Below are 112,970 nucleotides of genomic sequence, written 5' to 3'. Positions count from 1 at the left end.
CATGGAAGCCACCCGTTACCGTCGCAGCCTGGAAGGCGAGCTGGCGCGTACCGTGTCCAGCCTGAACAACGTCAAGGGCGCGCGCGTGCACCTGGCCATCCCGAAAAGCTCGGTGTTCGTGCGTGACGAACGCAAGCCCAGCGCCTCGGTACTGGTCGAACTGTACCCGGGCCGTGCCCTGGAAGCCGGGCAGGTGATGGCCATCGTCAACCTGGTCGCCACCAGCGTGCCGGAACTGGACAAGTCCCAGGTCACCGTGGTCGACCAGAAGGGCAACCTGCTGTCCGAGCAGATCCAGGACACCGCCCTGACCCAGGCAGGCAAACAGTTCGACTACAGCCGCCGGGTGGAAAGCATGCTCACCCAGCGGGTGCACAACATCCTGCAGCCGGTGCTGGGCAATGACCGCTACAAGGCCGAAGTGTCCGCCGACCTGGACTTCAGTGCGGTCGAGTCCACCTCCGAGCAGTTCAACCCAGACCAGCCGGCGCTGCGCAGCGAGCAGTCGGTCGACGAACAACGTGCCAGCAGCCAGGGCCCGCAAGGTGTACCCGGTGCGCTGAGCAACCAGCCGCCAGGCCCGGCCTCGGCACCGCAGACCACCGGTGGTGCCGCTACCCCGGCCGCGGCCATCCAGCCTGGCCAGCCGCTGGTGGATGCCAACGGCCAGCAGATCATGGACCCGGCCACCGGCCAGCCGATGCTCGCGCCGTACCCGTCGGACAAGCGCCAGCAAAGCACCAAGAACTTCGAGCTGGACCGTTCCATCAGCCACACCCGCCAGCAGCAGGGGCGCATGACCCGCCTGTCGGTGGCGGTGGTGGTGGACGACCAGGTCAAGATCGACCCGGCCACCGGCGACGCCACCCGTGCGCCATGGGGCGCCGAGGACCTGGCACGCTTCACTCGCCTGGTGCAGGACGCGGTCGGCTTCGATGCCAGCCGTGGCGACAGCGTGACGGTGATCAACGTGCCGTTCGCCGCCGACCGCGGCGAAGAGATCACCGACATCGCCTTCTACCAGCAGCCGTGGTTCTGGGACATCGTCAAGCAAGTGCTGGGCGTGGTGTTCATCCTGGTGCTGGTGTTCGGTGTGCTGCGCCCGGTGCTGAACAACATTACAGGGGGCGGCAAGCAGGCTGCCCCGGATAGCGACATGGAGCTGGGCGGCATGATGGGTCTGGATGGCGAACTGGCCAACGACCGCGTCAGTCTGGGTGGCCCGACAAGCATTCTGCTGCCTAGCCCGAACGAGGGTTACGAGGCACAGCTCAACGCAATCAAAGGCCTGGTGGCCGAAGACCCGGGCCGCGTTGCCCAGGTCGTGAAAGAGTGGATCAACGCCGATGAGTGATAACCGAGCCGTTACCGCCAAGCTGAGCCGCGTCGACAAGGCGGCGATCCTCCTGCTTTCGCTGGGCGAGACCGATGCTGCCCAGGTGCTGCGGCACATGGGGCCCAAGGAAGTGCAGCGGGTGGGTGTGGCCATGGCGCAGATGGGCAATGTGCACCGTGAACAGGTCGAGCAGGTGATGAGCGAGTTCGTCGAAATCGTCGGCGACCAGACCAGCCTGGGCGTGGGCTCCGATGCCTATATCCGCAAGATGCTCAACCAGGCCCTGGGCGAGGACAAGGCCAACGGCCTGGTCGACCGCATCCTGCTCGGTGGCAACACCAGCGGCCTGGACAGCCTGAAGTGGATGGAGCCGCGCGCCGTTGCCGACGTGATCCGCTACGAGCACCCGCAGATCCAGGCCATCGTGGTCGCCTACCTCGACCCCGACCAGGCCGGCGAAGTACTGAGCAACTTCGACCACAAGGTGCGCCTGGACATCGTCCTGCGCGTGTCGTCGCTGAACACCGTGCAGCCGGCGGCGCTGAAGGAGCTGAACCAGATCCTCGAGAAGCAGTTCTCGGGCAACTCCAACGCGGCGCGTACCACCTTGGGCGGCATCAAGCGCGCCGCCGACATCATGAACTTCCTCGACAGCTCGGTGGAAGGTGCACTGATGGACGCTATCCGCGAGATCGACAGCGACCTGTCGGAGCAGATCGAAGACCTGATGTTCGTCTTCAACAACCTGGCCGACGTCGACGACCGTGGCATCCAGGCGCTGCTGCGCGAAGTCTCGTCCGACGTGCTGGTGGTGTCGCTCAAGGGCGCCGACGAGCGAGTCAAGGACAAGATCTTCAAGAACATGTCCAAGCGTGCCTCGGAGCTGTTGCGCGACGACCTGGAGGCCAAGGGGCCGGTGCGGGTCAGCGACGTGGAAACGGCGCAGAAGGAAATCCTCACCATCGCCCGCCGCATGGCCGAGGCCGGCGAGATCGTGCTCGGCGGCAAGGGTGCCGAGGAAATGATCTGATCCACCAGGGCAGGCAAATGAATTTTGCGGCCTGGTGCGGTACTTGTGGGAGCTGGCTTGCCGGCGATGAGGCCGGCCCAGGCACCGCTGCTGTATGGCAAGGGCTTCGCCCTTGATCGCCGGCAAGCCAGCTCCCACAGGCCCCGCATTTGTCGAACAGGCTTGTTGAGTACCTGAAAACATGTCTACCAAAGAACATCACCCCAGCGACCTGATCCGCGCCCGCGACCTCGAGGGCGTGGACGTATGGGCGCTGCCCAGCTTCGACCCGGAACCGGAGCCTGAGCCCGAACCGGAGCCGGAACCCGAGGTAATCGAGGAAGAAGTCGAGGAAGTGCCGCTGGAAGAAGTCCAGCCACTGACCCTGGAAGAACTCGAGGCCATCCGCCAGGAGGCCTACAACGAAGGCTTCGCCACCGGTGAGCGCGAGGGCTTCCATAGCACCCAGCTCAAGGTCCGCCAGGAAGCCGAAGAGGCACTGAAGACCAAGCTGGAGAGCCTCGACCGGCTGATGACCAACCTGATGGAGCCGATCGCCGAGCAGGACACGCAGATCGAGAAAACCCTGGTCCACCTGGTGGCTCACATGACCCGCCAGGTAATCGGTCGCGAACTGCGGGGCGATTCCAGCCAGATCACCCAGGTACTGCGCGAAGCGCTCAAGCTGCTGCCCATGGGCGCGGACAATATCCGCATTCATCTCAACCCTCAGGATTTCGAGCTGGCCAAGGCCCTGCGCGAGCGCCATGAGGAAAGCTGGCGGCTGCTCGAGGACAGCGCACTGCTACCAGGCGGCTGCCGTATCGAGACCGCGCACAGCCGCATCGACGCGACCATGGAAACCCGCATCGAGAAAGCCGTGGCACAACTGTTCGACCAGTTGCACGATCATTCGCTGCACCCGGCAGCGCCAGACATGTCGGTAGACCTGGACAGCCTGCCAGAGCGCGCCGTGGGTAGCCCGGATGCAACTTGAGCGCACCAGTTTCGGCAAGCGCCTGGGCAGTTACGCCGAGGCCATCGAGCTGCCGGCCCAGCCCATCGTCGAAGGCCGCCTGCTGCGCATGGTCGGCCTCACCCTGGAAGCCGAAGGCCTGCGCGCTGCAGTCGGCAGCCGCTGCCTGGTAATCAACGACGACAGCTACCACCCGGTGCAGGTGGAGGCCGAAGTCATGGGCTTTGCCGGGTCCAAGGTATTCCTCATGCCGGTCGGCAGCATTGTCGGCATCGCCCCCGGCGCCCGGGTGGTGCCGCTGGATGACAGCGGCCGCCTGCCCATGGGCATGAGCATGCTCGGCCGGGTGCTGGACGGCGCCGGTCGCGCGCTGGATGGCAAGGGCGGGATGAAGGCCGAGGACTGGGTGCCGATGGACGGCCCGGTGATCAACCCGTTGAACCGCGACCCCATCAGCAAGCCGCTGGACGTGGGCATTCGCAGCATCAATGGCCTGCTCACCGTCGGTCGCGGCCAGCGCCTGGGCCTGTTCGCCGGTACCGGTGTGGGCAAGTCGGTGTTGCTGGGCATGATGACCCGCTTCACCGAAGCCGAGATCATCGTCGTCGGCCTGATCGGCGAGCGGGGCCGCGAGGTCAAGGAATTCATCGAGCATATCCTTGGTGAGGAAGGCCTCAAGCGCTCGGTGGTGGTCGCTTCGCCCGCCGACGATGCGCCGCTGATGCGCCTGCGCGCCGCCATGTACTGCACACGTATTGCCGAGTACTTCCGCGACAAGGGCAAGAACGTGCTGTTGCTGATGGACTCGCTGACCCGTTTTGCCCAGGCCCAGCGTGAAATCGCCTTGGCCATCGGCGAGCCTCCGGCCACCCGGGGTTACCCGCCATCGGTGTTCGCCAAGCTGCCCAAGCTGGTGGAGCGGGCCGGCAACGGCGAGCCAGGTGGTGGTTCGATCACCGCGTTCTATACCGTGTTGTCCGAGGGCGACGACCAGCAGGACCCGATTGCCGACGCGGCGCGCGGTGTGCTCGATGGCCACTTCGTGCTGTCGCGGCGGCTGGCCGAGGAAGGCCATTACCCGGCCATCGACATCGAAGCCTCGATCAGCCGGGTCATGCCCCAGGTGGTCGATGCCGACCATTTGCGCCAGGCACAAAAGTTCAAGCAGTTGTGGTCGCGCCTGTCGCAAAGCCGCGACCTGATCAGTGTGGGTGCCTATGTGGCGGGTGGCGACCCGGAAACCGACCTGGCCATTGCGCTGCAATCGAAGCTGGTGGAGTTTTTGCGCCAGGGCCTGCGCGAGAGCGTGGGCATGGCGCAAAGCCGCGAACAGTTGGGGGCGATCTTTGCGCCCCCGGCGGGCGGTTGATAGGCCATGGCGCTGCCCGGACGTGCCGCGCGCCTGGCGCCGGTGGTGGACATGGCCGAAGAGGCCGAGCGCCAGGCGGCCCAGCGCCTTGGGCAGTTCCAGCAGCAGGTGGCTACGGCACAGGCCAAGCTGGCCGAGCTCGAACGGTTTCGCGAAGACTACCAACTGCAGTGGATCAACCGTGGCGGGCAGGGTGTAAACGGTAGCTGGCTGGTCAATTACCAGCGCTTCCTCGGGCAACTGGAAACGGCCATGACCCAGCAGCGCCAGAGCCTGGTCTGGCACCAGAACAACCTCAACAATGCCCGCGGCACCTGGCAGCAGGCCTATGCCCGGGTGGAAGGCTTGCGCAAGCTGGTGCAGCGCTACCTGGACGAAGCCCGGCGGGCCGAAGACAAGCGCGAGCAGCGCTTGCTCGACGAGCTGTCGCAACGCCTGCCGCGGCAGAATCACCTATAGCCTGTACTGGCCTCTTCGCGGGTGAACCCGCTCCCACAGGTACGGCGCAGGATTCGAATTCGTGGAGATCCTGTGGGAGCGGGTTTACCCGCGAAGAGGCCGGGACAGGCAGCCCACATGCTTGCCACCCCCGGCATCGCCTGCTAAACCTTTAAGGAGTTGCATCCGCCATCATCGAAGGAATCGCTAGCATGGCAGTCGAGACTGATTTTTCGCAGGACGGGAAAAAGCTGACGATTAAGATCAAGGGGCGCTTCGATTTCGGCAAGCATCAGGAATTTCGTGACGCCTACGAACGCCAGCCCAGCCGGCCAGATTCGGTGGTCGTCGACCTGAAGGACACCACCTACCTCGACAGTTCCGCGCTCGGCATGCTGCTGTTGCTGCGTGACCATGCGGGCGGCGATGAGTCGGATGTGCGTGTGGTGCATGCCAGCTCCGACGTGCGCAAGATCCTCGCCATCTCCAATTTCGAAAAACTCTTCGATATCAGTTGAGCGCCGACATGCCGGCCGAACAGGCGTTGACCGTGCTGGTCGCCGAAGACGGTGCCGCCGACCGACTGCTGCTGGCGCAGATCGTGCGCCGTCAGGGCCATCAGGTATTCACCGCGGAAAACGGCGAGCAGGCGGTGGCGCTGTTCGTCGAGCGGCGCCCGCAACTGGTGCTGCTGGATGCGCTGATGCCGGTGATGGATGGCTTCGAGGCGGCGCGGCAGATCAAGGCGCTGGCCGGCGAAGCGCTGGTGCCAATCATTTTCCTGACGTCATTGAACGAGGAGGAAGGCCTGGTGCGCTGCCTGGAGGCCGGGGGCGACGACTTCATGGCCAAGCCCTACAGTGCGGTGATCCTCGGCGCCAAGATACGCGCCATGGACCGCCTGCGCCGGCTGCAGGCCACCGTGCTGGAGCAGCGCGACCAGATTGCCCGGCACCACCACCACCTGCTCAACGAGCAGCGGGTGGCCAAGGCGGTGTTCGACAAGGTGGCCCACTCCGGCTGCCTGGCCGCGCCCAACATCCGCTACCTGCAATCGCCCTATGCGCTGTTCAATGGCGACCTGATGCTGGCCGCGTTCACCCCGTCCGGCGACATGCGCGTGCTGCTCGGCGATTTCACCGGCCACGGCCTGCCGGCGGCGGTAGGCGCCATGCCGCTGGCCGAAGTGTTCTACGGCATGACTGCCAAGGGCTACGGCATGGCGCAGATCCTGCGCGAGATGAATGCCAAGCTCAAACGTATCCTGCCGGTGGACATGTTCTGTTGTGCGCTGCTGCTCAACCTCAGCATGCAGCGCGGTTCGGTGGAGGTGTGGAACGGCGGCATGCCTGATGGCTATCGCCTGGCAGTGGATGGCCAGGTGCTGTCGGCGCTGACTTCGCGACACCTGCCGCTGGGCATCCTGGACGCCGAGCGTTTCGATGACAGTACCGAGGTGTTGCCGCTGGCACCGGGCGAGCGCCTGCTGCTGCTGTCGGACGGCGTGCTGGACACCGCCGACGACCAGGAACGCCTGTTTGGTGTGCAGCGCTTGCGCAGGGTGCTGGCCGACAACCGGGACCCGGTGCGGTTGTTCGACGAAGTGATGCAGGCCCTGGAGCGCTTTGGCGGGCGCCCGCGCGATGACATCAGCCTGTGCGACATTCGTATGTTCAGCGCCGAGGAGCGGGTGCCGGCGCCGATGATCTACTCTGATAGCGGCCGCTCCAGCCCGCTGGACTGGTCGCTGGGGTTCGAGGTGCGTGGCCAGAGCCTGAAGCGCTTCAACCCGGTGCCGTACCTGGTGCAGTTGTTGCAGGAGATTCACGGCCTGCGCGCGCGTACCGGCAACCTGCACAGCGTGCTCAGCGAGCTGTATTCCAATGCCCTGGAGCATGGCGTGCTGGGCCTGGACTCGCAGCTCAAGCGCGATGTACAGGGCTTTGCCGACTATTATCAGGAACGCGCCCGGCGTCTTTGGGTTCTGACCGACGGTTACGTGCGCATCGATTTCAAGGTTGAACCGCAAGCCGACGGCGGGCGTCTGATGATCGAGGTCCGTGACAGTGGTGCCGGGTTCGATGTGCAACGGGTGCTGTCCCGGCCCTCGCTGGAGCAGGGGCTGAGCGGGCGAGGCTTGAACCTGGTGAGGCGGCTGGCCAGCAGCGCGCACTGGACTGAGGGCGGGCGCTGCGCGCATGTGGAGTTCGTCTGGTGAGCCACGGGTTGGCTCGGGCATAATCTGGCTTGATCAAGGAGTGAACAAGTGACTGACATGCATATTGACCACAAGGTACTCAGCGACCTGCGTGAGGTCATGGAAGATGGCTACCTGCAGTTGGTGCAAACCTTTCTCGAAGACTCCGAACGGCGCCTGGGCCAGCTGCACGCGGCCCAAAATGCCGAAGAGCTCGGCTCCGCGGCCCACAGTTTCAAGGGCAGCAGCAGCAACATGGGCGCGGTTGCATTGGCCAACCTGTGCCAGCAGCTGGAGGAGCGCGCACGGCGGCCCCCGCTGTATGGCATCGAAGACCTGATCAACCGCATCGACCAAGAGTTCCTCGAGGTGCAGGGCTTCTACCGAGGTGAGCAGCAGCGCATTTCGGCGGGTTGAAACACGACTTGGCGCGAGTCTTGCCTGTCTCTGGCTGGATGATTTTTTTGTTTCTGGCGCGGAGACCGCTCGATGCCTGTCGCACCCAACCCATTGTTGCAAGGCAACGCCATTGCCAACACCTCGCGTTCGGCCACCGCACAGGCCGACAAGCCGCTGCAGGCGCCGGGCGACAAGGGCGACGGCTTCGGCCAGGTGATGGCCCGGCAGGGCCGCGACAAGGCCGCCGGGCAGGACGACAAGGTCGCTCAGGCCAAGCCCAAGGACAAGCCCGAGGCGGCGCAGGGCGGCAAGAAAGCCGCTGCCGACAAACCCGCGGTTGCCGATGACGGCAAACAATTGCCAGCCGACGACCAGGCCCAGGCCGACACCGGCTTGCGCGATGCCAGCCTGGTGGCCGGCCAAGTCACCGACGCCCAGCCTGGCGCACAACTGATCCAGGCCCAGGCCGAGGCGGTGGCGCCGGTGTTGCAGGCCGCCGCGGCGCAGGCGCAGGTCACCGCCGAGCTGCCCGAGGAGTCGGCCGCCGAGGAAGCCTTCGACCCTGACTCCGACCCTTTGGCCAACCTGCCTACCCTGCGCCTGGCGCTGGAACAAAGCGCCCAGGCCAAGGGAGCGACCTCGGCGCATGCCCTGGACCCTTCGCAGGCTCAGGGCGAAGAGGGGCAGATGGCCGTCAATACCTTGGCGAATCTGGTCGAGAATGCCGAGGGTGAAACGGGCGAGCCTGGCGACAAGGCCTTTGCCGGCTTGCTCGAAGATGGCCTGAAAGACACCAAGAGCGCTGGCAGCGATACACGTGTAGATGATTTCGCCAACCGCCTGGCCAACCTGACCCAGGCCGCCACGGCCAAGACCGCCAATGCCGTGCCGGCCAATGCCAGCCCATTGCACCAACCGCTGCCGATGAACCAGAACGCCTGGGCCGAAGGGCTGGTCAACCGGGTCATGTACCTGTCCAGCCAGAACCTAAAGTCGGCGGATATCCAGCTGGAGCCGGCAGAACTGGGCCGCCTGGACATTCGCGTCAATGTTGCGACGGACCAGTCGACCCAGATCACCTTCATCAGCGGCCATGCCGGCGTGCGTGACGCCCTCGACAGCCAGGTGCACCGCCTGCGCGAGCTGTTCGCCCAGCAGGGGCTGGCACAGCCGGATGTCAACGTGGCCGACCAGTCGCGCGGGCAGCAGCAACAGCAGCAGGGGCAGGCACAGGGCAGCAACCTGTCCGGGGTGGCGGCGCGCCGGGCCGAGCAGGGCGGGGTAGAGGCAGTCGATAGCGCCCGGCCTGTGGAGCAGCAGGTGGTTGTTGGCGACAGTGCGGTCGATTATTACGCCTGATAACCGTTAGCCTGAGCCGGCTTCTTCGCGGGCGCGCCCGCTCCCACAGGAATTTCATCGGTTTCGAATCCTGTGCTTTGCCTGTGGGAGCGGGCGTGCCCGCGAAGAAGGCAGCACCGCAAAACCTGCTGGAACCCATCCTCTGCAAAATCTGGCATAACACTTGCTCAAGCCAAGCCATCCTCCCTTGAACCCCCGATGGACGACGGATTATTGGCATGGCGAAGAGCGAAGCAGTCAAAGACCCCGCCACTAAAGGCAAACTCAAGCTGATCCTGCTGGCGGTAGTGGGCCTGTTGCTGGCGATCGGCCTTTCGGTGGGCGCTACCTGGTTCATCATGCACAAGAGCGAGCCGGCCCCGGCCGCCGATCCTGCAGCCAGCAACGTCAAGCCAGCGGCTATCTACGAAGCGCTGGCCCCGGCCTTCGTGGTCAACTTCAACCAGAACGGCCGCCAGCGCTACATGCAGGTGAGCATCACCCTGCAAGCGCGCAGCCAGGCTGACCTGGACGCCCTCAAGGTGCACATGCCGGTGATCCGCAACAACCTGGTGATGATGTTCTCCGGGCAAGGCTTCGACACCCTGGCCGGCAGCCCGGTGGGGCAGGAAATGCTGCGCCAGAAGGCCACCGCAGTGGTTCAGGAAGTGGCACAGAAGGAAGTCGGCAAGCCGGTCGTCGACCAGTTGCTGTTCACCAATTTCGTATTGCAGTAGGAGTCCGCAATGGCCGTACAGGACCTGCTGTCCCAGGATGAAATCGATGCCCTGTTGCATGGTGTCGACGACGGGCTGGTGCAGACCGAGAGTGCATCCGAGCCTGGCAGCATCAAAAGCTACGACCTGACCAGTCAGGACCGTATCGTGCGGGGTCGCATGCCGACCCTGGAAATGATCAACGAGCGTTTCGCCCGTTACACCCGTATCAGCATGTTCAACCTGCTGCGCCGCTCCGCCGACGTGGCAGTGGGCGGCGTGCAGGTGATGAAGTTCGGCGAATACGTGCACTCGCTGTATGTGCCGACCAGCCTCAACCTGGTCAAGATCAAGCCGCTGCGCGGTACCTCGCTGTTCATCCTCGACGCCAAGCTGGTGTTCAAGCTGGTGGACAACTTCTTCGGCGGCGACGGCCGCCACGCCAAGATCGAAGGCCGCGAGTTCACCCCCACCGAGTTGCGCGTGGTGCGCATGGTGCTGGACCAGTGCTTCGTCGACCTCAAGGAAGCCTGGCAGGCAATCATGCCGGTCACCTTCGAGTACATGAACTCCGAGGTCAACCCGGCCATGGCCAACATTGTCGGCCCCAGCGAGGCGGTGGTGGTGTCCACCTTCCACATCGAGCTGGACGGCGGTGGCGGCGACCTGCACGTGACCATGCCGTACTCGATGATCGAGCCGGTGCGGGAAATGCTCGACGCCGGTTTCCAGTCCGACCTGGACGACCAGGACGAGCGCTGGGTCAAGGCCCTGCGCGAGGACGTGCTGGACGTGGCTGTGCCGCTGACCGCCACCGTAGCCCGGCGCCAGCTGAAGCTGCGCGACATCCTGCACATGCAGCCTGGTGACGTGATCCCGGTGGAGCTGCCCGAGCACCTGGTACTGCGCGCCAACGGCGTGCCGTCGTTCAAGGCGCGCCTGGGTTCGCACAAGGGCAACCTGGCGCTGCAGATAATCGACCCGATCGAACGCCGCTGACGCGTGCCGGTCGCTCATAACGAATTGAATGCCTGTCGAGGAAACCATGGCTAACGAAAACGAGATCACCTCCGCAGAGGACCAGGCACTGGCCGATGAATGGGCTGCGGCACTGGAAGAAACCGGTGCAGCCGGCCAGGCCGATATCGATGCACTGCTGGGTGGTGACACCGGTAGCAGCACCGGCGGCGCGGGCCGCCTGCCGATGGAGGAGTTCGCCAGCTCGCCGAAGCCGAACGAAAACGTCAGCCTCGAAGGCCCTAACCTGGACGTGATCCTGGATATCCCGGTGAACATTTCCATGGAAGTGGGCAGCACCGAGATCAACATCCGCAACCTGCTGCAGCTCAACCAGGGCTCGGTGATCGAGCTCGACCGCCTGGCCGGCGAGCCGCTCGACGTGCTGGTCAACGGCACGCTGATTGCCCATGGCGAGGTGGTGGTGGTCAACGAGAAGTTCGGCATCCGCCTGACCGACGTGATCAGCCCCAGCGAACGTATCAAGAAGCTGCGCTGAGTGAAGGGCACGATGCGCGCCATCGCGGCGGCCGCCGCGCTGCTCGCCAGCCAGGCTTGCCTGGCCGCGGCCACACCGGCGGCAACCCCGGCAACCGCGCCTGGCAGCCTCGGTGGGCAGTTGGCGCAGATGGTCTTCGGCCTGCTGCTGGTGGTCGGCCTGATCTTCTTCCTGGCCTGGTTGCTGCGGCGCATGCAAAGCACGGCGGTGAAGGGTGGGCAGGTGATCGAGATCGTCGGCAGCCGGGCCATCGGCCCGCGTGACCGCCTGCTGCTGGTGCAAGTGGGCAAGGAGCAGATCCTGATCGGCCATACCCCTGGCAGCATCGAGGCCCTGCATGTGCTGGCCGAACCCGTGGAAGTGCCGGAGAACGCCCGCCAGGCGACGCCGGAGTTTGCCCAGCGGCTGATGGAGCTGATGGGCAAGGACCCTAAGGACAAGAAGTGATGAGTGGCGCGCTGCGTGTGTTGTTGACTCTGGCGCTGCTGTTGGCTGCGCCGCTGGCCCTGGGGGCCGACCCGCTGTCGATCCCGGCCATTACCCTGTCCAATACCGCGGACGGGCAGCAGGAGTATTCGGTCAGCCTGCAGATCCTGCTGATCATGACGGCGCTCAGCTTCATCCCGGCGTTCGTCATCCTGATGACCAGCTTCACCCGCATCATCATCGTGTTCTCGATCCTGCGTCAGGCCCTGGGCTTGCAGCAGACGCCGTCGAACCAGCTGCTGACGGGCATGGCACTGTTCCTGACCATGTTCATCATGGCGCCGGTGTTCGACCGGGTGAACCAGGATGCACTGCAGCCGTACCTGAAGGAGCAGATGACTGCCCAGCAGGCCATCGACAAGGCCCAGGGGCCGCTCAAGGACTTCATGCTGGCGCAAACCCGGCAAAGCGACCTCGACCTGTTCATGCGTCTGTCCAAGCGTACCGACATCGCCGGCCCGGACCAGGTGCCGCTGACGATCCTGGTGCCGGCGTTCGTTACCTCCGAGCTGAAGACTGCGTTCCAGATCGGTTTCATGATCTTCATCCCGTTCCTGATCATCGACATGGTGGTAGCCAGCGTGCTGATGGCCATGGGTATGATGATGCTGTCGCCGCTGATCATCTCGCTGCCGTTCAAGATCATGCTGTTCGTGCTGGTCGATGGCTGGGCGCTGATCATGGGCACCTTGGCCAGCAGTTTCGGCGGCGTCTGACGCCGTCAAGGAGAGCCGCCGATGACACCTGAAGTCGCTGTCGACCTGTTCCGTGATGCCTTGTGGCTGACCACCCTGATGGTCGCCATACTGGTGGTGCCCAGCCTGCTGGTGGGCCTGGTGGTGGCCATGTTCCAGGCCGCCACGCAGATCAACGAACAGACCCTGAGCTTCCTGCCACGCCTGCTGGTGATGCTGGTCACGCTGATCGTCGCCGGGCCGTGGCTGGTGCAGAAGTTCATGGAGTACATCACCAGTCTGTACACCAACATCCCGCAGCTGATCGGTTGACGCGCCGATGCTGGAACTGACCGACACACAGATCGGCACCTGGGTCGCCACCTTCATCCTGCCGTTGTTCCGGGTGACGGCGGTGCTGATGACCATGCCGATCTTTGGCACCCGCATGCTGCCGGCGCGGGTGCGTCTGTACGTGGCGGTGGCTATCACCGTGGTGATCGTCCCGGCCCTGCCGCCCTTGCCCGAGTTCGACCCGTTGAGCCTGCGTGGCCTGCTGCTGTGTGCCGAGCAGGTCATCGTCGGGGCGTTGTTCGGGTTGTCGCTGCAGTTGTTGTTCCAGGCTTTCGTCATCGCTGGCCAGATCGTCGCGGTGCAGATGGGCATGGCCTTCGCATCGATGGTCGACCCGGCCAACGGCGTCAACGTTGCGGTGATCAGCCAGTTCATGACCATGCTGGTGAGCGTGCTGTTCCTGCTGATGAACGGCCATCTGGTGGCGTTCGAGGTGCTGACCGAAAGCTTCACCACCTTGCCGGTGGGCAATGCGCTGGTGGTCAATCAGTTCTGGGAGATGGCGGGGCGCCTGGGCTGGGTGTTCGGTGCCGGCCTGCTGCTGATCCTGCCGGCTATCGCCGCGTTGCTGGTGGTGAACATCGCCTTTGGCGTAATGACGCGTGCCGCGCCGCAGCTGAACATTTTCTCCATCGGTTTTCCGCTGACCCTGGTCATGGGCATGTTCATTTTCTGGGTCGGCCTGGCCGACATACTTTCCCATTACCAGGCGTTGGCCAGCGAAGCGCTGCAATGGCTGCGTGATCTGGCAAGGGCGCGCTGAGCATGGCGGAAAGCGAAAGCGGTCAGGACAAGACAGAAGAACCCACCGACAAGCGCAAGCGCGATGCCCGCGAGAAAGGCGAGATCGCGCGTTCCAAGGAGCTGAACACGGTGGCGGTGACCTTGGCCGGCGCCGGTGGCCTGCTGGCGTTCGGCGGCCACCTGGCCGAGACACTGCTGGCGATCATGCGCATGAACTTCAGCCTGACCCGCGACTTCATCGTCGATGAGCGGGCCATGGGTGCCTTCCTGCTGGCCTCGGGCAAGATGGCCATCTGGGCGGTGCAGCCGATCTTGGTCCTGTTGTTCGTGATTTCCTTTGTCGCGCCGATTGTCCTGGGCGGTTTCCTGTTTTCCGGCAGCCTGTTGCAGCCGAAATTCAGCCGCATGAATCCCTTGTCGGGGATCAAGCGCATGTTCTCGATGAACGCCCTGACCGAGCTATTGAAAGCACTCGCCAAGTTTTTCGTGATTCTGGTCGTGGCGGTAGTGGTGTTGGTCAATGACCGCCAGGCGCTGCTCGCCATCGCCAATGAGCCGTTGGAGCAGGCGATCATCCATAGCCTGCAGGTGGTGGGCTGGAGTGCGTTGTGGATGTCGGCCGGGCTGCTGTTGATTGCGGCGGCGGACGTGCCGTTCCAGCTGTGGCAGACGCACAACAAGCTGAAGATGACCAAGCAGGAAATCAAGGACGAGTACAAGGACAGCGAAGGCAAGCCCGAGGTCAAGCAGCGTATTCGCCAGCTGCAGCGTGAGGCTTCGCAGCGGCGCATGATGGCGGCTGTGCCCGAAGCCGACGTGATCATCACCAACCCGACGCATTATGCGGTGGCCTTGCAATACGACCCGGAGAAAGGCGGGGCGGCGCCGTTGCTGCTGGCCAAGGGGACGGATTTCATTGCCCTGAAGATTCGCGAGATCGGCGTGGAGCACAAGGTCCAGATCCTCGAGTCGCCGGCGTTGGCGCGGGCGATCTACTACTCCACCGAACTTGAGCAGGAAATCCCTGCCGGGCTTTACCTGGCGGTGGCGCAGGTGCTGGCCTATGTGTTCCAGATCCGCCAGTACCGGGCAGGCAAGGGCAAGCGGCCAGAGCCGCTGAAGGACGACCTGCCGATTCCGCCGGACCTGCGCCGCGACAGTTGACCTTGTGTCAGGGCGTCCGGCCCTTTCGCGGGTGAACCCGCTCCCACAGGTCCTCTGCGGGCCTTGAAGGCTGTGCGGTCCCTGTGGGAGCGGGAGTGCCCGCGAAGAGGCCGGAACAGGCAACATCAATCCCCCGTCGAGCAAAGTTGGAAGGCTTCTTGTCAAGCTAGCGCCAGGCGCCTGCGCCGCGACAGTTGACCTTGTGTCAGGGCGTCTGGCCCTTTCGCGGGCACGCCCGCACCCACAGGGACCTCATGCTCCTCGAGGGCGACGCCGCACCTGTGGGAGCGGGTTCACCCGCGAAGAGGCCGGAACAGGCAACATAAATCCCCCGTCGAGCAAAGTTGGAAAGCTTCTTGCCAAGCCAGCGCCAGGCGCCTGCGCCGCGACAGTTGACCTTGTGTCAGGGCTACTGGCCCTTTCGCGGGTGAACCCGCTCCCACAGGTCCTGTGCGGGCCTTGAAGGCTGTGCGGTCCCTGTGGGAGCGGGCGTGCCCGCGAAGAGGCCGGAACAGGCAACATCAATCCCCCGTCGAGCAAAGTTGGAAGGCTTCTTGTCAAGCTAGCGCCAGTCGCCTGCGCCGCGACAGTTGACCTTGTGTCAGGGCGTCTGGCCCTTTCGCGGGCACGCCCGCTCCCACAGGGACCTCATGCTCCTCGAGGGCGACGCCGCACCTGTGGGAGCGGGTTCACCCGCGAAGAGGCCGGAACAGGCAACATAAATCCCCCGTCGAGCAAAGTTGGAAAGCTTCTTGCAGAGCCAGCGCCAGGCGCCCCCTGTGCGTCAAAGTTTTGCATCAAGAGGACTCGCGGTGGATCGCACTCAGTTAATCAGCAACGCCCGTAACAACCTGGCCGGGCTCGGCCGGGGCAACCTGGGTGTGCCGCTGTTGCTGCTGGTGATGTTGGCAATGATGATGTTGCCGATACCGCCGTTCCTGCTCGACGTGTTCTTCACTTTCAACATCGCCCTGTCGATCGTGGTCCTGCTGGTCTGCGTCTACGCCCTGCGCCCGCTCGACTTTGCCGCGTTCCCCACCATCCTGCTGGTGGCCACGTTGTTGCGCCTGGCCCTGAACGTGGCTTCCACCCGGGTGGTGATGCTGCATGGCCAGGAGGGCCACGGCGCCGCCGGCAAGGTGATCCAGGCCTTCGGCGAGGTGGTGATCGGCGGTAACTACGTGGTCGGTGCCGTGGTGTTCGCCATCCTCATGATCATCAACTTCGTGGTGGTGACCAAGGGCGCCGGGCGTATCTCGGAAGTGAGCGCGCGTTTCACCCTCGACGCCATGCCCGGCAAGCAGATGGCCATCGACGCCGACCTCAACGCCGGCCTGATCGACCAGGCCCAGGCCAAGCACCGTCGTGCCGAAGTGGCGCAGGAAGCCGAATTCTATGGTTCGATGGACGGTGCCAGCAAGTTCGTCCGCGGTGACGCCATCGCCGGCCTGCTGATCCTGTTCATCAACCTGATCGGCGGCATGCTGATCGGCATGCTGCAGCATGGCATGAGCTTTGGCGATGCCGGCAAGGTGTACGCCTTGCTGACCATCGGTGACGGTTTGGTGGCGCAATTGCCATCACTGTTGCTGTCCACCGCTGCCGCGATCATGGTGACCCGTGCCTCGGGCTCCGAGGACATGGGCAAGCTGATCAACCGGCAGATGTTCGATTCGCCCAAGGCCCTGGCGGTGTCCGGCGCGCTGATGATCGTCATGGGCCTGGTGCCGGGCATGCCGCACGTGGCCTTCCTCAGCCTCGGCCTGCTGGCCGGTGGTGGCGCCTACCTGGTGTGGAAGAAGCAGCAGAAGGCCAAGGCGCAGGCGCTGCAGGAGGCGCAGCGCCAGCAGGACCTGCTGCCCTCGCCACAGCGTGCGCTGGAAACCAAGGAGCTGGGCTGGGACGACGTCACGCCGATCGACATGATTGGCCTGGAGGTCGGCTACCGGCTGATCCCGCTGGTCGATCGCAACCAGGGTGGCCAGTTGCTGGCGCGGATCAAGGGCGTGCGCAAGAAGCTGTCGCAAGACCTGGGCTTCCTCATGCCCACCGTGCACATCCGCGACAACCTCGACCTGCAGCCCAGCGCGTATCGCCTGACCCTGATGGGGGTGATCCTGGCCGAGGCCGAGATCTACCCGGACCGCGAACTGGCAATCAACCCGGGGCAGGTGTTCGGCACCCTCAACGGCATCGCCGCGCGCGACCCGGCGTTTGGCCTTGAAGCCGTGTGGATCGATGTCGGCCAGCGCTCCCAGGCGCAGTCGCTGGGCTACACCGTGGTCGACGCCAGTACCGTGGTGGCCACCCACCTGAACCAGATCCTGCAGAAGCACTGCCACGAGCTGATCGGCCATGAAGAGGTCCAGCAACTGCTGCAGGTGTTGGCCAAGGCATCGCCTAAACTTGCAGAAGAGCTGGTGCCGGGTGTCATTTCCTTGTCGGGCCTGCTCAAGGTGCTGCAAGCGCTGTTGTCTGAACAAGTGCCAGTGCGCGATATTCGCAGTATCGCCGAGGCGATCGCGAACAACGCCGGCAAGAGTCAAGATACCGCCGCGCTGGTGGCGGCAGTGCGCGTCGGATTGTGTCGCGCCATCGTGCAAAGCATTGTCGGCGTTGAGTCGGAGCTGCCAGTGATTACCCTGGAGCCAAGGTTGGAACAGATTTTGCTCAATAGTCTGCAAAGGGCCGGGCAAGGTCAGGAAGACGGTGTTCTTCTGGAACCGAGCATGGCCGAGAAGCTGCAGCGTTCGCTGATCGAGGCGGCCCAGCGCCAGGAAATGCAGGGCCAGCCGGCCATCCTCCTGGTCGCCGGCCCGATCCGCGCCATGCTGTCGCGTTTCGGTCGCCTGGCTGTACCGAATTTGCATGTTCTGGCGTATCAGGAAATACCGGACAACAAGCAAGTCACCATCGTTGCCACCGTGGGCCCTAACGGCTGAGGTAGGGGATAATGCAAGTTAAGCGATTTTTCGCCGCCGATATGCGTCAGGCCATGAAGCTGGTCCGTGATGAGCTGGGCGCCGATGCCGCCATCATCGGCAACCGTCGCATCGCCGGCGGTGTCGAGCTGACGGCCGCGCTGGACTACAAGCTGTCCGCCCTGGCCCCGCGTGTGCCCAACGCCGAACTGGAAGAAGAGCTGCGCAAGACCCATACGCGCATCGCCACTGCCCAGGCCGAGCTGGGCCACCGCCAGGACAGCAGCGACAACAACCGCCAATTGTTCGCCGGGCAGTCGCTGACCGCCGCCGAGCCGTTGATCGAACCGCACGTCGATGTTCCCGAGGCTGCTGCAGCGCCTGCGTCGGCGCCGGTCGACCCGCGCCTGTTCGATGCCATGCGCTCCGAGCTGTCGGGCCTGCGCGAGCTGCTGGAAGTGCAGCTCGGCTCGTTGGCCTGGAACCAGCTGCAGGGCAGCAAGCCGCAGCAGGCCACCGTCTGGCGCCGGTTGCAGCGCATCGGCCTGTCCGGGCCGATCGCCCGTGAGCTGCTGGACCTGACTGCCGAGATCGACGAGCCACGCCAGGCCTGGCGCATGTTGCTGGCGCACTTGGCGCGGATGATCGAAATCCCCGAGGTCGAGCCGATCGAAGAGGGCGGGGTGATCGCCATGGTCGGCCCGGCCGGCATGGGCAAGACCACCACCCTGGCCAAGCTGGCCGCCCGCTACGTGCTCAAGTACGGCGCGCAGAACCTGGCGCTGGTGAGCATGGACAGCTTCCGCATCGGCGCCCAGGAGCAGCTCAAGACCCTGGGCCGCATCCTCAACGTGCCGGTTACCTACGTCGACCCGGGCCAGTCGCTTGCCGCGGCGCTGGAGCCGCTGTTGCGCAAGCGCGTGGTGCTGATCGATACCGCCGGCCTGCAGGCCAGCGACCCGGCCCTGCGCATGCAACTGGACACCCTGGCCGGGCGTGGCATTGCCGCGAAGAACTACCTGGTGCTGGCCACCACCAGCCAGAAGCAGGTGCTGACCGCCGCCTACCACAGCTACAAGCGCTGCGGCCTGGCCGGTTGCATCCTGACCAAACTCGATGAAACGGCGAGCCTTGGCGACGTGCTGAGCCTTGCCATCAGTCATGATTTGCCAGTGGCCTACCTGACCGACGGGCCGCGCATTCCTGACGACCTGCACCTGCCACGGGGGCACCAGTTGGTCTCCCGCGCGGTCAATGTGCAGCAGCAGGACGAGCCCAGCGAAGAGGCCATGGCCGACATGTTCGCTGATCTCTATCACAACCCACGGCGAGCGGGTTGATGATGAAATGTGTGCAAGGTAGCTATGCCAAGGGGTACGCAGAATTGCCCTACGTGTGGCCTGAGTCCCAGCGAGACAAGGTAAAGAACAGACATGGGTAGCATGCATCCCGTACAGGTGATCGCCGTGACCGGTGGCAAAGGTGGCGTCGGCAAGACTAACGTTTCAGTGAACCTGTCCCTGGCGCTGGCCGAGCTTGGCCGCAGGGTCATGCTGCTCGACGCCGACCTGGGCCTTGCCAATGTCGATGTGCTGCTGGGCCTTACCCCCAAGCGGACCCTGGCCGATGTCATCGAAGGGCGCTGCGAGCTGCGCGACGTGATGTTGCAGGGCCCCGGTGGTGTGCGCATCGTGCCGGCTGCCTCGGGCACGCAGAGCATGGTGCACCTGGCCCCGGCCCAGCATGCCGGGCTGATCCAGGCGTTCAGCGAAATCGGCGACAACCTCGACGTGCTGGTGATCGACACTGCGGCCGGTATCGGTGATTCGGTGGTCAGCTTCGTACGTGCCGCCCAGGAAGTGCTGCTGGTGGTATGCGACGAACCCACCTCGATCACCGATGCCTACGCCCTGATCAAGCTGCTCAACCGCGACTACGGCATGAACCGTTTCCGGGTGCTGGCCAACATGGCGCAGAGCCCGCAGGAAGGCCGCAACCTGTTCGCCAAGCTGACCAAGGTCACCGACCGCTTCCTCGACGTTGCCCTGCAGTACGTGGGCGCCGTGCCGTATGACGAGTGCGTGCGCAAGGCGGTGCAGAAGCAGCGTGCCGTGTACGAAGCCTTCCCACGCTCCAAATGCGCGCTGGCCTTCAAGGCGATTGCCCAGAAGGTCGATAGCTGGCCGCTGCCGGCCAACCCGCGCGGCCATCTGGAGTTCTTTGTCGAGCGTCTGGTGCAGCCCACCAGCGCGGGACCTGTGCTATGAACGCCAGCGGCTTCAAGATGTACAGCCGGGCGTCGAAAGACGCGCAGTACGAGCTGATCGAGCGCTACGCCCCGCTGGTCAAGCGCATCGCCTACCACCTGCTGGCGCGGCTGCCGGCCAACGTGCAGGTCGAGGACCTGATTCAGGCCGGCATGATCGGCCTGCTGGAAGTGGCCAACAAGTACGACGCCAGCAAGGGCGCCAGCTTCGAAACCTACGCCGGCATCCGCATTCGCGGGGCCATGCTGGACGAAGTGCGCAAGGGCGACTGGGCACCGCGTTCGGTGCACCGCAACACCCGCATGGTCAGCGACGCGATGCGTGCGGTTGAAGCCAGAACCGGCCGTGACGCTAAAGATCATGAAGTTGCTGCCGAACTCCAATTGAGTCTCGATGATTACTACGGGATCTTGAACGATACCCTGGGCAGCCGCCTGTTCAGCTTCGACGACCTGTTGCAGGACGGCGAGCACGAAGGGCTGCATGAGGATGGCGCCAGTGGCCAGGTGGAACCTGCGCGTGGCCTGGAGGACGAGCGCTTCCAGGCCGCCCTGACCGAGGCCATCGCCAACCTGCCGGAGCGTGAGCGCCTGGTGCTGGCGCTGTACTACGACGAAGAGCTGAACCTCAAGGAAATCGGTGAGGTGCTGGGGGTCAGCGAGTCGCGGGTCAGCCAGTTGCACAGCCAGTGTGCCGCGCGTCTGCGCAGCCGCCTGGGGGAATGGCGGGCGCGTTGAGCCCGCTGTCGTTGCAGTCGTTTTCTACGTTGTACCGAATTGTGAATGCGCGCTCGGGGCCGAGCGCGTTTGAGACTGCTTGGAGGTCTACTTGAACAAAGACATGAAAATCCTCATCGTTGACGACTTTTCGACGATGCGGCGGATCATCAAGAACCTGTTGCGTGACCTGGGCTTCACCAACACCGAAGAAGCCGACGACGGCACCACGGCGCTGCCGATGCTGGAGAACGGCCACTACGACTTCCTGGTGACCGACTGGAACATGCCTGGCATGTCCGGCATCGACCTGCTGCGCAAGGTGCGTGCCCACGATCGCCTGAAATCCATGCCGGTGCTGATGGTGACCGCCGAAGCCAAGCGCGACCAGATCATCGAAGCGGCCCAGGCCGGCGTCAATGGCTACGTGGTCAAGCCGTTCACCGCCCAGGTGCTCAAAGAAAAGATCGAGAAGATCTTCGAACGCGTCAACGGCTGAGTCACGTCAGGGGGCGCGCCATGGATTCATCACAAACGTCTTTGGGCGAGTTCGAATCGACCCTGAAGAAGCATGCCCAGGAGCTGGTCGAGAGCCTGGAGCGGGGCCGTTTCGGCGATGCGGTGCAGCTGATTCACGAGCTGAACCAGACCCGCGACCGCGGCCTGTACCAGGAAGTCGGCAAGCTGACCCGCGAGCTGCACAGTGCCATCGTCAGTTTCCAGATCGACCCGACCATGCCGCAGGCCGAGGAGGTGTCGCAGATAACCGACGCCACCGAGCGCCTGTCGTACGTGGTCAGGCTCACCGAGGGCGCGGCCAACCGCACCATGGACCTGGTCGAGGAAAGCACCCCGGTGCTCAACGACCTGGCCAGCGAGGCCCAGGCCCTGAGCACCGACTGGCAGCGCTTCATGCGCCGCGAAGTGGCTGCGCCGGAGTTCCGTGACCTGGTCAAGCGCGTCGACAGTTTCCTGACGCACAGCGCCGAAGGTAACCGCAAGGTCGCCGGCCACCTCAACGACATTCTGCTGGCCCAGGACTATCAGGACCTGACCGGCCAGGTGATCAAGCGCGTCACCACGTTGGTCACCGAGGTGGAAAGCAACCTGCTCAAACTGGTGTTGATGGCCAGCCAGGTCGACCGCTTTGCGGGCATCCAGCATGACCACGATCAACTGCGCGCAGAAAAAGATCGAGAAAAACATCCGACTCGGGGTGAAGGTCCGCAGATTCATGCCGATAAGCGTGAAGACGTCGTGTCCGGTCAGGACGATGTCGATGATTTGCTGTCCAGCCTGGGTTTTTAAGGAGCACGTTTGATGAGCTTCGGCGCCGATGAAGAAATCCTCCAGGATTTCCTGGTAGAAGCCGGCGAAATTCTTGAGCAACTGTCCGAGCAACTGGTCGAGCTGGAAAGCCGGCCCGACGATGCCGACCTGCTCAATGCGATCTTTCGCGGTTTCCACACTGTAAAAGGGGGCGCCGGCTTCCTTCAGCTGAACGAGCTGGTGGAGTGCTGCCATATCGCCGAGAACGTGTTCGACGTCCTGCGCAAAGGTGAGCGCCGGGTCGACGCGGAACTGATGGATGTGGTGCTCGAGGCACTGGACACGGTCAACAGCATGTTTGGCCAGGTGCGCGAGCGCACCGAAGTGACCGCGGCCACCCCCGAGCTGCTGGCGGCGCTGTCGCGCCTGGCCGAGCCGGGTGGCGCAGAAGCCGTTGAAGTGCCTGCCGCTGCGGCACCGGTTGCCGAAGCGCCTGCCGAGGAGCAGGACATCACCGACAGCGAGTTCGAGCAGCTGCTCGATTCGCTCGATGCGGTCAAGGCACAAGCTGCGGCCGACGAGCAGATGCAGGGCGAGACCGTCAGCGGTGAGGGTGACGAAATCAGCGACGCCGAGTTCGAGTCGCTGCTCGACCAGTTGCACGGCAAAGGCCAGTTCAGCGCCGAGGTTGCCGCGCAGCCGGTTGCCTGCGCGCCGGAAGCGGCCAGCGACGAAATTACCGACGCCGAGTTCGAATCGCTGCTGGACCAGTTGCATGGCAAGGGCACCTTCCAGGCCGATGCCTTGCCCGCTGCCAAGGCGCCGACGCCTGCCGTAACCGACACCAGCGCAGCCAGCGACGAAATCAGCGAGCACGAGTTCGAGGCGCTGCTGGACCAGTTGCACGGCAAGGGCAAGTTCGGTGGTGACGTTGCCGCCGTCGAAGCCCCGCCTGCGGCCAAGGTGCAAGCGCCGGTCGCGGCCAAGACCGACAGCCAGCCCGTGGCCAAGCCAGCCGCAGTTGCTGCGCCGGCACCGGCACCTGCCAGCAAACCTGCCGCAGCACCCCGCGCCCCGGCGCCGGCTGCCGAGAAGCATGGCGCCAGCGAAGCGGAAACCACCGTGCGGGTCGATACCGCGCGCCTGGACGAGATCATGAACATGGTCGGCGAACTGGTGCTGGTGCGTAACCGCCTGGTGCGCCTGGGCCTGAACAGCGGCGACGAGGCCATGTCCAAGGCCGTGTCCAACCTCGACGTGGTCACCGCCGACCTGCAGACCGCGGTGATGAAAACCCGCATGCAGCCGATCAAGAAAGTCTTCGGCCGCTTCCCGCGCCTGGTGCGCGACCTGGCCCGCCAGCTCAAGAAAGAGATCAACCTGGAGCTGGTCGGCGAAGAGACCGACCTCGACAAGAACCTGGTCGAGGCCCTGGCCGACCCGTTGGTGCACCTGGTGCGCAACGCCGTCGACCATGGCGTGGAAATGCCCGAAGAGCGTGAAGCCTCCGGCAAGGCGCGCACCGGCCGCGTGGTGCTGTCGGCCGAGCAGGAAGGTGACCACATCCTGCTGTCGATCTCTGACGACGGCAAGGGCATGGACCCCAACATCCTGCGCGCCAAGGCCGTGGAAAAGGGCCTGATGGACAAGGATGCCGCCGATCGCCTGAGCGAGTCGGACTGCTACAACCTGATCTTCGCCCCGGGCTTCTCGACCAAGACCGAGATTTCCGACGTGTCCGGCCGCGGTGTGGGCATGGACGTGGTGAAGACCAAGATCTCCCAGCTCAACGGCTCGATCAACATCTTCTCGGCCAAGGGCCAGGGCTCGAAGATCGTCATCAAGGTGCCGCTGACCCTGGCGATCATGCCCACCCTGATGGTGATGCTGGGCAACCAGGCGTTCGCTTTCCCGCTGGTCAACGTCAACGAGATCTTCCACCTCGACCTGTCGCGCACCAACGTGGTCGACGGCCAGGAAGTGGTGATCGTGCGCGACAAGGCGCTGCCGCTGTTCTACCTCAAGCGCTGGCTGGTCCAGGGCCAGGTGCACGAAGAGCAGCACGAGGGCCACGTGGTGATCCTGTCGGTCGGTACCCAGCGCATCGGCTTTGTCGTCGATCAACTGGTTGGCCAGGAAGAAGTGGTAATCAAGCCGCTGGGCAAGATGCTGCAGGGCACCCCGGGCATGTCCGGGGCCACCATCACCGGCGACGGTCGCATCGCGTTGATTCTCGACGTTCCGAGCATGCTCAAGCGTTACGCCGCGCGGCGTATTTGATTTCGGTGGCGCACCCTGGCGGGTTGCGCCGCCTAATGGAGTGTTTATGGCAGTCAAGGTCCTGGTGGTGGATGATTCCGGTTTCTTCCGCCGCCGCGTCTCGGAAATCCTCTCGGCGGATCCGACGATCCAGGTAGTGGGTACCGCGACCAACGGCAAGGAAGCAATCGACCAGGCGCTGGCGCTGAAGCCCGATGTCATCACCATGGACTACGAAATGCCCATGATGGACGGCATCACCGCGGTGCGGCACATCATGCAGCGCTGCCCGACGCCGGTGTTGATGTTCTCGTCGCTGACCCATGAAGGCGCCCGTGTCACCCTCGATGCGCTGGATGCCGGTGCGGTGGATTACCTGCCGAAGAACTTCGAGGACATCTCGCGCAACCCCGACAAGGTCAAGCAACTGCTGTGCGAGAAGGTGCATACCATTTCCCGCAGCAACCGCCGTTTTGGCAGCTACGCCAGCCATGCGCCGGTTGCCGCACCTGCGCCGGCAGGCAGCAGCCATGCACCCACCAGCAGTTTCGCCAGCCCGGCAGCGGCGCGCACGCCTGCGCCTGCCCGTGCGGCGGCCCCGGCTGCGGCGCCAGCACACTCGCCGGCACCCAAGCGCAAGCCTTACAAGCTGGTGGCCATCGGCACCTCCACGGGTGGCCCGGTCGCCCTGCAGCGGGTGCTGACCCAGCTGCCGGCCAACTTCCCGGCGCCGATCGTGCTGATCCAGCACATGCCGGCGGCGTTCACCAAGGCCTTTGCCGAGCGCCTGGACAAGCTGTGCCGCATCAGCGTCAAGGAAGCCGAGGACGGCGACATGCTGCGCCCGGGCCTGGCCCTGCTGGCCCCGGGTGGCAAGCAGATGATGATCGACGGCCGTGGCACGGTGAAGATCCTGCCCGGTGACGAGCGCCTGAACTACAAGCCGTGCGTGGACATCACCTTCGGCTCGGCGGCCAAGTCGTATGGCGACAAGGTGCTGTCGGTGGTGCTTACCGGCATGGGCGCCGATGGCCGTGAAGGTGCGCGCCTGCTCAAGCAGGGCGGCAGTACGGTGTGGGCCCAGGATGAAGCCAGCTGCGTGATCTATGGCATGCCCATGGCCATCGTCAAGGCCAACCTGGCCGACGCGGTGTACAGCCTGGACGAAATCGGCAAGCACCTGGTGGAGGCGTGCGTCTGATGGACGTGCTCAGCCTGATCGGCCTGATCCTTGCCTTTGTCGCCATCGTCGGTGGCAACTTCCTCGAAGGCGGTCATGTCGGCGCCCTGATCAATGGCCCGGCGGCACTGATCGTGCTGGGCGGCACGCTGGCGGCTGCCTTGCTGCAGTCGCCGCTGTCGTCGTTCAAGCGTGCCTTGCAGATTCTGCGCTGGATCCTGTTTCCGCCACGGGTCGACCTGGCGGGCGGGATCGACCGCGTCGTCAACTGGAGCCTGACTGCGCGCAAGGAAGGCCTGCTGGGCCTGGAAGGGGTGGCCGACGGCGAGCCTGACCCGTATGCGCGCAAGGGCCTGCAACTGCTGGTGGATGGCGCCGAGCCAGAGGCCATCCGCAGCATCCTCGAAGTCGATTTCCTGACCCAGGAAAGCCGTGATATCCAGGCCGCCAAGGTGTTCGAAAGCATGGGTGGCTACGCGCCGACCATCGGCATCATCGGTGCGGTGATGGGCCTGATCCACGTGATGGGCAACCTGGCCGACCCGTCGCAGCTGGGCAACGGCATTGCCGTGGCCTTCGTCGCGACCATCTACGGCGTGGCCAGCGCCAACCTGGTGCTGCTGCCGATCGCCAACAAGCTCAAGGCCATCGTCATGCGCCAGTCGCGCTACCGCGAGATGCTGCTCGAGGGCCTGCTGTCGATTGCCGAGGGTGAGAACCCGCGCTCGATCGAGTTGAAGCTGCAAGGCTTCATGGAGTAACCCATGCGTCGCCGTCGTCATACCGAGGAACACGAAAACCACGAACGCTGGCTGGTGTCGTACGCCGACTTCATCACCTTGCTGTTCGCCTTTTTCGTGGTGATGTACTCGATTTCCTCGATCAACGAGGGCAAGTACAAGGTCATTTCCCAGGCCCTGCTCGGGGTGTTCAACGACCCCGAGCGCAGCATGAAGCCGATTCCCATCGGTGAAGAGCGGCCGCTGAGCGTGCGCCCGGCCGAGCCGTTGGTGAAGGACAGCGAGCAGACCGATGCAGGCCTTGGGGCGACCAGTGTCGACCCGCTGAAAACCATCAGCGATGACGTGCGCGATGCCTTTGGCGACCTGATCAATAGCGACCAGATGACGGTGCGCGGCAATGAGCTGTGGATCGAGATCGAGCTCAATTCCTCGTTGCTGTTCGGCAGTGGCGATGCCATGCCCAGCGACAAGGCATTTGCCATCATCGAGAAGGTGGCCGGCATTCTCAAGCCGTTCGCCAACCCGGTGCACGTCGAAGGCTTTACCGACAATCTGCCGATCCGCACCGCGCAGTACCCGACCAACTGGGAGCTGTCATCGGCGCGGGCGGCAAGCATCGTGCGCCTGCTGGCCATGGAAGGGGTCAACCCGGCACGCATGGCCTCGGTCGGCTATGGCGAGTACCAGCCGGTGGCCAGCAACGACACTGCCGAAGGCCGTGCGCGCAACCGCCGCGTGGTGCTGGTGATTTCGCGCAACCTCGAAGTGCGCCGCAGCCTGACGGGCTCGGGCAGTGCCAATGCCACGCCGGATGCCGCATTGCGCCGTGCTGGCACACAAAGTGCACCGGCTACGCCAGCAACGGTGGCGGGGCAGTGATCCGTCAATTCCCCGACGTTGCCACGAACACAAATTTGAATGCAGTACTGTCCCCTGTGGGAGCGGGCGAGCCCGCGAATCAGGCGATGCGGTGAATGGCACCGGCTGCGCCGGTGTTCGCGGGCGCGCCCGCTCCCACAGGGATCGCGCCAGCTTTCCGATGTTGAGCAAGACAGTTGCCCCAGCAGTGTCCCTGCCAAATCAATAGATAGAGTTTGCTTGATGAGAGTCTGGGCAGTAGCCAATCAAAAAGGTGGCGTCGGCAAGACCACCACTACCATCGCCCTGGCCGGCCTGCTGGCCGAGGCCGGCAAGCGCGTGGTCGTTGTCGACCTCGACCCGCACGGCTCGATGACCAGCTATTTCGGGCACAACCCCGATGCCCTGGAGCACAGCTGCTACGACCTGTTCCTGCACAAGGGCGCGGTGCCCGAGGGCCTGCCCGGGCAACTGCTGCTCCCCACCAGTGACGAACGCATCTCGCTGTTGCCGTCGAGTACCGCGCTGGCGGTGCTGGAGCGCCAGTCACCGGGGCAGAACGGCCTGGGCCTGGTGATCGCCAAGAGTCTGGCGCAGCTGTGGCAGGATTTCGACTTTGCCCTGATCGACAGCCCACCCTTGCTCGGCGTGCTGATGGTCAATGCCCTGGCAGCCAGCCAGCAGCTGGTGATCCCGGTGCAAACCGAATTCCTCGCGGTCAAGGGCTTGGAGCGCATGGTCGGTACCCTGGCCATGGTCAACCGCTCGCGCAAGCAAGCGCTGCCGTACCAGATCGTGCCGACCTTGTTCGACCGCCGCACCCAGGCCTCGCTGGCCACGCTCAAGCTGCTGCGTGACACCTACGACCAGCATGTATGGCAGGGCTACATCCCGGTGGATACGCGCCTGCGAGATGCCAGCCGCAAGGGCGTCACGCCCTCGCAATTCGACAGCAAGAGCCGCGGGCTGATTGCCTATCGGGCGCTGCTCAAGCACCTGCTGACCTACAAGACTGCAGCGCAGGTGGCCTGATGACCCAGACCCGGCAAACCAATACCCGGCCACAGATGGCCCTGCAGTCATACCTCGACGGCCTGTTGCAGGAGGCCACCGAAGCCGAAGACCTGTTCGAGGTGCCAGCGGCGGCGGACGAGTTCGCCGAAGCGGTACGCGAAGAGCAGGCGCGTGATGCCTTGCAGCAAGCCAGGCCGGCGTCAGCCGAAGCGACCGTCAGCCCCGCACCACGGCCGTTCGCCGAGCCCAGGCTGGCGGTGCTGCCTCGCGTGATGCCGGTGGAAGCACCGGTGGTGACGGTGGTCGAGCGCGAAGTGGTGGCCGAGGCCAGCATCCCGGTGCTGGTCGAAGAGCAAACCGTGGAACCGGCAGTGCCGCTGGTGGATGTGCACCTGCCGGCGCCGCAGGTGCCTGTGCCCCCGGCCACGGTCGATGGCCGCCCGGCCTGGGCCGCCGAGCCGTTCGAATGCCTGCTGTTCGACGTGGCGGGCCTGACCCTGGCGGTGCCGCTGGTGTGCCTGGGTTCGATCTACACCCTGGCCGGCCAGGAACTGACACCGCTGTTCGGCCAGCCCGACTGGTTCCTCGGCATCCTGACCTGCCAGGCCGGCAACCTGAAGGTGCTGGATACCGCGCGTTGGGTGATGCCCGACCGCTACCGCGATGATTTTCGCCAGGGCCTGCAATACGTGATTTCCGTGCAGGGCTACGAATGGGGGCTGGCCGTGCACCAGGTCAGCCGCTCGCTGCGCCTGGACCCGTCCGAGATCAAGTGGCGCAGCCAGCGTGGCCAGCGCCCGTGGCTGGCCGGCACGGTGATTGAACACATGTGTGCACTGCTCGACGTCGCCGCACTGGCCGAGCTGATCGCCAGCGGTGCGGTCAAGCAGATGCACGCCAAACAGAAATGACACCGAATACACCGCCGATGGCGGATTTTGAGGGTAGGGGAATGAAAAAGTCGTCTGCACAAGGTTCCGAAGATCCGATCCTGCAGTGGGTTACCTTCCGTCTGGACAATGAGTCCTACGGCATCAACGTGATGCAGGTGCAGGAAGTGTTGCGCTACACCGAGATCGCCCCGGTGCCGGGTGCGCCAAGCTACGTGCTGGGCATCATCAACCTGCGCGGCAACGTGGTCACCGTGATCGACACCCGCCAGCGCTTTGGCCTGATGCCGACCGAAGTCACCGACAACACCCGTATCGTCATCATCGAGGCCGACAAGCAAGTGGTCGGTATCCTGGTCGACAGCGTGGCCGAGGTGGTTTACCTGCGCCAGTCCGAGATCGAGACCGCGCCGAACGTGGGTAACGAAGAATCGGCCAAGTTCATCCAGGGCGTGTGCAACAAGAATGGCGAACTGCTGATCCTGGTCGAGCTGGACAAGATGATGACCGAGGAAGAGTGGTCCGAGCTGGAGAACATCTGAGTTGATCCTACAGGTTGCTGTCATCTTCCTGGCGCTGGTCTGGGCGCTGAGCCTGTGGTTCTTCCTCAACTACAGCAAGCGCCAGCGCGAGCTGGCCGCGCAGCAGGCCGAGGGTGATGCCCTGCGTGACCAGCGCATCAAGGACCTCGCCAAGCGCCTGGACGACTACCAGAACGGTACCGTGCGCATGGGCGAGGCGCTGCACGACCTGCGCGTGGCGGTTGCCCCGCTGCCAGACAAGATCCAGCAGCTGGAGCAGCGCGACCCGCACAACGTCACCTTCACCCAGGCGGCCAAGCTGGTGGGCATGGGCGCCAGCGTGGCCGAGCTGACCGAAAGCTGCGGCCTGACCCAGGCCGAGGCGGAGCTGATGAGCAAGCTGCATCGCAGCAACTGATTGCCATGAGCATTGCGCGGCCCCTGATACAGTGGCCGCGCAAGCTCGCCCGGCAGTCAGTAGCCCTGTGCGTTCCCTGCCATTGCGACCTCTTCCAGTGGTAGCAGTCGCAGCTCTGCACGCCGTTGTGCTGCTTCATCCAGCAGCGCGTCGTAGTTCAGGGTGTGCATGTTGGCCAGGTCTGCCACCTGCCTGAAGGTGTAGAGCTCAGGTAGACGTTGGTCGATTACATGGTTGAGCACCGCGGGCCCGGTCAGCGTGTTGAGCCTTTCGGTATAGGCCTGGAATGCCGCCGCATGCTGCCGCGGCGGTTTGGGAGCCTCGTAGAACGCCTGGCCCTCCGGGGTGAGGTAACGGCCCAGGATCTCGTCGGAAATGGCGTTCAGCACCGGATTGCCAGCGCGGCTACCAATCATGCTGGTGTTGTAGCTGGTATACATGCCCAATTGCGCATTGCACACCGGGCTCCTCAACAGCAGCCCGTCGAGGGGCGTGGTGAGCGGTACGCTGTCGATCTTTGCCCGCAGCTGCCCGGTTGCGTCCGGCTCGACCAGCAGATGGTCGTCGATATCCAGATAGATGCCCCCTTCGCTGTGCAGGACGCGGTAGCGCAAGATGTCCGAGGCCGAGGAGAAGTTGCTCGCCACACCGCCATTCCCTTCCAGCGCAGCCTGGTACTGGCCGAAGTATTCACTTGCCTCGAACTGGCGATAGAAGTTCTGGTGCTCCAGCACAGCCACCTTCAGCCCCTCGGCGATGCGGGGCTGCAGCAGGGTCATGTTGCGTTCGAATGCCTGAGGGTTTGCATTGGAGAGGTAGAGCTTGAGCGTGAAATCGCTGTTGCGCAGTGCCTGCACGTTGTTGTCGAGCGCAGCCAGGTAATCACCGGCGATCGTCCTGTCACCCAGCCAGATGTGCAATACCTGTCTGGGGACGGGTATGCCTGGTGCAGTCCCCAGTGCATCGACGTCGACGGGCAGCTGCAGATCGATACCCAGTGCCCGCAGCGTACGCGAGCGCGATGCCGGGCTGATTTCCCGCAACGGGTCCGTATCGGGCAGCAGCCGGCTGATCGAGGGCTGCAGCGGATCGGCGCTGGCCACATAGTGCTGGGTGCCGCGTGTGCCGTTGGGGCACTTGAGCACGAAGCTGTCCTGTCGGGCGTCGTAGTAGAGCGGGTGCTGGCCATTGCCCACATCGCCGATCAGTTCGTCACCCGTGCCGAATGCCCTGCGCCGCGTTACGCAGCGGGCAATGTGTGAATCGGCGCCGGACCAGCTGGCGGCTAACTGGTCGCCCGCTACTGCCAGGTCCTGGAAATAGGGTGTCATCGCAGGCCCGGGCCAGCGTGGCGGCGAGACCGGGCTCAGCGGGTAGCCTATGCGGCCATTGAGCCTCACCGGTTTGATGAAGCCAATGGGGCGTTGGCCGAACAGCGCCTTGCTCGCCTTGACTCCACGCGCCAGCCCCGGGGCTGCGTTCAGCAGGCCGAACACGGCCTGCTCCGCGCCTTCGAGCTGTTGGTTCACATCCTTACCGTGCAGCGCCTGGTCCAGGCCCACTGTAAATTGGGCCACCCCGGCCACGGCAGCCAGGGGTAGCAGTCCGGGAACCACCAGCAGAAACGGTGTGGCCAGGTTCATGGTCAGGTAGAAATAGCTGCGCCATGCGGCCTTGGTCACTTCACTGTCGCGCGTGATCAGGAAGTCGGCGTCGGATTGGCTGCGTTGACGTTGTGCCACCGTCAATGCCTCGAACAGGTTGTATTCGATGCGTGGGCTGGAGGTGTCTGCCTTGTAGTTGATCAGGGTATGCGGGTTCCAAACCCTGGCCAGGCGATACACGCTGGTTGCAGGCAGGATGATCTGGCGGGGCGGGAAATCGCCCATGCCCTTAAGTACCCGACGCAACCCCGAGCGGCCAATCCTGTCCGGAATATCGCAGGCCCTGAAGTGGGCAAGCAGGGGCGCCCGTTTGTCGGCGTCGCGGCACTGCCTGGCAAGCCACGTACGCATGGCGCCCGGGTTGGCGAACTCATGCAACGGCGCCGTATTGCCCGGTATGTACAGCAAGGTCAGGCGGCTGCGCGTATCGCTCAGGCAGAGGATGTCGCTTGATGGGTAGCCATTGATGTTCAGCAGCCTGGCGTCTACCCCGTTGGCACTGAGGCTTCCGCCGTGGTGCCAGCGTTCCACGCCTGCCGCCCGCCACGCCAGGCTGCGTCCCTGTTCACTGAGGTTGCCCCGCAATGCCTGCCGGTTGCAGGCAGCGAGGAATGCGATGCACGCGCTGACGCTGTACTGGCTGGCGGCATGGGCCCAGAAGTCATCGAGCTGGCGTTTGAATACGCCCTGGAAGTCGAGTTGCCAGATGAAGGACTGGAAGGTCGTGGCGTCGAACTGCACATAAGTGCTGGCGTCGTAGCGCATGGGTGCGGTCTGGCGGAAAAGGCCATGGAATTCGGTGTGCACATCGATGTCGTGGTCCAGGCCGCTTCCTGGCAATTCATCGACGATCGTCACCTGACCATGGCTGAAGGCCTGGGCCCAGGGCGCTCGACCATGTGGCAGTGACAGCTCCGGCAGTACACCTAGCAGGTCGACGGCGGCCGTCCCGCCTCTTAGCAGCAACTGCGCGGTTTGCTCGGCAACCTTGGAGTAGCCGCTTTGCTGCCAGTTGCCAAGCAGCGCGTCGGTCAGGTTCATTTGTTGGACGACCTTGGCCAGCCAGCCCCGCTTGGGAACGAATTTGCAATGCAAGGTCACCGCAAGCGTGTTGTCGGGTTCCACGTCCAGCCGCTGCTGGCTGGCCCATTCGCGGATGGCTGCACTGGCACTGCGGTCAGGGCGAGGCACGGAACCCAGCATTGCCTTGACGTAGTCTTGGCCGGCTGCGCCGACCACAGGTTGGCGCGGGTTCATGTTCGGCTCCAGGAATGGTTGCCACCGACAGTGGCGAAGCGGTTCAGGGGCAGGAGCGTACGCACCGAATCGCGCATGCGTGGCAGATCGACGAACCGGTAGGCATTGATGCGCGGCATCCCATATAGATTGGTGAGCTGGCGCAGGATGCGCAGGCTCGGCAGCTGCCTGTCGACCACGTCGCTGAGCAGGGCAGGGCCGGTGAGGTAGCTCAGGCGGCTGGCATACTCATAGAAGCTCCCCGGGTCTTCAGCCAGGCTGGGCTTGCTGTCGTAGAAGTCGCGATTGAGCTGGTAGCGTGCGAGCATCTCTTCGGAAATGGCCTCCAGTGTGGGGTTGCCGGGGTGGCTGCCGATAAGGCTGGAATTGTAGAGGCTGTTCATGCTCATCTTTTCATTGGACATGGGCGGTACCAGCAGCAGCCCTGTGGCGTCTGTGCTCAGTTCGACCTGATCGATAGGTTCACCGGCGGGACCTACCGGTTGCCCGTCGATGATCAATGAGTACTCGCCTGGCGCGAGCAAGGTGTCATCGACATCCATGTACAAGCCACCCTCGTGGTGCAGCATCGGGTAGCGCAGCACATCGCATGCCGATGCATAGTTGCTGGCAACGCCGCCGTTGCCATCCAGGGCAGCGTCGTACTGCGCGTAGTATCTGCTTTGTCGAAAAGCCCTGAAGAAGGCCTGCTCCTCCAGCGGCAGAACTTGCAAGCCCGGAGCATGACTGGCCAGCAGATCCAGGTTTTCGGCATAGGCGTGCCGGGCAGTGCTGGAAAGGAACAACCGTATGCTGTATTCGCTGTCTTGCAACTGCGCTGCGTTCTGGCCCAGATTGGCCAGCAGCTCCGGGCCGATGACCCGGTCACCGACCCAGAGGCAGGAGATGCGTTTGGGTATTGGCCAACTGCCCGGCGCTCTGGCAGGTACCTGTAGCGGCAATGGCAGGTCCACGCCCAGCGCCCGCAGGGTGCGGTTGCGCATTGCATGGGTAACCACGCGCCCTTGCGGCGCGGGGCTCAGGTTCCGGCTGTCGGGTACCGCCACGAAGCCTACAGGGTCGACCTGGTTCAGGTCTTCGGCCCGAATGAAAACATCCCGCTCCATGTCGTAGATCATTCTGGCGTTGTAGCCCTTGATGTTCGCTGCCAGGGTGTCTGGCTCACCATCGTACTGGGGCGTACGAATGACTGCGTCGGCAACCGCCTGGTCACAGTCAGGCAGTGGCTCTATCGGGTCGGTGATATGGAAGTAGCTTGCGCCCTCGGGCTCGGGAAAGCGCGGTGGCGAGAGTGGGCTCAGAGGGTAGCCGATCTGTTCATTCAGCCGCGTCGGCGGCGCGAAACCCTCGACCTTGAATTCGAACAGTGCCTTGCCCCTTGCGGCAGCGCCTGCCGCCAGGGGCAAGGCGTTGAACAGGCCCCAGGTGATGTTGCCGATACCTTCTTGCTGTTGCTGCAGTGACTTGCCGTTGATTGCCTGGTCGAGTCCCAGGCCAAGCTGGGCGATGCCACCGATGGCCAGCAGCGGCCCCAGGCCGGGTACCACCAGGCACAGTGGCGCCAGCAGGTTGAGCGTAGTGGCCAGGTAGCCACGCCACCTGGCCTTGATGACTTCGCTGTCAGCCGTGATCAGAAACGCGGCATCGTCGTAGCTGCGCTGACGCTGGCGCTCGGCCAATGCCTGGAAAAGGTCGCCCTTGATCCTTGGGTTGTACCTGGTAGGTCGATAGTTGACATAGGTCTGCGGCGGCCAGGTGCCGTCGTCGTTGAAATAGCCGTGTTCGGGAGGCAGCAGGTGCCGTTCAGGGTAGGCACCCAGCCCCTCCATGGCAGTGTCCAGGCCGCTGAAGTCGAGGCCTTGCGGGCAATCTGCCAGGCGAAAATGCTGTTTCAGGGCCTGGCGTTTGGTCGGGTCTTTGCATTGTTCGCCGACCCAGGCCTTCAATTCTCGTTCGCTGCTGAACGTCAGCAACGGTGAGCTGTTGCCAGGTACGTACAGCACCGTCAGGTCGGTGGCGGGGTCGTTCAGGTACAGCAGGTCGGTCGCTGCATAGCCGTAGATGCTCAAGGTACTGCATCGCAGCCTGTTACGCCGTGGCATCAGCCCGGCCGCTTGCCAGACCAGTTGCCGTGCAGGCTCGCTGAGGCTGCCCTCGCTGACCTGTCTGTTGCAGGCTGCGATGAAGTTGAGCTTCAGCGCCAGCCTGTGACTGTGCAGATGGTCACGCCAGTACACATCCAGCGCCGCCTTGAAAGGCTGCTGGAAGTCCAGGTTGCTGTTGAACTGCTGGAAGGCTTCGGCGCTTACCGGCAAATGGGTGGAAGCGTCGTAGCGTTGCGGGGTAGTGCGCCGAAACAGGCCGTTGAATACTTCGAAGGGTGCCCCGTAGTGATTGAAGACGGGTTGCGGGAGGGTTCCCACCAACCGTATCGGGCCTGCGGGTAACGCACCGGCCCACGGTGCTTGCAGCAGCTTGCCGAACATGTCACTGGCAGACTCACCCTGCCAGTTGCCCAGCAGTGCCTGAGTCAGGCTGGTGCGCTGGCTGATTGCGGCCAGATGGCCACCTGCGCCGTCCGGGCAATAGTGAAGGGTAACGACTTCGAGCTGGTCCGGGTCCGGGTCATGGCCTTGCTTTGCGAGCCATTGGCGGATGGCGCGGTTGGCTTCACGATCGGGGCGAGGCACATGGCCGAGGTGGTCTATAACGTAATGCGTGCCCATCACGTTGATGCGAGTCGAATGCATGGGGGTACCTTGCGCTGAGATGAAGCCGGCAAGGTTGAAACAGGGGCACGAAAAGACGGTGGTAGATATGTCGGTACGGCGCCTGGCCGATCTCGTCCCCCCTGGCCCTCGGGCGCTGATGGCATTTTGGTCGTGGATGTCACTATCCTTCCGCTTCCTGTCCGGTTCCCTTCTTACCCGGCATCGCACTTAAACGTTTAAATCCCTGCTTGTACGCACAAGGGATTTACGCAATGAACACCCTCTCTTCAAAGCAGGTGGCCCCTGGCGAGCCACAGTTGCAGTGGTTGCGTCAGGCCGACAGCGATACCGCGCCGGCCATCATGCAACTGATCAACAGCACGGTTGGCGATGGCGGTGTTCTGGGTTACGAGCACGAGATGTCTGCCGGGCAGAGCGTCGAATTCACGGCCTCGTTGCAAGAGCGCATCCATGGCGGCAATACCCATGTCCTGCTCGGCCAGGCAATGGCGGGGCCGGCCTGCCTTGTCATTGTTTCGCGCAGCAGCATGCCGAACTGCCGGCATATTGCCGACCTGAGCAAAGGCGTGGTGCATCCGGCCTATCGCGGGACCGGCCTGGTGGCACGGGCTTTCAGCGAAGTCGTGCGCCTGTGCCAAGCCCAAGGTATCGAGCTGTTGACCCTGGATGTACGCGAGGGCACCCGTGCACACCGGTTATGGCAAACCTTCGGCTTCCAGACCTACGGCGTGCTGGACGACTACGCACGTGTCGATGGCGTGAAGCATCGCGGCCATTACATGGCCCAGCCCGTGGAAAGCCTTGCGCTGCGACTCAACCTGGACTGAGTTGCCCTTCGTCGACTCTGCCTGTGGCCATCGCGGTCAACGGCACCTGCCTCTCTCACCCAAGGAACACCCTGAATGGCCTTATCTACTGCAGACTTTCGCGATCAGCTGGAGCAGAAACTGCACCACCATCTGACCCTGTCCCACCCGATATTCAAGGAACTGCTTGCGCCTGAGGGCAACAGGCCGCTGCTGCGCAAGGTCGCGTTGCAAGGCTATCAGCTCACCAAGTATTTCCTGACCTATGTCGAGCACTTGTTCTTTCATTGCCCGTTGCCTGCCCACAAGCGGGCACTGATCACCAATTGTTTCGAAGAAGAAACCGGCCGGCTTTCCCGCACCGACAACCATGTCGTGCTCATGCAGAATTTCCTGAGGGCGCTCGGCATCAGCGATGCCGAGCGTGATGCCGAGCAGCCGCTGCCGGCCACCTGGGAACTGATCGATTTCCGCCTGCAGGCGGTACGTGACCCGGCGCGTTATCACATTGGTGCGGCAGCAGTGATGATCGCCAGCGAAGGGCAAAACCTCGAGACCGTCGCTGGAGATGCACGGCATGTGTTGCTGGGGCGTGCCTATGGCCTGGCCGAACAAGACTTGCTGTTCTTCTCGGTGCACCAGAAGGAAGACGTGGGCCACGTCAATGAAGGCTTGGACCTTGTCTCGCAGTTGTGCACCACCGCGCAGATGCAAGAAGAGGCGTTGCAGGCTGTAGACCACACCTGCCAGCTGTTCTACGCAATGTACGAAAACATGTACCAGGCGTATTGCCGAGCTCCGCAGGCCGAGGCGGTGTAATGCCCACACGATAAGGATTGGCCATGAAACAGAAATTCAGCTCTACCTTGATCGTCTCGGTGCTGGTCGTCGGCTTCGTGGTGATGTTTCTGTCCAGCGCCTTGAAGGGGTTGTACCAAGTCTACTTCGTCGACCTGGCCTCCCACTTTGGCGAGGGGCGCGCAGCCTTGGCTACCGCAGGATCGCTGTTCGTCCTGACCATTGGCCTGGTATCGCCCGTGGTGGGGTGGCTGAGCGACAGGGTTGGGCCCTTGAGCACGGTGGCCCTGGGCAGTGTCAGCGGCGGGGTGGTGCTGCTGGGCGTGACATTCGCAGGCACGCACCTGCTGGTGTTCACCCTGTTGTATGGCCTGCTCGGCGCCTTTGCCCTCGCTGCGATGACCTATGTACCCATGGGTATTCTGGTCGATCGCCTGGTCGCTGAACGGTTCAAGGCCTTCGCTTTCGCATTCGTCACCAACGGCACCTCCATTGGCTTCATCGTGCTGTCGCCGTTGTGGATCATGCTGCAGCAGAGCGTGCCCTGGCAGTCGGTGTTCTCCTGGGTTGGCCTGATCTTTCTGGTGCCTTTGAGCCTGGCGCTGTATTGGGTATCCCGCACCGTGCCGTTGAAGCCCGACCCGCAGGCGGCAAAGGTCAGGCATCCGGTGATGTTTCTGCTGCGTGACCCGCGCTTCTTCGTGCTGGCCCTCAGTTTCGCCAGTTGTGGTGCCACCATGGCGTTCATCGATGTTCATCTGGTGTCGTTCTGGCAGGGTGAGGCGCTGCCCAGTTCGGTGCAGGCCAGCGGCCTGAGCCTGTTAGGTGTGCTGGAACTGGTCAGCGGCCTGCTCGCGGGTTGGTTGGCTACCCGCTACAACAAGGGCCTGCTGCTGATGATGTTCTACCTGCTGCGAACCGCTGCGGTCATCGTGCTGCTGACCACGCCCGGGCCCCTTGGAACGTACGTGTTCGCTGTGCTGTTTGGCGCCAGTTACCTCGGAACGGTGGTGCTCACATCTGCCTTCTGCTTCGCGCTGTATGGCGCCGAAATCAAAGGCAAGGTGTTCGGGATGCTGTTCCTGGTACATCAACTTGGCGCGTTGGTGGCCACGCAGCTGGGCGCACTGGATTTCGACCGGCATCAAAGCTATCAGCTGACCTTGGCCGGCCTGGCCACGGCCACGGCGGTGGCTGCCCTGGCATCGTTGTGGCTGATAGCGGTTCGCCCATCAAGCGAAACCCTGGCTGCTCAACTCGCCGAACCTGAATAGTCCACCAATCAATTGCGCATTGTTCAATGCAAACAAGGAGGCGCAAAACCATGCAATCGACCGTGATTGGCCTGGATGATTTCAACGCAACTGATTTCAATGCAACTGGGGCACTGCATGCTCACCGGGTCAGCGACCTGTCCGATGTGTTCTGCGAGCCGTTGGCCATGACGTCCGCCTATACCTTCGCTTCAGCGAAAGAGGCTTGCGAGCGCTTCAGCGGGCAACAGCAGGGCAATGTATACAGCCGCTTCACCAACCCGACCGTTCAAGCGTTTGAAAGCCGTGTGGCAGCGCTCGAACACGCTGAAAGTGCAGTGGCGTTCGCTACCGGCATGGGCGCTTTTACCGCGCTTTGTCACGCCTTTCTCCAGCAAGGCGACAACATCGTCTGCAGCCGTGACGTGTTCGGCACTACCGTCAATGCCTTCAGCTACTACATGGCCCGTTTCGGGATCGAGGCCCGGTTCGTCGATTTGACAGACCTGGCGCAGTGGAAGTCGGCAATCGACGGCAGGACCCGCCTGGTGGTGTTGGAGTCGCCCTCCAATCCGCTGCTGAAAATCGGTGATATCCGCGCCGTAAGCTCGCTGGCACATGAAAAAGGGGCGTTGCTGGTGGTGGACAACACCTTGCTGACCCCGGTTTTTCAGCGGCCACACACACTGGGAGCGGATTTGGTCATCCACTCCGCTGGCAAGTACATGGATGGCCAAGGGCGTGCATTGGCGGGCGTCGTGACGGGGTCGCAAAGCCTGATGCAGGTGTTGCGGGGTGTTCTGCGTACCTTGGGCATTTCTTGCAGCCCGTTCAACGCCTGGCTGCTGCTCAAAAGCCTGGAAACCCTCGAAGTCAGGATGATGCGGGCACAGCAGAGCGCCTTCGAGCTGGCCCGCTGGCTTAGCCATCAGGAGCTGGTGACCGCGGTGCATTACACCGGCCTGGAGCACCACCCCCAGCATGCATTGGCATGCCGCCAGCAGGACGGCCATGGCGGACTGTTGGCTTTCGAGATCGTCGGGGGCCAGGCCGCAGCCTGGCAATGGATTGACCAACTGCGTTGCGTGGCGCGCTGTACCAACATTGGCGACACCCGCAGCATGGTCACGCATCCAGCTACAACCACACACGGGCGGCTGGACGCACAGGCGCGGCATCAGGCGGGTATCTCGGATGGTTTGATCAGGTTGTGCGTTGGCCTGGAGCGTGTGGACGATATCAAGGCCGACCTGCAACAGGCTTTCCAGGCCGTGTCCTTGCAAACATCCATGGCAGCGCCGGTCGGCCATAACCGGAACGCGGTATTCAATGGCTGAACTGCTCGCTTCAGGATTCGGCATTGGCGTGTTCGCCGTGGGCGTGCAGATCCTTGCATTGATCGCGGTGTATGGCACGGCCTGCGCGAAGGAAGTGCGTTTCTATGCCGTGGCTTTCGCATTGGCGAGTTGCGTGATGGCAGGCATGGCGATGCTCGACCCATTGGCATTCACCCAATGGCATGTCGACGGCCTGGCAGTAATGGCGATGTGCGGATGATGCCGGGCGCCGTCAATTTTCGATAACGGGTGCCGGTTCAACACCCGCTCATGACGTTCAGGGGTAACCAGATGTTCAAAGTAATGGCCATCAGCTTGGTGCTGGGCTGTGCCCTTCAGGTCGCAACGGCTCGGGCTGAGGTCGCTGCCACCAATAGCGGCACTGTTGCCACAGTCAGCAAACGGCTCGTCTCTTTCTATAGTCAGCCACTGCCATCCGCCGGCAAGGCGATACCGATTCGGGTTCCGGCGGTGTTGTCGTTGCCGGCCAAGGCCGCGGGCCCGGTACCGGCTGTGATCATCCTGCATGGCTCGGCGGGTATGGATTCGCGTGGTCCTTTGCATGGCGGTGACCTCAATGCCCGCGGCATCGCAACGCTGGAGTTGGACATGTGGGGCGCGCGCAGGCTCACTGGCGGTGCACAAGGGCGGCCGCCACGCGTGCACGATACCCTGCCGGACCTGGCAGGCGCCCTGGCTTACCTGGCCAAGCAGCCTGGCGTCGACGGTCAGCGCGTGGGAGTGCTCGGGTTTTCCTGGGGGGGCGTACAGGCCATGCTCGCCGCCTCTGCGCCCATCAACGACGAGCTGGAGCAAGCCTCAGGTATTCGCCCCATCTCGATGGCAGCGTTTTACCCCGTGTGCTGGGGTTACAACCATGTGCCAGGTTATACCTTCAAGCATCTGGCCCCGGCTCGCTTGCTGGTGCTGGTAGGCGAAAACGACCAGTACGACGATGACCCACGTGCCTGCCCGTCGCTGATTTCAAACCTGCCCAGCGAAGACCAGGCGCGTGCGCAGGTGCTGGTTTACCCCGGCGCAGAGCACGGTTTCAACGGGCTGGAGGCCGCCCAGGAGTATCAGGACCCGTTCCTGCACCGTGGTCAGGGCGGCGTGGGGCGTTCGGCACCTGACCCGGCGGCGCGCGACGCTTCGCGCCAGGCCGTGGTGGAGTTCTTCACCGAAAGCTTCGCCCCGACTGCGATAAGCGAGCGGTAGCAGTCGAAAATCTAGGCGCGCTCGTGGGCGAGAGCATGGCGAAACTGCAGGGGCGGTTGCGGCATTTCCTGGCGCCATGCCAGGCGAAAGGCATGGCTGCTGCCGTAGCCGCAACGTTCGGCAATCTGTTCCACGTTGAGGTGGCTGCTGCGCAAAAGCTCACGGGCCAGGTCGATGCGTTGGGTGCGCAGGTAGCTCTGCAGCGTTTGACCGGTATTGTCGCGGAACAGTCGCGCCAGGTGCCGGTAGCTGACATTGAACTGGCTGGCCAGTTGTTCGAAGCTGAAGTGGGTGCCCAGGTGTGCATCGATGTAGTCCTGGGCCGCATGCACCAACGGGTGGATGTGATTGCGCGCCAGGTCTGCCGCGCGCAGCTGCACATCTTCGCCAGCGCGGCGCCGGTAGATGACCAGCTCCTGCGCTACCTGATTGGCCACGACCTTGCCAAATTCCAGGCTGACGATGTGCAGTGCCAGGTCAGTTCCGCTGGACACCCCTGCCGAGGTGAACACGCCATCGTCCTCGACGAACAGGCGGTTCTCCAGCACCTTGGCTGCTGGGTAGCGCATTCGAAGCAAATCGACGTAACGATGGTGCGTGGTGCACTGTCGGCCATCCAGCAAGTCAGCTTCGCCCAGCAGGAACGCACCGGTGCATATGGAGCACAGCTTTATATCCGGCGTTTGCCTGACCACCTTCGCCAGCCACAGGGCGGTGGCGGTCAATATCGCTGTTTCGGCGGGTTTCGCAGAGAGCTTGTTGCCCACCACGAACAGCAAGTCCTGCGGTGCGAGCCGCTCAGGCAACTGGTGCAGGCCACTCAGTGTCACGCCCTGAAAACTGCTGACCTGTTGTCTGGCGGCTATGCAACGTACGTTGACCGGTGCCAGCTGGAGTTCTTCGAGGCTCGCCATGATTTGTAGCGGGCCGCCTAGATCAAGGATGTGGGTGCCCGGGAGCAGCAAGAACCAGATGGTACGCATTACAGTATTCCTTACATCGCCAAGCGCCTGACCTTGAACGGCACGTTACCAATATGGCGCAAAAAGGCAATTTGCATGGATACCATGGCGGTCAGGCGCCTTCGCCTCCGGGCAGCCTTCCGAGCAGCGGTGGGGTAGGCCCTGGGGCGGCAGGTTCGTCATCGAAGCCCGCAGGCACTTTGCCCCGCAGGTGCCACGCAAAGGCGATGATTTCGGCAATGGTCAGGTACAGCGCCTCCGGTATCTGGTCCCCCAGCTCCAGGCGCGCCAGCAGGCGCACCAGCTCGGCATTTTCGTAGATCGGCACTTCGTGCTCGCGGGCCAATGCCAGGATGGCCTCGGCCAGCGCATCGTCGCCCTTGGCGGTGAGGGTAGGGGCTTGCTGCCCGTCGTAGAACAGGGCAATCGCCTGCCGTGCAGGTTGGTGCGTCATGCGTTCTCATCCACCCAGCGTTGTTCAACCCGCGTACGCGGGCCTTGTGGCGGGATACCAGGATGGCATTCCAGATCACCTACATCCAGGCCCCGCGCCAACAGGCGTTCGCGCAAGCTGCCGAGCTGGCTGTCGATCAGCCGGGCTGTCGCCTCGCGTTCCGCCCAAAGCTGGCCACCCAGGCGGCCTTGGCTCAGTTGTGCCTGGACCTGCACCGGGCCAAGGGGCGAGAGGTCGAAAGCCAGCTCGATACGCCACAGGGCTTGCAGCGGGTCGGCTGATTCCTGCTGGCGGTCGGCTTGCTGTTGTGGCGTTTCCTCGCGTTGCAGCTTGACCTGCAACGGGATGAACTCCTGGCCGTGACGGATCGGCACTTCGGTTTGCCAGGTGGTCTGCAGGTTGCCGTTTTCCAGGGTACCGGTTTGTTGCAGGCTGCTCATGGCGTGGCTTTGCAGGCGCGACACGGCAGCGGCGGCCAGGCGCAGCAGTTGTTGCAGGTCGCCTTCGTCTTCCATGGCCTTGAGCAGGCGCGACGGCAGCGGGAATGCGCCCGGCTGCGGCTTGGGGCTGACCCGTTCGAGCATGCCCAGCGCGCTGCGGGCCAGGGCCGGCATGGTTACGGCCAGGCTGGCGGGCGCCAGGTTGGGCGCCCCGGGTATGCTGGCCGGCGCGACGGTGATCAGCCGCAGCAAGTGCGCCTTGAGGTCGGTGGCGACGCTGGCCGGGAGGCCGCCCAGCAGTTTGGCTTCGAGAAAGGTACCGCTGTTGTTCAGGGCTTGGGCCACTGCCTTGGCATCACCCAGTTGCCGGGCTTCCGGCAGGCCCGCCAGCAGGCGTTCGGCGCTGGCTCGCAGTTCGCCATCGGCGCCCGGGTCGCGGGCCACCTGTTGCAGGGCATTGAGCAGGCCGGGCAGCGAAGCCTGGCGGTTTTGCTGGGTCAGCAGCTGCTGGGCAATGCTGAGCTGGTCCTGGCGGCCGCTGAGCGGTACGAAACGCAGCGACTGGTCGCCCTGCACCAGCGCGCTGAGCAGGCTGCCGACGGCCAGCGGTCGCGGGCTATCCACGCTCAGGGTTGCGCCGGCCTGGGCACTGTTCAGCAGGCTGACCAGCGCCCGGTAGACGGCGGGCTGGCCGGGCGCCTGGACCAGTGCCTGGTTGGTCAGGACCTTGCCCTGCAGCAGGGTGCCGACCGGCACCTTGCTGGTGTCCAGCTGGGTGAGGGTGGCGACCTGGCTGGCGCTGGCCTGCTGCAGCATGATCGCCAGGCGGTTGCTTTCGGTCTGGCTGACCGTGACCTGGCTACCCTGGGGCAGGGGCTGGCTGGCGCTGGCTTGCAGCTGGGTCTGGGTGCCGTTGGCCAGCATCAACCGCAGCACCAGCTGGAAGTCCTGGCCCACCTGGCGCAAAGACATGACCTCGGCTTGCGCGGTCTCGCCGGGGGCCATCAAGCCGGGCTGCGGTTGCGTCAGGCGCAGCAGTTCGCCGGTCATGCCCGCCTTGATGGCCTGGGGGCTGATCGCGGTTTGTGCGCCGAGACTATTGATTTCAGTCATGATTGTATACAACCTGTCGAGCCCGCCCTCTTGGCAGCGCGGCGGCGCGTGTAATAATGCCGACCGTCCGTCGTTGCCAGTATAACGGCAGCGAGGGGGGCGACTTGAGATACAGGGCTAGAGGTCGGCGTCGCCTGCTTCGCGGGTGAACCCGCTCCTACAAAGGTTTGCGCAGCTTTCAAACCCTGCGCTGAACCTGTGGGAGCGGGTTTACCCGCGAAGCAGACGACGCCGACCTCTAGCCCTACAAAGATAAGGCGAAACCGTGACCCTTCACCTCCAAGCCGCGGGCCTGGCCTGCGAGCGCGACTGGCGCCTGCTGTTCGAGCACCTCGCTTTCGAGCTGCGGCCCGGCGACATGCTGCAGATCAGCGGCCCCAACGGCAGCGGCAAGACCAGCCTGCTGCGCCTGCTGGCCGGCCTGATGCAGCCGACGGCCGGGCAGATCCTGCTGGGCGGCAAGCCACTGGCCGAGCAGCGCCACGCCCTGGCCAGCATCCTGTTGTGGATCGGCCATGCCGCCGGCATCAAGGACCTGCTCACCGCCGAGGAGAACCTCACCTGGTTGTGCGCCCTGCACCAGCCGGCCAGCCGCGAGGCGATCTGGGCGGCACTGGCGGCCGTCGGCCTGCGTGGTTTCGAAGACGTGCCCTGCCACACCCTGTCTGCTGGCCAGCAGCGCCGCGTGGCCCTGGCCCGGCTGTACCTGGCCAGCCCGCCGCTGTGGATCCTCGACGAACCCTTCACCGCCCTCGACAAGCAGGGCGTGGCGCAGCTCGAGGCGCACCTGGCGGCCCACTGCGAGCAAGGCGGCACGGTAGTGCTGACCACCCACCACACGCTGGAACGCAAGCCCTCCGGTTACCGTGAACTGAACCTGGGGCAATGGGCGGCATGAGCGTATTCATCCTGTTGTTGCGCCGCGAAGCGCGCTTGCTGTTCCGCCGCCCGGCCGAGCTGGCCAACCCGTTGGTATTTTTCGCCATCGTGGTTGCGCTGTTCCCGCTGGCAGTCGGCCCGGAAAGCCAATTGTTGCAAACCTTGTCGCCAGGCCTGGTCTGGGTGGCGGCACTGCTGGCGGTGCTGTTGTCGCTGGACGGCCTGTTCCGCAGCGATTTCGAGGATGGCTCGCTGGAACAGTGGGTGCTGTCGCCGCACCCGTTGGCGCTGCTGGTGCTGGCCAAGGTGCTGGCGCACTGGATCTTTTCCGGGCTGGCGCTGGTATTGTTGGCGCCGCTGCTGGCACTGATGCTGGGGCTGCCGAGCCATTGCCTGCCGGTGCTGCTCGGTTCCCTGCTGCTGGGCACGCCGGTGCTGAGCCTGCTGGGGGCGGTGGGCGCGGCGCTGACAGTCGGTCTGAAACGCGGCGGTTTGCTGCTGGCATTGCTGATTCTGCCGTTGTATATCCCTGTATTGATCCTGGGCAGTGGTGCGTTGCAAGCGGCGTTGCAGAATATGCCGGCAACCGGCCACCTGCTCTGGCTCGCCAGCCTGACGGCCCTGGCCGTGACCCTGGCACCCTTTGCGATAGCGGCCGGCCTGAAGATCAGCGTCGGCGAATAACGAGTCCCGGGCTTTCAAGCCCGGCCAATACCCTGGATGTACCCTGATGAAAATAAGCTGGACGTGGTTCCACAAGCTGGGCTCCCCCAAATGGTTCTATGCCATCAGCGGCCGCATGCTGCCGTGGCTTGCCGGTGCTGCCGTGCTCCTGCTGCTGGTCGGCATCACCTGGGGCCTGGCCTTCGCCCCCCAGGACTACCAGCAAGGCAACAGCTTCCGCATCATCTACATCCACGTGCCGGCGGCGATGCTGGCGCAGTCCTGCTACGTGCTGCTGGCAGTGGCCGGGGTGGTGGGGCTGGTATGGAAGATGAAACTGGCCGACGTCGCCTTGCAATGCGCCGCCCCCATCGGTGCCTGGATGACCGCCGTGGCACTGGTCACCGGGGCCATCTGGGGCAAGCCCACCTGGGGAAGCTGGTGGGTCTGGGATGCCCGGCTGACGTCCATGCTCATCCTGCTGTTCCTGTACTTCGGCATTATTGCGCTGGGCCAGGCAATCAGTAATCGTGACAGTGCAGCCAAGGCCTGTGCGGTACTGGCGATCGTCGGCGTGGTGAACATCCCGATCATCAAGTACTCGGTGGAGTGGTGGAACACCCTGCACCAGGGCGCCACCTTCACCCTCACCGAAAAGCCGGCGATGCCCGCAGAAATGTGGTTGCCGCTGCTGTGCACGGCGCTGGGCTTCTACTGCTTCTTTGGCGCGGTGCTGTTGCTGCGCATGCGCCTTGAAGTGCTCAAGCGCGAAGCGCGCGCCAGTTGGGTCAAGGACGAAGTATTGAACAGCCTGGGGCGGAGGGCCGCACAATGAGTTTCGCCACCTTCGGTGACTTTCTCGCCATGGGCCACCATGGCCTGTACGTGTGGACGGCCTATGGCATCTGCCTGGCAGTGCTGGCGCTGAATGTCGCCGCGCCCGTGCTGGCCCGCCGTCGCTACCTGCAAGATGAGGCGCGCCGTTTGCGCCGGGAGAACAACCAGTGAATCCGCAGCGCAAGAAACGCCTGTTGCTCATCGTCGGCCTGCTGGTCGGCGTCGGGGTTGCCGTCGGCTTTGCCTTGAGCGCATTGCAGCAGAACATCAACCTGTTCTACACCCCGACCCAGATCGCCAACGGCGAAGCGCCGCTGGACACCCGCATCCGCGCCGGCGGCATGGTCGAGAAAGGTTCGGTACAGCGCTCGTCCGATTCACTGGACGTGCGCTTCGTGGTCACCGACTTCAACAAGTCGGTGCCGATCACCTACCGTGGCATCCTCCCCGACCTGTTCCGCGAAGGGCAGGGCATCGTCGCCCTCGGCAAGCTCAACGCCGATGGCGTGGTGGTGGCCGATGAAGTACTGGCCAAGCACGACGAGAAGTACATGCCGCCCGAGGTCACCAAGGCCCTGAAGGAAAGCGGCCAGGCCGCCACCGGCGGGGAGGCCAAGCCATGAACGCGGCGCTGGTGATCCCCGAACTCGGCCAGCTGGCGATGATCCTGGCCATCTGTTTTGCCGCCGTGCAGGCCAGCGTGCCGCTGCTGGGCGCCTGGCGTGGCGACAGCCTGTGGATGAGCCTGGCGCGGCCGGCGGCCTGGGGGCAGTTCGCCTTCCTGGCCTTTGCCTTCGCCTGCCTGACCCATGCCTTCATGACCGACAACTTCTCGGTCGCCTATGTGGCCAGCAACTCCAACAGCGCCTTGCCCTGGTACTACAAGTTCAGTGCCGTGTGGGGCGCCCACGAAGGTTCGCTGCTGCTGTGGGCGCTGATCCTCGGCGGCTGGACCTTCGCCGTGTCGGTGTTCTCGCGGCAGTTGCCGCAGGTGATGCTGGCCCGCGTGCTGGCGGTAATGGGCATGATCAGCGTGGGCTTCCTGAGCTTCCTGATCATCACCTCCAACCCGTTCCAGCGCTTGCTGCCGCAGGTGCCGACCGATGGCCGCGACCTCAACCCGCTGCTGCAGGACTTTGGCCTGATCGTCCACCCGCCGATGCTGTACATGGGCTACGTCGGGTTCTCGGTGGCCTTCGCCTTCGCCATCGCCGCCTTGCTCGGTGGCCGCCTGGACGCCGCCTGGGCGCGCTGGTCGCGGCCCTGGACCATCGTTGCCTGGGCCTTCCTCGGGGTCGGCATTACCCTGGGCTCGTGGTGGGCCTACTATGAGCTGGGCTGGGGTGGCTGGTGGTTCTGGGACCCGGTGGAAAACGCCTCGTTCATGCCCTGGCTGGTAGGTACGGCGCTGATCCACTCGCTGGCGGTGACCGAGAAACGCGGGGTATTCAAGAGCTGGACCGTGCTGCTGGCGATTGCCGCGTTCTCGCTGAGCCTGCTGGGTACCTTCCTGGTGCGCTCCGGTGTGCTGACCTCGGTGCACGCGTTTGCCGCCGACCCGTCGCGGGGCATTTTCATCCTGATCTTCCTGCTGTTCGTGGTCGGTGGATCGCTCACCCTGTTCGCCCTGCGCGCACCGGTGGTCAAGAGCCAGGTCGGCTTTGCCCTGTGGTCGCGCGAGACGCTGCTGCTGGCCAACAACCTGGTGCTGGTAGTGGCGGCCTCGATGATTCTGCTTGGTACCCTGTACCCGCTGGTGCTAGATGCGCTGACCGGGGCCAAGCTGTCGGTCGGCCCACCGTATTTCGACGCCTTGTTCCTGCCGCTGATGGCACTGCTGATGGTGGTGCTGGGCGTGGGCGTGGTGGTGCGCTGGAAAGACACCCCCGGCAAATGGCTGGCCAGCATGATGACCCCGGTGCTGCTCGGCAGCGCCATCCTCGCGCCGGTGGCGGGTTTTATCGTCGACGACTTCGACTGGCCGACCCTGACCGCCTTCGCCCTGGCCGCCTGGGTGGTGTTTGGCGGGCTGCGCGACATTCTCGACAAGACCCGCCACAAAGGCCTGCTCAAGGGCCTGCCCGGGCTGGGTCGCAGCTACTGGGGCATGCAGCTGGCGCACCTGGGCCTGGCGGTGTGCGCGCTGGGTGTGGTGCTGTCGAGCAACAACAGCGCTGAACGCGACCTGCGCATGGCGCCGGGCGAGAGCGTGGAACTGGGCGGTTACCACTTCCTGTTCCAGGGTGCCCGGCATTTCGAAGGGCCGAATTTCATCTCCGACAAAGGTACCGTGGTGGTCAGCCGCGATGGCCGTGAAGTGACCACCCTGCACCCGGAGAAACGCCTGTACACCGTGCAGCAGTCGATGATGACCGAAGCCGGCATCGACGCCGGTTTTACCCGCGACCTGTACGTCGCCCTTGGCGAGCCGCTGGAGAACGGTGCCTGGGCGGTACGCGTGCATATCAAGCCTTACGTCCGCTGGATCTGGCTGGGCGGTCTGCTGACCGGCCTGGGCGGGTTGCTGGCGGCCCTCGACCGGCGCTATCGCGTCAAGGTCAAGACCCGGGTGCGTGATGCCTTGGGCGTGTCTGGAGCAGCTGCATGAAGCGTTGGATCATGGTAGTCCCCCTGGCGGTATTCCTGCTGGTGGCGGTGTTCCTCTACAAAGGGCTGTTCCTCAAGCCCGACGAGCTGCCCTCGGCAATGATCGGCAAGCCGTTCCCGGCGTTTTCCCTGGCCTCGACCCAGGGCGACCGTACCCTGACCGAGACCGACTTGCGGGGCCGCCCGGCACTGGTCAACGTGTGGGCCACCTGGTGCCCGTCGTGCAAGGTCGAGCACCCCTACCTGAACCAGCTGGCCCAGCAGGGCGTGGTGATCCACGGCGTCAACTACAAGGACGACAATGCGGCGGCCCTGAAGTGGCTGGCCGAGTTCCACAACCCGTACCAGCTGGACATTCGTGACGAGCAGGGCAGCCTGGGCCTGGACCTGGGCGTGTACGGCGCGCCGGAAACCTTCCTGATCGATGCCAAGGGCATCATCCGCTACAAGCACGTGGGCGTGGTCGATGCCACGGTCTGGCGTGAGCAGCTGGCGCCGCTGTACCAGGGCCTGGTCGACGAGGCCAAGCCATGAAGCGGGGGCTGGCAGCTGCCGTGCTGGGGCTCTTCATGGGCTTGAGCCTGGCAGGCGTGGCCAAGGCGGCCATCGACACCTACCAGTTCCGCGACGATGCCGAGCGTGAGCGCTACCAGCAGCTGACCAAGGAGCTGCGCTGCCCCAAGTGCCAGAACCAGGACATCGCCGACTCCAACGCGCCGATTGCCGCCGACCTGCGTCGGGAAATCTTCCGCATGCTCGGCGAGGGCAAGAGCAACCAGCAGATCGTCGACTTCATGGTCGACCGCTATGGCGACTTCGTGCGCTACAAGCCGGCGCTCAGCGGGCGTACCTGGCTGCTGTGGTTCGGCCCGGGGATTTTGCTGGCCGGTGGTTTCGTGGTACTGGCGCTGATCGTGCGCCGGCGCCGCGGTGCGGCCGTGCAGGGCGCCAATGAGTTGTCCGCCGAAGAACGCGAGCGTCTCGCCAAATTGCTGGAAAAAGAACAGACCCATGATTGAATTCTGGCTTAGCGCGGGCCTGCTGCTGCTCGCTGCCCTCAGCTTTCTGCTGATCCCGATCCTGCGTGGCCGTGGCCGCCAGCAGGAAGAAGACCGCACCGCCCTGAACGTGGCCCTGTACCAGGAGCGCGTCGCCGAACTGGCTGCCCAGCAGGCCGCTGGCGTGCTCGACGAGGCGCAGATGGCCAAGGGCCGTGACGAGGCCGCTCGTGAGCTGCTGGCGGATACCGAAGGTGCCGAGGCCCCGCGCCAGGGGCACCTGGGCAAGGCCCTGCCGTTGCTGGCGGCGCTGCTGGTGCCGCTGCTGGCATTGGGGCTGTACCTGCATTTCGGCGCGGCCGACAAGGTGGAACTGACCCAGGAGTTTGCCGAAGCGCCCAAGTCGATGGAAGAAATGACTGCCCGCCTGGAACGGGTGGTGCAGGCCCAGCCGGATTCGGCCGAGGCCGTGTACTTCCTGGGCCGAGCCTACATGGCCGAGCAGCGCCCCGCCGATGCCGCGCGTACCTTCGAGCGCGCCGTGGCCCTGGCCGGTCGCCAGCCCGAATTGCTCGGGCAGTGGGCGCAGGCGCTGTACTTCGCCGCCGACAAGAAATGGAGCCCGCAGCTGCAGGCGCTGACTGACGAGGCGCTGAAAGCCGACCCCAACGAAGTGACCAGCCTGGGCCTGCGTGGTATCGCTGCCTTCGAGGGCGAGCGTTACCAGGAAGCCATCGATTACTGGAAGCGCCTGCTGGCGCAGCTGCCGGAAGGTGATACCTCGCGTGCGGCGCTGCAGGGCGGTATCGACCGCGCCGCCGAGCGCCTGGGTGGTTCGCCGGGGCAGGCTGCGGCGCCCGTGGCGGCTCGCTTGAAGGTGCGCGTGGAGCTGGCGGCGGCGTTGAAGGACAAGGTCAAGCCGGACGACACGGTGTTCATCTTCGCCCGCGCCAGCAATGGTCCACCGATGCCGCTGGCAGCCAAGCGGGTGACCGTGGCGCAGTTGCCGATCGAGGTGGAGTTGTCCGATGCTGACGCCATGATGCCGCAGATGAAACTGTCGGACTTTGCCGAAGTCCAACTCGTTGCACGTGTATCACGCGCTGGCCAGCCAACCCATGGCGAGTGGATTGGCCAGGGCACGCCACTGCCCAGCGCCACCCAGGCCATCCAGCACCTGACCATCGACAGCCCCGACCCGTAAGAGAGCAATGCCATGCACAGCATCGTCCGCCTGACCCTGATCACCCTGGCCCTGGGTTTGTCTGCGTGTACGGTGCATGAGCCGTACGAGCAGCCCGAACCACCGATCGAGCGCCTGCCGCCGCCGGGGCCGGCGGTCAAGCCCTTGCCGGACAGGCAACCGGCCCCCGCGCCGAGCAAGCCTGCGGCCACGCCCAAGCCGATGCCACGCACCTCGGCCAGCTTCGCGCCGCCACCTGGCGGGGCGAGCCATTGGGACCCGAAGCTGGGTGTGTATGTGCTGGAGAAGAAACCCAATACTTTCTACCGCCAGCGGACCTACTACCGCTTCGACAACGGCTGGAGCTGGTCGCTGAGCCCGGATGGGCCGTGGCAGGAGACTGACAGCAGCGGTGTGCCGGGTGGTCTGGGGCGTGCGTTCGCCCAGTAGTGGGTTGTTTGCCTGTCCCGGCCCCTTCGCGGGTAAACCCGCTCCCACAGGTACGTCACAAATCTCAAGTGCTGTGATATCCCTGTGGGAGCGGGTTTACCCGCGAAGGGGCCGGGACAGGCAACCAATACAGTACAGTTTTTCCGCAATTACCGATTGACTGTACTGTGCTGTGATTCCGCATAATGCCCCTTCAAGAATAAGGAGGTGGCATGCACAAGACAGTCCTGGTGCTGGTGGAAACCGTCGATGATTACCTGCCCATGCTGGAGCAGGCCGGCTACCGTTTGATCCGTGCCCCTTCGCCGCAACTGCGGGCCGAGGCCATCCAGCGCCATGCCCATGAAATCGATGCCGTGCTCACCCGCGGCCCGCTGGGCCTGACTGCCAGCGAAATCGACACGCTGTCCAAACTGCAGATCATCTGCGTGATCGGTGCCGGCTACGAGCAGGTCGACCTGGCCGCCGCCGCTGCGCGCGGCATCACGGTTACCAACGGCGCCGGGGCCAATGCCGAAGCGGTCGCCGACCACACCCTTGCCCTGCTGCTGGCGCTGTTGCGCGACATTCCCCGCGCCGATGCCAGTACCCGCCGGGGCGAATGGAACCGGGTGATCAGCCCCTCGGTGAGTGGCAAGCGCCTGGGCATTCTCGGCCTTGGTGCGGTAGGCCTGGCCATCGCCAGGCGCGCCCATCTGGGCTTCGCCATGCCCGTCAGCTACCACAGCCGCACGCCGCGCCAAAATGTGCCCTACACCTGGTACGACAGCCCGCTGCACCTGGCCGATGCCGTCGACATCCTGGTGGTGGCAACCCCCGGCGGTGCCGACACTCGCCATCTGGTCGATGCACAGGTGCTCGAGGCCCTGGGGGCCGAGGGCTACCTGGTGAACATCGCCCGTGCCAGCGTGGTCGACACCCAGGCCCTGGTCGCCGTGCTGCAGCATGGCCTACTGGCTGGTGCGGCACTGGATGTGTTCGACGACGAGCCGGCTGTACCCGATGCCCTCAAGGCCCTTGGCAACACCGTGCTCACCCCCCACGTGGCCGGCCAGTCGCCGGAGGCGGCGCGCGACACGGTGACCCTGGTGCTGCGCAACCTGCAGGCGTTCTTTGCCGGCGAAGCCGTGTTGACCCCGGTACGCCAGTAACCCTTTTCATACATCTGCCTGGCAGCGATCGGGCAACAAGGAGTGTGTGCATGCAACTTGAAATCTTCCAGGTCGATGCGTTTTCCGCCGAACCGTTCGGGGGCAACCCGGCGGCAGTGATCCCGCTGCAAAGCTGGCTGCCGGACGACGTGCTGCAGCGCATTGCCGAAGAGAACAACCTGTCGGAAACCGCCTACTTCGTGCGCAACGGCGAAACCTTCGACCTGCGCTGGTTCACCCCGACCGTGGAAGTCGACCTGTGCGGCCATGCCACCCTGGCCTCGGCCTATGTGCTGTTCGAACAGCTGGGCGAGCAGGTGCAGGTGCTGCGTTTCAACACCCGCAGTGGCGAGCTGCGGGTCAGCCGTAACGCCGACGGGCTGCTGGCCATGGACTTCCCGGCCAAGCAGCCGGTCGCCGTGGACATGCTGCCGGGCCTGTTGCAGGCGCTGGGCCTGGGCCAGGCACAGGCGCTGTACCGCAGTGACGACTATGTGGTGGTGATTGATGACGCCCTGTTGCTCGACACCCTGAAGCCGGATTTCGTTGCCCTGTCGGCTTTCGATGTGCGCGGTATCGCCGTTACCGCAGCAGGCCGTGGCTTTGATTTCGTCACCCGCTGGTTCGGCCCGCGGGTCGGCGTGAACGAAGACCCGGTGACTGGCTCGGCGCACACCTCGCTGGCGCCGATATGGGCAGAGCGTCTGGGTAGGAAAGTGCTGAGCTGCGAGCAGGGTGGGGTGCGCAAAGGGCAGTTGCAGTGCGAAGTGCCGGGTAACGGCCGGGTGATCATCAGCGGGCGGGCGGCGTTGTACCTGCGCGGTACGGTGTACATCTGACCTAGGGCAACTGTCTTGTGCTGCCTGTGCCGGCCTCATCGCCGGCAAGCCAGCTCCCACAGGTACTGCACTGGCCTGAGAGCGGCGCGGTCGGGGTGGGAGCCGGCTTGCCGGCGATGAGGCCGGTACAGGCATCTATACTTGCTGGCCCATCTTCCGCTCAAGGAGCCAGCCATGGCCCTGGAAAAACAAGGCACCTGCCTGTGCGGCGCCACCCGGCTCAAGGTCACCGTCGACAACAACCATATCAGCGCCTGCCACTGCAGCATGTGCCGCAAATGGACCGGCGGCCCATTGCTGGTGGTGCATTGCAGCCAGCCACCGGTGATCGAAGGGCGCGCGCTCAGCGTCTATGAGTCTTCCGATTGGGCCCAGCGCGGCTTCTGCGGCCAGTGCGGCACGCACCTGTACTACCGGCTCAAGGCCAATGACTTCCACGCCGTGCCGGTCGGCCTGCTCGACGGCGACCAGGAATGGCATTTCGACTTGCAAATCTTCGTCGAACAGAAACCCGCCTGGTATTGCTTCGCCAACCAGACCAAGGAACTGACTGGCCAGGAAGCCTTCGAGCAGCTCGGCTGATTCAGGCGGCGTGCTGTGATCGATGCGCCAGCACGAAACGCCACGCGAACTTGCCAAACCGGTGCATTCCTGAGAAAAAGGGCGGCTTTGTTTCCAGCGTTGGAGTATGCCCCGTGAGCCAAGAACTGCAGATCATCGACCTTGTGCAGGGGGATGGCAAAGCCGCCGTCAAAGGCGCCCTGATCACCACCCAGTACACCGGCTGGCTGGCCGACGGCAGCGAGTTCGATTCGTCCTGGTCGCGCGGCAAGCCGTTCCAGTGCGTGATCGGCACGGGTCGGGTAATCAAGGGGTGGGATCAAGGCCTGATGGGCATGCGCGTTGGCGGCAAGCGCAAGCTGCTGGTACCGGCGCACCTTGGCTATGGCGAACGCAGCGTGGGGGCGATTCCGCCGAACTCGGATTTGACCTTCGAGATCGAATTGCTGGAAGTGCTGACGCGGGATGATTGAGTGGCCGTACTGCAACCCGATGTTCTTGCGCCCTACACATTTCAGCAACACCCATCCTCTAATCTAAGCCTTGCCTAGGGAACGGCATCCACCTCCAGGGAGGAACCAAACGGGTTCAGGGCACTCTCACCCTCACTCGTTGCCATGGACGGCATTCACTACAAGGATGCCCCGCGGTGCTGTTGGCGGGGTGATGTGGCGGGTCTACCCGATTCTTTCTGCCACATGGGCCTGTCTTGATGAAGTTGCCAACATTCTTCCGCCGTCGTCGTCACTGGTTGCTGAGCCTGACGCTTACAGCCATAGCCGTACCGCTGGCGCTGGAAGCTGTCGAAAGCCGGGCGCAACCGGTGGATGGCACCCAGACCCTTGTGTTCCTGCGCCACGCCGAGAAGCCGGGCGAGGGGCTGGGCCAGTTGAACTGCCAAGGCCTCAACCGTGCGCTGGACCTGGCTACCGTGCTGCCCGAGCGCTTTGGCAAGGCCGACTATGTGTTCGCTGCCAACCCCTCGCGGCATGTCGAGGAAGGCAGCAAGGACGAAAGCTACAGCTACATTCGCCCGCTGATGACCATCAGCCCTAGCGCCATTCGCCTGGGCCTGCCGGTAAACATCGACTATGGCGCCAACGACACCGACGCGCTGGCCGAAGAGCTGCTGCGCGACAAGTACCGTAACGCGACCGTGTACACCGCCTGGTCGCATGGCTACCTCCCTGACCTGATCAATGCCGTGGCTGGCAAGGCCCTCGGTGAGGAGCGGGTGATCACCGACGACTGGAGCGGCGACGACTTCGACACCCTCTACGTCCTGACCCTGACCTGGCACGACGGCAAGGCCAGCCTGCTCAGCCGCAACGTGCGTCAGGGCCTGAATGATGGTGCGCATAGCTGCCCGACCTGATCCACTGGTGATGGTTCGCCTGTACCGGCCTCTTCGCGGGCTTGCCCGCTCCCACAGGTACAGCACAGCCCTTGAGAGCGGTGGGGGCCTGTGGGAGCGGGCAAGCCCGCGAAGGGGCCGGCACAGGCAAATAGAGGGTTAGCGCCCGAACCGCACCGGCCAACCCACCACTTTCTTCGCCCGTGGCGTGGCATAGGTACGTACCTTGGAGGTACTCAAGCCCATGCGCACCAGCGATTCGGCTATGGTCACCGCCGCACTCACACCATCCACCACCGGCACGCCGGTGCGCTGGCGGATCTGCTCGTCCAAGCCGGCCATGCCGCCGCAACCCAGGCAGATCACCTCGGCCTTGTCGTCGCGCACGGCGCGTTCTGCCTGCTCGACAATCGCTTCCACGGCGCGCTGCGGGTCGGCTTCCAGCTCCAGCACCGCCAGCCCGCTGGCGCGTACCGATGCGCAGCGGTCATACAGGCCGGAGAGCTTCAGGCGGTCCTCGATCAGCGGCACGGTGCGGTCCAGGGTGGTCACCACCGAGTAGGCATGGCCCAGGTACATCGCCGTGCTGGCGGCGGCATCGGTGATGTCCACCACCGGCACGTTCAGCAGTTCCTGCAGGCCTTCGCGGCCATGTTCGCCGTAACCCGCCTGGATCACGGCGTCGTAAGGGCCTTCGTAGGCCAGCACCCGGTCCATCACCGCGATGGCGGCCAGGTAACTTTCGAAGTTGCCTTCCACCGACTCGGCACCGAACCATGGGGTGAGGCCGATGATTTCGGTGCCGGGTGTGGCCACCGTACGGGCCTGTTCGGCAATGGCTTCGGTGATGGCTTCGGTGGTGTTGACGTTGGCGATCAGAATGCGCATGGGTAGTCCTCCCTGGTCAATGGCTGCTGTGGTCAACGGCGATGCATTCGCCGCTGACGTCGTGGTATTGGCGTTTGCGTGGGGCGATCAGCAGGTACAGGGCGGCGGCGATGCCGGCACCGATCAGCCAGGAGAACGGCGCCACGCCATGGAAGTTGGGCACCAGGGCCAGGACGATGGCCAGCAGTGCGGCCGGCACGAAGGCGGCCACCGCGCGCAGGTTGATGCCCTTGGTGTAGTGGTAGGCGCCGGCCGGGTCTTCGCTGTAAAGCTGCGGCACGTTGATGCAGCCTTTGCGCAGCAACCAGTAGTCGGACATGATCACCCCGTACAGCGGGCCGAGCAGGGCACCCAGGCCGGACAGGAAATACACGATCACCAGCGGGCTGTTGTACAGGTTCCACGGCAGGATCAGCACTGCCAGGGTGGCGCTGATCAGCCCGGCGCGGCGGAAGTTCAGGTGACGCGGTGCCAGGTTGCTGAGGACGAAGGCCGGGGCGACGAAGTTGGCCATGATGTTCACCGCCACGGTGACGATCAGGAAGGCCAGGCAGCCCAGTACCAGGAACGCTGTGTTGGGGATGGCGGCGACGATCTGGGTAGGGCTGTCGATGATCTGGCCGTTGATCTGGAACTGCGCGCCGCACAGCACCACGGTGATCACGGCGAACACCAGGATGTTCACCGGCAGGCCCCAGAAGTTGCCGACGCGGATGGTCTTGCGGCATGGCGAGGAGCGGGCGAAGTCACAGAAGTTCAGCACCAGGGTGCCGTAGATCGCCAGCCACAGCGCGCCGCCGGCAAAGATGTTGCGCCACATCTCGTAGCCGGTCAGAGGTTCGGCCACCGACCAGGCGATGCGGGCGTCGGCCTTGAAGTACATGAACACTGCCAGGGCGGCGACGGTCAGCAGGATCACCGGGCCGGCAAAGGCCTCGTAGCGGCGCACCATCTCCATGCCGTAGGCCAGGATCACCAGCTGCACCAGCCAGATCGACACGAAGCATGCCCAGCCCAGGCTCGACAGGCCGAGGATGCTGTCATGGTCATAGGCCGCCATGTGCGGCCATACGGCGGTGAGCAGCACGCGCAGCACCACCGAAGCCAGGTAGGTCTGGATGCCGAACCAGGCGATGGCGATGACCGCGCGGATCAGCGCCGGGATCTGCGCGCCGTGGATGCCGAAGGCGATGCGGCTGATGACTGGGAACGGCACGCCGGTCTTCTGCCCCATGTAGCCGGACAGGTTCATGAAGAAGTACACCAGCGCCGCGCCGATGGCCAGCGACAGCAGGATCTGCCAGCCACCCAGGCCGAGGGCGAACAAGCCCATGGCGAACGAGTAGTTGGCGATGTTGTGCACATCGTTGGTCCACAGCGCGAAGATGCTGTAGCCGCCCCAGCGGCGGCCTTCGATGCGCGTCGGGGCGAGGTCGCGGTTATGCAGGCGCGGGCTCAGGGCAAGTTCCGGCTGGCTGCCGGCGAGAGGGGAAGCGGGGTGGGTGCTGGCGACGGATAGTTCAGGGGCAAGGTCGAGGCTGGTACTCATTCCGGCGGGCTCCTGATGCACGTGGACTGCGATGAGCGGGCATGCGCACGGGCTCGCCATCTCGTCGGTGCAGCGTTGGCATCTCAGGGTTTGGGGCGCGGCGGCCGATGTTGGGTCGGCGTCGCGGGTTCTTGTGTATTTATGTTTTGCTTGGTTTGTATACAAAACACGAACACACAAAAGCGAGTTCCATACCAAGGAAAAAGCAACTTGAAGCTGGCCATCATTTCGAATCTATCTTGTTGAAATATAAGTTGATGAAATGAAGGGGATATAAGTTGACCAAATGAACAGGTTTAAATTTTTCGAGGATGATTTAGTTGATCATTTGGTCAGAATAAGTTGTGGGAAGTGTGTAACGTATTGGGGCGTGATCTTGGAAAGTGCACACAAAAACGGCACTTATGGTGACATTCTTGTGTACAAAAATTAGTCAGCTTTTCCTGTGCTGGCCTCTTCGCGGGCGCGCCCGCTCCCACAGGGACCGCACAGCATCCTGGACTGTGGAGATCCTGTGGGAGCGGGCGTGCCCGCGAAGAGGCCAGAACAGGAAGAAATCAATCCATCGGCGGCAACCGCCGCTTCACCGGGCTTTTCTTGATGATGGCGGTGTTGGTCTCGGCCAGTACATTGATGCGGTCGAGCAGGGTATCCAGCTGCTCCATCGAGCGCACATGCAGCCGAGCGATGAAGCAATCCTCGCCAGTAACCTTGTCGCACTCGGTGAACTCGGGAATGGCGACGATCTGCCGTTCCACCTCCTGCAGCTGCCCGGGTAACGGGCGGATGCGCACGATGGCCTGCAGCTGGTAGCCAAAGGCGCGCGGGTCGACCTCTACGGTGTAACCGCGCAACACGCCGCGTTCCTCCAGGCGGCGCAGGCGTTCGCTGACGCTGGGTGCCGACAGCCCGCTGATTTGCGCCAGGGCCTTGAGCGAGCGGCGCGAGTCTTCCATGAGCGCGTTGATCAGCAGTTGGTCGATGGCATCGGTCATGGTCACCTCAAGCAGGTAGTTCGCGTGATTTGCCTTGATAGTAAAGGCAAACATGCCAATCTTCCTTCGTTATCCGCTGGAAGGTTGGCCAGCAACCTTTGCATACTGTTGCCGTCTTCAACAGGAGGTGTGAGATGGACAGTTCATTGCGTCGTGGCTCGCTGGAAATGGTCGCTGCCATGCTGATTTCCGGGACCATCGGTTGGTTCGTGCTGGTGTCCGGCCAGCCGGTGCTCGAGGTGGTGTTCTGGCGCTGCGTGTTCGGTGCCGTGACCTTGCTGGCGATCTGCGCGGGGTTCGGCTTCCTGCGGCCGGGCGTGATCAGCCGCACGGCGTTCCTGCTGGCGATTGCCAGCGGTGTGGCCATCGTTGGCAACTGGGTGCTGCTGTTCGCCTCCTACTCGCGGGCGTCGATTGCCATCGGCACGGCGGTGTACAACGTGCAGCCGTTCATGCTGGTGGGGCTGGCGGCAGTATTCCTGGGCGAGAAGATCACCCTGGCCAAGGTCACCTGGCTGAGCGTGGCGTTCCTCGGCATGCTGGCCATCGTCAGTGCCCATGGCGCGGGGCAGGGTGGCGGTGAGGACTATTTGCTGGGCATTGCGCTGGCGCTGGGGGCGGCCTTCCTGTATGCCATCGCGGCGTTGATCATCAAGCGCCTGAGTGGCACGCCACCGCACCTGATCGCGCTGATCCAGGTTGCCACGGGTGTGCTGTTGCTGGCGCCGTGGGTCAAGCTTGGCGGGTTGCCGGGTGAAGTGCCGGCGCTGGCCAGCCTGGTGACCTTGGGCATGGTGCACACCGGCTTGATGTATGTGTTGCTGTACAGCGCCATCCAGCGCTTGCCCACGGCGCTGACCGGGGCACTGTCGTTCATCTACCCGATTGCGGCGATTCTGGTGGACTGGGTGGCGTTCGGGCACCGGCTGGCACCGTTGCAGTGGCTGGGGGTGGCGTTGATCCTGCTGGCGGCGGCGGGGATGCAGCAGGGGTGGTGGTTCCGGCCCAGGACGATGGCGGTCAAGGGCCATTGAGGCCGCTTTGCGGCCTATCGCCGGCAAGCCAGCTCCCACCTCGACCGCATCGGGCTCAAGCCATGCGCGGTACCTATAGGGGCCTGGCTTGCCAGCGATGAGGCCAGCACAGGCAGTACAAGACAGTTGTTCCTACAGGTACTGCAATGGTCTCGAAGCTTGCGCAGGACCTGTGGGAGCTGGCTTGCCGGCGATAGGGCGCGAAGCGCCCTCAGGGGGTAGAATGCCGCTTTTGCCAGTTTGCGACCCATGATGACTTCGCCGATCCAGACTCTGGAGCAACACCTGCTCGCCGCCCTCGACCCTGCCCCGCAGGAAACCCGCCGCCTGTTCCACGGCCGCGGCCGCTGCTGGGCGGGCCTGGAGCAGGTCACCGTCGACTGGCTGCAAGGCGTGCTGTCGGTCGCCCTGTTCCGCGAGCCGGCGCAAGGCCAGCTGGCCGAACTGGAGGCCATGCTGCGTACTCTCGCCGAGCGCCCGCAGTGGGCTGGCCAGGCCATCCTTCTCCAGCATCGCTACCTGCCCGACAGCCCGGGCCAGTGGCTGCTGGGCGAACCGTGCCAGCAGCGCGAGGTGGTCGAGGACGGGCTGACCTACCTGCTGGACCTGGGCGTGCGGCAGAACAATGGCTTGTTCCTCGACATGCGCTATGGTCGGCGCTGGGTGCGCGAGCAGGCGGCGGGCAAGCGCGTGCTGAACCTGTTCGCCTACACCTGCGGTTTCTCGGTGGCGGCGATTGCCGGTGGCGCCGAGCAGGTGGTGAACCTGGACATGGCCAAGTCGGCGTTGTCCCGGGGCCGTGACAACCACCGCCTCAATGGCCACGATGCGTCGCGGGTGGCGTACCTGGGGCACGAGCTGTTCAAGTCGTGGGGCAAGGTGCGCAAGTACGGGCCTTATGACCTGATCATCATCGACCCGCCGACCTTCCAGCGCGGCAGCTTTGTGCTGACCCAGGATTACGCGAAGATCCTGCGGCGCTTGCCGGAGTTGTTGAGCGAGGGCGGGACGGTGCTGGCGTGCGTGAACGACCCGGGCATCGGGCCGGAGTTCCTGATCGAGGGGATGGCGGAGCAGGCGGCGTCGCTGGCATTCGTCGAGCGGCTGGAGAACCCGCCGGAGTTTCCTGACGTGGACCCGGCGGGGGGCTTGAAGGCCCTGGTATTCCGCCAGGTCTGATGGTGCCTGTACCGGCCCTATCGCCGGCAAGCCAGCTCCCACAGGTACTGCACAGGTCTTGAGTACTGTGGAGTCCCTGTGGGAGCTGGCTTGCCGGCGATAGGGCCGGACCTGCCTGCATCAATTACTGATTGTTGGTGTAGATCTGGTCAAACACCCCACCATCATTGAAGTGGGTCTTCTGCACGGTGCGCCAGTCACCAAAGGTCTTCTCCACCGACAGGAAGTCCACTTTCGGGAAGCGGTCGGTGTACTTGGCCAGTACCGTCGCATCACGCGGGCGCAGGTAGTTCTGTGCGGCGATTTCCTGAGCAGCTGGCGACCACAGGTACTTCAAGTATTCCTCGGCCGCTGCCTGGGTGCCTTTCTTCGCCACCACCTTGTCGACCACGCTGACCGGCGGCTCGGCTTCGGCCGACACGCTCGGGTAGACCACTTCGAACTGGTCGCGGCCGAACTCGCGGGCGATCATTTCGGCTTCGTTCTCGAAGGTCACCAGCACGTCGCCGATCTGGTTGGTCATGAAGGTGGTGGTGGCGGCGCGGCCACCGGTGTCCAATACCGGCGCCTGCTTGAACAGCTTGCCGACAAAGTCCTTGGCCTTGTTTTCATCACCGCCTTGCTTGAGCACATAGCCCCAGGCCGACAGGTAGGTGTAGCGGCCGTTACCCGAGGTCTTGGGGTTGGGCACGATCACCTGTACGCCATCCTTGAGCAGGTCGGGCCAGTCTTTCAGCGCCTTGGGGTTACCCTTGCGCACGATGAACACAGTGGCCGAGGTGAACGGCGCGCTGTTGTTCGGCAGGCGGGTTACCCAGTTGTCCGGCACCAGCTTGCCGTTGTCGGCCAGGGCGTTGATATCGGTGGCCATGTTCATGGTGATGACATCGGCCGGCAGGCCATCGATCACCGCTCGCGCCTGCTTGCTCGAGCCGCCGAAGGACATCTGCACGTTGACCTTCTCGTTGTGCTCGGCTTCCCAGTGCTTCTGGAAGGCCGGGTTGTAGTCCTTGTAGAAGTCGCGCATCACGTCGTAGGAAACGTTGAGCAGGGTGGGGGCGGCCTGGGCGAAATTGCCCAGGGCAAGGCCTGCGGCGAGCAGCGAGGCGGTGAAGAGTTTTTTCACGTTGCTTCCTTGTTATCGAGAAGGTGTTGGCAGTTTGCCTGCGACTATAGCGGGTGGGGTAGTGGTAGTTAAAGAACAAAAAATACTTTGTTTATGCCAACAGCAGCCCAGCTGCTGAGGTCAGTCACGTTGATCGCATCGAACTTAAACCATACGCGACTTTGTAAGGATGGCGTGCTGGCGACAGGCGCTGGGCTGAGGGCTTTGGCATTAGACCTGATAAATTTACCAGTAGCCAGTTCAAATAAAAAGTGCCCAGAATAGGCCTGAAACTGCAATTGGATTTGATGGGGCGGTTTGATGTCATTGCGACAGTCAAGGCAGAATTGTTGTGTAGAATTAAAGTCTTTAAGGGTGATTCATGAGGAGCGTTCGAATTTTTTATTGTAAAAATAGGTTGGTAGGCGAAGTGGGTGAGAAAAATCTGAATTTTTTCTCTGTATCAACATGGCCGCTTGCGTTGTTCGGGGCCAGCACCAAGCTACTAATGAGTAGTGATACAGGGACAGTGTATGGGGAGCTTGCCAATGAAATTAATGAGCTCTCATATACGCCCTACGGATTTGGTACGCATAATGGTATGGAGGGTAGGCAAGCTTTCAATGGTGAAAGACTGGATTTTGTAACAAGTGGTTATCTTTTAGGGAACGGGCATCGTCAGTTCTTGCCAAGACTTATGCGCTTTCTTTCGCCTGATCATTTAAGCCCTTTCAATAAAGGCGGTATCAATAGTTATGTCTACTGTACCTCTGATCCGGTCAATGGCTTGGATCCTTCAGGTCGCGTAAATATTACAAAGCTTTTCATGCCGTGGCGTCGAACTGGTACAACCGGCTTCATGAAAGAAAAAGGTTTGCCGACGGGGCTTTTGAAACAGTTGCTCAAAAAGAGATCTGCTGCTGAACGTAGAAGTATTTATGTATATGAGGCTCAGGGTGATGGTTACAAACACTACAGGTTGGCTCGGGGAGAGGCTCCGGATCTGTTGCCGAGGACAGCCACTCATGAGAACTTTGCCGGGCGCGAGGTTTATGTTAAGGGTGGCTTGATAGTTGATCTGAAAGGCGATTCAATGAAGGATTACAATTTTTCTGCCACTGATCGTGTTGCTGGGAATTATGGTTTTGTCAGAGTGCGCTCAAAGCCGATTGCAATAACTACTTTCGAACCCAATGAGGCTGGGGCTGCTGCGCTGGAAAAAGAGATGCAAAGTTGGTTTACAGCTGAAGAGTGGAATGGGAGCGGCGCTCCGGGCTTCAATAGCAATCAGGACGGACTGAATGCAGAAATTAGACAAATTCGTCGATAGTCAAAGCGTGCGATGGTCGGCTGCGGCTCACAGCCACAGCCGTCAACATCACAGCTTTGGAAACAGTCCGCTTCCGCACCGGGAACAGAACGCCGCGCCGTGCTCGTGAGTCTTCTTGCTGCAGTTCGGGCAGGAGTGCTGCAACTGCTCCCCGCGCATGGCATTGGCCAGCTCGGCTGTAAAGATCCCGGTCGGTACGGCGATGATCGAGTAACCGGTAATCATCACCAGCGACGACAGCACCTGCCCCAGCGGGGTCTTCGGCACGATGTCGCCAAAGCCTACCGTGGTCAGGGTAACGATGGCCCAGTAGATGCCCTTGGGAATGCTGGTAAAGCCGTGCTCAGGCCCTTCGATCACATACATCAAGGTGCCGAACACCGTCACCAGGGTCGATACCGTCACCAGGAACACGATGATCTTCTGCTTGCTGCCGCGCAGCGCCTCCATCAGGTAATGGGCCTGCTTGAGGTACGGGCTGAGCTTGAGCACACGGAAGATCCGCAGCATCCGTATCACGCGGATGATCAGCAGGTACTGGGCGTCGCTGTAGTACAGCGCGATGATCCCCGGCACGATCGCCAGCAGATCGACCAGGCCATAAAAGCTGAAGGCATAGCGCAGCGGCTTGGGCGAGCAGTACAGGCGGGTGAGGTACTCGGCCAGGAAGATCGCGGTAAAGCCCCACTCGATGCCGGCCAGCAGGCCGGCGTAGCCCTGGTGCACTTCGTCGATGCTGTCGAGGATGACGGTAACTAGGCTGGCCAGGATGATCAGCAGGAGGATCTTGTCGAAGCGTCTTCCAGCCACGGTATCGGTCTGGAAGACGATGATGTAAAGCTGCTCGCGCAGGCTCGCAGGGTTGTTCATTGGCTCGTTCCACAAAAGCGATGGGCTGAGCCTAGGGGCTGCATTTCAGCTGTGCAAGCGGCTAGCGTCACGCTGCCTGGGCTGGGCCAGGTGGTTGCCCAGGTGCGTCAGCCAGCAGGCGGCGACGAAGGGCGCGGTCAGGCCGGGCACCGGTAGCAGCTTGAACAGCGGTTGCAGCAGCAGGGCCAGGGCAATGGCCAGCAGTGTCACCCACGGCTTTTCACCTTGCCTGCTGAACGCCAGTGCTGCCAGCGCGGCGTTGAAACCGTAAAGGCCCATCCACGCTGCCTGTGCCTGGTCGGCGAACAGTGCCACGCCGCCGCCGATGGCCGAGCCGATCACCGCCCACATTGCGGCATAGGGGTTGGCGATGAACATGCCGATGATGATCAGCAGGCCGGCCAGGGGCTGGTCGAGCAGGAAGATCTGGCCCACGCCGCGCGCCAACGCATACAGCGGGTCGGCTTCGACGAAGCCGCTGGGCGAGGGGGTGGCTATCAGCAATACGGCCCAGCCCAGCAGCACGAAGGGTGCGGTGTAGGCGATCAGCAGTTTGCCGCCGCGCTTGCGCCACTGGTGGGTGATGATGCTGGACAGGCCGCCAGCGGCGATGATCAGTGGCGGCAGGATGACCGACCAGGGCAGCACGGCACTGATCAGGATGCCGATCAGCACGCCGTTGTAGCAGTACAGCCCGGCCTGGCGGTCGGCACGGTCGTAGCCGCGTGCCTGGGCGGTGAGCAGGCCGGCCAGGGCGCCGAGCAGGGCGCCACCGACCAGGCCGGGGGCGGTCAGCAGGATGGCCAGCAGGCAGCACAGGCCGCACAGGGGGTTGCGCAGCAGCAGCACCTGGCTGAAGCCGTTGAGTAACGCCGTGGCCCAGTCGGGGCACGGGTTGACGAAATTTTTGGTGTACATCGGGGCAGTCAGTGAGGTTGATGGGGAGCGGTGGGCCTCTTTGGGCCTCGGGTTTTCCGCAGGTCTGGTGTTTCTGTGTACAAGGAGGGCTTTGCCCTCCAATCGCCGGCAAGCCAGCTCCCACAGGGATTGCACAGGCCTTTGAAGTGGTGCGATCCCTGTGGGAGCCGGCTTGCCGGCGATGCGGTCAGATCAAGGTCTCGATCCGCAGCGTGTTAGTCGACCCTGGCTTGCCAAAAGGCACACCGGCAGTGATCAGCAGCGTGTCGCCACGGCTGGCCATGCCTTGTGCCTGGGCAATCTCCAGTGCAGTGGAAACAACCTCGTCCACCTGGCGCAGGCGGTCGTTGACCACCGAGTGCACGCCCCACGCTACGCTCAGGCGGCGCGCGGTGGTCAGGTTTGGCGTCAGGTTGAGGATCGGGGCCCGTGGCCGCTCGCGGGCCGCGCGCAGGGTCGAGGCGCCCGACTCGCTGTAGTTGACCAGCACCGCCACCGGCAGGATGCCGCTGATACGGCGGATGGCGCAGCTGATGGCGTCCGACACGGTGGCCTCGGCCTTCGGCCTGCCAACGTCGAGCTGGGCCTGGTAGTCCGGGCCGTTCTCCACCTGGCGGATGATCTTGCTCATCATCTGCACGGCTTCCAGCGGGTACTCACCCGAGGCAGTCTCGGCCGACAGCATCACCGCATCGGCACCTTCGGCCACGGCGTTGGCCACATCGGTGACTTCGGCGCGGGTCGGCGCTGGCGAGAAGCGCATGGATTCGAGCATCTGCGTGGCCACCACCACCGGTTTGCCCAGTTGGCGGCAGGTGCCGATGATGCGTTTCTGGATCTGCGGCACGCTTTCGGCCGGCACCTCCACGCCCAGGTCGCCACGGGCCACCATGATCGCATCCGCAAGCTCCGCGATGGCTTGCAGCTGTTCGACTGCCGATGGCTTCTCGATCTTCGCCATCAGGTAGGCACGGTCACCGATCAGCTGGCGTGCTTCGGTGATGTCTTCGGGGCGCTGTACGAACGACAGGGCCACCCAGTCCACGCCCAGCTCAAGGCCGAAGGCCAGGTCGCGGCGGTCTTTTTCGGTGAGCGGGGAGAGGTCGAGCACCGCTTGCGGCACGTTTACACCCTTGCGATCGGACAGCTCGCCACCGGCCAGCACTTCGGTGTCGATGGCGTCGCTGTGCTTGGCGGTGACGCGCAGGCGCAGCTTGCCGTCGTCCAGCAGCAGGTCCATGCCCGGCTCGAGGGCGGCGATGATCTCGGGGTGCGGCAGGTTGACCCGGCGGCTGTCGCCCGGGGTGTTGTCCAGGTCCAGGCGCAGGGCCTGGCCGCGTTGCAGCTGCACCTTGCCGTCTGCAAAGCGGCCGACGCGCAGCTTCGGCCCTTGCAGGTCCATGAGGATACCCAGCGGGTAGTTCAGTTGCTGCTCGACTTCGCGGATCCACTGGTAGCGCAGGGCGTGGTCGGCGTGCTCGCCGTGGCTGAAGTTGAGGCGGAAGATGTTCACCCCGGCTTCTACCAGTTGGCGGATGTCGTCGATGCCTTTGATCGCAGGGCCAAGGGTGGCGAGGATTTTGACTTTTTTATCAGGCGTCATGATTGGGCAGTCTCGAGGATCAGGATGGCGCGGAAGTCGTTGACGTTGGTGCGGGTCGGCTCGGTGACGATCAGCGCATCCAGGGCGGCGAAATAGCCGTAGCCGTTGTTGTTGTCCAGCTCGTCGCTGGCCGACAGGCCCAGGGCTTCGGCACGGGCGTAGCTGGCCGGGGTCATGAAGGCGCCGGCGTTTTCTTCCGAGCCATCGATACCGTCGGTGTCACCGGCCAGGGCGTACACGCCCGGCAGGCCTTTCAGGCTTTCAGTGAGGCTGAGCAGGAATTCGGCGTTGCGCCCGCCACGGCCATTGCCGCGCACGGTCACGGTGGTTTCGCCGCCGGACAGGATCACGCAGGGTGCCTTCAGCGGCTGGCCGTGCTGGACGATCTGCCGGGCGATACCGGCGTGCACCTTGGCCACTTCGCGTGATTCGCCTTCCAGGTCGCCGAGGATCAGCGGGCTGAACCCGGCCTGGCGGGCTTTGACCGCGGCGGCTTCGAGCGACTGCTGGGGCTTGGCGATCAGCTGGAAGTGGCTGCGGGCCAGGGCCGGGTCGTCGGCCTTGACGGTTTCCGAGGCTGGGTTGTTGAGCCAGTCGATAACGGCCTTGGGCGCTTCGATGTTGTAGCGCTTGAGGATGGCCAGGGCATCGGCCGAGGTGCTCGGGTCGGCCACGGTAGGGCCGGAGGCGATCACCGTGGCGAGGTCGCCCGGGACATCGGAAATGGCATAGGTGTACACCGTGGCCGGCCAGCAGGCCTTGGCCAGGCGGCCGCCCTTGATCGCCGAGAGGTGCTTGCGCACGCAGTTCATCTCGCCGATGGTGGCGCCGGATTTCAGCAGCGCCTTGTTGATCTGCTGCTTGTCGGCCAGGGTCAGGCCTTCGGCGGGCAGGGCCAGCAGCGCCGAGCCACCGCCGGACAGCAGGAAGATGACGCGGTCGTCTTCACTGAGGTTGCCGACCAGTTCCAGCACGCGTTTTGCCACGGCCAGGCCGGCGGCATCGGGGACCGGGTGGGCGGCTTCGACCACCTCGATCTTCTGGCAGTTGGCGCCGTGACCGTACCGTGTGACAACAAGCCCGGAGACTTCGCCCTGCCAGCTTTTCTCGACCACTTCGGCCATGGCGGCTGCGGCCTTGCCGGCACCGATGACGATGACCCGGCCGCTGCGGTCGGCGGGCAGGTAGGGTTCGAGGACTTGACGGGGGTGGGCGGCGGCGATGGCTGTGTCGAACAGCTCGCGGAGAAGTTTTTGCGGATCGACCGACATGGCAGGCTCCCAATTATTGTTGTTCTGCAGAATCAAAAACGCCCCTGGAACTGCCTCCGTGCAGGCCGAACCAGGGGCGGGTGTTGCTCGGTGCCACTTTTGAACCTGTGGTCGCAGGTTCAAAGGTGTTGAATTCATCGCCGGCAAGCCAGCTCCCACAGGTACAGCACAGGATGGAGGGATTGTGCGGTCCCTGTGGGAGCTGGCTTGCCGGCGATTGGGCTGCGCAGCAGCCCCCGAATTCGAATTACTTGTCGTCGCGGATCGAGAAGTTGGCCATGTGCTCCAGGCCTTTGATCAGCGCCGAGTGGTCCCAGTTGCCGCCGCCCAGGGCCTGGCAGGTATTGAACACTTGCTGGGCATTGGAGGTGTTGGGCAGGTTGATGCCCAGTTCCTTGGCACCCTGCAGGGCCAGGTTCAGGTCCTTCTGGTGCAGGTTGATGCGGAAGCCTGGGTCGAAGGTGCCCTTGATCATGCGCTCGGCGTGCACTTCGAGGATCTTCGACGAGGCGAAGCCGCCCATCAGTGCTTCACGTACCTTGGCCGGGTCGGCGCCGTTCTTGGCGGCGAACAGCAGGGCTTCGGCAACGGCCTGGATGTTCAGGGCAACGATGATCTGGTTGGCCACCTTGGCGGTCTGGCCGTCGCCATTGCCACCGACGCGGGTGATGTTCTTGCCCATGGCTTCGAACAGCGGCAGGGTGCGCTCGAAGGCTTTCGGGCAGCCACCGACCATGATGCTCAGGGTCGCGGCCTTGGCACCGACTTCGCCACCGGACACCGGGGCGTCCAGGTAGGCAGCGCCGGTGGCCTTGATCTTCTCGGCGAAGGCTTTGGTAGCGGTAGGGGAGATCGAGCTCATGTCGATCACGACCTTGTTCGGGCCCACGCCTTCGGCCACGCCGTTGTCACCGAACAGGACGCTCTCGACCTGCGGGGTGTCGGGGACCATGACGATGATGAACTCGGCTTCCTGGGCAACTTCCTTCGGGTTGGCCAGAGCCACGGCACCGGCGGCGATCAGGTCGGCCGGGGCAGCGTCGTGGTGAGTGGAGACGAAGATGCTGTGACCTGCTTTCTGCAGGTTCTGAGCCATGGGCTTGCCCATGATGCCGGTGCCGATGAAACCGATTTTAGCCATGAGAGATTACCTCGTTGTATTTGTTGAATCTCGATGGAGCAGGCTGCACAGGCCCCTTGTTGGACACAAAACTCTGTGGGAGCGGGTTTACCCGCGAAAGCGGCAGTGAAGCCAACATCGCATTCGCGGGTGAACCCGCTCCCACAGGGTCAGGCATGTGTCACGGGACCCCGATCAGCCTTAGATTGCGTTATGGGTCTTCAGCCAGCCCAGGCCCGCTTCGGTGGTGGTCAGCGGCTTGTACTCCGCGCCCACCCAGCCCTGGTAGCCGATGCGGTCCAGGTGCTCGAACAGGAAGCGGTAGTTGATCTCGCCGGTGCCTGGCTCGTTGCGGCCGGGGTTGTCGGCCAGCTGGATGTGGTTGATCAGTTTCAGGTTGGCTTCCATGGTACGAGCCAGGTCACCTTCCATGATCTGCATGTGGTAGATGTCGTACTGCAGGAACAGGTTGTCGCTGCCAACCTCGGCCTGGATTTCCAGGGCCTGCTTGGTGGTGTTCAGGTAGAAGCCGGGGATGTCGCGGGTGTTGATCATTTCCATGACCAGGCGGATCCCGGCGGCTTTCAGCTTGTCGGCGGCGTAGCGCAGGTTTTCCACGAAGGTCTTGCGCACGGTGGCGCAGTCCGGGCCTTGTGGGCGAATGCCGGCCAGGGCGTTGACCTGGGTGTTGCCCAGCACCTTGGCGTATTCGATGGCCTTGTCGACACCGGCGCGGAATTCCTCGACGCGGTCAGGGTGGCAGGTGATACCGCGCTCACCCTTGGCCCAATCGCCCGCCGGCAGGTTGAACAGCACCTGGGTCAGGCCGTTGGCGTCCAGCTGCTGCTTGATCTCGGCAGCGCTGAAGTCGTACGGGAAGAGGTATTCGACGCCGCTGAAACCAGCATCGGCGGCAGCCTTGAAGCGGGCCAGGAAGTCCTGTTCGGTGAACAGCATGGACAGGTTGGCAGCGAAGCGAGGCATGTTGTGTCTCCTTGCGATGAAGGCCCCCGGCGCCCTCAGGTAGGGGCCGGCACGGGGGCGTCAGGCGATCAGTCCAGCAGCGAGATGGCGGTTGGCGCGTCGTTGCCGACCAGGGCCAGGTCTTCGAACTCGTTGACCGCGTTGATCTCGGTGCCCATGGAAATGTTGGTCACACGTTCGAGAATCACTTCGACCACCACCGGTACGCGGAACTCTTCGGCCATCTTCTGTGCCTTGAGCAGGGCAGGGGCGATCTCGGCCGGCTCGAATACACGGATGGCCTTGCAGCCCAGGCCTTCGACCACGGCGACATGGTCGACACCGTAGGTGGCGGCGTCGGTCGAGTTGATGTTCTCGAACGCCAGTTGTACACAGTAATCCATGTCGAAGCCACGTTGCGCCTGACGGATCAGGCCCAGGTAGGCGTTGTTCACCAGTACGTGCACGTACGGCAGGTTGAACTGTGCGCCCACCGCCAGCTCTTCGATCATGAACTGGAAGTCGTAGTCACCCGACAGCGCGACCACCTTGCGCTTCGGATCGGCCTTGACCACACCGAGGGCGGCAGGGATGGTCCAGCCCAGCGGGCCGGCCTGGCCGCAGTTGATCCAGTGGCGTGGCTTGTACACGTGCAGGAACTGCGCGCCGGCGATCTGCGACAGACCGATGGTGCTGACGTAGCAGGTGTCCTTGCCAAATACCTGGTTCATTTCTTCGTAGACGCGCTGCGGCTTGACCGGCACGTTGTCGAAGTGGGTCTTGCGCTGCAGGGTGGCCTTGCGCTCCTGGCAGTCTTCCAGCCAGGCCTTGCGGCACTTCAGCTTGCCGGCGGCTTTCCACTCGCGGGCCACTTCGAGGAACACGTCCAGTGCCTTGCCGGCGTCGGAAACGATACCCAGGTCCGGGGTGAACACGCGGCCGATCTGGGTCGGCTCGATGTCCACGTGCACGAACTTGCGGCCTTCGGTGTAGACGTCGACGGAACCGGTGTGGCGGTTGGCCCAGCGGTTACCGATACCGAACACCAGGTCGGATTTCAGCAGGGTGGCGTTGCCATAGCGGTGCGAAGTCTGCAGGCCGACCATGCCGACCATCTGTGCGTGGTCGTCCGGGATGGTGCCCCAGCCCATCAGGGTCGGGATTACCGGTACGCCGGTCAGTTCGGCAAACTCGACCAGCTTGTCGCTGGCGTCGGCGTTGATGATGCCGCCACCGGCTACCAGCAGCGGGCGCTCGGCGTCATTGAGCAGGGCCAGGGCTTTTTCGGCCTGTACGCGGGTGGCGGACGGCTTGTGCACTGGCAGCGGTTCGTAGGCGTCGATGTCGAATTCGATTTCGGCCATCTGCACGTCGAACGGCAGGTCGATCAGTACCGGGCCTGGGCGGCCGGTGCGCATTTCATAGAAGGCCTTCTGGAAGGCGTAAGGCACCTGGCCTGGCTCCAGAACGGTGGTGGCCCACTTGGTTACCGGCTTGACGATGTTGGTGATGTCGACCGCCTGGAAGTCTTCCTTGTGCAGGCGGGCACGTGGGGCCTGGCCGGTGATGCAGAGGATCGGGATGGAGTCGGCGGAGGCACTGTACAGGCCGGTGACCATGTCGGTGCCGGCTGGGCCGGAGGTGCCGATGCACACGCCGATGTTGCCCGGGTTGGCACGGGTGTAACCCTCGGCCATGTGCGAGGCGCCTTCGACGTGACGAGCGAGGACGTGATCGATGCCACCGACTTTCTTCAGGGCCGAGTACAACGGGTTGATGGCAGCCCCCGGGATGCCGAACGCGGTATCTACACCTTCACGGCGCATGACCAGAACGGCTGCATCGATTGCTCTCATTTTGCTCATGGTTTGTGCCTCATCGATTTTGTAATTGTATACAACTTGCTTTGTGCCAGAGTGTATTCACGGCTGGCCGCTTAGGTCAACGGGTTTTCGTCGGCGGACGTCGCTTTCGTTCGAGCGCCCGTGAAAACGGAGGTTTGCGCCATCGCATACGATCGTTTCAAAATATTGTATACAAAAATATCTTTCGTTGTGTTCTATTTGTTCTATCGGTTTTCAACTGCCCTCAGGGCTTCTCACAACAAGAAGAGGACCTTTCCATGAACGCTTTGAACCTGAAAGTCGCGGTCAGCCTGGTGAATGCCGCGCTGGCGGCGGGCCGCAAGATCAATGCCGCGCCACTGACCGTGGCGGTGCTGGATGCCGGCGGCCACTTGCTGGCGCTGCAACGCGAGGATGGCGCCAGCCTGATCCGGCCGGAGGTGGCCACCGGCAAGGCCTGGGGCGCGATTGCCCTGGGCAAGGGCTCACGCCTGCTGGCGCTGGATGCGCAGCAGCGGCCGGCATTTTTTGCCGCGCTGAACGGGTTGGGCGAGCGGCCGGTGGTGCCGGCGCCGGGTGGCGTGCTGGTGCGTGATCAGGACGGCAAGGTGCTGGGTGCGGTAGGGATCAGCGGGGATACGTCGGATATCGACGAGCAGTGCGCGATCAGTGCGATCGAGGAGGTGGGGTTGAAGGCGGATGCCGGTGTAGCAGCCTAATTCTCTATTGTCTGTTCCGGCCCCATCGCCGGCAAGCCAGCTCCCACAGGTACATCACAGTTTTCAAGGTCTGTGGCGGCCCTGTGGGAGCTGGCTTGCCGGCGATGGGCTGCAAGGCAGCCCCACTGGCCCTGTCAGGCCACCTCGGGCTCACACCCCTTGAGCACCATGCGGATGATGGTCTCCGCCGCCGCGTCATAATCGCTGTCGGTCAGCTTGGCCTTGCCGGTCACCGCAGAGATCTGCCAGTCGAAATCGGCATAGGTCTGGGTCGCTGCCCAGATGCTGAACATCAGGTGATGCGCATCCACATGGGCGATCTGCCCGCGGTCGATCCAGCGCTGGATACACTCGATGTTATGCCGCGCCTGCTCGTTCAGCTGCGCTACCTGGTTCGGCGACAGGTGCGGGGCGCCGTGCATGATCTCGCTGGCGAACACCTTGGACGCATGCGGCAGGTCGCGGGAAATGCGGATCTTCGAGCGGATGTACGCACTCAGCACTTCCTTCGGGTCACCGTCGGCATTGAACGGGGTCGACGCCTGCATGATCGGCGCGATGATGCTTTCCAGGACCTCGCGGTAGAGGTTGTCCTTGGATTTGAAGTAGTAATACACGTTCGGCTTGGGCAGGCCGGCCTTGGCCGCGATATCGCTGGTCTTGGTGGCGGCGAAGCCCTTGTCGGCGAATTCCTCGCTGGCCGCGCGCAGGATCAGTTCCTTGTTGCGCTCGCGAATGGTGCTCATGGTCAGGGATCTTCCTCGTGTCTGGCCACCTCTAAGAGGGATCGGGCATGGTAGCACCGGGCTCGACGGGCGCTCAAGGCAGCGGCTTTGGGCTAGAATCCTGGGCACTCACTCTTCTGGATACAGGCAAACATGGCAGGAAGCAGTCTACTGGTACTGATCGACGACATCGCCACGGTGCTTGATGACGTCTCGGTGATGACCAAGGTGGCGGCGAAAAAGACCGCAGGCGTGCTGGGCGATGACCTGGCGCTGAATGCCCAGCAGGTCACCGGGGTGCGTGCCGAGCGCGAGATCCCGGTGGTGTGGGCTGTGGCCAAGGGCTCGATGGTGAACAAGGCCATCCTGGTGCCGGCGGCGCTGCTGATCAGTGCGTTCATCCCCTGGGCGGTGACGCCGTTGCTGATGCTGGGCGGCGCCTACCTGTGCTTCGAGGGTTTCGAGAAGCTGGCGCACAAGTTCCTGCACAGCAAGGCCGAGACTGACGCCGAGCATGAAGCGCTCAAGGAGGCGGTGGCCGATGCCAATGTCGACCTGGTGGCGTTCGAGAAAGCCAAGATCAAGGGCGCGGTACGTACCGACTTCATCCTTTCGGCGGAAATCATCGCCATCACCCTGGGCATCGTTGCCGACTCGCCGTTGACCCAGCAGATCGTCGTGCTGTCGGGTATCGCGGTGGTCATGACCATCGGCGTGTACGGGCTGGTGGGCGGTATCGTCAAGCTCGATGACCTGGGGCTGTGGATGACCCGCAAGGCATCACGCCTGGCCAGGGCGGTGGGTAACGGCATTCTGCGTGCCGCGCCATACATGATGAAGAGCCTGTCGGTAATCGGCACGGCGGCCATGTTCCTGGTCGGTGGCGGGATCCTGGTGCATGGCATCGGGCCGCTGCATCATGCCATCGAGGCGTTCAGTGAAGGGCGTGGCGGGGCGTTGACCGTGGCGCTGCTGAACGGCGGTGTCGGGGTTGTGGCCGGTGCCGTGGTGCTGGCCGTGGTGGGCATTGCGGGGAAACTGTGGCGGGCGGTTCGGCCGGCCACCTGAGTTGCATGGCCGGGGCGTTGCCCCGGTTCGCGGGCACGCCCGCTCCCACAGTGTGGGAGCAACTGTCTTGAGTTGCCTGTCAGGGCCTCATCGCCGGCAAGCCAGCTCCCACAGGAACTGCACAGGCCTGAAGGCAGCGCGGTCGAGGTTGGGGCCGGCTTGCCGGCGATGGACCAAAGGTACTGCACAGGCCTGAAGGCAGCGCGGTCGAGGTTGGGGCCAGCTTGCCGGCGATGGACCACAGGTACTGCACAGGCCTGAAGGCAGCGCGGTCGAGGTGGGAGCCGGCTTGCCGGCGATGGACCACAGTTACTGCACAGGCCTGAAGGCAGCGCGGTCGAGGTGGGAGCCGGCTTGCCGGCGATGGGCCGCAGCGCGGCCCCAACGCTTCAAGTCAGAAGTGAACCTTGAGCAGGAAGCTCATGGTGTTCTGGTCGGTGGTGAAGGCATCGGAATCCTTGATGCCGTACTTGTTCTTCCAGTAGTCGTACTCCACACCCACATATAGCTGCTTCTCGCCCAGGTGCAAGGCCTTGCCCAGGTCATACTTGATCTGCGGGTTGAAGTGCAGGTTGGCCTGGTAGGTGCCGCGTCGGTTCTCGTCGTTGTCCACCACCCAGTCCATGAAACCGTCGATCAGCACATCGGACGAACCGACCGGAATGGTGTACGACCACACCGGGGTGATCTGCCACACGTTGTCGCCGGCGCGGCTGCCGTCGGTGGTGCGGTTGTAGAAGTTCAGCTGGAAGTAGTCGAAGCCAGGGATGTCCAGGTCGAAGCCAGGGCCGATCAGGTACGACTCGGTATCACCTTCGCCGAACTCGTAGGTCATCGCCAGCAGCACGTCCTTGACCGGGCCGAAGGCCAGCTTCTGGTCGAAGATCTTGCCGAACGACAGGCGCGGGCTGATTTCGCCGTAGTAGGTATTCGGGCCATTGCCCTCATCTTTCTGGCCTTGGTAGAAGATCTTGTCGACAAAGATGAAGTTATCGCCGTACTTCCAGCCATCAGCGTGCTCGAAGGTCACGGTTTGCTGGATCGACGGGTTGACCTTGAAGTTCTTGCCCCACAGGTAGGTCAGGCTGTTGTTCTGCCATTGCAGCAGGTCGCCGCCGAAGGTGGTGCCACAGGCCAGCAGGCCGCCGGCGAGGATCAGGCTGTTGATGGTACGCATTGCGAGTGTCGCTCCCTTGATTGATCTATTGTCAGCGCTCGTTGTTGGCGCTTTTTTGTCTTTCGAGTCAGCTTTTTTCGATAGGCCACAGCTGTTTGGCAAGGGTTGAGCCAACTTTCCTGGGCTGGCAAAACCTTCCTGCTCGACTTCGTTCTGAACGGATGAAAAGGGTCTTTCAGGCTGGCAACACGTTGGCCAACCGCCCGTATTCATTGACTGAGCGGTCAGTAAACGCAGGCAGAATCCCTTCTGCCCTGATCGAGGGGGCGCGCAGATTACTGGCTTGCGCGCCTTGCCTCAAGTGCTCCGTCCTGGAGCGGGGTGTATCAAACTTGTGCGTTTGGTCAGTTTTCTAGAAGTGCACCTTGATCAGGGCACTGGTGACGCTCTGGTTACTGTCGATATTGCCTTGGCTGTCGATGCCGTACTTGTCCTTCCAGTAGCTGTACTCGATGCCCACGTACAGCTGCTTGGCGCCCAGGTTCAGGGCTTTGCCCAGGTCGTACTTGACCTGAGGGTTGAACTGCAGGTTGGCATGGTAGGTACCACGGCGGGTCTGATCGTTGTCGACCACCCAGTCCATGTAACCGTCGATCAGAATGTCGGACTTGCCCACCGGAACGGTGTACGAGAAGGCCGGGGTGATCTGCCAGACGTTGTCACCGGGGCGGCTGCCTTCGGTGTTGCGCAGGTAGAAGTTGAGGGTGAAGTAGTTGAAGCCGGGGATGTCCAGGTCGAAGCCGGGGCCGATCAGGTAGGCCTCGCTGTCGCCCTCGCCACGCTCGTAGGTCATGGCCAGCAGCACATCCTTGATCGGGCCGAACGCCAGCTTCTGGTCGAAGATCTTGCCGAACGACAGGCGCGGGCTGAACTCACCGTAGTAGGAGGTGACGCCTTTGCCCGGGTCGGGCTTGCCGTTGTAGAAGACCTTGTCGACGAACATGAAGGTATCGCCGTACTTCCATTTGTTGGCGTGCTCGAAGGTCACTGTCTGCTGGATGCGTGGGTTGACCTTGAAATCCTTGCCGTACAGGTAGGTCAGGCTTTCGCCATGCCACTGCAGCCATTCGCCAGCGTGGGCGGGGAGGGTGGCCAGCAGGCTGCTGCCCAGCAAGAGGGACGAGGTGATGCGTTTCATGTTGTGGTTCCCGGACTTATTGTTTTTGTTGGGTTTTTTTGGCGCGCAGGCGCCCCGGACGGCCCATTCCGGCGGGCCGACGGTGTAGCGTTTACGGCGAATTCGAGGCGGGGCGGCAGTGCGCCGCCCCCCTTGCTCAATGCTGGTGACAGGCTTCGTTGTGCACCGCGCGGTCGGCACCACCAAGGATGTTGAACAGCACGTTCAACACCAGGGCACTGACCGTGGCCATGGCGATGCCACTGTGGGTGATGGGTTCCATCCACTGGGGCATCTGGGCGAAGAACTCCGGACGCACCACGGGGATCAACCCGAAGCCGACGCTCACCGCAACCAGCAGCTGGTTGCGACGGTCGCCGATGTCCGCCTCCTGGAGAATCTTGATCCCGGTGGCGGTGACCATGCCGAACATGGCGATGGACGCGCCGCCCAGTACCGCAGGCGGGATCGAGGCAATCAGGAAGGCCGCCTTGGGCAGCAGGCTGAGCAGGATCAGCAGTGCACCGGCCACGATGGTGACATAGCGGCAGCGCACCCCGGTCATCTGCACCAGGCCGATGTTCTGGGCGAACGAGGAGTGGGTGAAGGTGTTGAAGAAGCCGGCGATGAACGACGCGCCGGCATCGCACAGCAGGCCGCGGCGCAGCATCCCTGGGGTAACTTCACGATCGGTCACCTTGCCCAGGGCCAGGAACATGCCGGTGGACTCGACGAAGATGATCACCACCACCAGGCACATGGACAGGATCGGTGCCAGGCTGAAGGTCGGCATGCCGAAGTGCAGTGGGGTGACCACTTGCAGCCACGGCGCGTCGTTCAGGCCCGACAGGTCGACCATGCCGATGGAGCCGGCCAGGATGTAGCCCAGGCCCATGCCCACCAGTACCGACACGTTGACCCAGAAACCGCGCATGAAACGGTTGATCAGCAGGATTACCGCCAGCACCAGGCCGGCCACCAGCAGGTAGATCGGCGAGCCGAAGGTATCTGCCTGGTGGCCGCCACCGGCCCAGTTGACTGCCACCGGGAACAGCGACAGGCCAATCGAGGTGATCACCGTGCCGGTGACCAGTGGCGGGAAGAAGCGTACGACCTTGGACATGAACGGCGCGATCAGCATGCCGAAGAACCCGGCGGCGATGGTCGCGCCGAAGATCCCCTGCAGGCCCACGCCAGGCATGCCGGCCATGGCCACCATGCTGCCGACGGCAGCGAAACTGGCACCCATCATCACCGGCATGCGGATGCCCACCGGGCCGATACCGAAGGACTGGATGATGGTAGCGACGCCAGCGACCAGCAGGTCGGCGTTGATCAGGAAAGCGACTTCTTCACGGGACAACCCGGCGGCCTGGCCGATGATCAATGGCACGGCGATGGCGCCACCGTACATCAGCAGAACGTGTTGCAGGCCAACCAGGATCAGTTGGAACAGGGGCAAGGGCTCGCGCGGCGGCGCAACAGGGATGTACGCCTTGCGTGACTCGGACATGCAGCACCTCGAGTTTTGTTTTTATTCTCGGATCCAAGCGCCGGCCTCAGGCGGCAGGCTTCCGGTTAAGAGAGCCTGAGGTTCCCGCTTGAGGCTGAGCGCTCGATGCTTGCTTGTTGCGTATGTCTTGAAACAGAGGCCGGGAGTGCCGGCCTCTTCGCGGGTGAACCCGCTCCCACAGGGGGCGGTGTTATCCCGACAATTGTGTTTCAGTTGACCGGGGCGCCTTTGGCGATCCAGTCACCGACCAGCTTGCGCTCTTCGGTGGTCATCTGGGTGATGTTGCCCAGCGGCATGATCTGGCTGGCGACCGCTTGCGCCTGGATGCGCGCGGCCTGGGCCTGGATCTGCTGCGGGGTGTCGAACATCACGCCGGCAGGGGCGGCGCTGAACAGTGGGCTGGTCGGCTTGGACGAGTGGCACACGGTGCAGCGTTCCTGGATGACATTGTGGATCTTGTCGAAGCTCTCGCCGCCAGCCTGGGCGGTGGCCTGGGCAGGGGCTTCGGCCGGCGTGGCAGGCGCTGCGGCAGCCTGGGCGGCGTCCTCGGCGCGTTGCTCGGCAGCGGTCTTGCCACCTACAGCGGTCGCAGGCAGTGGCTGGTACTCGACCTTCGCCGCGGCTTGCTCAGGGCTGACGGCCATCGGTTTCGGACCGGTGACGTAGGCCAGGCAGATCATCGCCAGGGCGCCGACCGGCAGGGTCCAGGCGTACTTGTTGCTGTCGTGGCGGGTGTTGAAGTAGTGGCGGATCAGGACCGCGGCTACTGCGATACCGGCCAGGATCAGCCAGTTGTACTGGCTACCGTAGGTGCTCGGGAAGTGGTTGCTGATCATGATGAACAGCACCGGCAGGGTGAAGTAGTTGTTGTGGCGCGAGCGCAGCAGGCCCTTGGCCGGCAGTACCGGGTCGGGGGTCTGGTTGTTCTCGATCGCAGCCACCAGCTGGCGCTGGGCCGGCATGATGATGCGGAACACGTTGCCGACCATGATGGTGCCGATGATCGCGCCGGTGTGCAGGTACGCACCACGGCCGCTGAACACCAGGCTGAAGCCCCAGCACGCGGCGATGATCAGCACGAACAGTACAGCACCGAGCAGCGCTGGCTTCTTGCCCAGGGGCGAGTCGCACAGGAAGTCGTAGATGAACCAGCCGGCGATCAGCGAGCCGATACCGATGGCCACGCCTTCGGCACCGCTAAGGGTGCTGCCAGGGGCCAGCAGGTACAGGGTCGGGTTCCAGTAGAACACCACGCACAGCAGGGCGATACCGGACATCCAGGTGAAGTAGGCTTCCCATTTGAACCAGTGCAGGTTCTCGGGCATTTTCGGGGGTGCGAGCTTGTATTTCTCCAGGTGGTAGATACCACCGCCGTGAATTGCCCAGAGATCACCCGACAACCCATCGCGCGGGTTGCTTCGGTTCAGGTGGTTCTCCAGCCAGACGAAGTAGAACGATGCACCGATCCAGGCGACACCGGTGATCATGTGAACCCAGCGAATGCTCAGGTTCAGCCATTCGTGAAGGTGTGCTTCCACAGTATGTACCTCTTGCCGGTCACCCGCTCGGGCAATGCCCTTGAATGACCGACCTTTTCTTATTGGTGGGGATTGAGGACCAGCATCTGTTCCTCGGTGAAGTAATGCTCGTCGCAGTTGTTGCCGGAACCACTGCGATCAACCACCAGGAAGTCATCCCGCTTTTCGATCGTCAGCACCGGGTGGTGCCAGACGCCGCGATGGTAATTGACGCCCTGCCTGCCATTACTGCGGAAGGCTCGGACCAAACCTGATACAGGTGCATCGCCAACTGGCGCGACCACGATCAGAAAGGGGTTGCCGAGCAGCGGGATGAAAGCCTGGCTGCCCAGCGGATGGCGTTCCAGCATGCGCACGGTCAGCGGCATGTCCAGCGCGTCGGCGCGGAAGATGCTGATGATCGCCTTGTCTTCAGGCTCGGCGGTTTCGACCGTGGCGAGCTTGTGGAAGCGCATGGTCGAGCCGTTGTTGATCATGAAGTGGTCGCTGCCGTCGGTTTCGATCACGTCTCCGAAAGGGGCGAAGGCTTCTTTGGTCAGGGGCTCGATCATCAGGGTGCGCATGCGGATATCTCTTCTATGTTCGTTGTTCTGGATAAGGCTCAAGCGTTGCGGCGGCTTTACAGCTGCAGCAGGCGGAACAGGGCGATCAGGTTGATCTGCGCCAGGGCTTCCTTGAATTCGGCATCGGCATCGTTGTGGATGCGTTTTTCGAAGGAGGCGAGGATCTGGTGCCGGTTGCTGCCTTTAACCGCCATGATGAACGGGAACTGGAACTTGGCCTTGTAGGCGTCGTTCAGCTCGGTGAAACGGGCGAACTCTTCGGCGGTGCACTGGTGAATACCGGCGCCGGCCTGCTCGTTGGTGCTCGATTCGGTCAGCTCGCCCTGGATGGCGGCCTTGCCGGCCAGGTCCGGGTGAGCGTTGATCAGCGCCAGCTGGTCGGCGTGGTTGGCGCTGAGCAGGATGTCGCTCATGCGCTGGTGCAGCGCCTCGATCTCGTCCAGCTCGCCCAGTTGGCCCAGGTCGTAGGCTTTTTCGGCTACCCACGGCGAGTGCTCGTAGATGTCGGCGAATGCCTTGACGAAGGCGTCACGGCCCAGGGCGGATGGCTTGAGGGTGTTGAAGGCGGTCATCAGGCGTTCTCTTTCTTGTACGGGTGGGTGGCGTGCCAGTGGCGGGCGATGTCCACGCGACGGGCGAACCAGACCTGGTCATGGCTTTTTGCGTAATCGACGAAGCGCTTCAGTGCGGCCAGGCGTGCCGGGCGGCCGACCAGGCGGCAGTGCAGGCCGATGGACAGCATTTTCGGTGCTTCGGCGCCTTCGGCGTACAGCACATCGAAGGCGTCCTTCAGGTACTGGAAGAACTGCTCGCCGCAGTTGAAGCCCTGTACCTGGGTGAAGCGCATGTCGTTGGTGTCGAGGGTGTAGGGGATCACCAGGTGCGGCTTGCCGGTAGAGTTGTTCGGCTCCCAGTAGGGCAGGTCGTCGTCATAGGTGTCGCTGTCGTACAGGAAGCCACCTTCCTCCATCACCAGGCGACGGGTGTTCGGGCCGGTGCGGCCGGTGTACCAGCCCAGCGGGCGCTCGCCGGTGATTTCGGTGAGGATGCGGATGGCTTCGAGCATGTGCTCGCGCTCCTGGGCCTCGTCCATGTACTGGTAGTCGATCCAGCGGTAGCCGTGGCTGCAGATTTCATGGCCGGCCTGGGCCATGGCGCGGATCACGTCGGGGTGGCGCTGGGCGGCCATGGCCACGGCGAAGATGGTCAGTGGCACGCCGCTGTCCTTGAACAGCTTCAGCAGGCGCCATACGCCGGCGCGGCTGCCGTATTCGTACAGCGATTCCATGCTCATGTTGCGCACGCCCTGCAGTGGCTGGGCGGCGACCATTTCCGAGAGGAATGCTTCGGACTCCTTGTCGCCGTGCAGGATGTTGCGTTCGCCACCTTCCTCGTAGTTGAGGACGAAAGACAGCGCGATGCGAGCGTTGCCCGGCCATTGCGGGTGAGGAGGGTTGTTGCCGTAACCGATCAGGTCGCGAGGGTAGTCAGCGCTCACTGCAGTCTTCCTTCTTGTGCGTTTGTGCGGGGGTGGGCGGACCGCGTCGGGATGTCGCACCACCGGATGGGCTGATTGTATACAACTTCTGAAATCTTTTGTAAGCCTGTTTTTCCGCATTTCTTCCCTTTTGTCGCCTCGCAGCGACCTGGAAAAACAGTGCAAGAAACCTGCCTGATTGGTCAGCTAATGACGTTGGCGTCTTTACGGCGCCTGTATTTGCGACCGATGGGTCGTTTATGGGCAAGAAACGGCGGGTGCGACAGAAGGGCTCAAAAAATTGTGTACAATTTGGCGATGGAATGTCTTAATGGCGTCATTCCCGCACATCTCAGGCCCTTTGGCGTGATGATGGCCGTGTATTTTTTGCCCACAGATTGAACAAGAGGCGACAAGCAATGGGACGTTTGACCACACACGTACTGGATGCCGCGCATGGCTGCCCGGGCAGCTCGATCAAGGTCGAGCTGTACCGTGTCGAAGGCCAGCAGCTGGAGCTGGTGAACACTGCCCTGACCAACAGCGATGGCCGTGTCGACGCGCCGCTGCTGCAGGGTGACGACTACCGTACCGGCGTCTACCAGCTGCAGTTCAGCGCTGGCGACTACTACCGCGCTCGCGGTGTACAGCTGCCGGCCCAGGCGTTCCTGGATGTTGTCGTGCTGCGCTTTGGCATCGACGAGCAGCAGGAGCACTACCACGTGCCGCTGCTGATCTCGCCGTACAGCTATTCGACCTATCGTGGAAGCTAGTTGGTCGCTAGAAGAATCTTCGTAGGTCCTTTGGCCCGCTCTCACACTGGCGGGCTTTTTTTCGTCTGCTGTTTTTGTATCGCCTGCACCGGCCTCTTCGCGGGCTTGCCCGCTCCTACAGGTACGGCGCCGGGTTTGAAGGCTGTGGTGATCCTGTGGGAGCGGGCAAGCCCGCGAAGAGGCCGGTACAGGCTGTAGAAATAAAGAAAGGGCGCCGAGGCGCCCTTGGTTGGTGCAGCAGGGGTCAGAGGAACACGAACTTGGCAATGAAGATCGCGCACAGCACCCACAGGCTGGCGGAGATTTCCTTGTACTTGCCGGTACCTGCCTTCAGCGCGACGTAGCTGATGAAGCCCAGGGCAATACCGTCGGCGACCGAGAAAGTCAGCGGCATCATGATCACCGTGACGATCGCCGGAATGCTGTCGGTGGCCTCGTCCCAGTGGATATGCGCCATGCTGCCCATCATCAGCATCGCCACGTAGATCAGCGCACCGGCGGTGGCATAGGCCGGAATCATCCCGGCCAGCGGGGCGAAGAACATCGCCGCGATGAACAGCAGGCCGACCACCACCGCCGTCAGGCCGGTACGACCACCGGCGGCTACACCGGCAGCACTTTCCACATAACTGGTCACCGGCGGCACACCGACCACGGCACCGAACACACTCGAAGCGCTGTCAGCCTTCAGCGCCTTCGACAAGTTCTCGATACGCCCGTCCGGTGCCACCAGGTTGGCTCGCTGCGCCACGCCCATTAGCGTGCCGGCGGTGTCGAACATGTGCACGAACAGGAACGCCAGCACCACGCTGATCATGCTGACGTTGAACACGCCAGCCACGTCCATGGCCATCCAGGTCGGCGCCAGGCTCGGCGGCATCGACATCACCCCACCAAACTTGACCAGCCCCAGACCCCAGCCCGCCAGGGTGACACCGATGATGCTGATCAGGATCGCCCCGAACACCCGCTTGTAGCTGAGGATGGCGATCAGCAGGAAGCACACCGCAGCCAGCAGCGGCCCCGGTTCATGCAGCGAGCCCAGCTTGATCAGCGTGGCCGGGCTGTCGACGATGATGCCTGCCGTCTTCAGGCCGATCAGCCCGAGAAACAATCCGACGCCGGCCCCCATGGCATGGCGCAGGCTGACCGGGATGCTGTTGAGCAACCATTCGCGCACTTTCGACAAGGTCAGGAACATGAACAGCACACCCGAGACGAATACTGCGCCCAGTGCCGTTTCCCAGTTGTAGCCCATGGTGCCGACCACGGTGTAGGTGAAGAAGGCGTTAAGCCCCATGCCCGGCGCCAGGCCCACCGGCCAGTTGGCGTACAGGCCCATCAGCAGGCAACCCAGCGCGGCGGCGATGCAGGTGGCGACAAAGGCGGCACCGTGGTCGATGCCGGCGTCGGCCATGATGTTGGGGTTGACGAAGATGATGTAGGCCATGGTGATGAAGGTGGTCACCCCGGCGATCATTTCGGTTCTGACGGTGCTGCCGTGTTGCTTGAGTTTGAAAATCCGCTCCAGCCAGCTCGTTTCGAGCGGTGGGGCAAGATCCAGCGTAGGGGCTTCGGATTTGCGGCTTTCCACAGCGAGTACTCCTCAAGTCTTTCTTGTTGTTATGGAGCCAGGGGCCTGCGCAATGCACTTGGCGGCTCCGCGAGGGAAGGCAGACGTCTGACCGGTTTGTTGACTTATGGGTCAAGAAGTTGCTCGGTGGATTATGCTTTTGTGTACAAAGAATGCAAATAATGTTTTATCTTTTGTGTGCGCAATGCGTCGTACAACGGCTATATAGGTAAAAGGCCACCTGCAGAAACGGCTCAGCCTGTGTACAATGGCGCCATACTTTCCTTCGTGCCTCGAGAGCCCATGAACGAACAGCTGCAACCTCTGAAGAAACCTGCGCGTACCGGCAAGGCTGGCCGCAGTGGTACCCAGGACGACATCGTCTACGCGCATATTTTCGAGGCGATCCTCGAGCAGCGTCTGGCACCGGGCACCAAGTTGAGCGAGGAAGCGCTGGGCGAGATCTTCGGCGTCAGCCGCACCATCATCCGCCGCGCCTTGTCGCGCCTGGCCCACGAAAGCGTGGTGCTGTTGCGGCCGAACCGCGGCGCGGTGGTGGCCAGCCCGACGGTGGAAGAGGCCCGCCAGGTGTTCTTCTCCCGGCGCATGGTCGAACGGGCCATCACCGAACTGGCCGTGCAGCACGCTACCCTCGAGCAGCTCAACGAGCTGCGGCAGATGGTGCGTGAGGAGCGCGACAGCTTCTCCCGTGGTGACCGCGGTGCCGGCATTCGTCTTTCCGGCGAATTCCACCTCAAGCTGGCCGAGGCCGCAGGTAATGCGCCGCTGGTCAGCTTCCAGCGCAGCCTGGTGTCGCAGACCTCGCTGATCATTGCCCAGTACGAAAGCGGCAACCGTTCGCATTGCTCGTATGACGAACACATGCAGCTGATCGATGCCATCGAGGCGCGCGATGCCGAGCAGGCGGTGAGCCTGATGATGCACCACATGGACCACATCGACAGCAAGCTGAACCTGGACGAGGAGAGTGCCTCGGACGATCTGCATGCGGTGTTCTCGCATCTGCTGAAAAAGCCCAAGGTATCGGTCAAGGGTTGATCGTTTGCCTAAGTGAACGTAGTGCGCCGTTGTGGGAGCGGGTTCACCCGCGAACACCGGCGCAGCCGGTGCCATACACCGTGTTGCCTTCTTCGCGGGTAAACCCGCTCCCACAAGAAGCACGGCCATGTCTGGTCATTGATCAAAGGTCTGCTAAATTCTTGTGAGCAAACCTTCATCAAGCAGTTGGGCTTGCGCATTCGTTGCGTTCAACTTCTTGAGGAATGGACTCATGAGCATGTCCCTCGGTAAACGCATGGGCGCCGAGCTTGTCGGCACCTTCTGGCTGGTGCTTGGCGGCTGTGGCAGTGCGGTACTCGCCGCCAGTTCCCCCATTGGCATCGGTGTACTCGGCGTCGCCTTCGCCTTCGGCCTCACCGTGCTGACCATGGCCTTCGCCATCGGCCATATCTCCGGCTGCCACCTCAACCCCGCCGTGTCGTTCGGGCTGGTGGTGGGCGGGCGCTTCCCGGCCAAAGAGCTGTTGCCCTACGTGATCGCCCAGGTGATCGGCGCCATCCTGGCGGCAGGTGTGATCTACCTCATTGCCAGCGGCAAGGCAGGTTTCGAGCTGTCTGCGGGATTGGCTTCGAACGGCTACGCCGACCACTCGCCCGGCGGCTACACGCTCGGGGCGGGCTTTGTCAGTGAAGTGGTGATGACGGCGATGTTCTTGGTGGTGATCATGGGCGCCACCGACGCTCGGGCGCCAGCGGGTTTTGCACCGATCGCCATCGGCCTGGCCCTGACCCTGATCCACCTGATCTCGATCCCGGTGACCAATACCTCGGTCAACCCCGCGCGTAGCACGGGGCCGGCCTTGTTCGTCGGTGGCTGGGCCCTGCAACAGCTGTGGCTGTTCTGGGTGGCGCCGCTGATTGGTGCTGCGATCGGCGGCGCACTGTACCGGGGCCTGGCAAAAGAACCTTAGCGCTGGTGCACGCAACGCCCTGCGGCGTAGGTTTCACGCACGGTGCGGTCGTCGCCGAGGGTGGTGAGCACGAACAGGGTCTCCTCGATGCTGTTGGACTGCTGGATGCGGTAGTCCAGCAGTGGCGTGGCCTTGTAGTCCAGTACCACGAAGTCGGCATCGTTGCCCGGGCGCAGGCTGCCGATGCGGTCGTCCAGGCGCAGCGCGCGGGCGCCGCCGAGGGTGGCCAGGTACAGTGACTTGTACGGGTGTAGGCGCGCGCCCTGCAGCTGCATCACCTTGTACGCTTCATTGAGGGTGTTGAGCAGCGAGAAGCTGGTGCCGGCGCCAACGTCGGTGCCCAGGCCCACATTGACCTTGAAGCGCTCGGCCTGGGGCAGGTTGAACAGGCCGCTGCCGAGGAACAGGTTGGAGGTGGGGCAGAAGGCCACGGCCGAGCCGGTTTCGGCCAGGCGCTGGCATTCGTCATCGCACAGGTGCACGCCATGGGCGAATACCGAGCGTTCGCCCAGCAACTCGAAGTGGTCGTATACGTCCAGGTAACCCTTCTGCTCGGGGAACAGCGACTTGACCCAATCGATTTCCTTGAGGTTTTCCGACAGGTGCGTGTGCATGTAAACGCCCGGGTGCTCCTTGAGCAGTTGGCCTGCCAGCGTCAGCTGCTCAGGCGTACTGGTCGGGGCGAAGCGCGGGGTGACTGCATAGTGCAGTCGGCCCTTGCCGTGCCAGCGCTCGATCAGTGCCTTGCTTTCGGCATAGCCGGACTCGGCGGTGTCGGTCAGGTAGTCCGGGGCGTTGCGGTCCATCATCACCTTGCCGGCGATCAGGCGCAGGTCCAGGCGCTCGGCTTCCTCGAACAGGGCATTGACCGACTCCGGGTGCACGCTGCCGAACACCAGGGCGGTGGTGGTGCCGTTGCGCAGCAGTTCCTTGAGGAAGATCTTCGCCACCTGGTCGGCGTGGCCCTTGTCGGCGAACTGCTTTTCGCAGGGGAAGGTGTAGGTGTTCAGCCAGTCCAGCAGCTGTTCGCCGTAGGAGCCGATCATGCCGGTCTGCGGGAAGTGGATGTGGGTGTCGATGAAGCCCGGGGTGATCAGCGCGTCCTGGTAGTGCTCGACCGGGATATCGGCGTCCAGGGTCGGCAACAGTTCGGCGGCGTGGCCAACGTCGCGGATGCGGCCGTCGTCGACTACCAGCAGGCCGTCCTCGAAGTATTCATGGGAAGCCTCCAGGCCCACCTCGGCCGGGTCGGCGATGCTGTGCAGGATGGCGGCACGGTAGGCTTTGCGGGTAACGGTCATAACACACTCGTCAAATGGCTTGGCTGCGCCGGGAAGGCGGCAGCAACTGGGCAATGGGGCCGGCATTGGCGGCAGCGTCGTGCTGGCCGAAGCAGGCGTTGTAGGTGGCGATGATTTCACCGGCGATGGACACGGCGATCTCGATGGGCAGCTTGCCCTTGACCTCGGCCAGGCCCATCGGGCAGCGCATTCGCGCCATCACGGCATCGTCGTAGCCGCGCTCGCGCAGGCGGTGCTCGAACTTGACCCGTTTGGTCTTCGAGCCGATCAGGCCGAACCAGGTGAAGTCGTTGCGCTTGAGAATGGCGGCGGTCAGTTCCAGGTCGAGCTGGTGGTTGTGGGTCATGACGATGCAGTAGCAGCCTGGCGGCAGGTCTGCCACTTCGTCGACCGGCTCCTCGCTGACCACCTTGGTCACCCCGTCGGGGATCAGGGCAGGGAACTCCTGCTCGCGCGAATCGATCCAGCGCACCCGGCAGGGCAGCGCGGCGAGCAAGGGTACCAGAGCCCGGCCGACATGGCCCGCGCCGAACACCGCGATCTGCGCCTGCACCGCGGCCATGGGTTCTAACAGCAGCACAGTGACGCCGCCGCAGCACTGGCCAAGGCTGGCACCGAGGCTGAAGCGCTCCAGGTGCGGGGTAGTGCGGTGCTCTTCGAGCATCTGCCGGGCGATGTGCAGTGCCTTGTATTCCAGGTGGCCGCCGCCGATGGTGTCGAACAGGCCGCTGGCGCTGACGACCATTTTCGAGCCGGCATTGCGCGGGGTCGAGCCGCGTTCCTCGATGATGGTAACCAGCACGCAGGCTTCGCCACGGGACTGGTGGTCGGCGAGGGCGTTGATCCATTGGTGCATGATGCAGATCCTCATTTCAGGTGGCCTGTACTGGCCCTATCGCCGGCAAGCCGGGCTCCCACAGGTACAACACAGGGCTTGCCAGCGGTGCAGTACCTGTGGGAGCCGGCTTGCCGGCGATAGGGCCCGAACAGGCGCCCACCCAACCTCAGTGAGTGACGGTTTCCAGCTCCGGCTCGGCAGGTTGCGCTGCTGCCAATGCCTTGCGCATCTGCTCGCAACCCCACAACACCCGCTCCGGCGTCGCCGGCGCATCCACCTGTGGCTGCACGCGGTAGTCGGCGATGCTGGCCACGGCGTCCTTGATCGCGCACCAGGCAGCGATGCCGAGCATGAACGGCGGCTCGCCCACGGCCTTGGAGTGGAACACGGTGTCTTCCGGGTTCTTGCGGTTCTCCACCAGCTTTACCCGCAGATCCAGCGGCATGTCGGCCACTGCCGGGATCTTGTAGCTGGCCGGGCCGTTGGTCATCAGCTTGCCCTTGGCGTTCCACACCAGCTCTTCGGTGGTCAGCCAGCCCATGCCCTGGATGAAGCCGCCTTCCACCTGGCCGATGTCGATGGCCGGGTTCAGCGAATCACCCACATCGTGCAGGATGTCGGCACGCAGCATCTTGTATTCGCCGGTCAGGGTGTCGACCACCACTTCCACGCAGGCGGCGCCGAAGGCGAAGTAGTAGAACGGCCGGCCACGTGCCTGGCTGCGGTCGTAGTAGATCTTCGGCGTGCGGTAGAAGCCGGTGCTGGACAGCGACACCTGGGCGAAGTAGGCCTGCTGCACCAGCTGCTCGAAGCTGACGATCTGGTCGCGCACGCGCACATGGCCGTTGCGGAACTCGACGTCTTCCTCGGTCACCTGGTAGTGCCGCGCGGCGAACTCGGTCAGGCGCTTCTTGAGGATTTCGGCAGCGTTCTGCGCCGCCTTGCCGTTCAGGTCGGCACCACTGGAGGCTGCGGTCGGCGAGGTGTTGGGCACCTTGTCGGTGTTGGTGGCGGTGATCTGGATGCGGCTGAAATCGACCTGGAAGATCTGTGCCACCACCTGTGCCACCTTGGTGTTCAGGCCCTGGCCCATCTCGGTGCCACCGTGGTTCAGGTGGATGCTGCCGTCGGTGTAGATATGGATCAGCGCACCGGCCTGGTTGAGGAAGGTGGCGGTGAACGAGATACCGAACTTGACCGGGGTCAGCGCCAGGCCCTTCTTCAGGATCGGGCTGTTGGCGTTGAAGCGGCGGATCGACTCGCGGCGCTCGGCATAGTCACTGCTGGCTTCCAGTTCGGCGGTCATCTCTTCGAGCATGTTGTGCTCGACGGTCTGGTAGTAGTGGGTGACGTTGCGCTCGGTCTTGCCGTAGTAGTTGGCCTTGCGCACCGCCAGCGGGTCGCGGCCCAGGTGGCGGGCGATGTGGTCCATCACCTGCTCGATGGCGACCATCCCCTGCGGGCCGCCGAAGCCGCGGTAGGCGGTGTTGGAGGCGGTGTTGGTCTTGCAGCGGTGGCCGTGCACGGTGGCATCGCCCAGGTAGTAGGCGTTGTCGGAGTGGAACATGGCGCGGTCGACGATCGAACCGGACAGGTCGGGCGAGTAGCCGCAGTTGCCGGCCAGGTCGAAGTTGATGCCGTGCAGGCGCCCGTCGTCGTCGAAGCCCACGTCGTACTCGACGTAGAACGGGTGGCGCTTGCCGGTCATGGTCATGTCTTCGACCCGTGGCAGGCGCATCTTGGTCGGCTGGCCGGTCAGGCGCGCGACCACGGCGCACAGGCACGCCGGGCTGGCGGCCTGGGTTTCCTTGCCACCAAAACCGCCACCCATGCGGCGCATGTCCAGCACCACCTTGTTCATTGGCACGTCGAGTACTTCGGCGACCAGTTTCTGCACTTCGGTGGGGTTTTGCGTGGAGCAGTAGACGATCATGCCGCCGTCTTCGGTGGGCATCACCGAGGAAACCTGCGTTTCCAGGTAGAAGTGCTCCTGGCCACCAATGTGCAGGGTGCCCTGGATGCGGTGCGGGGCACTGGCCAGGGCAGCAGCGGAATCGCCACGCTGGTGGGTGTGGCTGTCGAGCACGAAGTGCTTCTTGCGCAATGCTTCGACCACATCCAGCACCGGCTCCAGGTCTTCATACTCGACGATGGCGGCCATGGCCGCACGGCGTGCGGTGTCGAGGTCGCGGGCGGCCACGGCGAGCACCGGCTGGCCGAAGAACTCGACCTTGTCGATGGCCAGCAGCGGGTCGCCGGCTACCACCGGGCCGATGTCCTTGAGGCCGGGGATGTCTTCGTGGGTGATGGCGATGCGCACGCCCTCGAAGGCATAGCACGGCGTGGTGTCGATGCGCAGGATGCGCGCGTGGGCGCGGTCGGCGGTGCGTGCATAGACGTGCAGCTGGTTGGGAAATTCCAGGCGGTCGTCGATGTACACCGCCTCGCCGGACACATGCTTGTCGGCGCTGTCGTGCTTGACGCTGCGGCCGACCCCGGTGGTCAGGTCCTGGCTGAACAGTTCGGCCATCTCGGCCTGGCTCTTGGCTACGTGATGGTTAGACATAAGCGGTCACCCGGGTTTCGATGTACGGCGTTTGCTGTTCGATGAAGTACTTGCGCAGCAGGTTCTGCGCGGTCAGCAGGCGGTATTCCTTGCTGGCGCGGAAGTCGCTGAGCGGGGTGAAGTCTTCCGCCAGGGCCTGGCAGGCACGCTCGATGGCAGCCTGGTTCCACGGCTTGCCGCGCAACGCCGCTTCGCAGGCACGGGCCCGTTTGGGGATTGCCGCCATGCCGCCGAAGGCGATGCGCACACCGCTGACCACGCCGTCTTCGATGCTCAGGTTGAAGGCGCCGCACACGGCGGAAATGTCATCGTCCAGGCGCTTGGACACTTTATAGGCGCGGAACGCCCAATCGCTGGTGGCGCGCGGCACGATGATCTTCTCGATGAACTCGCTGTCCTGGCGGGCAGTGATGCGGTAGTCGATGAAGTAGTCTTCCAGTGGCATCACCCGCTGGCGCTCGCCCTGGCGCAGGACGATCTGCGCATCCAGGGCAATCAGCAGGGGTGGCGAGTCGCCGATTGGCGAAGCGTTGCCGATATTGCCGCCCAGGGTGCCCTGGTTGCGGATCTGCAGCGAGGCGAAGCGGTGCAGCAGGGCGCCGAAGTCCGGGTATTCCTCGTTCAGTGCGCCGTAGCAGTCGGTGAGCGGGGTGGCGGCGCCGATTTCCAGGTGGCTGGCGGTTTTCTCGATGCGCTTGAGCTCGGCCACATGGCCGACGTAGATCATCACCGGCAAGGTCTTGTGGAACTGGGTGACTTCCAGGGCCAGGTCGGTACCGCCGGCCAGCAGCCGCGCTTCGGGGTGCGAGCTGTACAGGTCGGCCAGGTCGGCCACGGTCAGTGGCACCAGGCAGCGCTTGTCACCGCTGTTCAACTCGCCGGTCTGGGTTGGCGCAATGGCCTTGAGGCGGCTGATGGTCTGTGCCTGCTGGGCATCGAACTGGTCGCGGCAGGGTTGGCGGCAGCTCTGCTCGGCGGCGTCGAGGATCGGCCGGTAGCCGGTGCAGCGGCACAGGTTGCCGGCCAGGGCTTCCTGGGCCTGGTGCAGGTCGGGGCCGCTGCTGTTCTTCTGCAGGGCGAACAGCGACATCACGAAACCGGGGGTGCAGAAGCCGCACTGCGAGCCATGGCAATCGGCCATGGCCTGTTGCACGGTGTGCAGCTGGCCCTGGTGCTTGAGGCCTTCGACGCTGATCAGTTGCTTGCCGTGCAGCGACGAAACGAAGGTCAGGCACGAGTTGAGGCTGCGGTAGCGCAGGCTGTCGTTGCCCTGGTCGTCCTGGGTCAGTTCGCCGACCACCACGGTGCAGGCGCCGCAGTCACCACTGGCGCAGCCCTCCTTGGTGCCAGGTTTGCCCAGGTGCTCGCGCAGGTACTGCAGCACCGTCATGTTCGGGTCCAGGGCATGCTCACTACGCAGCTCCTGGTTGACGAGAAACTGGATCACGGGGATGGCCTCGCAATGGTTTTATTGTTGTTGGGCGGACTCTAAGCAAGAGCTGTCCAGCTGGTCAATATTTTTCTGACTCAAAGGTCAAGAAATTGCTCATATCCAAGCCCGGCCGCACACAGTGCCCATATCCCAAGCATAGATCGCGCCGGGCGCCTGGATGCCTTGCAGGTCAAATAAACCGCCAGGCCCCTCTGCGCGATTACCGGCCAAGTACGCTACAATCCGCTCCTTGTGCCCAGTTCAATGATTTTGAAGGAAAACCATGACGTTCAAGGCCCCGGACAGCCTCTCCGAGCAGATTGCCGATTACCTGGCCGAACGCATCATCCGCGGCGAGCTGGCGCCAGGCGAGCGTATCCAGGAGCAGAAGGTCACCCAGGCTCTCAACGTCAGCCGCGGCTCGGTGCGCGAGGCGCTGCTGATCCTCGAACGCCGCCACCTGGTGGCGATCCTGCCGCGCCGGGGTGCCCATGTGACCGAGCTCGACGAGCGCAGTGTGCGCAGCCTGTGCGCACTGATGGGCGAGTTCTACATCCTGCTGGGTAACGCGGTTGCGCAAAAATGGCGCACCGATGCCGACCTGCGCCCGTTCCTGGAGATCCAGCAGCGCCTGCAGCGGGCCCATGACCAGCTGGACATCAAGGCCTTCGTCGCCGACAGCTTCGCGGTCATGCGGGCGGCCTATCCGTTCGCCGACAACCCGTTCCTGCAGGAAACCGTGGAAAACCTGCAGCCGGCAATGAGCCGTGCCTACTACCTGTCGCTGGACCAGCGCCAGGCCAACATGATCGATTACCTGGACCTGTTCGCCCGCCTGCTCGACGCCGTGATCGCCCGTGACCTGCCGCGCATTCGCGAGGTGCTCACCGCCTATGGCCAGCGCAGCTGCGAACTGGTGCTGGCGGCGTTGGCCCGAGGCTGACCGATGCGCCTGAAGTGCATTCGCCTGGCCGGGTTCAAGTCGTTCGTCGACCCGACCACGGTCAACTTCCCCAGCAACATGGCGGCCGTGGTCGGCCCCAACGGCTGTGGCAAGTCCAACATCATCGATGCCGTGCGCTGGGTGATGGGCGAGAGTTCGGCAAAGAACCTGCGCGGCGAGTCGATGACCGATGTCATCTTCAACGGCTCCAGTGGCCGCAAGCCGGTCAGCCAGGCCAGCATCGAGCTGGTGTTCGACAACAGCGAAACCACCCTGGTCGGCGAATATGCCGCCTACGCCGAGATCTCGATCCGCCGCAAGGTCACCCGCGACGGGCAGAACAGTTACTACCTCAACGGCACCAAGTGCCGCCGGCGCGATATCACCGACATCTTCCTCGGTACCGGCCTGGGGCCGCGCAGCTACTCGATCATCGAACAGGGCATGATCTCCAAGCTGATCGAGGCCAAGCCCGAGGAGCTGCGCAACTTCATCGAGGAAGCCGCCGGCATTTCCAAGTACAAGGAACGCCGCCGTGAAACCGAGAGCCGCATCCGCCGCACCCAGGAAAACCTGGCGCGCCTGACCGACCTGCGCGAAGAGCTGGAGCGCCAGCTGGAGCGCCTGCACCGTCAGGCCCAGGCGGCCGAGAAGTACCGCGAATACAAGGCCCAGGAGCGCCAGCTGAAGGCGCGCCTGTCGGCCTTGCGCTGGCGTGACCTGGACGAACGGGTGCGCCAGCGCGAGGCGGTGATCGGCGACCAGGATGTGTCCCATGAGGCGCTGGTGGCCGAGCAGCGCAATGCCGATGCCAGCATCGAGCGCCTGCGCGATGGCCATCACGAATTGTCCGAACGCTTCAACCAGGTGCAGGGCCGTTTCTACTCGGTGGCCGGTGACATCGCCCGGGTCGAGCAGAGCATCCAGCACGGCCAGCAGCGCCTGCGCCAGTTGCAGGATGACTTCAAGGAAGCCGAGCGCACGCGCCTGGAAACCGAGTCGCACCTGGGCCACGACCGTACCCTGCTGGCTACCTTGGGCGAAGAGCTGGCCATGCTCGAACCCGAGCAGGAAATGACCCTGGCCGCTGCCGAAGAAGCCACTGCCGCCCTTGAAGAGGCCGAGCTGGGCATGCACGGCTGGCAGGAACAGTGGGACAGCTTCAACAGCCGTTCCGCCGAGCCGCGCCGCCAGGCCGAAGTGCAGCAGGCGCGCCTGCAACAGCTGGAGGCCAGCCTGGAACGCCAGGCCGAGCGCCAGCGCAAGCTGGGCGAGGAGCGTGAGCTGCTGGGCAGCGACCCGCAGGATGCGGCCATGCTCGAACTGGCCGAGCAGCTAGCCAGCAGCGAAATGTTGCTGGAAGAGTTGCAGTTGTCGGAAGAGCAGGTGGTCGAGCGCCTGGAAGGCGCGCGTGAACAACTGCAGCAGGCCACCCAGGCCCAACAGCAGGCGCAGGGCGACCTGCAACGCCTGGGTGGCCGCCTGGCCTCGCTTGAAGCCTTGCAGCAGGCTGCGCTGGAGCCGGGTGCAGGTGCTGCGCACTGGCTGCAGGGCCAGGGCCTGGAGCAACAGCCGCGGCTGGCTGAAGGGTTGCGGGTAGAGCCGGGCTGGGAGCTTGCGGTAGAAACCGTGCTCGGTGCCGATCTGCAGGCTGTGCTGGTGGATGACTTCAATAACCTGGATTTTGCCGGCCTGGAGCAGGGCGAGTTGCGCTTGCTGCTGGCGAGCGGTACCGGCTCGTCGCTGCCCGGCAGCCTGCTGGAAAAGGTCGAAGGCCGTGTCGACCTGGCGCCCTGGCTGGGCCAGGTCAAACCCGTGGAAGACCTTGCCCAGGCGCTGGCGCAGCGCGCCTCGCTCGGCGAAGGCCAGAGCCTGGTCAGCCGCGATGGCTACTGGGTTGGCCGACACTTCCTGCGGGTGCGCCGTGGCGGCGAAGCCGAAGGCGGCGTGCTGGCACGCGGCCAGGAGATCGAGCGCCTGGGCCAGGAGCAACTGGAGCAGGAAGCGGCGCTGGAGCAGTTGGAACAGCAACTGCAGGCCCTGCGCGAGCAGCAACTGGACCTTGAAGAACAGCGTGAACAACTGCGCCGTCGCACCCAGGAAGAAAACCGCCTGCATGGCGAGCTGAAGGCCAACCTGTCGGCTGGCCGCGCACGTGCCGAGCAGGTCGAGCTGCGCCGCCGGCGCCTGCAGGAAGAGCTGAGCGAACTGGAAGAACAGCGCGCCCTGGAACATGAGCAGCTGGGCGAAGCCCGCCTGCTGCTGCAGGAGGCCTTGGAGCTGATGGCCCAGGACACCGAGCAGCGCGAGCAGTTGATGGCTCGCCGCGACACCCTGCGCGAAAGCCTCGATCGCGTGCGCCAGGAGGCCCGCCAGCACAAGGATCACGCTCACCAGCTGGCTGTGCGCCTGGGCTCGCTGCGCGCGCAGCATGATTCCACCCGCCAGGCCCTGGAGCGTCTTGAGCAGCAGGCCGCGCGCCTGACCGAGCGCCAGGAGCAACTGAGCCTGAACCTGGAGGAGGGCGAGGCCCCGCAGGAAGAACTGCGCCTGAAGCTGGAAGAGCTGCTGGAGCGGCGCATGAGCGTCGACGAGGAAATGCGCCAGGCTCGCCTGCACATGGACGAAGCCGACCGCGAACTGCGCGACGCCGAAAAGCGCCGTACCCAGGCCGAGCAGCAGGCCCAGTTGCTGCGTGGCCAGCTGGAACAGCTGCGCCTGGAGTGCCAGGGCCTGGATGTGCGGCGCAAGACCTTGCAGGAGCAGTTGCTGGCCGATGGCTACGACCTGCAAGGTGTGCTCGCCACCCTGGAGGCCGAGGCCAGCGAGCAGGGCACCGAACAGGAGTTGGAGCAGCTCGATGCGCGTATCCAGCGCCTGGGGGCGATCAACCTGGCGGCCATCGAAGAGTACGAGCAGCAGTCCGAGCGCAAGCGCTACCTGGACGCCCAGGACGCCGACCTGGTCGAAGCCCTGGAGACCCTGGAAAACGTCATTCGCAAGATCGACAAGGAAACCCGCAACCGCTTCAAGGATACCTTTGATCAGATAAATGCCGGATTACAGGCACTTTTCCCAAAAGTTTTCGGTGGTGGCAGCGCTTATCTGGAACTGACGGGCGAAGATCTACTCGATACAGGGGTAACGATCATGGCGCGGCCACCGGGCAAGAAGAACAGCACCATCCATCTGCTGTCCGGCGGCGAGAAGGCACTGACCGCATTGGCGCTGGTGTTTGCCATCTTCAAGTTGAACCCCGCACCGTTCTGCATGCTCGACGAAGTCGACGCGCCGCTGGACGATGCCAACGTCGGGCGTTACGCCCGTCTGGTCAAGGAAATGAGTGAAAGCGTGCAGTTCATCTACATCACCCATAACAAGATTGCCATGGAGATGGCGGATCAATTGATGGGGGTGACCATGCATGAACCGGGCTGTTCACGTCTGGTTGCCGTCGATGTGGAGGAGGCCATGGCCATGGTCGATGCCTGATGCTCGACGATAAGGGCATATTCCGTAGCGAAATGCCCCCGCCATGTGCGACAGACGGTGTAAAGTTGTCTTTGGTCGTGCTAGCTTAATGTCACTCGTTTTTTGCGTGGGTAAAACGCCTGTCAGAACATAGAGTTGGCGCCACGTGTTAAAGGGCTTTGAACCCTTTGTTTTCAAGCATATTTTTATAGAGGCACGGGATTACATGGAAATCGGTCTGCGCGAGTGGCTGATCGTCATCGGCATCATTGTCATTGCCGGGATTCTTTTCGACGGCTGGCGCCGCATGCGCGGCGGGAAAGGCAAGTTGAAATTCCGTCTGGATCGCAGTTATTCCAACCTGCCGGACGAAGAGGGCAATGCCGAAGTGCTTGGCCCTTCGCGGGTGCTGGATACCCACAAGGAGCCTGAGCTGGACGAAAGCGACCTGCCGTCGCTCAGTGCTTCTGCGCGTGATCGCGAGCGCGAGCCCAAGCCGGCCAAGGCTGCCAAGCGCGGCAAGCGCGCCACCGCTGCTGCGGATGCACAGCAGGGTGACCTGAACCTCAGCGCCGAGCCACGCGAGCCCGACCTGTTTGCCGACAGCGATGACGACTTTGCCGCGGAAAACACCCGCAGCAACGGTGCGGCGCCTGCCAGCAACAGCGTCAAGGAGCTGCCGCCGGCCGAGGAAGTGCTGGTGATCAGCGTCATCTCCCGCGACGAGGGTGGCTTCAAGGGCCCGGCGCTGCTGCAGAACATTCTGGAAAGCGGCCTGCGCTTCGGCGAAATGGACATCTTCCACCGTCACGAGAGCATGGCCGGTCACGGCGAGGTGCTGTTCTCCATGGCCAACGCCGTCAAGCCCGGCGTGTTCGACCTGGACGACATCGACCACTTCAGCACCCGCGCGGTGAGCTTCTTCCTCGGCCTGCCGGGCCCACGTCATCCGAAGCAGGCCTTCGACGTGATGGTGGCTGCGGCGCGCAAGCTGGCGCACGAACTGAACGGTGAGCTCAAGGACGACCAGCGCAGCGTGCTGACCGCCCAGACCATCGAGCACTACCGCCAGCGCATCGTCGAATTCGAGCGCCGTGCGCTGACCCAGAAGCGCTGACAGATCCAGACGAAAGAGCAGCCTGAGGGCGTGCTGGTCGGTTCGGGTAATGCTGTTGCCTGCACTGGCCCTATCGCCGGCAAGCCAGCTCCCACAGGTGTATCACTGCCCTCCAGGCCTGTGGTTTACCTGTGGGAGCTGGCTTGCCGGCGATAGGGCCGGGGCAGGCAACACAAATCCAGGCCCCATGCACCACCCCCAGGCTGCTCTTTTGCTTTGCAAGAGAAGACAAATCCCATGACCGCCGAAACCCGTATCCACGAACTGCGTGCCGAGCTCGACCAGCACAACTACCGCTACTACGTGCTCGATGAGCCAAGCGTGCCCGATGCCGAATACGACCGCCTGTTCAACGAGCTCAAGGCGCTTGAAGCCGAACACCCGCACCTGGTAACCCCCGACTCGCCCACCCAGCGCGTGGGTGGCGAAGCCCTGGCCGCGTTCAGCCAGGTACGCCACGAAGTGCCCATGCTCAGCCTGGGCAACGCCTTCGAAGAAGCCGACTTGCGTGAGTTCGGCCGCCGCGTGGTAGACGGCCTCGACCAGCCCGGTGCGGTCGACTACAGCTGCGAGCCCAAGCTCGACGGCCTGGCCGTAAGCTTGTTGTACCGCGACGGCCAGCTGGTGCAGGGTGCCACCCGTGGCGACGGCACCACTGGCGAAGACATCAGTGCCAACGTGCGTACCGTGCGCAACATCCCGCTCAAGCTGCAAGGCGAGGGGTGGCCGGCGGTGCTGGAGGTGCGCGGCGAGGTGTACATGAGCAAGGCCGGTTTCGATCGGCTCAACGCCGCCCAGGCCGAAGCAGGTGGCAAGACCTTCGCCAACCCGCGCAACGCCGCCGCCGGCAGCCTGCGTCAGCTGGATTCGAAAATCACCGCCAGCCGCCCGCTGGAATTCTGCTGCTATGGCGTCGGCCAGGTGTCCGCGAGCATCGGCGACAGCCACATCGGCATCCTCGAGCAGCTCAAGGCCTGGGGCCTGCCGATCAGCCGCGAACTCAAGCATGCCGCTGGCATCGAAGAATGCCTGGCCTACTACCGCGACATCGGCGAGCGACGCAACAGCCTGCCCTACGAAATCGACGGCGTGGTGTTCAAGGTCAACAGCCTGGCCGCCCAGCGCGAACTGGGCTTCCGCGCCCGTGAGCCGCGCTGGGCGATTGCCCACAAGTTCCCGGCCATGGAAGAGCTGACCGAGGTGCTGGATGTCGAATTCCAGGTCGGCCGCACCGGTGCGGTAACGCCCGTGGCACGCCTGAAGCCGGTCAAGGTCGCCGGTGTGACCGTGTCCAACGCCACCCTGCACAACATGGACGAAATCGCCCGCCTGGGCCTGCGCATTGGCGACACGGTGATCATCCGCCGCGCCGGTGACGTGATTCCGCAGGTGATGCAGGTGGTGCTGGAGCGCCGCCCGGAAGATGCGCGCCCGGTGCAGGTGCCTAGCGAATGCCCGGTATGCGGCTCGCAGGTCGAGCGTACCCAGCTGGTCAAGCGTAGCAAGGGCAAGGAAACCACCAGCGAGGGTGCGGTGTACCGCTGCGTCGGTCGCCTGGCCTGTGGCGCCCAGCTCAAGCAGGCGATCATCCACTACGTGTCACGCCGCGCCATGGACATCGACGGCCTGGGCGAGAAGAGCGTCGAGCAGCTGGTGGACGAAGGCCTGATCGGCTCGCCGGCCGACCTGTACAAGCTGGAATTCGACCAGATCGTCGGCCTGGAAGGTTTTGCCGAAGTGTCCAGCAAGAAGCTGCTGGATGCCATCGAAGCCAGCAAGCGCCCGGGCCTGGCGCGCTTCATCTACGCCCTGGGCATCCCGGACGTAGGCGAGGAGACCGCCAAGGTGCTGGCCCGGTCGCTGGGCAGTCTGGCGCGCGTGCAGCAAGCGCTGCCGCAAGTGCTCACCTACCTGCCGGATATCGGCCTGGAGGTGGCGTACGAGATCCACAACTTCTTCGAGGACGAGCACAACCGCAAGGTCATCAGGCAGTTGCTCGACAGCGGCATGCAACTGCAGGACGAAGGCGAGCTGGCTGCCGAATTCGCCGCCAGCACCACCCTGGCCGGCATGATCGCCAAGCTCGACATCGCCTCGGTTGGCCCGACCGGTGCCGAGAAGCTGGTGGCCAAGCTCGACAGCCTGGACAAGATCATCGCCGCCGACGGTATCGACCTGCGCCAGGCCCTGGCGGCCAAGCAGGCCGAAGCCGTGCGCGAGTTCTTCAAGGATGAAGCCAACCAGAAGCTGGCCCGGGACATCGAGGCACAGTTGCTGGCGTTCGGCATGCACTGGAGCAGCGAGAAGAAAGTCGCCGAAGGCCTGCCGCTGGCCGGCCAGACCTGGGTGCTGACCGGCACCCTGGAGCGCATGAGCCGTGATATCGCCAAGGAAAAGCTGGAAAGCCTGGGGGCCAAGGTGGCGGGTTCGGTTTCCGGCAAGACCCACTGCGTGGTGGCAGGGCCGGGGGCGGGGTCCAAGCTGGCCAAGGCCAGTGAGTTGGGGGTGAAGGTACTTGATGAAGATGCCTTCGTCACCTTCCTGGCCGAGCAGGGCATCGCTGTCTAACGCCCTGCGCAATCCCCTGTGGCTTGCGCGGTCCTTGTGGGAGCGGGCATGCCCGCGAACACGGGCGAAGCCCGTGCCATCCACCGCGGCGCCTGCTTCGCGGCGGTTCGACGCCTCGACACGCCCGCTCCCACAGGTCCTGCGCTGGTCTTGCTGTCAGCGCTAACCCTGTAGGAGCGGGTTCACCCGCGAATTGGCAGCTCCAGGCCACCCCGACCCGGACAAGTCATTGAGAAATGATGACTTTTTCTGCTCCAGAGGTTGTATCTGCCCCCAAGACCGGTACAATGGCGCCACTCGCTGTTCAGCGAGCCTTGTAGTGGTGGCCCCATCGGTCCCCCCGCATTGATTACCCGTTAACCTGGTCAGGCCCGGAAGGGAGCAGCCATAGCGGGAACATCGAGTGCCGGGGTGTGGCTGGTGGGGCCGCCTCCATTTCAGGTCCTTGAATTTTCAAGGATTTCTCGCATTACCCAACTCGACAACTTCGGCCTGGTGAGAGCCTCCCTCTCCTCAAGCGCATAGGGAAGCTACGCGAACGAGGTTCTCAGAAAAGAGCCCTCGCTGATAAACGTAGACTTTCCCGCCCGTGTCCCCTTTGAACGTCTCGATCACATTGTCCGCCGCAACAGGGCTGCTCAGGATCACGCGATAGCTTCGGCTCGTATGGGTGACGTTCGGCGATTGCTGATTCTCTTGCAACTTCTGCATGACGCAGGCGGAAAAAGCTTCTGGAGATTTCGCGGTCAGCAACTCCTTTGTCGGCTGGTTAGGCGCGGATGCGCACCCCGCCAGCAGCGTGAGAGTGAATGAGGCAGCAGCAAGAGGCAGAAAGCGCATCAGACAGTTCCAGATTTGAGTTCAGGCGCCATTCTCCATTTCATTTGGCTGATAGAAAACATGCAAATGTCGATGTTACCTATCATTGATTTTGATGAGTAACGAGCGTCTCAGGGTAACCGAATGTCTATTCAATCTACCAAGGCGATGATTTAGACCAGTTTCTGATATTTTTCTTCGATCAAACTCTCCTCTAAGCTGCCTCCTCTTTGAAGCAATGCATTTCGGTGTGAGCATGAAAGAGATCCGCAAGGCAGGTGATCGGGGCGCTACCCGTTTGCCGTGGCTGAAATCCCGGCATTCCTTCTCGTTGGGAAGCTATAGAAACCCGCAAGAGAGTGGTTTCTCGGACCTGCGCGTCATCAACGAAGATTGGATTTCACAGGGTAAAGGCTTCGGTCAACATGGCCATCGTGATGTGGAGATCCTGACTTATGTGCTCAAGGGGACATTGGCCCATCGAGACACCCTGGCAAACAGCACCAGGATTCACGCAGGCGACTTTCAGCTCATCAGCGCCGGCTCAGGTATCGAGCACAGCGAATTCAATGCTTCCGCTACCCAGCCTGTGCATCTGCTACAGATCTGGCTGACCCCCCATTCGTCTCGCACCAAGCCTTCATACCAACAGAAGCACTTTCCGGCCGGAGAGCGGCATGGAAAGCTCCAGCTGATCGCCTCGAAAACGGGGCAAGCCGGATCGCTGAAAATCCTCCAGGATACGAAAATCTATGCGGGCAACTTCTCACAAGGTGAGTCGCATACTCTGGCCCTCGCAGGGCGACGACACGCCTATGTCCACGTTGTCGCAGGCAGGCTCCGGGTGAACGGAGAAACTGTTGTGGAGGGCGACGGACTGAAGCTGACGGAAACCCAGGCGGTCACGTTCAGCCACGCTACTGATGCGCAGGTGCTGGTGTTCGATCTCCGGGCAACAGGCTCGGCACCTTCCAGGAAGCAATCCTTCGGGAGCTGCAAGACGCAGGCATGTGCCCGGCGCCGGTAGGTGCCTTCTGACTTCCATTCCTGCCGCGACCGCGCCGATGCAGCGGAGTAGGCGCTGTTGTCCTACCCGCATCGAAAGCCCGGTTTCAGCAGGTATTCATTACTTTAGAGAAACCTGTCCGGCCTCAAGTTTGAGCGCCTTGAGGCGCTTCAGCAGCGTGCTGATATTCGTGCGTGCCGAACCTTCATTGGCCAGGCGCAGGCGCTTGATCGCGATAACGGAGTCGCCAACGCCAGCGGTAAAGGGCGTCCGAATGATCTCTCGGAAAATAACGGTGTTTGAAGCAGACTCGGTCAACGTATATTCAGCCTCGCAGGTAACTTCGAAATCCAGGCCAAAAATGGGTTGGTCGACCCGCAGCAGGTTGGCGCGCAGGGTGTAGGCAGCAGGTGCTTCGCCAAGCAGGTCAGCACTGGCAAGTGATTGTTTGAGTGCAGCACCAAAGTCCGGGCCGTCGATTTCCGAAGTCCAGAGCGGGTTGGTGGCGTCTCCGCCATTTACTTCGGTCACCTGAATGTTGCGATGCAGGCGTTGATCATAAAACTGCGCATCGGTCTGGTCGGATGCCACGGACATTCCGGAAATTTGAGCAGGCGAAGCGCACCCTGTGCAAAGGGCAATAAATACCGAGACCAGAAACACACGGAAGTAGGTCACTTGAATAATCCTTGAGTGATATGCCGGTAAAGCAAGACGAAAGCCATACATCGTGTATGGCTTCAACTATTGAAAGGCGCGCCGCGGCATCGTTGGGAACGTACAGGCCTCAGGCCGAGCGTTGCGCTGTGCGGCAGATGCCTTTACAGATTGTACTTCTCATCGATCCTGCGTTTGTCGAGCGTGTAGCGTTTGAGGTCGATCGAGTCGGATTCCAGCTTGGCATCGAGCTCGTCCATGTCGTGCTTTTTCAGCGTTGCAACATGGGCTTTGCTGGCTTGGTAGTTGATCATCTCTGCAGCGTCATGCCCACTCACCGGGTCCCACAGAATGGAAAGCGGCCAGAACAGCAGGTTCACCACGCCAAAGCCATATGCACGACCATAGAACGAGCCGCCACCTGGAAGCAGGCCAAGGCCGGCAGCAAGCCCTGGGCTTTTTTCTTCAACCGCGAGGTTTCTGGCGCGATAGCTGGCAAGTTCCGACTCTTGAGCCGAATTGAGGCCGGTAGCACAACCAGTGGTCAGCGCTATCAGTGCGGCAGCGGTCAGATTTCGAATTGTGGACATGCAACATTTCCTGAGTGTGAGTACTGTTCTCGGCGCACGGCTGGGCGCCGAGGCGCGTAACTCTACACTGAGTAGTGGCGTATTGATATCGTATTGCCATTACTCTATTCAGATGATGCATCCCAATGGTGGTTTTATCCTGGCCGCTTAAAGGCAACTGTTGAACTGCCCCGTTTTTCCCCATGCCCCGCCGCCGACAGCTTCATCAGCCGCTGGAATTTCGGACATTCCAGGTGATCTTCCTCAGGGCACTGGGCCGCATGCCGCAAGCCCTTGCTCATCGCCTGCAAGCGCCTGATCCGTGCATCCAGTTCGTCGGCCTTGGCGATCAGCATCTGCCGGTCGACCTGCAGGTCCACCAGCATCGTCCCCACTTCATCCAGCGAAAATCCCGCAGCCTGGCCCAGGGCGATCAGCGCCAGCCGGTCTGCCACATCGGCTGCGAACTGCCGCCGCTGGCCAGGCCCGGCGAGTGACTTGAGCAGGCCTTTCTTCTCGTAGTAGCGCAGCGTCGAGGCGGGTACGCCTGTGCGCTTGGCGACGTCGGCAATGTCCATTTCGGGCCCTTGACTTGAAGTTGACTTCAACTTCTATGCTGCGCGGCATGGTGATGACCGTCAATCTTCGAGGGTTTGTTCAATGACGTTTACTGCAATGTTTTCCGCTGCTTTGCCAATTGGTATCGGTGCCACGATGGTGATGGACTTGTGGGGGCTGCTGCTGAGGCGGATGGGTGTCGCCACGCTGAACTTCGCCATGGTCGGGCGTTGGGCGGGGCATTTGCTGCACGGGCGTGTGCGGCACCAGGCGATTGCCAAGGCGGAACCGGTGCGGCATGAGCTGGCGTTGGGGTGGGGGATTCATTACGCCATCGGCGTGCTGTTCGCGATGCTGCTGGTCGTGATCGTGGGGGAGGGCTGGTTGCTGGCACCTACATTGTTGCCTGCGCTGGTTGTTGGTGTGGTGACAGTCGTGGCGCCTTTGTGCTTCATGCAACCGGCGATGGGTGCGGGGTTCTTTGCGTCGAGGACGCCGACGCCTGCGCGCAACTGCCTGAAGAGCCTGGCCACGCATTTTGTGTTTGGCGTGGGGATGTTCTTGAGTGCGGGTTTGCTGGCGAGCGTGCAATCAGCCTGCTGACAGCACCACCAGGCTTGAGCCTGCAATAGAAACTGTGTCTGCACCGCACAATCCTGTGGGAGCGGGCATGCCCGCGAAGAATGCTGCTCGGTGGCTGGCACCGGCTTTGCCGGTGTTCGCGGGCTCGCCCGCTCCCACAGCGACCGCGTCGACTTTGAGATTTTGAGTCAGAGATTGCTGCCGATACTCCAGGGTTCAGGGGCGAGCCACAGACATAGGGGTTGGATCGCCCATCCCCCCATACCGCTGCACAATCCGCTCGATCTCCCCCGACTGCTTCATCCGCACCAGCGCCCGCAGCAGCCCTTGGGTCGGTATCGCCGGGTCATTGCGTATCATGCACCCCAGGTCCTGATCCTCCAGCACCGCCAGCGCCTGCAACTGCTGCTCGGCGGGCAGACCCTGGTTGAACCACTGCAACGACAGCTGGTTGCTTACCGCATGCCGATAGCGCCCGGCTTGCAGCTTCTGTAGCACCAGCAACTGGCTGCGGCTGTCCTCGCGGTGCAGGCGGCCCTGGTCCAGCAGCGGTTGCAAGGTCGAATAGGTGTAGCCAAGCACTGTGCCGATGGCCTGGGCAGGCAGTTGCTCCGGGGGCAGCGGAGTACTGTCGCCAGCGCGGCCTACCAGCAGGTCTCGCTGGTGCAGCAGCGGGATGCTCCAGACAAAATCCCCCGGCCGGTCATTGAACCACTGGGTGCTGACATAGCAGCGCACATCTATATCGCCGCTGTTCATCGCCTCCTGCAGGCGCAGGCGGGCCATGACGTGGTATTCGGGGCGTACGCCCACCTCCTTGGCCAAGGCCTGCATCAGGTCGTACAGCAAACCTTCCACCGGCTGGTCGCTTTCGATGCGGACCAGCGGCATGCTCCAGCTCTCGGCGACAGAAAAACGCAACACGGGCTGTTCAGCCTGGCTGTAGGTGCTCCACAGCAGCAACAGGGCCAGCAGTCTTCGCAAAGGCAATCCTCCCTGGATGGCGCGCCAGTTTCAAAGCTTAGACGACTTGCGCAGGGTGCAATTTTGCCCCCGCTCCGCTAGCATTAGCGATCTTCCGCTCGATCAGGCTACGATGGTTTTTCGATGAGTTATCAGGTTCTTGCACGTAAATGGCGTCCGCGCTCGTTCCGCGAAATGGTCGGCCAGACCCATGTGCTCAAGGCCTTGATCAATGCCTTGGACAACCAGCGCCTGCACCATGCCTACCTGTTCACCGGTACCCGGGGTGTAGGCAAGACCACCATTGCCCGTATCATCGCCAAGTGCCTGAACTGCGAAACCGGCATCACCTCCACGCCCTGCGGCACCTGCTCGGTGTGCCGGGAGATCGACGAAGGCCGTTTCGTCGACCTGATCGAGATCGACGCCGCCAGCCGCACCAAGGTCGAGGACACCCGCGAACTGCTCGATAACGTGCAGTACGCCCCGAGCCGTGGGCGCTTCAAGGTCTACCTGATCGACGAAGTGCACATGCTCTCGACACACTCGTTCAACGCCTTGCTCAAGACGCTGGAAGAGCCGCCGCCCTACGTCAAGTTCATCCTCGCCACCACCGACCCGCAGAAACTGCCGGCCACCATCCTGTCGCGCTGCCTGCAGTTCTCGCTGAAGAACATGAGCCCGGAGCGGGTGGTCGAGCACCTTAGCCACGTTCTGGCTGCCGAGAACGTGCCGTTCGAGCCGGATGCCCTGTGGCTGCTGGGGCGCGCGGCCGATGGTTCGATGCGCGACGCCATGAGCCTGACCGACCAGGCCATCGCCTTTGGCGAAGGCAAGGTACTGGCCGCCGACGTGCGGGCCATGCTCGGCAGCCTCGATCATGGTCAGGTTTACGGGGTGCTGCAGGCGCTGCTCGAAGGCGATGCCCGGGCCTTGCTCGAGGCCGTGCGCAACCTGGCCGAGCAGGGGCCGGACTGGGCCGGCGTGCTGGCCGAGATGCTCAATGTGCTGCACCGCGTTGCCATTGCCCAGGCGCTGCCGGAAGCGGTGGACAACGGCCAGGGTGACCGTGAGCGTGTGCTGGCGCTGGCCTCGGCATTGCCAGCCGAGGACGTGCAGTTCTATTACCAGATGGGCCTGATCGGCCGCCGTGATCTGCCACTTGCGCCGGACCCGCGCGGTGGTTTCGAAATGGTCCTGCTGCGCATGCTGGCGTTCCGCCCGGCCGACACCGACGACGCGCCGAAGCCGGTACTAAAGCCAGTGGGGATCAGCCAGGCCACAGCTGATCCTGCAACACCGGTGGCAGCGCCGGCGGTTGCCGTGGCGCCGCCGGCCGCTGCTGTCGTGGAGCCTGTTGCACCGGTTGCCGCGCAACAAGTGCAGGCGCCCGCACCGGTCGAGCCAGCGCCACAGCCGGTTGTCGAACCTGTGGTGGCGGCTGAGCCTGCCCCGGTCAGCGAACCTGAGCCAGCACCAGAACCCGTGGCAGAGGTGGTTGACCTGCCATGGGAAGAGCCCGCGCCAGCGCCTGCACCGGTAGTGGCCGAGCCTGCGCTGGCTCCTGCTCCGCCCCCTGCACCCACGCCGGCACCTGCCGCCCCGGCACACGACGACGAGCCACCTTTCGACCCGTCCGCTTATGCCGCAGTAGGCATGGACCGCGACGATGAACCGCCCCTGGACGAAGACTATTACGGCGGCGAAAGCGACCCGGTCGGCTTCAGCTACCTGGACGAACTGGCCGAACACGTCCAGGAAGAAGCACCCAAGCCGGCAGCCGAACCGCTGCCCGCAGCCAAGCCGGCCACCGGCCTGGCCCTGCAATGGCTGGAATTATTCCCACAGTTGCCTGTATCCGGGATGACAGGCAACATCGCGGCAAACTGTACGTTGATTGCCGCCGATGGCGACGACTGGCTGCTGCACCTGGACCCTGGCCAGGGTGCGCTGTTCAACGCCACCCAGCAGCGGCGCCTCAACGAAGCGCTCAACCAGCACCTGGGGCGCACGCTGAACCTGCGCATCGAGCTGATCCTGCCCGAGCAGGAAACCCCGGCCCAGGCAGCGGCACGCAAACGCGCCGAGCGCCAGCAGGACGCAGTCACCTCGATCGAGCAGGATCCGTTGATCCAGCAGATGATCAAGTTGTTCGGCGCCAAGGTGCGGCAGGATACTATTGAGCCTGTAGAAGCCCTGGTTAATCAGGGCCAGTAATGGATAACCATGCGGCCGGCCCGGTGCCGGGCCGCATCACATGACCCAATCGAGGTATACCCCCATGATGAAAGGTGGCATGGCCGGCCTGATGAAGCAGGCCCAGCAGATGCAGGAAAAGATGCAGAAGATGCAGGAAGAGCTGGCCAACGCCGAAGTCACCGGCCAGTCCGGTGGTGGCCTGGTGAGCGTGGTGATGACCGGTCGTCACGACGTCAAGCGTGTCAGCATCGACCAGAGCCTGATGTCGACTGATGAAGACGACAAGGAAGTGCTGGAAGACCTGATCGCCGCCGCGCTGAACGACGCCGTGCGCAAGGTCGAGCAGAACAGCCAGGACAAGATGGGCAGCATGACCGCCGGCATGCAGCTGCCGCCGGGCTTCAAGATGCCGTTCTAAGGGCATTTGCGTTACCGAAAACCGCCGCTGATGACAGCGGCGGTTTTTTTGTGCGTTCCTGCAGCCTGCGCGGTCTTTGTAGGAGCGGCCTTGTGTCGCGAAAGGGCTGCGCAGCAGCCCCGGCAATTCACGCTGCGAAGCTGAAATCCCGGGGCCGCTTCGCGCCCCTTTCGCGACACAAGGCCGCTCCCACAAAAAAGCGGACCGCGTAGGTCGCATGGCTGATTTGACGCCACTGCCCCCGCTGGGTATAAACCGCCTCTTATTGAATTGTCAGGCCTTTCCCATGAGCTTCAGCCCTCTCATCCGCCAACTGATCGATGCCCTGCGTATTCTCCCGGGTGTCGGCCAGAAAACCGCCCAGCGCATGGCCCTGCAACTGCTCGAGCGTGACCGCAGCGGCGGCCTGCGCCTGGCCCAGGCCTTGACCCAGGCCATGGAGGGAGTTGGGCATTGCCGTCAGTGCCGCACCCTGACCGAGCAGGAGCTGTGCCCGCAATGCGCCGACACGCGCCGTGACGATACCCAGTTGTGTGTGGTCGAAGGGCCGACCGATGTGTATGCAGTGGAGCAGACCGGCTACCGTGGCCGCTACTTCGTGCTCAAGGGCCACTTGTCGCCGCTGGACGGGTTGGGGCCTGAGGCGATCGGGATTCCGCAACTGATGGCGCGGATCGAGGAGCAGGGCACCTTCACCGAGGTGATCCTGGCGACCAACCCGACGGTGGAAGGGGAGGCGACGGCGCATTACATTGCCCAGTTGCTGAGCGAGAAGGGCCTGGTGGCGTCGCGGATTGCCCATGGCGTGCCGCTGGGCGGCGAGCTGGAGCTGGTGGATGGTGGGACCTTGGCCCATGCGTTTGCGGGGCGTCGGCCGATTTCGCTCTGATTCAGAATGGTTGGGGCCGCTTTGCGGCCCATCGCCGGCAAGCCAGCTCCCACAGGGTTGCCGCAGGGCTGATGGCAGCGCCGTACTTGTGGGAGCTGGCTTGCCGGCGATAGGGCGCAAAGCGCCCTCGAATACTCAGTATTCGCTGAGTGAAAACTCGGTCAGGCAGAAAGTCGGTACCCCGGCCGCCTGCAGCCGGCGCGACCCGTCCAGCTCCGGCAGATCGATGATCGCCGCCGCCTCGAACACCCGCGCACCGGTCCGGCGCACCAGGTTGGCCGCTGCCAGCAGCGTACCGCCAGTAGCAATCAAGTCATCGAAGATCAACACCGAATCCCCTTCGCACAGGCTGTCGGCATGCACTTCCAGGAAGGCTTCGCCGTACTCGGTCTGGTAACCCTCGCTCAGCACATCAGCCGGCAGCTTGCCCTGCTTGCGGAACAGGATCAGTGGCTTGTTCAGCTGGTGGGCGATGATCGAGCCGATCAGGAAGCCCCGCGCGTCCATGGCGCCAATGTGGCTGAACTCGGCTTCGACATAGCGTTCGATGAACTGGTCGGCCACATAGCGCAGCCCGCGCGGCGACTGGAACAGCGGGGTGATATCGCGGAAGATCACGCCCGGTTTGGGGAAGTCCACTACCGGGCGGATCAGGGCTTTGAGGTCGAAGGCGTCGCTGTGCATTGTTGCGGGTATCCTGGGAAAACGAATGCCCAAGTATACCCGCTAAACGCCGGCCTCAGGCCTCCATTGCTCCACCGGCCAGCGCGCACAGCTGGATCGGGTCGAGAATGTGCACTTCCTTGCCTTCGGCACGGATCAGGCCGTTCTGCTGGAAGCGGGTGAACACCCGCGAAACGGTTTCTACCGCCAGGCCCAGGTAGTTGCCGATTTCGTTGCGCGACATGCTCAGGCGGAACTGGTTGGCCGAATAACCGCGGGCGCGGAAGCGTGCCGACAGGTTGACCAGGAAGGTGGCAATACGCTCGTCAGCGGTCTTTTTCGACAGCAGCAGCATCATCTGCTGGTCGTCGCGGATTTCCCGGCTCATTACCCGCATCAGCTGGCGGCGTAGCTGCGGCAGCTGCACCGACAGCTCGTCGAGGCGTTCGAACGGGATTTCGCACACCGAGGTGGTTTCCTGGGCCTGGGCCGACACCGGGTAGGCTTCGGTGTCCATGCCCGACAGGCCGACCAGCTCGCTGGGCAGGTGGAAGCCGGTGATCTGCTCTTCGCCGCTGTCGCTGAGGCTGAAGGTTTTCAGCGCGCCGGAACGTACCGCGTAGACCGAGCCGAAATTGTCGCCCTGGCGGAACAGGAACTCGCCTTTTTTCAACGGCCGCCCACGCTTGACGATTTCATCCAGTGCATCCATGTCTTCCAGGTTGAGCGACAGAGGCAGGCACAGGGGGGCCAGGCTGCAGTCCTTGCAATGGGCCTGGTTGTGTGGGCGCAGTTTGACTGGCTCGGACATTTTCATTCGATCCTTGTGGGAAAGCACACATAAGACGTAAGGGTAACTCACGGCGTAGGTTGTAGGCCAGCGTGCGCTGTTGTGGTGCGAGCTGGCCCGGCCCCGGCGGGTGTGCGCCGGGGCCTTCGCTGTGCCCATGGTGTGCCTGGCAAGGAGCTTTGTCCATGCGGTTGAACGACTCGGTTCAGATCACCCGCGAGAAGCGCTGGCGGTTGTGCATCGCCAGGTAGGCGTCGAACACCATGCACACCGAGCGCGCCAGCAGGCGGCCGGCCGGCAGGATGCGGATGCCTTTGTCGTCCAGGCGGATCAGGCCGTCGCGCTGCAAGGTCAGCAGCTCTGGCCAGAGGTCGTTGAAGTAGCCGCGAAAATCGATGGTGAAGGCTTGTTCGATCGGCTCGAAATCCAGCTCGAAATGGCAGATCAGTTGCTGGATCACTGCCCGGCGGATGCGGTCGTCGTGATTGCACAGCAGGCCGCGCTGGGTGGCCAGCTGGGCGTTGGACAGGCTGTCCTGGTAGGTGTTGAGGTCGCTGCTGTTCTGGCAGTACAGGTCGCCGATCTGGCTGATGGCCGAAACGCCCAGGCCGATCAGGTCGCAGTGCCCATGGGTGGTGTAACCCTGGAAGTTGCGCTGCAGGGTGCCTTCTTCCTGGGCGACGGCCAGCTCGTCGTCGGGCAGGGCGAAGTGGTCCATGCCGATGTAGCGGTAGCCGGCTGCGGTCAGCTGGTCGATGGTGGCGTGCAGCATCTCCAGCTTGGCGGCCGCGCTGGGCAGGTCATTGCTGTCGATGCGCCGTTGCGGCATGAAGCGCTCGGGCAGGTGGGCGTAGTTGAACACCGACAGGCGGTCGGGTTGCAGGCGGATCACTTCTTCGACGGTGCGGGCAAAGCCTTCCGGGGTTTGCTTGGGCAGGCCGTAGATCAGGTCGAGGTTGATCGAGCGGAACTGCAAGGTGCGCGCGGCTTCGATCAGGGTGCGGGTCTGCTCCAGGCTCTGCAGGCGGTTGACCGCGCGCTGCACGGCCGGGTCGAGGTCCTGCACGCCCAGGCTGACGCGGTTGAAGCCCAGTTCGCGGAGCAGGCCCATGGTCGACCAGTCGGCTTCGCGCGGGTCGATCTCGATGCCGTAGTCGCCGGAGTCGTCGTCCAGCAGGTGGAAGTGCTGGCGCAGGGTGGCCATCAGCTGGCGGAGTTCCACATGGCTGAGGAAAGTTGGCGTGCCGCCGCCGAAATGCAGCTGCTCGACACGCTGTTTAGGGTCGAGGTGGCAGGCGATCAGCTGGATTTCCTGCTCCAGGCGCTGCAGGTAGGGCGCAGCGCGGCCGCGGTCCTTGGTGATCACCTTGTTGCAGGCGCAGTAGTAGCAGATGTTGGCGCAGAACGGCACATGCACGTACAGCGACAGCGGGCGCGCGGCCCGACGGCTTTCGCGCAGGGCGTGGAGCAGGTCGAACGAGCCCACTTCGCTGTGCAACTGCACGGCGGTCGGGTAAGAGGTGTAGCGTGGTCCGGCCAGGTCGTAACGGCGGATCAGGTCGGTATCCCAACGAAGGTCGTCGAGCATGAGGGCGGTCCCCGGAAAGAGCAGCAGTGCCCCGGAGTCTATGGCCGTCTGTAGGAATCTGTGTTGATTTGTATCAAGGGCATTGGGGCTGCTCTGCAGCCCTTCGCGGGCTTGACCGCTCCCACAGGGGTACACATGATCCTGTGGGAGCGGGCATGCCCGCGAAGGGTCGCAAAGCGGCCCCCATCAATGCCCCATCAACCAATGCTGGTGCGGTCCAGGCATTGTCCAGATACCAAACAGCATCACCAGCACTCCGCCAGCCGCCCGCACACTGCGTCTTTTCAACAAAATGTTTACTCGCTCCGCGGCTAATCCGGTAGCCAGCAATACCGGCCAAGTCCCCACGCCGAAAGCCAGCATCAGCGCCGCGCTGTACCCGGCATTGCCTTGGCTGGCCGCCCACAGCAAGGTGCTGTACACCAACCCGCACGGCAACCACCCCCACAAGGCCCCCAGCAACAACGCCCGAGGCACGCTGGACACCGGCAGCAAGCGCGACGCCAGCGGCTGGATATGCCGCCACAGCCCCCGGCCCAGCGCCTCGATGCGGGTCAGCCCGCTCCACCAGCCGGCCAGGTACAACCCCATGGCGATCAACAGCAGCGCCGCCACCACCCGCAGTGCCAGCGCCGCCGGGCTGCTGGCCACGGCCCAGCCGGCCAGGCCCAGCAGCAGGCCGGCACAGGCATAACTGAGAATACGCCCAAGGTTGTACGCCAGCAGCAGGCGCAAGCGCCGGCCACGTTGTTCGGGTGGTATGGCAAGGGTCAGCGCGCCCATCAGACCGCCGCACATGCCCA

At 63.5% G+C, this 112,970-nt stretch carries 107 protein-coding genes and 1 other RNA gene (2 of these 108 running past the window's edge); 70 read left to right on the top strand and 38 right to left on the bottom strand.

The window, feature by feature from the left end:
- The 31 genes from fliF to CAG44_RS04100 form a co-directional block, all read left to right on the top strand.
- On the top strand, window positions 1–1,354 hold the 3' portion of the coding sequence (gene fliF, locus CAG44_RS04250; RefSeq protein WP_025340086.1) for a flagellar basal-body MS-ring/collar protein FliF. The gene continues 425 nt to the left of window position 1, outside the view; the window shows 1,354 of its 1,779 coding nt (coding positions 426–1,779); its start codon lies off the left edge, out of view; its stop codon occupies window positions 1,352–1,354.
- The gene (fliG, locus tag CAG44_RS04245; RefSeq protein WP_003257289.1) at window positions 1,347–2,366 is read left to right on the top strand and encodes a flagellar motor switch protein FliG; all 1,020 of its coding nucleotides are present in this window, start codon (window positions 1,347–1,349) and stop codon (window positions 2,364–2,366) included. Before fliF ends, fliG begins: the two co-directional genes overlap by 8 nt.
- Window positions 2,367–2,547: 181 nt before the next feature.
- A complete protein-coding gene (fliH, locus tag CAG44_RS04240) occupies window positions 2,548–3,342 on the top strand; it encodes a flagellar assembly protein FliH (protein ID WP_085589017.1) in 795 nt (264 codons plus the stop codon).
- On the top strand, window positions 3,332–4,690 hold the full coding sequence (fliI, locus tag CAG44_RS04235; protein ID WP_061551804.1) for a flagellar protein export ATPase FliI: 1,359 nt from the start codon (window positions 3,332–3,334) through the stop codon (window positions 4,688–4,690). Before fliH ends, fliI begins: the two co-directional genes overlap by 11 nt.
- A gap of 6 nt (window positions 4,691–4,696) precedes the next feature.
- A complete protein-coding gene (gene fliJ, locus CAG44_RS04230) occupies window positions 4,697–5,149 on the top strand; it encodes a flagellar export protein FliJ (RefSeq protein WP_085663987.1) in 453 nt (150 codons plus the stop codon).
- Window positions 5,150–5,340: 191 nt separating this feature from the next.
- The gene (locus tag CAG44_RS04225; RefSeq protein WP_013973600.1) at window positions 5,341–5,646 is read left to right on the top strand and encodes an STAS domain-containing protein; all 306 of its coding nucleotides are present in this window, start codon (window positions 5,341–5,343) and stop codon (window positions 5,644–5,646) included.
- Between the two features lie 8 nt (window positions 5,647–5,654).
- On the top strand, window positions 5,655–7,346 hold the full coding sequence (locus CAG44_RS04220) for a fused response regulator/phosphatase (protein WP_085691642.1): 1,692 nt from the start codon (window positions 5,655–5,657) through the stop codon (window positions 7,344–7,346).
- 48 nt (window positions 7,347–7,394) lie between these two features.
- On the top strand, window positions 7,395–7,742 hold the full coding sequence (locus CAG44_RS04215) for an Hpt domain-containing protein (protein WP_085691641.1): 348 nt from the start codon (window positions 7,395–7,397) through the stop codon (window positions 7,740–7,742).
- Between the two features lie 72 nt (window positions 7,743–7,814).
- Window positions 7,815–9,083 (top strand): flagellar hook-length control protein FliK, encoded by a 1,269-nt coding sequence (locus CAG44_RS04210; RefSeq protein ID WP_085691640.1) that lies wholly within the window; start codon window positions 7,815–7,817, stop codon window positions 9,081–9,083.
- Between the two features lie 218 nt (window positions 9,084–9,301).
- Complete coding sequence (fliL, locus tag CAG44_RS04205) at window positions 9,302–9,799, top strand: flagellar basal body-associated protein FliL (protein ID WP_025340078.1); 498 nt, start codon at window positions 9,302–9,304, stop codon at window positions 9,797–9,799.
- Between the two features lie 9 nt (window positions 9,800–9,808).
- Window positions 9,809–10,777, top strand: coding sequence for a flagellar motor switch protein FliM (gene fliM / locus CAG44_RS04200; RefSeq protein WP_013973595.1), 969 nt, complete (start codon window positions 9,809–9,811; stop codon window positions 10,775–10,777).
- A 46-nt stretch (window positions 10,778–10,823) separates the two neighbouring features.
- Entirely contained in the window at window positions 10,824–11,294 is a 471-nt protein-coding gene (gene fliN, locus CAG44_RS04195) for a flagellar motor switch protein FliN (RefSeq protein WP_003257291.1), read from the top strand.
- Between the two features lie 12 nt (window positions 11,295–11,306).
- On the top strand, window positions 11,307–11,741 hold the full coding sequence (gene fliO / locus CAG44_RS04190; RefSeq protein WP_043936227.1) for a flagellar biosynthetic protein FliO: 435 nt from the start codon (window positions 11,307–11,309) through the stop codon (window positions 11,739–11,741).
- The gene (gene fliP / locus CAG44_RS04185; protein ID WP_003257293.1) at window positions 11,741–12,496 is read left to right on the top strand and encodes a flagellar type III secretion system pore protein FliP; all 756 of its coding nucleotides are present in this window, start codon (window positions 11,741–11,743) and stop codon (window positions 12,494–12,496) included. The genes fliO and fliP overlap by 1 nt, the downstream gene beginning before the upstream one ends.
- 21 nt (window positions 12,497–12,517) lie before the next feature.
- Complete coding sequence (gene fliQ / locus CAG44_RS04180; RefSeq protein WP_075045922.1) at window positions 12,518–12,787, top strand: flagellar biosynthesis protein FliQ; 270 nt, start codon at window positions 12,518–12,520, stop codon at window positions 12,785–12,787.
- 7 nt (window positions 12,788–12,794) lie between these two features.
- A complete protein-coding gene (fliR, locus tag CAG44_RS04175) occupies window positions 12,795–13,571 on the top strand; it encodes a flagellar biosynthetic protein FliR (RefSeq protein ID WP_085589009.1) in 777 nt (258 codons plus the stop codon).
- 2 nt (window positions 13,572–13,573) lie between these two features.
- Window positions 13,574–14,716, top strand: a complete 1,143-nt coding sequence (gene flhB, locus CAG44_RS04170; RefSeq protein ID WP_085589007.1) for a flagellar biosynthesis protein FlhB — start codon at window positions 13,574–13,576, stop codon at window positions 14,714–14,716.
- 812 nt (window positions 14,717–15,528) lie between these two features.
- Window positions 15,529–17,658, top strand: a complete 2,130-nt coding sequence (gene flhA, locus CAG44_RS04165; RefSeq protein ID WP_013973588.1) for a flagellar biosynthesis protein FlhA — start codon at window positions 15,529–15,531, stop codon at window positions 17,656–17,658.
- A gap of 11 nt (window positions 17,659–17,669) precedes the next feature.
- A complete protein-coding gene (flhF, locus tag CAG44_RS04160; protein ID WP_085589005.1) occupies window positions 17,670–18,977 on the top strand; it encodes a flagellar biosynthesis protein FlhF in 1,308 nt (435 codons plus the stop codon).
- Window positions 18,978–19,070: 93 nt separating this feature from the next.
- A complete protein-coding gene (gene fleN, locus CAG44_RS04155) occupies window positions 19,071–19,904 on the top strand; it encodes a flagellar synthesis regulator FleN (protein ID WP_003254408.1) in 834 nt (277 codons plus the stop codon).
- Window positions 19,901–20,641 (top strand): RNA polymerase sigma factor FliA, encoded by a 741-nt coding sequence (gene fliA, locus CAG44_RS04150; RefSeq protein ID WP_046614576.1) that lies wholly within the window; start codon window positions 19,901–19,903, stop codon window positions 20,639–20,641. The genes fleN and fliA overlap by 4 nt, the downstream gene beginning before the upstream one ends.
- A 103-nt stretch (window positions 20,642–20,744) precedes the next feature.
- Entirely contained in the window at window positions 20,745–21,119 is a 375-nt protein-coding gene (locus tag CAG44_RS04145) for a chemotaxis response regulator CheY (protein ID WP_075045918.1), read from the top strand.
- 20 nt (window positions 21,120–21,139) lie between these two features.
- Window positions 21,140–21,928: a protein phosphatase CheZ gene (locus tag CAG44_RS04140; RefSeq protein ID WP_085614524.1), complete on the top strand. Its 789-nt coding sequence runs from the start codon at window positions 21,140–21,142 to the stop codon at window positions 21,926–21,928.
- A gap of 12 nt (window positions 21,929–21,940) precedes the next feature.
- A complete protein-coding gene (locus CAG44_RS04135) occupies window positions 21,941–24,169 on the top strand; it encodes a chemotaxis protein CheA (RefSeq protein WP_085691639.1) in 2,229 nt (742 codons plus the stop codon).
- Between the two features lie 46 nt (window positions 24,170–24,215).
- The gene (locus CAG44_RS04130; RefSeq protein WP_075045916.1) at window positions 24,216–25,349 is read left to right on the top strand and encodes a chemotaxis response regulator protein-glutamate methylesterase; all 1,134 of its coding nucleotides are present in this window, start codon (window positions 24,216–24,218) and stop codon (window positions 25,347–25,349) included.
- The gene (locus tag CAG44_RS04125; RefSeq protein ID WP_046614572.1) at window positions 25,349–26,089 is read left to right on the top strand and encodes a flagellar motor protein; all 741 of its coding nucleotides are present in this window, start codon (window positions 25,349–25,351) and stop codon (window positions 26,087–26,089) included. The genes CAG44_RS04130 and CAG44_RS04125 overlap by 1 nt, the downstream gene beginning before the upstream one ends.
- A 3-nt stretch (window positions 26,090–26,092) precedes the next feature.
- Window positions 26,093–26,950: a flagellar motor protein MotD gene (gene motD / locus CAG44_RS04120; protein WP_075045915.1), complete on the top strand. Its 858-nt coding sequence runs from the start codon at window positions 26,093–26,095 to the stop codon at window positions 26,948–26,950.
- Between the two features lie 222 nt (window positions 26,951–27,172).
- Entirely contained in the window at window positions 27,173–27,961 is a 789-nt protein-coding gene (locus CAG44_RS04115; protein WP_025340066.1) for a ParA family protein, read from the top strand.
- Window positions 27,961–28,854 carry a CheW domain-containing protein gene (locus tag CAG44_RS04110; protein ID WP_085691638.1) on the top strand — a complete coding sequence of 298 codons (894 nt, stop codon included), beginning with the start codon at window positions 27,961–27,963 and terminating at the stop codon, window positions 28,852–28,854. The genes CAG44_RS04115 and CAG44_RS04110 overlap by 1 nt, the downstream gene beginning before the upstream one ends.
- A 41-nt stretch (window positions 28,855–28,895) precedes the next feature.
- A complete protein-coding gene (locus tag CAG44_RS04105) occupies window positions 28,896–29,375 on the top strand; it encodes a chemotaxis protein CheW (protein WP_003254393.1) in 480 nt (159 codons plus the stop codon).
- Between the two features lies 1 nt (window position 29,376).
- Window positions 29,377–29,772 (top strand): DUF2802 domain-containing protein, encoded by a 396-nt coding sequence (locus tag CAG44_RS04100; RefSeq protein ID WP_025340064.1) that lies wholly within the window; start codon window positions 29,377–29,379, stop codon window positions 29,770–29,772.
- Between the two features lie 56 nt (window positions 29,773–29,828).
- Here the strand turns inward: CAG44_RS04100 and CAG44_RS04095 are convergent, their stop codons facing one another.
- Both CAG44_RS04095 and CAG44_RS04090 read right to left on the bottom strand, forming a co-directional pair.
- A complete protein-coding gene (locus CAG44_RS04095; protein WP_085691637.1) occupies window positions 29,829–32,693 on the bottom strand; it encodes a dermonecrotic toxin domain-containing protein in 2,865 nt (954 codons plus the stop codon).
- Entirely contained in the window at window positions 32,690–35,443 is a 2,754-nt protein-coding gene (locus tag CAG44_RS04090; RefSeq protein WP_085691636.1) for a dermonecrotic toxin domain-containing protein, read from the bottom strand. The genes CAG44_RS04095 and CAG44_RS04090 overlap by 4 nt, the downstream gene beginning before the upstream one ends.
- Before the next feature lie 233 nt (window positions 35,444–35,676).
- On the opposite strand from CAG44_RS04090, the gene CAG44_RS04085 reads away from it, so the two are divergent.
- From CAG44_RS04085 to CAG44_RS04060, 6 genes are all read left to right on the top strand, one after another.
- Window positions 35,677–36,252: an N-acetyltransferase gene (locus tag CAG44_RS04085; protein ID WP_013973573.1), complete on the top strand. Its 576-nt coding sequence runs from the start codon at window positions 35,677–35,679 to the stop codon at window positions 36,250–36,252.
- Between the two features lie 75 nt (window positions 36,253–36,327).
- Window positions 36,328–37,050 carry a TenA family transcriptional regulator gene (locus CAG44_RS04080; RefSeq protein ID WP_085691635.1) on the top strand — a complete coding sequence of 241 codons (723 nt, stop codon included), beginning with the start codon at window positions 36,328–36,330 and terminating at the stop codon, window positions 37,048–37,050.
- 23 nt (window positions 37,051–37,073) lie between these two features.
- Entirely contained in the window at window positions 37,074–38,303 is a 1,230-nt protein-coding gene (locus CAG44_RS04075; RefSeq protein ID WP_024087451.1) for an MFS transporter, read from the top strand.
- Between the two features lie 50 nt (window positions 38,304–38,353).
- Window positions 38,354–39,619, top strand: coding sequence for an aminotransferase class I/II-fold pyridoxal phosphate-dependent enzyme (locus tag CAG44_RS04070; protein ID WP_085691634.1), 1,266 nt, complete (start codon window positions 38,354–38,356; stop codon window positions 39,617–39,619).
- Entirely contained in the window at window positions 39,612–39,839 is a 228-nt protein-coding gene (locus CAG44_RS04065) for a hypothetical protein (protein WP_085588993.1), read from the top strand. The genes CAG44_RS04070 and CAG44_RS04065 overlap by 8 nt, the downstream gene beginning before the upstream one ends.
- A 251-nt stretch (window positions 39,840–40,090) precedes the next feature.
- A complete protein-coding gene (locus CAG44_RS04060) occupies window positions 40,091–40,837 on the top strand; it encodes a dienelactone hydrolase family protein (protein WP_178079508.1) in 747 nt (248 codons plus the stop codon).
- 11 nt (window positions 40,838–40,848) lie between these two features.
- On the opposite strand, the gene CAG44_RS04055 is transcribed toward CAG44_RS04060, so the two are convergent.
- The 3 genes from CAG44_RS04055 to CAG44_RS04045 all read right to left on the bottom strand — a co-directional run bounded on the left by CAG44_RS04055 (window position 40,849) and on the right by CAG44_RS04045 (window position 43,806).
- A complete protein-coding gene (locus CAG44_RS04055) occupies window positions 40,849–41,820 on the bottom strand; it encodes a GlxA family transcriptional regulator (RefSeq protein ID WP_085691632.1) in 972 nt (323 codons plus the stop codon).
- A gap of 91 nt (window positions 41,821–41,911) precedes the next feature.
- A complete protein-coding gene (locus tag CAG44_RS04050) occupies window positions 41,912–42,253 on the bottom strand; it encodes an EscU/YscU/HrcU family type III secretion system export apparatus switch protein (RefSeq protein WP_075045906.1) in 342 nt (113 codons plus the stop codon).
- Entirely contained in the window at window positions 42,250–43,806 is a 1,557-nt protein-coding gene (locus CAG44_RS04045; RefSeq protein ID WP_085691631.1) for a flagellar hook-length control protein FliK, read from the bottom strand. Before CAG44_RS04045 ends, CAG44_RS04050 begins: the two co-directional genes overlap by 4 nt.
- A 265-nt stretch (window positions 43,807–44,071) precedes the next feature.
- Here CAG44_RS04045 and ccmA point away from each other — a divergent pair, with 265 nt between their 5' ends.
- From ccmA to CAG44_RS03970, 15 genes are all read left to right on the top strand, one after another.
- Window positions 44,072–44,704: a cytochrome c biogenesis heme-transporting ATPase CcmA gene (gene ccmA, locus CAG44_RS04040; RefSeq protein WP_013973564.1), complete on the top strand. Its 633-nt coding sequence runs from the start codon at window positions 44,072–44,074 to the stop codon at window positions 44,702–44,704.
- Complete coding sequence (gene ccmB, locus CAG44_RS04035; RefSeq protein ID WP_013973563.1) at window positions 44,692–45,369, top strand: heme exporter protein CcmB; 678 nt, start codon at window positions 44,692–44,694, stop codon at window positions 45,367–45,369. Before ccmA ends, ccmB begins: the two co-directional genes overlap by 13 nt.
- Window positions 45,370–45,415: 46 nt before the next feature.
- A complete protein-coding gene (locus tag CAG44_RS04030) occupies window positions 45,416–46,183 on the top strand; it encodes a heme ABC transporter permease (RefSeq protein WP_012273476.1) in 768 nt (255 codons plus the stop codon).
- Entirely contained in the window at window positions 46,180–46,356 is a 177-nt protein-coding gene (ccmD, locus tag CAG44_RS04025; RefSeq protein WP_013973562.1) for a heme exporter protein CcmD, read from the top strand. The genes CAG44_RS04030 and ccmD overlap by 4 nt, the downstream gene beginning before the upstream one ends.
- Window positions 46,353–46,808, top strand: a complete 456-nt coding sequence (ccmE, locus tag CAG44_RS04020) for a cytochrome c maturation protein CcmE (protein ID WP_019096399.1) — start codon at window positions 46,353–46,355, stop codon at window positions 46,806–46,808. The genes ccmD and ccmE overlap by 4 nt, the downstream gene beginning before the upstream one ends.
- A gap of 11 nt (window positions 46,809–46,819) precedes the next feature.
- A complete protein-coding gene (locus tag CAG44_RS04015) occupies window positions 46,820–48,793 on the top strand; it encodes a heme lyase CcmF/NrfE family subunit (protein ID WP_178076914.1) in 1,974 nt (657 codons plus the stop codon).
- Window positions 48,790–49,326 (top strand): DsbE family thiol:disulfide interchange protein, encoded by a 537-nt coding sequence (locus tag CAG44_RS04010; RefSeq protein WP_085588985.1) that lies wholly within the window; start codon window positions 48,790–48,792, stop codon window positions 49,324–49,326. The genes CAG44_RS04015 and CAG44_RS04010 overlap by 4 nt, the downstream gene beginning before the upstream one ends.
- Window positions 49,323–49,811, top strand: a complete 489-nt coding sequence (locus CAG44_RS04005) for a cytochrome c-type biogenesis protein (RefSeq protein WP_025340052.1) — start codon at window positions 49,323–49,325, stop codon at window positions 49,809–49,811. The genes CAG44_RS04010 and CAG44_RS04005 overlap by 4 nt, the downstream gene beginning before the upstream one ends.
- Window positions 49,804–50,994 carry a c-type cytochrome biogenesis protein CcmI gene (gene ccmI / locus CAG44_RS04000; RefSeq protein ID WP_015271184.1) on the top strand — a complete coding sequence of 397 codons (1,191 nt, stop codon included), beginning with the start codon at window positions 49,804–49,806 and terminating at the stop codon, window positions 50,992–50,994. Before CAG44_RS04005 ends, ccmI begins: the two co-directional genes overlap by 8 nt.
- 12 nt (window positions 50,995–51,006) lie before the next feature.
- The gene (locus CAG44_RS03995) at window positions 51,007–51,423 is read left to right on the top strand and encodes a hypothetical protein (RefSeq protein WP_025340051.1); all 417 of its coding nucleotides are present in this window, start codon (window positions 51,007–51,009) and stop codon (window positions 51,421–51,423) included.
- Window positions 51,424–51,635: 212 nt separating this feature from the next.
- Window positions 51,636–52,574, top strand: coding sequence for a 2-hydroxyacid dehydrogenase (locus CAG44_RS03990; protein WP_085691630.1), 939 nt, complete (start codon window positions 51,636–51,638; stop codon window positions 52,572–52,574).
- A gap of 50 nt (window positions 52,575–52,624) precedes the next feature.
- Window positions 52,625–53,413, top strand: a complete 789-nt coding sequence (locus CAG44_RS03985) for a PhzF family phenazine biosynthesis protein (RefSeq protein ID WP_085588979.1) — start codon at window positions 52,625–52,627, stop codon at window positions 53,411–53,413.
- 174 nt (window positions 53,414–53,587) lie between these two features.
- On the top strand, window positions 53,588–53,995 hold the full coding sequence (locus CAG44_RS03980) for a GFA family protein (RefSeq protein WP_085691629.1): 408 nt from the start codon (window positions 53,588–53,590) through the stop codon (window positions 53,993–53,995).
- A 113-nt stretch (window positions 53,996–54,108) separates the two neighbouring features.
- Complete coding sequence (locus CAG44_RS03975; RefSeq protein WP_046615015.1) at window positions 54,109–54,447, top strand: FKBP-type peptidyl-prolyl cis-trans isomerase; 339 nt, start codon at window positions 54,109–54,111, stop codon at window positions 54,445–54,447.
- A gap of 239 nt (window positions 54,448–54,686) precedes the next feature.
- Window positions 54,687–55,349, top strand: a complete 663-nt coding sequence (locus CAG44_RS03970) for a histidine phosphatase family protein (RefSeq protein WP_085588975.1) — start codon at window positions 54,687–54,689, stop codon at window positions 55,347–55,349.
- Window positions 55,350–55,487: 138 nt separating this feature from the next.
- On the opposite strand, the gene CAG44_RS03960 is transcribed toward CAG44_RS03970, so the two are convergent.
- The 3 genes from CAG44_RS03960 to CAG44_RS03950 form a co-directional block, all read right to left on the bottom strand.
- On the bottom strand, window positions 55,488–56,216 hold the full coding sequence (locus CAG44_RS03960; RefSeq protein WP_085588973.1) for an aspartate/glutamate racemase family protein: 729 nt from the start codon (window positions 56,214–56,216) through the stop codon (window positions 55,488–55,490).
- A gap of 16 nt (window positions 56,217–56,232) precedes the next feature.
- On the bottom strand, window positions 56,233–57,765 hold the full coding sequence (locus tag CAG44_RS03955; RefSeq protein WP_085691627.1) for an NCS1 family nucleobase:cation symporter-1: 1,533 nt from the start codon (window positions 57,763–57,765) through the stop codon (window positions 56,233–56,235).
- A 557-nt stretch (window positions 57,766–58,322) separates the two neighbouring features.
- Window positions 58,323–58,760, bottom strand: coding sequence for an Lrp/AsnC family transcriptional regulator (locus CAG44_RS03950; RefSeq protein ID WP_075047026.1), 438 nt, complete (start codon window positions 58,758–58,760; stop codon window positions 58,323–58,325).
- A 134-nt stretch (window positions 58,761–58,894) separates the two neighbouring features.
- Here CAG44_RS03950 and CAG44_RS03945 point away from each other — a divergent pair, with 134 nt between their 5' ends.
- Both CAG44_RS03945 and CAG44_RS03940 read left to right on the top strand, forming a co-directional pair.
- Window positions 58,895–59,794: a DMT family transporter gene (locus CAG44_RS03945; RefSeq protein WP_085588969.1), complete on the top strand. Its 900-nt coding sequence runs from the start codon at window positions 58,895–58,897 to the stop codon at window positions 59,792–59,794.
- 252 nt (window positions 59,795–60,046) lie between these two features.
- Window positions 60,047–60,973: a class I SAM-dependent methyltransferase gene (locus tag CAG44_RS03940; protein WP_085691708.1), complete on the top strand. Its 927-nt coding sequence runs from the start codon at window positions 60,047–60,049 to the stop codon at window positions 60,971–60,973.
- 124 nt (window positions 60,974–61,097) lie between these two features.
- On the opposite strand, the gene CAG44_RS03935 is transcribed toward CAG44_RS03940, so the two are convergent.
- A complete protein-coding gene (locus CAG44_RS03935; RefSeq protein WP_015271174.1) occupies window positions 61,098–62,099 on the bottom strand; it encodes a sulfate ABC transporter substrate-binding protein in 1,002 nt (333 codons plus the stop codon).
- 409 nt (window positions 62,100–62,508) lie between these two features.
- Between CAG44_RS03935 and CAG44_RS03930 the strand changes: the two genes are divergently transcribed.
- The gene (locus CAG44_RS03930) at window positions 62,509–63,408 is read left to right on the top strand and encodes an RHS repeat-associated core domain-containing protein (RefSeq protein WP_256575206.1); all 900 of its coding nucleotides are present in this window, start codon (window positions 62,509–62,511) and stop codon (window positions 63,406–63,408) included.
- Between the two features lie 48 nt (window positions 63,409–63,456).
- Here CAG44_RS03930 and CAG44_RS03925 read toward each other — a convergent pair whose 3' ends face one another.
- The 7 genes from CAG44_RS03925 to gcl all read right to left on the bottom strand — a co-directional run bounded on the left by CAG44_RS03925 (window position 63,457) and on the right by gcl (window position 72,018).
- Complete coding sequence (locus CAG44_RS03925; protein ID WP_061551041.1) at window positions 63,457–64,278, bottom strand: ion transporter; 822 nt, start codon at window positions 64,276–64,278, stop codon at window positions 63,457–63,459.
- A gap of 45 nt (window positions 64,279–64,323) precedes the next feature.
- Window positions 64,324–65,196 (bottom strand): urea transporter, encoded by an 873-nt coding sequence (locus tag CAG44_RS03920; protein ID WP_085593174.1) that lies wholly within the window; start codon window positions 65,194–65,196, stop codon window positions 64,324–64,326.
- A 187-nt stretch (window positions 65,197–65,383) separates the two neighbouring features.
- The gene (gene pyk, locus CAG44_RS03915) at window positions 65,384–66,799 is read right to left on the bottom strand and encodes a pyruvate kinase (RefSeq protein ID WP_025340039.1); all 1,416 of its coding nucleotides are present in this window, start codon (window positions 66,797–66,799) and stop codon (window positions 65,384–65,386) included.
- Complete coding sequence (locus CAG44_RS03910; protein ID WP_085691626.1) at window positions 66,796–68,070, bottom strand: glycerate kinase; 1,275 nt, start codon at window positions 68,068–68,070, stop codon at window positions 66,796–66,798. Before CAG44_RS03910 ends, pyk begins: the two co-directional genes overlap by 4 nt.
- Before the next feature lie 247 nt (window positions 68,071–68,317).
- Window positions 68,318–69,211: a 2-hydroxy-3-oxopropionate reductase gene (locus CAG44_RS03905; RefSeq protein ID WP_025340037.1), complete on the bottom strand. Its 894-nt coding sequence runs from the start codon at window positions 69,209–69,211 to the stop codon at window positions 68,318–68,320.
- A 180-nt stretch (window positions 69,212–69,391) separates the two neighbouring features.
- Entirely contained in the window at window positions 69,392–70,174 is a 783-nt protein-coding gene (gene hyi, locus CAG44_RS03900; RefSeq protein ID WP_003259508.1) for a hydroxypyruvate isomerase, read from the bottom strand.
- A 68-nt stretch (window positions 70,175–70,242) separates the two neighbouring features.
- Window positions 70,243–72,018 carry a glyoxylate carboligase gene (gcl, locus tag CAG44_RS03895; protein ID WP_015271168.1) on the bottom strand — a complete coding sequence of 592 codons (1,776 nt, stop codon included), beginning with the start codon at window positions 72,016–72,018 and terminating at the stop codon, window positions 70,243–70,245.
- A gap of 257 nt (window positions 72,019–72,275) precedes the next feature.
- Between gcl and CAG44_RS03890 the strand changes: the two genes are divergently transcribed.
- Complete coding sequence (locus CAG44_RS03890; protein ID WP_013973539.1) at window positions 72,276–72,716, top strand: heme-binding protein; 441 nt, start codon at window positions 72,276–72,278, stop codon at window positions 72,714–72,716.
- 134 nt (window positions 72,717–72,850) lie between these two features.
- On the opposite strand, the gene CAG44_RS03885 is transcribed toward CAG44_RS03890, so the two are convergent.
- Complete coding sequence (locus tag CAG44_RS03885) at window positions 72,851–73,462, bottom strand: TetR/AcrR family transcriptional regulator (RefSeq protein ID WP_085593164.1); 612 nt, start codon at window positions 73,460–73,462, stop codon at window positions 72,851–72,853.
- Between the two features lie 132 nt (window positions 73,463–73,594).
- Between CAG44_RS03885 and CAG44_RS03880 the strand changes: the two genes are divergently transcribed.
- Window positions 73,595–74,509 carry a DUF808 domain-containing protein gene (locus CAG44_RS03880; protein ID WP_085593162.1) on the top strand — a complete coding sequence of 305 codons (915 nt, stop codon included), beginning with the start codon at window positions 73,595–73,597 and terminating at the stop codon, window positions 74,507–74,509.
- Window positions 74,510–74,903: 394 nt separating this feature from the next.
- Here the strand turns inward: CAG44_RS03880 and CAG44_RS03875 are convergent, their stop codons facing one another.
- From CAG44_RS03875 to puuE, 7 genes are all read right to left on the bottom strand, one after another.
- Window positions 74,904–75,686, bottom strand: a complete 783-nt coding sequence (locus CAG44_RS03875; RefSeq protein ID WP_025340033.1) for an outer membrane protein OmpK — start codon at window positions 75,684–75,686, stop codon at window positions 74,904–74,906.
- Between the two features lie 352 nt (window positions 75,687–76,038).
- Window positions 76,039–76,824 (bottom strand): outer membrane protein OmpK, encoded by a 786-nt coding sequence (locus CAG44_RS03870; protein ID WP_085593160.1) that lies wholly within the window; start codon window positions 76,822–76,824, stop codon window positions 76,039–76,041.
- 136 nt (window positions 76,825–76,960) lie between these two features.
- Window positions 76,961–78,316, bottom strand: coding sequence for a nucleobase:cation symporter-2 family protein (locus CAG44_RS03865; RefSeq protein WP_085593158.1), 1,356 nt, complete (start codon window positions 78,314–78,316; stop codon window positions 76,961–76,963).
- A 209-nt stretch (window positions 78,317–78,525) separates the two neighbouring features.
- Entirely contained in the window at window positions 78,526–79,854 is a 1,329-nt protein-coding gene (locus tag CAG44_RS03860; protein ID WP_085691625.1) for a urate hydroxylase PuuD, read from the bottom strand.
- 59 nt (window positions 79,855–79,913) lie between these two features.
- Window positions 79,914–80,417, bottom strand: coding sequence for an ureidoglycolate lyase (locus CAG44_RS03855; RefSeq protein ID WP_003259500.1), 504 nt, complete (start codon window positions 80,415–80,417; stop codon window positions 79,914–79,916).
- Window positions 80,418–80,473: 56 nt separating this feature from the next.
- A complete protein-coding gene (gene uraD, locus CAG44_RS03850; protein WP_025340030.1) occupies window positions 80,474–80,989 on the bottom strand; it encodes a 2-oxo-4-hydroxy-4-carboxy-5-ureidoimidazoline decarboxylase in 516 nt (171 codons plus the stop codon).
- A complete protein-coding gene (gene puuE, locus CAG44_RS03845; RefSeq protein ID WP_085691624.1) occupies window positions 80,989–81,915 on the bottom strand; it encodes an allantoinase PuuE in 927 nt (308 codons plus the stop codon). The genes uraD and puuE overlap by 1 nt, the downstream gene beginning before the upstream one ends.
- A 398-nt stretch (window positions 81,916–82,313) precedes the next feature.
- Between puuE and uraH the strand changes: the two genes are divergently transcribed.
- Window positions 82,314–82,667 carry a hydroxyisourate hydrolase gene (gene uraH / locus CAG44_RS03840; protein ID WP_003259496.1) on the top strand — a complete coding sequence of 118 codons (354 nt, stop codon included), beginning with the start codon at window positions 82,314–82,316 and terminating at the stop codon, window positions 82,665–82,667.
- Window positions 82,668–82,911: 244 nt separating this feature from the next.
- Here the strand turns inward: uraH and CAG44_RS03830 are convergent, their stop codons facing one another.
- The gene (locus tag CAG44_RS03830; RefSeq protein ID WP_013973528.1) at window positions 82,912–84,261 is read right to left on the bottom strand and encodes an NCS2 family permease; all 1,350 of its coding nucleotides are present in this window, start codon (window positions 84,259–84,261) and stop codon (window positions 82,912–82,914) included.
- A 282-nt stretch (window positions 84,262–84,543) separates the two neighbouring features.
- Between CAG44_RS03830 and CAG44_RS03825 the strand changes: the two genes are divergently transcribed.
- Window positions 84,544–85,299 (top strand): GntR family transcriptional regulator, encoded by a 756-nt coding sequence (locus CAG44_RS03825; protein ID WP_003259493.1) that lies wholly within the window; start codon window positions 84,544–84,546, stop codon window positions 85,297–85,299.
- A gap of 232 nt (window positions 85,300–85,531) precedes the next feature.
- Window positions 85,532–86,230, top strand: a complete 699-nt coding sequence (aqpZ, locus tag CAG44_RS03815; RefSeq protein ID WP_046615033.1) for an aquaporin Z — start codon at window positions 85,532–85,534, stop codon at window positions 86,228–86,230.
- Here aqpZ and guaD read toward each other — a convergent pair.
- The 4 genes from guaD to xdhA all read right to left on the bottom strand — a co-directional run bounded on the left by guaD (window position 86,227) and on the right by xdhA (window position 92,382).
- Window positions 86,227–87,531 (bottom strand): guanine deaminase, encoded by a 1,305-nt coding sequence (guaD, locus tag CAG44_RS03810; protein WP_085691623.1) that lies wholly within the window; start codon window positions 87,529–87,531, stop codon window positions 86,227–86,229. The genes aqpZ and guaD overlap by 4 nt on opposite strands.
- A gap of 10 nt (window positions 87,532–87,541) precedes the next feature.
- Window positions 87,542–88,387: a xanthine dehydrogenase accessory protein XdhC gene (gene xdhC, locus CAG44_RS03805; protein WP_085691622.1), complete on the bottom strand. Its 846-nt coding sequence runs from the start codon at window positions 88,385–88,387 to the stop codon at window positions 87,542–87,544.
- A gap of 148 nt (window positions 88,388–88,535) precedes the next feature.
- Window positions 88,536–90,935 (bottom strand): xanthine dehydrogenase molybdopterin binding subunit, encoded by a 2,400-nt coding sequence (gene xdhB, locus CAG44_RS03800; protein WP_085691621.1) that lies wholly within the window; start codon window positions 90,933–90,935, stop codon window positions 88,536–88,538.
- A complete protein-coding gene (gene xdhA / locus CAG44_RS03795) occupies window positions 90,928–92,382 on the bottom strand; it encodes a xanthine dehydrogenase small subunit (RefSeq protein ID WP_085691620.1) in 1,455 nt (484 codons plus the stop codon). Before xdhA ends, xdhB begins: the two co-directional genes overlap by 8 nt.
- A gap of 268 nt (window positions 92,383–92,650) precedes the next feature.
- Between xdhA and CAG44_RS03790 the strand changes: the two genes are divergently transcribed.
- The 5 genes from CAG44_RS03790 (at window position 92,651) to ffs (ending at window position 100,892) form a co-directional block, all read left to right on the top strand.
- Entirely contained in the window at window positions 92,651–93,310 is a 660-nt protein-coding gene (locus CAG44_RS03790; RefSeq protein WP_015271155.1) for a GntR family transcriptional regulator, read from the top strand.
- 3 nt (window positions 93,311–93,313) lie between these two features.
- Complete coding sequence (gene smc / locus CAG44_RS03785; RefSeq protein ID WP_085691619.1) at window positions 93,314–96,802, top strand: chromosome segregation protein SMC; 3,489 nt, start codon at window positions 93,314–93,316, stop codon at window positions 96,800–96,802.
- A 205-nt stretch (window positions 96,803–97,007) separates the two neighbouring features.
- Window positions 97,008–97,898, top strand: a complete 891-nt coding sequence (zipA, locus tag CAG44_RS03780) for a cell division protein ZipA (RefSeq protein WP_025340022.1) — start codon at window positions 97,008–97,010, stop codon at window positions 97,896–97,898.
- A gap of 237 nt (window positions 97,899–98,135) precedes the next feature.
- Entirely contained in the window at window positions 98,136–100,466 is a 2,331-nt protein-coding gene (gene ligA, locus CAG44_RS03775; protein ID WP_085691618.1) for an NAD-dependent DNA ligase LigA, read from the top strand.
- A 329-nt stretch (window positions 100,467–100,795) separates the two neighbouring features.
- Window positions 100,796–100,892, top strand: an RNA gene (gene ffs, locus CAG44_RS03770) — signal recognition particle sRNA small type.
- 87 nt (window positions 100,893–100,979) lie between these two features.
- Here ffs and CAG44_RS03765 read toward each other — a convergent pair.
- Window positions 100,980–101,306: a hypothetical protein gene (locus tag CAG44_RS03765; protein WP_085691617.1), complete on the bottom strand. Its 327-nt coding sequence runs from the start codon at window positions 101,304–101,306 to the stop codon at window positions 100,980–100,982.
- 235 nt (window positions 101,307–101,541) lie between these two features.
- Between CAG44_RS03765 and CAG44_RS03760 the strand changes: the two genes are divergently transcribed.
- Window positions 101,542–102,312, top strand: coding sequence for a pirin family protein (locus CAG44_RS03760; RefSeq protein WP_085691707.1), 771 nt, complete (start codon window positions 101,542–101,544; stop codon window positions 102,310–102,312).
- A 99-nt stretch (window positions 102,313–102,411) separates the two neighbouring features.
- On the opposite strand, the gene CAG44_RS03755 is transcribed toward CAG44_RS03760, so the two are convergent.
- From CAG44_RS03755 to CAG44_RS03745, 3 genes are all read right to left on the bottom strand, one after another.
- Window positions 102,412–102,969, bottom strand: a complete 558-nt coding sequence (locus CAG44_RS03755) for a hypothetical protein (protein WP_256573577.1) — start codon at window positions 102,967–102,969, stop codon at window positions 102,412–102,414.
- Between the two features lie 143 nt (window positions 102,970–103,112).
- A complete protein-coding gene (locus tag CAG44_RS03750) occupies window positions 103,113–103,538 on the bottom strand; it encodes a hypothetical protein (protein WP_085592845.1) in 426 nt (141 codons plus the stop codon).
- A 134-nt stretch (window positions 103,539–103,672) separates the two neighbouring features.
- Window positions 103,673–104,095: a helix-turn-helix domain-containing protein gene (locus CAG44_RS03745; RefSeq protein ID WP_085691616.1), complete on the bottom strand. Its 423-nt coding sequence runs from the start codon at window positions 104,093–104,095 to the stop codon at window positions 103,673–103,675.
- 82 nt (window positions 104,096–104,177) lie between these two features.
- On the opposite strand from CAG44_RS03745, the gene CAG44_RS03740 reads away from it, so the two are divergent.
- The gene (locus tag CAG44_RS03740) at window positions 104,178–104,678 is read left to right on the top strand and encodes a DUF2938 domain-containing protein (RefSeq protein WP_075045880.1); all 501 of its coding nucleotides are present in this window, start codon (window positions 104,178–104,180) and stop codon (window positions 104,676–104,678) included.
- Between the two features lie 195 nt (window positions 104,679–104,873).
- On the opposite strand, the gene CAG44_RS03730 is transcribed toward CAG44_RS03740, so the two are convergent.
- Window positions 104,874–105,641, bottom strand: a complete 768-nt coding sequence (locus CAG44_RS03730; protein ID WP_085691615.1) for an ABC transporter substrate-binding protein — start codon at window positions 105,639–105,641, stop codon at window positions 104,874–104,876.
- Window positions 105,642–105,764: 123 nt separating this feature from the next.
- Between CAG44_RS03730 and dnaX the strand changes: the two genes are divergently transcribed.
- The 3 genes from dnaX (at window position 105,765) to recR (ending at window position 109,126) form a co-directional block, all read left to right on the top strand.
- Complete coding sequence (gene dnaX, locus CAG44_RS03725) at window positions 105,765–107,837, top strand: DNA polymerase III subunit gamma/tau (RefSeq protein WP_085691614.1); 2,073 nt, start codon at window positions 105,765–105,767, stop codon at window positions 107,835–107,837.
- A 64-nt stretch (window positions 107,838–107,901) separates the two neighbouring features.
- A complete protein-coding gene (locus tag CAG44_RS03720; RefSeq protein ID WP_003259671.1) occupies window positions 107,902–108,237 on the top strand; it encodes a YbaB/EbfC family nucleoid-associated protein in 336 nt (111 codons plus the stop codon).
- Between the two features lie 286 nt (window positions 108,238–108,523).
- Complete coding sequence (recR, locus tag CAG44_RS03715) at window positions 108,524–109,126, top strand: recombination mediator RecR (RefSeq protein ID WP_003259670.1); 603 nt, start codon at window positions 108,524–108,526, stop codon at window positions 109,124–109,126.
- A gap of 135 nt (window positions 109,127–109,261) precedes the next feature.
- Here the strand turns inward: recR and CAG44_RS03710 are convergent, their stop codons facing one another.
- From CAG44_RS03710 to CAG44_RS03695, 4 genes are all read right to left on the bottom strand, one after another.
- Window positions 109,262–109,810, bottom strand: a complete 549-nt coding sequence (locus tag CAG44_RS03710) for an adenine phosphoribosyltransferase (protein WP_085691613.1) — start codon at window positions 109,808–109,810, stop codon at window positions 109,262–109,264.
- A 55-nt stretch (window positions 109,811–109,865) separates the two neighbouring features.
- Complete coding sequence (gene fnrA / locus CAG44_RS03705) at window positions 109,866–110,600, bottom strand: Crp/Fnr family transcriptional regulator FnrA (RefSeq protein ID WP_015271145.1); 735 nt, start codon at window positions 110,598–110,600, stop codon at window positions 109,866–109,868.
- Window positions 110,601–110,784: 184 nt separating this feature from the next.
- A complete protein-coding gene (hemN, locus tag CAG44_RS03700) occupies window positions 110,785–112,167 on the bottom strand; it encodes an oxygen-independent coproporphyrinogen III oxidase (protein ID WP_085691612.1) in 1,383 nt (460 codons plus the stop codon).
- A gap of 186 nt (window positions 112,168–112,353) precedes the next feature.
- On the bottom strand, window positions 112,354–112,970 hold the 3' portion of the coding sequence (locus tag CAG44_RS03695; RefSeq protein WP_085691611.1) for a sulfite exporter TauE/SafE family protein. The gene runs 67 nt beyond the window's last position; the window shows 617 of its 684 coding nt (coding positions 68–684); its start codon lies off the right edge, out of view; the stop codon is at window positions 112,354–112,356.

It is taken from the genome of Pseudomonas sp. B13(2017), assembly GCF_002113245.1.
In the GTDB taxonomy this organism is placed as follows: domain Bacteria; phylum Pseudomonadota; class Gammaproteobacteria; order Pseudomonadales; family Pseudomonadaceae; genus Aquipseudomonas; species Aquipseudomonas putida_Z.
The sequence above is the reverse complement of the archived record's forward strand: the minus strand, read 5'-3'. Positions and strand labels throughout refer to the sequence as shown.

What these genes read in the sequence shown, in the direction of transcription:
- fliG (WP_003257289.1), top strand. Translation starts at nt 1,347, where the DNA reads ATGAGTGATAACCGAGCCGTTACCGCCAAGCTGAGCCGCGTCGACAAG.
- fliH (WP_085589017.1), top strand. Translation starts at nt 2,548, where the DNA reads ATGTCTACCAAAGAACATCACCCCAGCGACCTGATCCGCGCCCGCGAC.
- fliI (WP_061551804.1), top strand. Translation starts at nt 3,332, where the DNA reads ATGCAACTTGAGCGCACCAGTTTCGGCAAGCGCCTGGGCAGTTACGCC.
- fliJ (WP_085663987.1), top strand. Translation starts at nt 4,697, where the DNA reads ATGGCGCTGCCCGGACGTGCCGCGCGCCTGGCGCCGGTGGTGGACATG.
- CAG44_RS04225 (WP_013973600.1), top strand. Translation starts at nt 5,341, where the DNA reads ATGGCAGTCGAGACTGATTTTTCGCAGGACGGGAAAAAGCTGACGATT.
- CAG44_RS04220 (WP_085691642.1), top strand. Translation starts at nt 5,655, where the DNA reads ATGCCGGCCGAACAGGCGTTGACCGTGCTGGTCGCCGAAGACGGTGCC.
- CAG44_RS04210 (WP_085691640.1), top strand. Translation starts at nt 7,815, where the DNA reads ATGCCTGTCGCACCCAACCCATTGTTGCAAGGCAACGCCATTGCCAAC.
- fliL (WP_025340078.1), top strand. Translation starts at nt 9,302, where the DNA reads ATGGCGAAGAGCGAAGCAGTCAAAGACCCCGCCACTAAAGGCAAACTC.
- fliM (WP_013973595.1), top strand. Translation starts at nt 9,809, where the DNA reads ATGGCCGTACAGGACCTGCTGTCCCAGGATGAAATCGATGCCCTGTTG.
- fliN (WP_003257291.1), top strand. Translation starts at nt 10,824, where the DNA reads ATGGCTAACGAAAACGAGATCACCTCCGCAGAGGACCAGGCACTGGCC.
- fliO (WP_043936227.1), top strand. Translation starts at nt 11,307, where the DNA reads ATGCGCGCCATCGCGGCGGCCGCCGCGCTGCTCGCCAGCCAGGCTTGC.
- fliP (WP_003257293.1), top strand. Translation starts at nt 11,741, where the DNA reads ATGAGTGGCGCGCTGCGTGTGTTGTTGACTCTGGCGCTGCTGTTGGCT.
- fliQ (WP_075045922.1), top strand. Translation starts at nt 12,518, where the DNA reads ATGACACCTGAAGTCGCTGTCGACCTGTTCCGTGATGCCTTGTGGCTG.
- fliR (WP_085589009.1), top strand. Translation starts at nt 12,795, where the DNA reads ATGCTGGAACTGACCGACACACAGATCGGCACCTGGGTCGCCACCTTC.
- flhB (WP_085589007.1), top strand. Translation starts at nt 13,574, where the DNA reads ATGGCGGAAAGCGAAAGCGGTCAGGACAAGACAGAAGAACCCACCGAC.
- flhF (WP_085589005.1), top strand. Translation starts at nt 17,670, where the DNA reads ATGCAAGTTAAGCGATTTTTCGCCGCCGATATGCGTCAGGCCATGAAG.
- fleN (WP_003254408.1), top strand. Translation starts at nt 19,071, where the DNA reads ATGGGTAGCATGCATCCCGTACAGGTGATCGCCGTGACCGGTGGCAAA.
- fliA (WP_046614576.1), top strand. Translation starts at nt 19,901, where the DNA reads ATGAACGCCAGCGGCTTCAAGATGTACAGCCGGGCGTCGAAAGACGCG.
- CAG44_RS04145 (WP_075045918.1), top strand. Translation starts at nt 20,745, where the DNA reads ATGAAAATCCTCATCGTTGACGACTTTTCGACGATGCGGCGGATCATC.
- CAG44_RS04140 (WP_085614524.1), top strand. Translation starts at nt 21,140, where the DNA reads ATGGATTCATCACAAACGTCTTTGGGCGAGTTCGAATCGACCCTGAAG.
- CAG44_RS04135 (WP_085691639.1), top strand. Translation starts at nt 21,941, where the DNA reads ATGAGCTTCGGCGCCGATGAAGAAATCCTCCAGGATTTCCTGGTAGAA.
- CAG44_RS04130 (WP_075045916.1), top strand. Translation starts at nt 24,216, where the DNA reads ATGGCAGTCAAGGTCCTGGTGGTGGATGATTCCGGTTTCTTCCGCCGC.
- CAG44_RS04125 (WP_046614572.1), top strand. Translation starts at nt 25,349, where the DNA reads ATGGACGTGCTCAGCCTGATCGGCCTGATCCTTGCCTTTGTCGCCATC.
- motD (WP_075045915.1), top strand. Translation starts at nt 26,093, where the DNA reads ATGCGTCGCCGTCGTCATACCGAGGAACACGAAAACCACGAACGCTGG.
- CAG44_RS04115 (WP_025340066.1), top strand. Translation starts at nt 27,173, where the DNA reads ATGAGAGTCTGGGCAGTAGCCAATCAAAAAGGTGGCGTCGGCAAGACC.
- CAG44_RS04110 (WP_085691638.1), top strand. Translation starts at nt 27,961, where the DNA reads ATGACCCAGACCCGGCAAACCAATACCCGGCCACAGATGGCCCTGCAG.
- CAG44_RS04105 (WP_003254393.1), top strand. Translation starts at nt 28,896, where the DNA reads ATGAAAAAGTCGTCTGCACAAGGTTCCGAAGATCCGATCCTGCAGTGG.
- CAG44_RS04095 (WP_085691637.1), bottom strand. Translation starts at nt 32,693, where the DNA reads ATGAACCCGCGCCAACCTGTGGTCGGCGCAGCCGGCCAAGACTACGTC.
- CAG44_RS04090 (WP_085691636.1), bottom strand. Translation starts at nt 35,443, where the DNA reads ATGCATTCGACTCGCATCAACGTGATGGGCACGCATTACGTTATAGAC.
- CAG44_RS04085 (WP_013973573.1), top strand. Translation starts at nt 35,677, where the DNA reads ATGAACACCCTCTCTTCAAAGCAGGTGGCCCCTGGCGAGCCACAGTTG.
- CAG44_RS04080 (WP_085691635.1), top strand. Translation starts at nt 36,328, where the DNA reads ATGGCCTTATCTACTGCAGACTTTCGCGATCAGCTGGAGCAGAAACTG.
- CAG44_RS04075 (WP_024087451.1), top strand. Translation starts at nt 37,074, where the DNA reads ATGAAACAGAAATTCAGCTCTACCTTGATCGTCTCGGTGCTGGTCGTC.
- CAG44_RS04070 (WP_085691634.1), top strand. Translation starts at nt 38,354, where the DNA reads ATGCAATCGACCGTGATTGGCCTGGATGATTTCAACGCAACTGATTTC.
- CAG44_RS04065 (WP_085588993.1), top strand. Translation starts at nt 39,612, where the DNA reads ATGGCTGAACTGCTCGCTTCAGGATTCGGCATTGGCGTGTTCGCCGTG.
- CAG44_RS04055 (WP_085691632.1), bottom strand. Translation starts at nt 41,820, where the DNA reads ATGCGTACCATCTGGTTCTTGCTGCTCCCGGGCACCCACATCCTTGAT.
- CAG44_RS04050 (WP_075045906.1), bottom strand. Translation starts at nt 42,253, where the DNA reads ATGACGCACCAACCTGCACGGCAGGCGATTGCCCTGTTCTACGACGGG.
- CAG44_RS04045 (WP_085691631.1), bottom strand. Translation starts at nt 43,806, where the DNA reads ATGACTGAAATCAATAGTCTCGGCGCACAAACCGCGATCAGCCCCCAG.
- ccmB (WP_013973563.1), top strand. Translation starts at nt 44,692, where the DNA reads ATGGGCGGCATGAGCGTATTCATCCTGTTGTTGCGCCGCGAAGCGCGC.
- CAG44_RS04030 (WP_012273476.1), top strand. Translation starts at nt 45,416, where the DNA reads ATGAAAATAAGCTGGACGTGGTTCCACAAGCTGGGCTCCCCCAAATGG.
- ccmD (WP_013973562.1), top strand. Translation starts at nt 46,180, where the DNA reads ATGAGTTTCGCCACCTTCGGTGACTTTCTCGCCATGGGCCACCATGGC.
- CAG44_RS04010 (WP_085588985.1), top strand. Translation starts at nt 48,790, where the DNA reads ATGAAGCGTTGGATCATGGTAGTCCCCCTGGCGGTATTCCTGCTGGTG.
- CAG44_RS04005 (WP_025340052.1), top strand. Translation starts at nt 49,323, where the DNA reads ATGAAGCGGGGGCTGGCAGCTGCCGTGCTGGGGCTCTTCATGGGCTTG.
- ccmI (WP_015271184.1), top strand. Translation starts at nt 49,804, where the DNA reads ATGATTGAATTCTGGCTTAGCGCGGGCCTGCTGCTGCTCGCTGCCCTC.
- CAG44_RS03995 (WP_025340051.1), top strand. Translation starts at nt 51,007, where the DNA reads ATGCACAGCATCGTCCGCCTGACCCTGATCACCCTGGCCCTGGGTTTG.
- CAG44_RS03990 (WP_085691630.1), top strand. Translation starts at nt 51,636, where the DNA reads ATGCACAAGACAGTCCTGGTGCTGGTGGAAACCGTCGATGATTACCTG.
- CAG44_RS03985 (WP_085588979.1), top strand. Translation starts at nt 52,625, where the DNA reads ATGCAACTTGAAATCTTCCAGGTCGATGCGTTTTCCGCCGAACCGTTC.
- CAG44_RS03980 (WP_085691629.1), top strand. Translation starts at nt 53,588, where the DNA reads ATGGCCCTGGAAAAACAAGGCACCTGCCTGTGCGGCGCCACCCGGCTC.
- CAG44_RS03970 (WP_085588975.1), top strand. Translation starts at nt 54,687, where the DNA reads ATGAAGTTGCCAACATTCTTCCGCCGTCGTCGTCACTGGTTGCTGAGC.
- CAG44_RS03960 (WP_085588973.1), bottom strand. Translation starts at nt 56,216, where the DNA reads ATGCGCATTCTGATCGCCAACGTCAACACCACCGAAGCCATCACCGAA.
- CAG44_RS03955 (WP_085691627.1), bottom strand. Translation starts at nt 57,765, where the DNA reads ATGAGTACCAGCCTCGACCTTGCCCCTGAACTATCCGTCGCCAGCACC.
- CAG44_RS03950 (WP_075047026.1), bottom strand. Translation starts at nt 58,760, where the DNA reads ATGACCGATGCCATCGACCAACTGCTGATCAACGCGCTCATGGAAGAC.
- CAG44_RS03945 (WP_085588969.1), top strand. Translation starts at nt 58,895, where the DNA reads ATGGACAGTTCATTGCGTCGTGGCTCGCTGGAAATGGTCGCTGCCATG.
- CAG44_RS03940 (WP_085691708.1), top strand. Translation starts at nt 60,047, where the DNA reads ATGACTTCGCCGATCCAGACTCTGGAGCAACACCTGCTCGCCGCCCTC.
- CAG44_RS03925 (WP_061551041.1), bottom strand. Translation starts at nt 64,278, where the DNA reads ATGAACAACCCTGCGAGCCTGCGCGAGCAGCTTTACATCATCGTCTTC.
- CAG44_RS03920 (WP_085593174.1), bottom strand. Translation starts at nt 65,196, where the DNA reads ATGTACACCAAAAATTTCGTCAACCCGTGCCCCGACTGGGCCACGGCG.
- pyk (WP_025340039.1), bottom strand. Translation starts at nt 66,799, where the DNA reads ATGACGCCTGATAAAAAAGTCAAAATCCTCGCCACCCTTGGCCCTGCG.
- CAG44_RS03910 (WP_085691626.1), bottom strand. Translation starts at nt 68,070, where the DNA reads ATGTCGGTCGATCCGCAAAAACTTCTCCGCGAGCTGTTCGACACAGCC.
- CAG44_RS03905 (WP_025340037.1), bottom strand. Translation starts at nt 69,211, where the DNA reads ATGGCTAAAATCGGTTTCATCGGCACCGGCATCATGGGCAAGCCCATG.
- hyi (WP_003259508.1), bottom strand. Translation starts at nt 70,174, where the DNA reads ATGCCTCGCTTCGCTGCCAACCTGTCCATGCTGTTCACCGAACAGGAC.
- gcl (WP_015271168.1), bottom strand. Translation starts at nt 72,018, where the DNA reads ATGAGCAAAATGAGAGCAATCGATGCAGCCGTTCTGGTCATGCGCCGT.
- CAG44_RS03890 (WP_013973539.1), top strand. Translation starts at nt 72,276, where the DNA reads ATGAACGCTTTGAACCTGAAAGTCGCGGTCAGCCTGGTGAATGCCGCG.
- CAG44_RS03885 (WP_085593164.1), bottom strand. Translation starts at nt 73,462, where the DNA reads ATGAGCACCATTCGCGAGCGCAACAAGGAACTGATCCTGCGCGCGGCC.
- CAG44_RS03880 (WP_085593162.1), top strand. Translation starts at nt 73,595, where the DNA reads ATGGCAGGAAGCAGTCTACTGGTACTGATCGACGACATCGCCACGGTG.
- CAG44_RS03875 (WP_025340033.1), bottom strand. Translation starts at nt 75,686, where the DNA reads ATGCGTACCATCAACAGCCTGATCCTCGCCGGCGGCCTGCTGGCCTGT.
- CAG44_RS03870 (WP_085593160.1), bottom strand. Translation starts at nt 76,824, where the DNA reads ATGAAACGCATCACCTCGTCCCTCTTGCTGGGCAGCAGCCTGCTGGCC.
- CAG44_RS03865 (WP_085593158.1), bottom strand. Translation starts at nt 78,316, where the DNA reads ATGTCCGAGTCACGCAAGGCGTACATCCCTGTTGCGCCGCCGCGCGAG.
- CAG44_RS03855 (WP_003259500.1), bottom strand. Translation starts at nt 80,417, where the DNA reads ATGCGCACCCTGATGATCGAGCCCCTGACCAAAGAAGCCTTCGCCCCT.
- uraD (WP_025340030.1), bottom strand. Translation starts at nt 80,989, where the DNA reads ATGACCGCCTTCAACACCCTCAAGCCATCCGCCCTGGGCCGTGACGCC.
- uraH (WP_003259496.1), top strand. Translation starts at nt 82,314, where the DNA reads ATGGGACGTTTGACCACACACGTACTGGATGCCGCGCATGGCTGCCCG.
- CAG44_RS03825 (WP_003259493.1), top strand. Translation starts at nt 84,544, where the DNA reads ATGAACGAACAGCTGCAACCTCTGAAGAAACCTGCGCGTACCGGCAAG.
- aqpZ (WP_046615033.1), top strand. Translation starts at nt 85,532, where the DNA reads ATGAGCATGTCCCTCGGTAAACGCATGGGCGCCGAGCTTGTCGGCACC.
- guaD (WP_085691623.1), bottom strand. Translation starts at nt 87,531, where the DNA reads ATGACCGTTACCCGCAAAGCCTACCGTGCCGCCATCCTGCACAGCATC.
- xdhC (WP_085691622.1), bottom strand. Translation starts at nt 88,387, where the DNA reads ATGCACCAATGGATCAACGCCCTCGCCGACCACCAGTCCCGTGGCGAA.
- xdhB (WP_085691621.1), bottom strand. Translation starts at nt 90,935, where the DNA reads ATGTCTAACCATCACGTAGCCAAGAGCCAGGCCGAGATGGCCGAACTG.
- CAG44_RS03790 (WP_015271155.1), top strand. Translation starts at nt 92,651, where the DNA reads ATGACGTTCAAGGCCCCGGACAGCCTCTCCGAGCAGATTGCCGATTAC.
- smc (WP_085691619.1), top strand. Translation starts at nt 93,314, where the DNA reads ATGCGCCTGAAGTGCATTCGCCTGGCCGGGTTCAAGTCGTTCGTCGAC.
- zipA (WP_025340022.1), top strand. Translation starts at nt 97,008, where the DNA reads ATGGAAATCGGTCTGCGCGAGTGGCTGATCGTCATCGGCATCATTGTC.
- ligA (WP_085691618.1), top strand. Translation starts at nt 98,136, where the DNA reads ATGACCGCCGAAACCCGTATCCACGAACTGCGTGCCGAGCTCGACCAG.
- CAG44_RS03765 (WP_085691617.1), bottom strand. Translation starts at nt 101,306, where the DNA reads ATGCGCTTTCTGCCTCTTGCTGCTGCCTCATTCACTCTCACGCTGCTG.
- CAG44_RS03760 (WP_085691707.1), top strand. Translation starts at nt 101,542, where the DNA reads ATGAAAGAGATCCGCAAGGCAGGTGATCGGGGCGCTACCCGTTTGCCG.
- CAG44_RS03750 (WP_085592845.1), bottom strand. Translation starts at nt 103,538, where the DNA reads ATGTCCACAATTCGAAATCTGACCGCTGCCGCACTGATAGCGCTGACC.
- CAG44_RS03745 (WP_085691616.1), bottom strand. Translation starts at nt 104,095, where the DNA reads ATGGACATTGCCGACGTCGCCAAGCGCACAGGCGTACCCGCCTCGACG.
- CAG44_RS03740 (WP_075045880.1), top strand. Translation starts at nt 104,178, where the DNA reads ATGACGTTTACTGCAATGTTTTCCGCTGCTTTGCCAATTGGTATCGGT.
- dnaX (WP_085691614.1), top strand. Translation starts at nt 105,765, where the DNA reads ATGAGTTATCAGGTTCTTGCACGTAAATGGCGTCCGCGCTCGTTCCGC.
- CAG44_RS03720 (WP_003259671.1), top strand. Translation starts at nt 107,902, where the DNA reads ATGATGAAAGGTGGCATGGCCGGCCTGATGAAGCAGGCCCAGCAGATG.
- recR (WP_003259670.1), top strand. Translation starts at nt 108,524, where the DNA reads ATGAGCTTCAGCCCTCTCATCCGCCAACTGATCGATGCCCTGCGTATT.
- CAG44_RS03710 (WP_085691613.1), bottom strand. Translation starts at nt 109,810, where the DNA reads ATGCACAGCGACGCCTTCGACCTCAAAGCCCTGATCCGCCCGGTAGTG.
- fnrA (WP_015271145.1), bottom strand. Translation starts at nt 110,600, where the DNA reads ATGTCCGAGCCAGTCAAACTGCGCCCACACAACCAGGCCCATTGCAAG.
- hemN (WP_085691612.1), bottom strand. Translation starts at nt 112,167, where the DNA reads ATGCTCGACGACCTTCGTTGGGATACCGACCTGATCCGCCGTTACGAC.